Raw genomic sequence first — 115,343 nt, forward strand, 5'->3', positions numbered from 1 at the left:
TGGGTGCGGTGGGTGCGGGGGAGTTTGAGGCTGAGCTTGCCGCTTTGGGGGCTGAGGTTGTGACGGTTGCGTGTGATGTGGCGGATCGTGATGCGCTGGCGGCGTTGTTGGCGGGTGTGCCGGTGGGGTGTCCGTTGACGGGTGTGGTGCATGTGGCGGGTGTTGTCGATGACGTGGTGGTTGAGTCGTTGACGCCGGAGCGTGTTGATCGGGTGTTTCGTCCGAAGGTTGATGCGGCGTTGTATTTGGATGAGTTGACGCGGGATTTGGGGTTGTCGGCGTTTGTGGTGTTCTCTTCTGCGGCTGGTGTGTTGGGTAGTGCGGGGCAGGGCAACTATGCGGCGGCGAATGCCTTCTTGGACGCGCTTGTGGAGCGGCGTCGGGCGGTGGGGTTGCCGGGGGTGTCGTTGGCCTGGGGTTTGTGGGCGGAGAGTAGCGGTCTGAGTGGTGGGTTGAGTGAGGCGGATCGGCGCAGGATCTCCCGTTCCGGGATGGTCGCGCTCGAGTCCGCGGACGGCCTGGCGCTCTTCGATGCCGCCATCCGCTCCACCGAGCCGGTGCTGGTGCCGACGCGGTGGGATGCGCGGGTCCTGCGGGGGTCGGCCCGCTCCGGCGCACTGCCGCCGCTGCTGCGGAACCTGGTGCCCGCGTCGGCGCGTCGTGCCGTCGCGACGGCGGTCGCGCAGCCCGGCGCGTCGTCGGCGCTGGCGCAGCAGCTGGCCGGCCTCCCGGAGCCCCAGCAGCATGAGCTGCTGGTGGGTCTGGTTCGTACCCACGCTGCCGCGATCCTGGGTCACGGCCGTGCTGATTCGATCCAACCGGGGCAGGCGTTCCGGGAGTTGGGACTCGACTCGCTGACCGCCGTGGAGCTTCGCAACCGGCTCGGCACTGCCACCGGCGTGCGGCTGCCCGCCAGCCTGGTGTTCGACTACCCGACGCCCCTGGCGCTGGCCGGCCACCTGCGTGATCAGCTGGTCGACCTACCGCGCACCGCTTCCGCTGCCGTGATTGCCTCGGACCGGAGCGACGAGCCGATCGCGATCGTGGCGATGAGCTGCCGCTACCCCGGCGGGGTGCGCTCGCCGGAGGAGCTGTGGCAACTGCTCACCTCGGGCACGGACGCCATCTCCGAGTTCCCCGTCGACCGTGGCTGGGACCTCGACCTGCTCTCCGCCGACACTCCTGACAAGGCGGGCAGCAGTCACACCCGCGAGGGTGGATTTCTGCACGACGCCGGCGACTTCGACGCGGCGTTCTTCGGGATCTCGCCGCGTGAGGCGTTGGCGATGGACCCGCAGCAGCGGTTGCTGCTGGAGACCTCGTGGGAGGTGTTCGAGCGGGCGGGGATCGATCCGACCTCGGTGAAGGGTTCGCGGACCGGGGTGTTCGCGGGTGTGATGTACCACGACTACGCCTCCTCGCTGCGGACGGTCCCCGAGGACGTGGCGGGCTTTCTCGGCACGGGTAACTCGGGGAGCGTCATCTCGGGCCGACTGTCCTACTCCTTCGGTCTGGAGGGGCCGGCGGTGACGGTGGACACGGCGTGCTCCTCCTCGCTGGTCGCGTTGCACCTGGCGGTGCAGGCGCTGCGGCAGGGCGAGTGCACGCTCGCCCTCGCCGGTGGTGTGACCGTGATGGCTGGGCCAGGGGCGTTCGTGGAGTTCAGCCGGCAGCGTGGGCTGGCGGCCGACGGTCGCTGCAAGGCGTTCGGCGCCGCGGCGGACGGGACCGGGTGGGCCGAGGGCGCGGGCATGCTGCTGGTGGAGCGGCTCTCGGACGCGCAGCGCAACGGGCACCCGGTGCTGGCGGTGGTGCGGGGTTCGGCGGTGAACCAGGACGGTGCTTCGAACGGTCTGACGGCGCCGAACGGCCCCGCCCAACAGCGGGTGATCCAGCAGGCGTTGGCGAGTGCGGGGCTCTCCCCGGCGGACGTGGACGTGGTGGAGGCGCACGGCACGGGTACCACGCTGGGTGACCCGATCGAGGCGCAGGCGCTGCTGGCGACGTACGGGCAGGGCCGTCCCGAGGACCGGCCGTTGTGGTTGGGCTCGTTGAAGTCGAACATCGGGCATACCCAGGCTGCGGCCGGGGTGGGCGGCGTCATCAAGATGGTGCAGGCTCTCCAACACGGCGTGCTGCCCAGGACCTTGCACGCGGAGCAGCCGTCCCCGCACGTCGACTGGTCCACCGGCGCGGTGCGGCTGCTGACCGAGCCCGTCGCGTGGGCGGAGAACGGGCATCCGCGTCGGGCCGGCGTCTCCTCGTTCGGGTTCAGCGGGACCAACGCGCACGTCATCGTCGAGCAGGCGCCGGCCGCGCCACCCGCCCGCCGTGAACCGGAGCGGTCCAGCCGGATCGTGACCCCCTGGGTGCTGTCAGCCAAGGGGGCCGAGGCCCTGCGGGACCAGGCCGCGCGGCTTCTCTCGTCCGCGCAGGGGCGTGACGACCTGGTGGCGGCCGATGTGGCGTACTCGCTGGCCACGTCCAGGGCCGCGCTGGAGCACCGTGCGGCCGTGGTCGCTCCCGACATGGCCGGGGCGCTGGAAGGCCTGCGCGCGCTGGTGAACGGCGAGCCGTCCGGCTCGGTCGTCCGCGGCCTCGCGGCGCCGGGTGTCAGGGTGGCCCTGCTGTTCTCGGGGCAGGGGAGTCAGCGGTTGGGGATGGGGCGTGAGTTGTATGCGTTGTTCCCGGTGTTCGCGGTTGCCTTCGATGCGGTGTGTGCTGCGGTGGACGTTCACCTTGGGCGGTCGTTGCGTGAGGTGGTGTTCGGTGCGGATGCCGGGCTGTTGGAGCGGACGGAGTTCACTCAGCCCGCGTTGTTCGCGGTGGAGGTGGCGCTGTTCCGGTTGGTGGAGTCGTGGGGTGTGCGGGCGGATTTCCTGGCTGGGCATTCGGTCGGTGAGTTGGCTGCCGCTCATGTGGCGGGGGTGTTCTCGCTGGCGGACGCCGCTGAACTTGTCGTTGCTCGTGGGCGGTTGATGCAGGTGTTGCCGTCGGGTGGTGTGATGGTGGCGGTGCAGGCCTCGGAGGACGAGGTGTTGCCGCTGCTGGGTGATCTGGTGGACCGGGTGGGGGTTGCGGCGGTCAACGGGCCGTCGTCGGTGGTGCTTTCGGGTGCCGAGGACGCGGTGCTGGAGCTTGCGGGGCGGTTGGCGGGCGAGGGTCGTCGTACGAAGCGGTTGGCGGTGTCGCACGCGTTCCATTCGCCGTTGATGGAGCCGATGCTGGCGGAGTTCCGTGCGGTGGTCGAGCGTGTCACCTTCGGTGCTCCGACGCTGCCGATCGTCTCCACGTTGACCGGACGGCTCGTCGCCGAGGGCGAGTTGGGTGACCCTGAGTACTGGGTGCGTCATGTTCGCCACACGGTCCGGTTCGCCGACGCGGTGCAGGCGTTGGCGGCCGAGGGCGTGACGGCGTTCCTGGAGGTCGGCCCCGGTGGTCTGACCGCGATGGCCCAGGAGACGCTGGCCGACTCCGGTTCCGTCACCGTTCCAGTCCTGCGTGCCGACCGTCCGGAGGACGTGGCGTTCACCACCGCGCTCGCCCAGCTGCACGTACACGGCGTTCACCTCGACTGGGACATGGTCTTCGCGGACACCGGCGCCCGGCGTGTCGAACTCCCCACGTACCCCTTCCAGCGCCGCCGCTACTGGCTGGAGTCGACCCGGCCGACCAGCGATGTCGCCTCGGCGGGCCTGACGGCGGCGGACCACTCCCTGCTGGGCGCCGCGGTCACGCTGGCCGGCGGTGAGGGCGTCCTGCTCACCGGTCGCCTGGCTCTCAACACGCACCCCTGGCTGGCCGATCACGCGGTGATGGGCACGGTGCTGCTGCCCGGAACCGCCCTGGTGGACCTCGCGCTGCGGGCCGCCGAGGAGGTGGGCTGCGAGTGCGTCGAGGAGCTGACCATCCAGGCACCGCTCGTCCTGCCCGAGCAGGCCGGCGTCCAGCTCCAGGTCGTCGTGGCGCCCGCCGACGGCAGTGGCCGCCGCGCGCTGACGATCTACTCGCGCCGCGAGGGCGGCGACGCGGCGGACGAGCCGTGGACCAGCCATGCCGCGGGTGTGCTCGGGGCCGGCCCGGGCGCGGAGTTCGAGCTCTCCGAGTGGCCCCCGGCGGGGGCGAGTGCGGTGGACGCCGAAGCGCTGTACCAGCGGATGGCCGGCCTCGGCCTGGACTACGGCCGGGTGTTCCGGGGCCTGCGGGCCGCTTGGCGCGAGGGTGACGCCCTGTTCGCCGAGGTCGCGTTGCCGGAGGGCACGGACGTCGGTGGGTTCGGCGTGCATCCGGCCCTGCTGGACGCGGCGCTGCACGCGGTCGGCTTGGGCGGGCTGCTGCCCGACACCGGTCAGGCACGGGTTCCGTTCTCCTGGAGCGGCGTGCGCCGGTACGCGCTCGGCGCGGGCGCCCTGCGGGTCCGCCTGGCCCCGGCCGGCGCGGACGCGGTGTCCCTGCTGGTCGCGGACGGCACCGGCCGCCCCGTGGCCTCGGTCGACTCGCTCGTCCTGCGTCCCGTCTCGGCCGAGCAGTTGGCCGCTGCTCGCGGTGCGCGGCCCGACTCGCTCTACCGGGTCACCTGGACGCCCCTGCCGATCGGCAACACCGCCGCCGATGCCGAACCGCGGCAGTGGGCGCTGCTGGGTGGCACGGACGCCGGGCCGGCGGAGGCCCTGACCGCTGCCGGCCTCACCCCGGAGATCCACACCGACCTGTCCGACCTGCTCGCCGGGTCGGGCGTCCCCGACACCGTGTTGGCGTTCGCGCCGCGGCCGTCCACCGAAGCGGCGGGCACGCCGGAAGCGGCCCGTACCGCGACCGGGCACGCCCTCGCCCTGCTGCGCGAGTGGCTGGTGCACCCCGGTACCGAGTCCGCCCGGCTGGTGATGGTGACACGCGGCGCCATCGCGGTCGACGGCCTGGTCGACGGCGCGGGTGCGGCGCAGCCGGATCCGGCGCAGGCCGCGGTCTGGGGCCTGCTCCGCTCCGCCCAGACGGAGCACCCGGGCCGGTTCGTCCTGGTCGACCTGGACGACCACGAGGACTCCGCACGCGCCCTGGCGGCGGCCTTGCCGGCCGCCGCGGTCGCCGGTGAACCGCAGCTGGCGCTGCGTGGCGGGCGGGCGTTCGTGCCACGGCTGGCGCGTGCCGCGGCGGCCGCCGCCCCGGCGGTGCCGGGGCTGGACCCGGCGGGCACCGTCCTGGTGACCGGAGCGACCGGCGCGCTGGGCCGGCTGGTGGCGCGGCACCTGGTGTCCGTCCACGGGGTGCGGCACCTGCTGCTGACCAGCCGCCGTGGGCCGGCCGCCGACGGCGCGAGCGAGTTCGAGGCCGAACTGGCCGCGCTGGGCGCCCGGGTGACGACGGCGGCCTGCGACGCGGCCGACCGCGACGCGCTCGCCGCGCTGCTCGACGCGGTGCCGGCCGAGCACCCGCTGACGGCCGTGGTGCACGCCGCCGGTGTCCTGGACGACGCGCTGGTCGACTCGTTGACGCCGGAGCGCCTGGACCGGGTGTTCCGCCCGAAGGTGGACGCGGCCTTCCAACTGCACGAGCTGACCCAGCGCTTCGACCTCGCGGCGTTCGTCCTGTTCTCCTCGCTGGCCGGCACCCTCGGCACCGCCGGGCAGGCCAACTATGCCGCCGCCAACGCCTACTTGGACGCACTGGCGGAGCGGCGCCGCGTCCGGGGCCTGGCGGGCGCCTCGCTCGCCTGGGGGCCGTGGGCCAGTGCCGAGGGCATGCTGGGCGAGCTGGACGCCGAGGTGCTCGGGCGGATGGCCCGGGGCGGGGTGACCCCGTTGTCGGTGGAGGAGGGACTGGCCCTCTTCGACGCGGCCTGCGCGGCGGCCACGCCGGGCGCGGAGGCCACCACCGGTGCCCCGGGCGTGCTCGTCCCGGTCCGGCTGAACCTCGCGGCCCTGCGGGCCCGTGCGGAGACCCAGCCCCTGCCTGCCCTCCTGCGCGGTCTGGTGCGGGCCCCGGCCCGGCAGCCGGCCCGGGCGACCGCCACCCCGCTGGCGGAGCAACTGGCCGGAGCGTCGCCGGAGAAGCGCCGGCGGGTCCTGCTGACCACCGTCCGCGGCGAGGTCGCCGCTGTCCTGGGCCACGCCTCGGCCGAGGCGGTCGGTGGCACGCAGGCCTTCCGCGAGCTCGGCTTCGACTCGCTCACGGCCGTCGAACTGCGCAACCGCCTGGGCGCCGTCACCGGGCTGCGTCTGCCGGCCAGCCTGCTGTTCGACTACCCGACGCCGGCGGCCCTCGCCGACCACCTCGGCGCCTCGATGCCGGCCGGGGGAGAGGCGGCGCCGCCGTCCCTGCTCGCGGAGATCGACCGGCTCGAAGCCGCGCTGGCCGCCTCCCCACAGGACCGGGGCATGCGCAGCACGGTCACCATGCGCCTGGAGGTCCTGCTGTCGAAGTGGAACGAGGCGGAGGACGAACACCGCGCCACCGACCCGGGCACCTCGGTCGAGTCGGCCACCGACGAAGAACTCTTCGAGTTGCTGGACAACGAGCTCGGCACCTGATCGACAGGCACGAACCCCCTTGGCGTTGAGGAACAGAATTCAGATGACTGACGAGAACAAGCTCCGGGACTACCTCAAGCGTGCCACTGTCGACCTGCGCCACGCGCGCCAGCGGCTGCGGGAGGTGGAGGGCAGGAACCACGAGCCGATCGCGATCGTGGCGATGAGCTGCCGCTACCCCGGCGGGGTGCGGTCGCCGGAGGACCTGTGGAACCTGGTCGCGGACGGCGGCGACGCGATCTCCGGGTTCCCGACCGACCGCGGCTGGGACCTGGAGGCGCTGTACCACCCGGACCCCGAGAACCCCGGCACGACCTACACCCGCGAGGGCGGATTCCTCCACGACGCGGGCGAGTTCGACCCGGCCTTCTTCGGCATCGGCCCGCGTGAGGCGCTGGCCATGGACCCGCAGCAGCGGCTCCTGCTGGAGGCCTCCTGGGAGGCGGTGGAGCGGGCCGCGATCGACCCGCGCTCGTTGCGCGGCAGCGACACCGGTGTCTTCGCCGGCGTCATGTACCACGACTACGTCTCCCGGCTGCCGCGGATGCCCGAGGGCATCGAGGGCTACGTGAGCACCGGCAACTCCGGCAGCGTCGTCTCCGGCCGGATCGCCTACACGCTTGGCCTGGAGGGCCCGGCGGTGACGATCGACACCGCGTGTTCGTCCTCGTTGGTCGCACTGCACCTCGCCGTCCAGGCGCTGCGCCAGGGTGAGTGCTCGCTGGCGCTGGCCGGCGGCGTCACCGTGATGGCGGGCCCGACGACGTTCACCGAGTTCAGCCGCCAGCGGGGTCTGTCGCCCGACGGCCGGTGCCGGGCGTTCTCCGCCGCGGCGGACGGCACGGGCTGGGGCGAGGGCGTCGGCGTGCTGCTGGTCGAGCGGCTCTCCGACGCCCGCCGCAACGGGCACCCGGTGCTGGCGGTGGTGCGGGGTTCGGCGGTGAACCAGGACGGTGCGTCGAACGGTCTGACGGCGCCGAACGGGCCGGCCCAGCAGCGGGTGATCCAGCAGGCGCTGGCCAACGCCCGGCTCTCGCCCGCCGAGGTGGACGTGGTGGAGGCGCACGGGACCGGGACCGCGCTGGGTGACCCGATCGAGGCGCAGGCGCTGCTGGCGACCTACGGGCAGGACCGCCCCGAGGACCGGCCGCTGTGGCTCGGGTCGATCAAGTCGAACATCGGCCACACCCAGGCCGCGGCCGGGGTCGCCGGTGTGATCAAGATGGTGCAGGCGATCCGGCACGGGGTGCTGCCACCGACGCTGCACGTGACGGCGCCCTCGCCGCACGTGGACTGGTCGGCCGGCGCGGTGTCGCTGGTGACCGAGGCGACCGCCTGGCCCGAGACGGGCGCGCCCCGGCGCGCCGGCGTGTCGGCCTTCGGCGTCAGTGGCACCAACGCGCACGTCGTCATCGAGCAGCCGGAGCCGGCGGCGGAAGCGAACGCCGGGGACACCGGGCAGGTCGGCCCGCCGGCCGCGCTGCCGCTGATCCCCTGGGCCCTGTCCGGCAAGGACCAGGACGCCCTGGTGGCGCAGGCCGAGCGTCTGCGCGCGCACCTCGCCGCCGACCCGGCGCTCGACGCCACCGACGTCGCCTTCTCCCTGGCCACCTCCCGCTCGGCGTTCGAGCACCGAGCCGTGCTGCTCGCCGAGGACCGGGCCGGTCTTGACGAGGCCTTGGCCGCGCTGGCCGCCGGCGAGCCCGAGCCGACCCTGGTGCGCGGCGTCGCCGAGGACGTCCGCCAGGTCGCCCTGGTCTTCCCGGGCCAGGGCTCGCAGTGGGCCGGCATGGCCGTGGAACTGCTCGACGGCTCCGCGGTGTTCCGCGAGCGGATCCGCCAGTGCGAGGACGCCCTCGCGCCTCACGTGGACTGGTCGCTGACGGCCGTGCTGCGCGGCCGGGAAGGCGCCCCCGGGCTGGACCGGGTGGATGTCGTGCAGCCGGTGCTGTTCGCGGTGATGGTGTCCCTGGCCGAGCTGTGGAGTTCGTTCGGGGTGCGCCCGGAGGCGGTGGCCGGGCACAGCCAGGGCGAGATCGCGGCCGCCTGCGTGGTGGGCGCGCTCTCCCTGGGGGACGCCGCGAAGGTGGTGGCGCTGCGCAGCCAGGCGCTGGTCGCGCTGGCCGGCCGGGGCGGCATGATGTCGGTCGGCCTGCCGCTGGAGCGCTTGACCCCGCGTCTGGAGCCGTGGGGCGAGCGGCTCTCGGTGGCCGCGGTCAACAGTCCGTCGTCGATCGTGCTCTCCGGTGACCCGGAGGCGCTGGCCGAGCTGCGCGAGAGCCTGCTGGCCGACGACGTCCGGGCCCGGATGATCGCCGTCGACTACGCCTCGCACTCGGCGCAGGTCGAGTCGGTGCGCGAGCGGGTGCTGGCCGACCTGGCGGACATCGCGCCGCGCTCCTGCGACGTGCCGTTCTACTCCACCGTGACCGGCCAGGTGCTGGACACCGCCGGGCTGGACGCCGAGTACTGGTACCGCAGCCTGCGCCAGACCGTGCGGTTCGAACAGGTCACCCGCTCGCTGGTGGAGCACGGTCACGGCGCGCTGATCGAGGTCAGCGCCCACCCGGTCCTGACGATCGGCATGCAGGAGACCGTCGACGCCCTGGAGAGCGACGCCGTGGCCCTGGGCACCCTGCGCCGGGGCGAGGGCGGGCCGGCCCGCGTGCTGCGCTCGGTCGCCGAGGCCCACGCGCACGGCGTCGGTGTCGACTGGCCGGCGGCCTTCGCCGGCACGGGCGCCCGTACGGTCCCGCTGCCGACCTACGCCTTCCGGCACCAGCGGTTCTGGCTGGACGCCCCGCACGCCAGTGGCGACGCCGCCGGCCTCGGGCTGGGCTCGGCCGACCACCCGTTGCTGGGCGCCGTCGTCACCCTGGCCGACTCGGACGGCCTGCTGCTCACCGGCCGGCTGTCCGCGCGGACCCACCCGTGGCTCGCCGACCACGTCGTACTGGGCACGGTGCTGCTCCCGGGCACGGCGTTCGTCGAGCTCGCGATCCGGGCCGGCGACCAGGTCGGCTGCGGCCTGCTGGAGGAACTGACCCTCCAGGCACCGCTGTTGTTCCCCGACCACGGTGGTGTGGTGGTGCAGGTCACGGTCAGCCACCCGGACGGGAGCGGCCGACGCTCCTTCGGCCTGTACTCGCGGCCCGAGGACGCGGCCGCGGACGAGAACTGGGCCTGTCACGGCACCGGAGTGCTGAGCGCGAACCCCGCCGCGCCGGGCGAGGACCTCACCGCCTGGCCGCCCGCCGACGCGACCGCGATCGACCTCACCGACTTCTACCCACGGCTCGCCGAGCGGTCCTTCGACTACGGCCCGGTCTTCCAGGGGCTGCGGGCCGCCTGGCGGCGCGGCGAGGAGGTCTTCGCCACCGTGGCGTTGCCCGCCGAGGTGCGGCCGGAGGCGGGCAGGTTCGGTCTGCACCCGGCGTTGCTGGACGCGGCGCTGCACGCCGTGGGCCTCGGGCCGCTCGGCGACATGGGCACCGGGCGGCTGGCGTTCTCCTGGGAGGACGTGCGCCTGCACGCCACCGGCGCCGCCGAACTGCGCGTGCGCCTGGCGCCCACCGGTGCCGACGCCGTGTCGGTGACCGCCGCGGACGGCACGGGTCGGGCGGTGGCCACCGTGGGCAGGCTCTCCTTCCGCACGGTGAGCGAGGAGCAACTGCGCTTCGCCCACGGCGGTCACCACGACGCGCTCTACCGGGTGGACTGGACGGCGCTGCCCGTGGTGGCCGCCGCGCCGAGCGGGCCGTGGGCCGTGCTCGGTGACGACGCCTCGGCGGCCGTGCGCGCGCTGCGCGCCGGCGTCCAGCGGCCGGCCTGCTACCCCGACCTGGCCGCGCTGGCCGAGGCCGTCTCAACGGGTGCGCCGCTGCCCGGGGTGGTGGTGGCCGTACTCCCCGCCGTCCCCGCCGGTCTCGCCGGTCTCGCCGGCGAGACCGCCGCACAGTCCGTCCGGACCGCCGCGCGCGACAGCCTCGCGCTGGTGCGCGCCTGGCTCGCCGAGGAGAGGTTCACCCCGTCCCGACTGGTGCTGCTGACCAGCGGCGCGGTGGCCACCCGGCCCGGGGCGGACGCTCCGGGCCTGGAGCACGCGCCGGTCTGGGGCCTGGTCCGCTCCGCGCAGTCCGAGAACGCCGACCGGCTGGTCCTGGCGGACATCGACGACCACCCCGACTCCTACCGTCTGCTGCCCGCCGCCATCGCCACCGGCGAGCCACAACTCGCCCTGCACGCCGGGGCGGTGTCCGTCGCGCGGCTGGCGCGCGTGCCGCTGCGGGCCGCGCCGGACACCGCCGAGGACGTCGCCGCCCCGCTCGACGGCCCCGCGCTCGACCCGAACGGCACCGCCCTGATCACGGGCGGCACCGGAGCTCTGGGCAAGCTGGTCGCCGAACACCTCATCACCACGCACGGCATCCGGCACCTCGTGCTGACCAGCCGCCGGGGGCTCGCCGCCGAGGGCGCCGCCGAACTGTGCGAGGAGCTGTCGGCCCTCGGCGCGTCCGTCACCGTCGCCGCCTGCGACGCGGCCGACCGCGGCGCGTTGGCCGAGCTGCTGGCGGGCATCCCCGAGGACCGGCCGCTGACCGCCGTCATCCACGCGGCCGCCGTGGTCGCCGGTGGCCTGGTCGACTCGCTGACCGCCGAGGAGCTCGACCGGGTGCTGCGCCCCAAGGTCGACGCGGCGCTCAACCTGCACGAACTGACCCGGCACCTGGACCTGGCCGCGTTCGTCCTGTTCTCCTCCTTCGCCGGCACGCTCGGTGGCGCAGGGCAGGGCGCCTACGCGGCGGGGAACGCGTTCCTGGACGCCCTGGCCTGCCACCGCGCGGCCCAGGGGCTGGTGGCTTCCTCGCTGGCCTGGGGCGTGTGGGAGGAGCGCGGCGCGCAGACCCGGTTGGAGGCCGGCGACCTCCAGCGGATGGCTCGCGCCGGCCTGGTGCCGCTCTCGGCCGAGGAGGGGCTCCAGCTCCTCGACGTCGCCCGCGCCCTGGACGACGCGGCCCTCGCGCCCGTCCGGCTGGACCTCGCGGCGATGCGCGCCCAGGCAGCCGGCGGCACCGTGCCCGCCCTGCTGCGCGGCCTGATCAGGACCCCGGTGCGGCGCGCCGCGGAGGCGGCGGCCGGCGAAGTCTCCGCCGAGCTGCGGCGGTTGGCCGCGCTCTCGGCGGCCGACCGCCGGGAGGCGCTGGTCAAGCTGGTCCGCACCCAGGCGGCGGCCGTCCTGGGGCACACCGCCGCCGAGGTCATCGACCCCGGGCGGGCCTTCCGCGAACTGGGCTTCGACTCCCTCGCGGCGATGGAACTGCGCAACCGCCTCGGCGCCGCGACCGGCGTCCGGTTGCCGGTCACCGCCGTCTTCGACCACCCGACCCCCGCGGCCCTGGCCGGCTACCTGCTGGAGGAGGTCGCCGGCGGCGGGCAGGAGACCCTGGTCACCGCCGCCCCGGCGCACGCCGGCCACCCGGCCGACCACGCCGAGCCGATCGCGATCGTCGCGATGAGCTGCCGCTTCCCGGGCGAGGTGCGTTCGCCCGAGGAGCTGTGGAGCCTGGTGGCCGACGGCGCCGACGCGATCACCGGCCTCCCGACGAACCGCGGCTGGGACCTCGAGCGGCTCTACGACGCCGACCCCGACGCGCCGGGCCGCTGTTACACCCGCGAGGGCGGATTCCTGCACGACGCGGACGAGTTCGACCCGGAGTTCTTCGGGATCTCGCCGCGTGAGGCACTCACCATGGACCCGCAGCAGCGGCTGCTCCTCGAGACCACCTGGGAGGCGTTCGAGCGGGCCGGCATCGACCCGGCCGCCCTGCGCGGCAGTCGGACCGGCGTCTTCACCGGTACGAACGGCCAGGACTACGCCGCCGGCCTGCGCCGGCAGGACGCCGAGGGCCTGGAAGGACACCTGCTCACCGGAAACTCCGCGGCGGTCGTCTCCGGCCGCCTCGCCTACACCTTCGGCCTGGAGGGGCCGGCGGTGACGGTGGACACGGCGTGCTCCTCCTCGCTGGTCGCGCTGCACCTGGCGGCGCAGGCGCTGCGCTCGGGCGAGTGTTCGCTCGCGCTGGCCGGCGGTGTCACCGTGATGTCCACTCCCGGGGCGCTCATCGCCTTCAGTCGCCAGCGCGGCCTCTCCGAGGACGGGCGCTGCCGGGCCTTCGCGGCCTCGGCCGACGGCACCGGCCTCTCGGAGGGCGTCGGCATGCTGCTCGTCGAGCGGTTGTCGGACGCCCGCCGTAACGGGCACCCGGTGCTGGCGGTGGTGCGCGGCTCGGCCGTGAACCAGGACGGCGCCTCCAACGGTCTGACGGCGCCCAACGGACCCGCACAGCAGCGGGTGATCCGGCAGGCTCTGGCGGGTGCGGGGCTGTCCGCGACTGACGTCGACGTGGTGGAAGCACATGGCACGGGCACCACGCTGGGTGACCCGATCGAGGCGCAGGCCCTGCTCAACGCCTATGGGCCGGGGCGCTCCGAGGGCAGCCCGCTGTGGCTCGGGACGGTCAAGTCCAACATCGGGCACACCCAGGCCGCGGCGGGCGTGGCGGGCGTCATCAAGATGGTGATGGCGATGCGGCACGGGGTTCTGCCGCGGACCCTGCACGTGGACGAGCCGTCCCCGCACGTGGACTGGTCCGCGGGCGCGGTGCGGTTGCTGACCGAGCCGGTGGCCTGGCCGGACGAGGCGCATGCGCGCCGGGCCGGCGTGTCGTCCTTCGGCGTGAGCGGCACCAACGCGCACGTCATCATCGAACAGGCTCCCGCACAGCCGACGCACGAGCCGATGCACGAGCCGACGGACGTGCCGCAGCCGACCGCGTCGGCGCCCGGCGCCGTGCCGTGGGTGCTCTCCGCGAAGGACCCGCGAGCCCTGCGGGACCAGGCCGCGCGGCTTCTCTCGTACGCGCAGGACCGTGACGACCTGCTGGTGGCCGACGTGGCCTACTCGCTGGCCACCTCGCGGGCCGTCCTGCATCACCGCGCTGCCGTCATCGGCACGGACCGGGACGAACTGCTCACCGGACTGGGCGCGTTGGCCAGCGGCGAGGCGCTGAACAGCACGGTGGAGGGTGTCGCGGTCGCGGACACCAAGGTCGCGCTGCTGTTCTCGGGGCAGGGGAGTCAGCGGTTGGGGATGGGGGGTGAGTTGTATGCGTCGTTCCCGGTGTTCGCGGTTGCCTTCGATGCGGTGTGTGCTGCGGTGGACGTTCACCTTGGGCGGTCGTTGCGTGAGGTGGTGTTCGGTGCGGATGCCGAGCTGCTGAACCGGACGGAGTTCACTCAGCCCGCGTTGTTCGCGGTGGAGGTGGCGTTGTTCCGTCTCGTGGAGTCGTGGGGTGTGCGGGCGGGCTTCCTGGCTGGGCATTCGGTCGGTGAGTTGGCTGCCGCGCATGTGGCGGGGGTGTTCTCGCTGGCGGACGCCGCTGAACTCGTGGTGGCTCGTGGGCGGTTGATGCAGGGGTTGCCGTCGGGTGGGGTGATGGTGGCGGTGCAGGCCTCGGAGGACGAGGTGCTGCCGCTGCTGGGTGATCTGGTGGACCGGGTGGGGGTTGCGGCGGTCAACGGGCCGTCGTCGGTGGTGCTTTCGGGTGCCGAGGACGCGGTGCTGGAGCTTGCGGGGCGGTTGGCGGCCGAGGGTCGTCGTACGAAGCGGTTGGCGGTGTCGCACGCGTTCCATTCGCCGTTGATGGAGCCGATGCTGGCGGAGTTCCGTGCGGTGGTCGAGCGTGTCACCTTCGGCGTTCCGACGCTGCCGATCGTCTCCACGTTGACCGGACGGCCGGTCGCCGAGGGCGAGTTGGGTGATCCGGAGTACTGGGTGCGTCATGTTCGCCACACGGTCCGGTTCGCCGACGCGGTGCAGGCGTTGGCGGCCGAGGGCGTGACGGCGTTCCTGGAGGTCGGCCCCGGTGGTCTGACCGCGATGGCCCAGGAGACGCTGGCCGACTCCGGTGCCGTCACCGTTCCGGCCCTGCGTGCCGACCGCGCCGAGGAGTTGGCCTTCACCACCGCTCTCGCCCAGCTGCACGCGCACGGTGTCGCCCTCGACTGGGAGGTGGTGTTCGCGGGTCGTGGTGCCCGGCGCGTCGACCTGCCCACCTACGCCTTCCAGCGCGAGTCGTACTGGCTGAAGGCGTCCGCGCCGGAGGCAGGCGAGAGCGTCGCCGGGGACCCGGTGGAGGCGGGCTTCTGGGAGTTCGTCGAGCGTGCGGATCTGGCCTCACTGTCCGAGCAGTTGGAGGTGGACGGGGAGGCCCCGCTCAGTTCGGTGCTCCCGGCGCTCTCCACCTGGCGTCGCCGGCGGCGCGAACACTCGGTCGTGGACGGCTGGCGCTACCGGGTCCTGTGGAAGCCACTGGCCGCACGTGGCGAGGCCGAGCTGGCCGGCAGCTGGCTGCTCGTGGTTCCGGCCGGCCAGGAGGACCACCCGACAGCGGCGGCGGTGCGGGCGGCTTTGGCCGCGCACGGCGCCGACGTCGTCGAGGTGGCTGCTCGGGCCGACGACGACCGTCCGGCGCTGGCCCGGCGCCTGGCCGAGTCGGTCGACGCGGTCGACGCCGAGGCGCCGCCCGCCGGTGTGCTGTCGCTGCTGGCCCTCGGCGAGGACCGACACCCGGAGTACGCGGCGCTGCCCGTGGGGCTGGCGCTGACCACCCTGCTGGTCCAGGCCCTGGGCGACGCCGGAGTGGACGCGCCACTGTGGTGCGCCACGCGCGGCGCGGTCGCGGTCGGTCGGTCGGACGGCGCGGAGAGCCCGGCCCAGGGTACGATCTGGGGCCTGGGACGCTCGGTCGCGTTGGAGTACCCGCAGCGCTGGGGCGGTCTGGTCGACCTCCCGGACACGCTGGACGAGCGCTCGGCCCGCCGGCTGGCCGCAGTGCTGGCCGGTGCGAGCGGCGAGGACCAGATCGCGGTCCGCTCCTCCGGCACCTTCGTCCGCCGGCTCGCCCGCGCGTCCGTCGGCGCGTCCGTCGCGGGCCGTGCCTGGCGGCCCCGGGGCACGGTGCTCATCACCGGCGGCCTCGGCGCGCTGGGTACCCGGGTGGCCCGGCACCTCGCGCGCAACGGCGCTGAGCACCTGGTGCTGACCGGCCGACGCGGCCGGTCCGCCGCCGGGGCCGCCGAAATCGCCGCCGAGATCGAGGCGTTGGGCGTCCGCGTGACCATCGCGGCCTGCGACGTGTCGGACCGGGACGCGGTGGCCCGCCTGCTCGCGGAACTGCCGGCGGAGGACCAGCCGACCGCCGTCGTGCACGCCGCCGGGATGCCCCAGTTCGCGCCCATGACGCAGACGACCCTGGCGGACCTGGCCGAGGTGATGTCCGCCAAGGTGGCCGGCGCGACGCACCTGGACGAGCTCCTGGGGGATCGTCCGCTGGACGCGTTCGTCCTCTTCTCGTCCGTCGCCGGCGTCTGGGGCAGCGGCAGTCAGGCCGGCTACGCCGCCGCCAACGCGTTCCTGGACTCCCTGGCGCAGCGGCGTCGGGCCCGGGGCCTGACCGCGACCGCGGTGGCCTGGGGCCCGTGGGCCGAGGGCGGCATGGTGGACGGCGAGGAGGCACAGGCGCACCTGCGCCGCCGTGGCCTGCCCGCCATGGCGCCGCAGTCGGCGATCGCCGCCCTCCAGCAGGCCCTGGACCAGGACGAGACGACGGTCGTGGTGGCCGACGTGAGCTGGGAGCGCTTCGTCCCCGCCTTCACCGTCACCCGCCCCAGCGCGCTCTTCGGTGATCTGCCCGAGGTGCGGCGGGCGCTGTCCGCCGCCGGGGGCGCGCAGGCGCAGCCCGGGGTCGGACTCTCCTCCCTCGGTGAGCAGTTGGCCGCGCTGCCGACCGCGGAGCGCGACCGCGTCCTGCTCGATCTGGTCCGGACCGAGGTGGCCAGGGCACTCGGCTACCCGGGTCCCGAAGCGGTCGCCCCCGACCGGGCGTTCAAGGACCTGGGCTTCGACTCGCTCACCGGCGTCGAGCTGCGCAACCGGCTGAACGTCGGTACCGGGCTGCGGCTGCCGACCACCCTGGTCTTCGACCACCCCAACGCGGCGGACCTCGCCGCTTTCCTGGCCGCCGAGGTCTCCGGACAGCGGGGCGCCAGCGCCCCCGTGGCGGCGACGGCGGCAGCCGGGGCCGACGAGCCGATCGCGATCGTCGCGATGGGCTGCCGCTTCCCCGGCGGTGTGCGGTCGCCCGAGGAGCTGTGGCGGCTGCTCGTGGACGAGGTGGACGCGGTGTCCCAGTTCCCAACCGACCGCGGCTGGGACACCGAGGCCCTGTTCGACCCGGATCCGGAGAAGTCGGGCACCAGCTACGTCAACGAGGGCGGCTTCCTGCACGACGCGGGCTCCTTCGACCCACGGTTCTTCGGCATCTCGCCGCGCGAGGCGCTCGCCATGGACCCGCAGCAGCGCATCCTGCTGGAGGTGGCTTGGGAGACCCTGGAACGGGCACGGCTCGACCCCGCCTCGGTGCGCGGCAGCCTGACCGGCGTCTTCGTCGGCTCCAGCTACCAGGGCTACGGCGCCGGGCTGCGTGAGCTGCCGGAGGGCGTGGAGGGGCACCTGCTCACCGGCAGTTCCTCCTCCGTCATGTCGGGTCGGATCGCCTACTCGCTCGGGCTGGAGGGCCCGGCGGTGACCGTGGACACGGCCTGCTCGTCGTCGCTGGTCGCCCTGCACCTGGCGACCCAGGCGCTGCGGCAGGGCGAGTGCTCGCTGGCCCTGGTCGGCGGCGCGGCCGTGATGGCCAGCCCGAACGCCTTCGTCGAGTTCAGTCGCCAGCGCGGGCTGGCCGCTGACGGCCGCTGCAAGCCCTTCGCCGCCGCGGCGGACGGCACGGGCTGGGGCGAGGGCGTCGGCATGCTGCTGGTCGAGCGGCTCTCCGACGCCCGCCGCAACGGGCACCCGGTGCTGGCGGTGGTGCGGGGTTCGGCGGTGAACCAGGACGGCGCGTCGAACGGTCTGACGGCGCCGAACGGGCCGGCCCAGCAGCGGGTGATCCAGCAGGCGCTGGCCAACGCCCGGCTCTCGCCCGCCGAGGTGGACGCGGTGGAGGCGCACGGGACCGGCACCGCGCTGGGTGACCCGATCGAGGCGCAGGCGCTGCTGGCGACCTACGGCCAGGACCGCCCCGAGGACCGGCCGCTGTGGCTCGGGTCGATCAAGTCGAACATCGGCCACACCCAGGCTGCCTCGGGCGTCGCCAGCGTGATCAAGACGGTGCTGGCGATCCGACACGGCGCACTGCCCAGGACGCTGCACGTGGACGAGCCGACCCCGCACGTCGACTGGTCGGCCGGCGCGGTGCGGCTGCTGACCGAGCCGGTGGCCTGGCCGGCGGGCGACCGCCCGCGCCGCGCCGCGGTGTCCTCCTTCGGCGTCAGCGGCACCAACGCCCACACCATCATCGAGCAGGCCCCGCAGGAGGATGCCGTCACGGTGACCCCGGCCGACGGGGACCAGCAGCGCTACCTGCCCTGGGTGCTCTCCGCCAAGGACGAGCCGGCCCTGCGCGAGCAGGCGCACCGGTTGCTGGCCGCCGTCGAGGGCCGCTCCTCGGCCTCCCCGGCCGACCTCGCCCTCTCCATGGCCGTCTCCCGTACGGCCATGGACCACCGGGCCGTCGTCGTGGGGTGCGGCAGCGCCGACCTGGTCGCGGGGCTCGGCGCGCTGGGCCGGGGTGAGACGGCGGCCGGCCTGGTACGAGGGGTCGCCGCTCCTTCCGGAGGCCGACTGGTGCTGCTCTTCTCGGGGCAGGGGAGTCAGCGGTTGGGGATGGGGGGTGAGTTGTACGCGTCGTTCCCGGTGTTCGCGGACGCCTTCGACGAGGTCTGCGCGCATCTGGACGTTCATCTCGAACGGCCGTTGCGTGAGGTGGTGTTCGGTGCGGATGTCGAGCTGCTGAACCGGACGGAGTTCACTCAGCCCGCGTTGTTCGCGGTGGAGGTGGCGCTGTTCCGTCTCGTCGAGTCGTGGGGTGTGCGGGCGGACTTCCTGGCCGGGCATTCGGTCGGTGAGTTGGCTGCCGCGCATGTGGCGGGGGTGTTCTCACTGGCGGACGCTGCTCAACTCGTAGCCGCTCGTGGGCGTTTGATGCAGGAGTTGCCGAGTGGCGGTGTGATGGTGGCGGTGCAGGCCTCGGAGGACGAGGTGTTGCCGCTGCTGGGTGATCTGGTGGACCGGGTGGGGGTTGCGGCGGTCAACGGGCCGTCGTCGGTGGTGGTTTCGGGTGCCGAGGAGGCGGTGCTGGAGCTTGCGGAGCGGTTGGCGGTTGAGGGTCGTCGTACGAAGCGGTTGGCGGTGTCGCACGCGTTCCATTCGCCGTTGATGGAGCCGATGCTGGCGGAGTTCCGCGCGGTGGCCGAGCGTGTCACCTTCGGTGCTCCGACGCTGCCGATCGTCTCCACGTTGACCGGACGGCTCGTCGCCGAGGGCGAGTTGGGTGACCCGGGGTACTGGGTGCGTCACGTCCGTGACAGCGTCCGGTTCGCCGACACGGTCCAGACGCTGGCAGCCGAGGGCGCGACGGCGTTCCTGGAGGTCGGCCCCGGCGGTCTGACCGCGATGGCCCAGGAGACGCTGGCCGACTCCGATGCCGTCACCGTCCCGGCGCTGCGCGCCGACCGTCCGGAGGAGCTGGCCCTCACCACCGCTCTCGCCCAACTGCACGTGCACGGCATCTCGCCGGAGTGGGACGCGGTGTTCGCGGGCGGCGGCGCCCGGCGCGTCGACCTGCCCACCTACGCCTTCCAGCACCAGCGGTACTGGCTGGAGGATGCGAGGACGCAGGCCGGTGCGGCGTTGCCGGTCGACGCGGCGGAGGCCGAGTTCTGGGACACCGTGGAGCACGGGGAGCCACGGGCGCTGGCCGAGCGCCTCGGCGTCAGCGCCGAGGCCCCGCTCGACTCGGTGTTCGCCGCGCTCTCGACCTGGCGCCGCGAGACCCGGACGAGGAACACCGTGGACAGCTGGCGCTACCAGGCCACCTGGAAGCCGTGGACCGACCTCCCGTCCGGCCCCCTGACCGGGAGCTGGCTGGTCGTCACGGCGGACGACGAGGTCGCGGAGGCCTGCGCACGCGCTCTGCGGGAGCGGGGCGCCGACCCGTCGACGCTCACCGTCACCGACGCCGGAACCGATCGCGATGCGCTCGCCAAGCTGCTGCGCGAGACCCTGCCGCAGGACACCCCGACGGTCGGAGTGCTCTCCCTGCTGGCCCTGGACGAGCGCGCGCATCCGATCCACCAGGCGCTGCCCGTCGGCCTGACGTCGACCGTGACCCTGGTACAGGCGCTGGGGGACATCGAACTGGACGCACCGCTGTGGTGTGCCACCCGGGCCGGCGCCTCGGTCGGCCGTTCCAACCCCGTCGAGCACCCGTTGCAGGGGCTCGTGTGGGGCCTGGGCCGCGCGGTCGCGCTCGAACAGCCCCAGCGGTGGGGTGGGTTGGTGGACCTGCCCGCGACGCTGGACGAGCGCGCCCTGGGCCGTCTGGTCGATGTGCTCGGCGGCGCTGGTGACGAGGACCAGCTGGCGGTGCGCGGCTCGGGCGTGTTCGTGCGCCGACTGGTCCGGGCCTCGCGGAGCACCCCCGAGCGGGAGTGGCGGCCGCGCGGCACGGTGCTGATCACCGGTGGCACCGGCTCGCTCGGCGGTCACGCGGCACGCTGGTTGGCGCGCAACGGCGCCGAGCACCTGGTGTTGACCAGCCGGCGTGGTGCGGCGGCCGATGGAGCGGACGAACTCCGCGACGAGCTGCGGGCGTTGGGTGCCGAGGTCACCATCGCCGCGTGTGATGTGGCCGACCGCGCCGCGCTGGCAGGGCTGTTGAACTCCCTTCCGGTGGACCGTCCGCTGACCGCGGTCGTGCACGCCGCCGGCCTGCCGCAGTTCACCACCGTCATGGAGACGAGCCTGGCCGAGTTGGCCACCGTGGTGGCGGCCAAGGTGGCGGGCGCCGTGCACCTCGACGAGCTGCTCGGCGCACGGGAGTTGGACGCCTTCGTGCTCTTCTCCTCGGTCTCCGGGGTGTGGGGCAGTGGCAGCCAGGCCGCCTACTCGGCGGGCAACGCGTTCCTGGACTCCCTGGCGCAGCAGCGTCGGGCCCGGGGCCTGGCCGCGACCGCGGTGGCCTGGGGCCCGTGGGGCGAGGGCGGCATGGCGGCAGAGGAGGGCGCGGCGGAGCACCTGCGCCGCCGTGGCCTGCCGCAGTTGGCGCCCGAGCTGGCCGTCTCCGCGCTCCAGGACGCCTTGGACCGGGACGAGACCGCGGTGGTGGTGGCGGACGTCGACTGGTCCCGCTTCGCGCCGTCTTTCACCATCGGCCGGGTGAGCCCGCTGCTCGGCGACCTGCCCGAGGTCCGGGCGGCGCTGGCGGAGGCCCGCAACGGCGATGACGCCTCGGGCACCGGGGCGTCGGAGCTGACCCGGCGCCTCGCGGGCCTGCCCCGGGCCGACCAGCACGAGGCGCTGCTCGACGTCGTCCAGGCGGAGGCCGCGGCCGTGCTCGGCTACGTCGGGGCCGCCGCGATCGAGCCCGACCGGGCGTTCCGGGAGCTCGGATTCGACTCGCTCACCGCGGTCGAGCTGCGCAACCGCATCGCCACGGCGACTGGGCTGCGGCTGCCGACGACGATGGTCTTCGACTACCCCACCCCCGGCGCGCTCACCGACCACCTGCGGTCCGAGCTCCTCCCGGAGACCGCTGCGGTCGCCGGTGGCGTCACGGCCGGTGGTGAGCAGGACGCGCAGGTGCGGCAGGCCCTGGCCGCAATCCCGCTGACCCGCCTCAGGGAGGCGGGGCTGCTGGAAGCCCTGCTGCGGCTGGCGGAGCCCGGCGACCGGGCGCCGGCATCCGGTGACCCGGACCCGGCGGAGTCCATCGAGACGATGGACATCGACAACCTCGTCGAACTTGCCCTTGGCGAACGCGATTTCTGAAACGGCCCGAGTACGGAGCAGATGATGACCACCTCGAACGAGAAGATCGTTCAAGCACTGCGGGCCTCCCTTCAGGAGACCGAGCGGCTGCGCCGGCAGAACCGGAAGCTGATGGAGGACGCCGCCGAGCCCATCGCGATCGTGGCGATGAGCTGCCGCTTCCCGGGCGGTGTCACGTCACCCGAGGACCTGTGGCGGCTGGTCGCCGAGGGCGGCGACGCGATCGGCGGCTTCCCCACCGACCGCGGCTGGGACCTGGACGCGCTCTACGACCCCGACCCCGACAACGCGGGTACCTGCCATGTCCGCGAGGGCGGCTTCCTGCACGACGTCGCCGAGTTCGACGCCGGGTTCTTCGGGATCTCGCCCCGCGAGGCGCTGATGATGGACCCGCAGCAGCGGCTGCTCCTCGAGACCACCTGGGAGGTCTTCGAGCGGGCCGGCCTCGACCCGAGCGCGCTGCGGGGCACGCGGACCGGCGTCTTCGCCGGCACCAACGGGCAGGACTACGCACGGCTGTCCAACTCGCCGGAGGACTTCGACGGTCACCTGGGCACCGGGAACGCGGCCGCCGTGATCTCCGGTCGGATCGCCTACTCCTTCGGCCTGGAGGGGCCGGCGGTGACGGTGGACACGGCGTGCTCGTCCTCGCTGGTGGCGCTGCACCTGGCGGCGCAGGCGCTGCGACGCGGGGAGTGCGCGCTGGCCCTGGTGAGCGGCGTGACCGTGATGTCGACGCCCGGCGCGTTCATGGAGTTCAGCCGGCAGCGCGGGCTGGCGGCTGACGGCCGCTGCAAGCCGTTCGCCGCCGCGGCGGACGGCACCGGCTGGGCCGAAGGCGTCGGCATGCTGCTGGTCGAGCGGCTGTCCGACGCGCGCCGCAACGGCCACCAGGTGCTGGCCGTGGTCCGGGGTTCGGCGGTGAACCAGGACGGCGCCTCCAACGGGCTGACCGCGCCGAGCGGCCCCGCGCAGCAGCGGGTGATCCGGCAGGCCCTGGCGGACGCGGGGCTGTCCGCGGCCGAGGTGGACGCGGTGGAGGCGCACGGGACCGGGACCGCGCTGGGTGACCCGATCGAGGCGCAGGCGCTGCTGGCGACCTACGGGCAGGACCGCCCGGAGGGCCGGCCGCTGTGGCTGGGGGCGCTGAAGTCGAACATCGGTCACACCCAGGCCGCGGCCGGCGTGGCGGGCGTGATCAAGATGGTGATGGCGATGCGGCACGGCACCCTGCCGGGCACGCTGCACCTGGACGAGCCCTCGCCGCACGTGGACTGGTCGGCCGGGGCCGTGCGGCTGCTGACCGAGGCCGTGGCCTGGCCGGAGCACGACCACCCTCGGCGGGCGGGCGTGTCGTCGTTCGGCGTCAGCGGGACCAACGCCCACGTGATTCTCGAAGCGGTGCCCGCCCGGACGGTGGTGGCGGAGGAGGCGGACGCACGGCCCGAGACGGGCGGGCGGACCGTCGACGCGACCGCCCTCCCGGTGCCGTGGACGGTCTCGGCCCGCAGTGCGGAGGCACTGCGCGAGCAGGCCCGGCGGTTGCTGGCCCACCTGGCGGAGCAGCCGGCGTTCGCTCCCGCCGACCTCGGCCTCTCGCTGGCCACCTCGCGTGCCGCACTGCCCTACCGGGCCGTGGTGGTCGGCGCCGGTCGGGACGGGCTACTGCGCGGCCTGGAGGCACTGGCGCGGGACGCGGTCGACGCCGACCTCGTCCGTGGCGTCGCGGCACGGAAGAACAAGGTCGCCTTCCTCTTCTCGGGGCAGGGGAGTCAGCGGTTGGGGATGGGGCGTGAGTTGTATGCGTCGTTCCCGGTGTTCGCGGCTGCCTTCGACGAGGTCTGCGCGCATCTGGACGTTCATCTCGAACGGCCGTTGCGTGAGGTGGTGTTCGGTGCGGAAGCCGAGCTGCTGAACCGGACGGAGTTCACTCAGCCCGCGTTGTTCGCGGTGGAGGTGGCGCTGTTCCGTCTCGTCGAGTCATGGGGTGTGCGGGCGGACTTCCTGGCTGGGCATTCGGTCGGTGAGTTGGCTGCCGCGCATGTCGCGGGCGTCCTTTCGTTGGCGGACGCCGCTGAACTCGTCGTTGCTCGCGGGCGGTTGATGCAGGCGTTGCCGTCGGGTGGGGTGATGGTGGCGGTGCAGGCCTCGGAGGACGAGGTGCTGCCGCTGCTGGGTGATCTGGTGGACCGGGTGGGGGTTGCGGCGGTCAACGGGCCGTCTTCGATGGTGCTTTCGGGTGCCGAGGACGCGGTGCTGGAGCTTGCGGGGCGGTTGGCGGGCGAGGGGCGTCGTACGAAGCGGTTGGCGGTGTCGCACGCGTTCCATTCGCCGTTGATGGAGCCGATGCTGGCGGAGTTCCGCGCGGTGGCCGAGCGTGTCACCTTCGGCGTTCCGACGCTGCCGATCGTCTCCACGTTGACCGGACGGCTCGTCGCCGAGGGCGAGTTGGGGGATCCGGAGTACTGGGTGCGTCATGTTCGCCACACGGTCCGGTTCGCCGACGCGGTCCAGACGCTGGCGGCCGAGGGCGCGAGCGCGTACCTGGAGGTCGGCCCCGGCGGTCTGACCGCGATGGCCCAGGAGACCCTGGCCGACTCGGATACCGTCACTGTCCCGGCCCTGCGCGCCGACCGTCCGGAGGACGTGGCCTTCACCACCGCCCTGGCCCAACTCCACGCGCACGGCGTCGCCCTCGACTGGGAGGCAGTCTTCGCGGGCCGTAGTGCCCGGCGCGTCGACCTGCCCACCTACGCCTTCCAACGCCAACGCTACTGGCTGGAGTCATCGGTCTTCTCGGCCGACCCGGTCGCCGCCGTGGACCCCGTCGAGGCCGGCTTCTGGGAGACGGTTGAGCACGAGGACCTGGAGGCGTTCGCGGGCCGTATCCAGGTGGCCGAGGACGCCCCGCTGACCTCCGTGCTGCCGGCGCTCTCCAGTTGGCGGCGCGAGCATCGGGAGCAGTCCACGGTGGACGGCTGGCGTTACCGGATCGTCTGGAAGCCCGCCGCCGAGCTCAAGGACGCGAAGCCGACCGGGCGTTGGCTCGCCGTGCTGCCCGCCGGACAGGACGGCGACCCCTGGGCGTCGGCCGTCATGCGCGCTCTGCGCGAGCACGGCGCCGAGGCCTTGCCGGTCCACGTGGACACCGAGGCCGGCCGCGAGGCCCTCGCCGAGCAGCTGCGCAGCGTCCTCGGGGACCTCGTCGCGGCAGATCCCGACGCGGAGCCCGTGACCGTCGCCGGAGTGCTGTCCCTGCTCGCGGTGGACGAACGGCCGCACCCCGTCCACGGCGTGTTGCCGGCGGGCCTGACCGCGACCCTCGCGCTGGTCCAGGCACTCGGTGACGCGGGCCTGGACGCTCCGCTCTGGTGCGCCACCCGGGGCGCGGTGTCCATCGGCTCCTCCGACCCGATCCGCAGTGCCCACCAGGCGCAGGTGTGGGCGCTGGGCCGGACGGTGGCACTGGAGCACACCCGGCGCTGGGGCGGCCTGGTGGACCTCCCGGACGTGCTGGACGAGCGCTCGGCCCGCCGGCTGGCCGCAGTGCTGGCCGGACCTGGTGACGAGGACCAGCTGGCGGTGCGCGGCTCGGGCGTCTTCGTCCGGCGGCTGGCGCGCGCTCCGCAGGGCACGGTCACGGCGGGAGCCGCCTGGCGGCCGAGCGGGACCGTCCTGATCACCGGTGGTACGGGTGCCCTCGGCGGTCACGCGGCACGCTGGTTGGCGCGCAACGGCGCCGAGCACCTGGTGTTGACCAGCCGGCGTGGCCCCGCGGCCGAGGGGGCGGCTGAACTCCATGACGAGCTGGTGGCGTTGGGTGCCGAGGTCACCATCGCCGCGTGCGATGTGGCCGACCGGGAGGCGTTGGCGCGGCTGCTCGACGGGTTGCCGGCCGAGTACCCGCTGACCGCCGTGGTCCACGCCGCCGGCGTGGGCACGCCCGGTCTGCTCGCCGACACGACACCGGAGGAGTTCGCGCGGGTGCTGGCGGCGAAGGCGGCGGGTGCGCTGCACCTGGACGAGCTGCTGGGCGAGCGCCCGCTGGACGCGTTCGTGATGTTCTCCTCGATCTCCGGCGTCTGGGGCGCCGGCGGCCAGGCCGCCTACGCGGTGGCCAACGCCGCGCTCGACACGCTGGCCGAGCGGCGCCGGGCCCGCGGGCTGGCGGGCACGGCGGTGGCCTGGGGACCCTGGGCCGATGGCGGCATGGTCGAGGACGGTGACGCCGAGGACCGGCTGCGGCTGCGCGGACTGCCCGCGCTCGCCCCCGCGTTGGCGATCTCCGCGCTGCGGGGCGTGCTGGACCGCGACGAGACCACCGTGATGGTCGCGGACGTCGTCTGGGAGCGGTTCGCGCCGTCCTTCACCCTGCTGCGGACCAGCCCGCTGCTCGGCGACCTGCCCGAGGTCCAGGCCGCGCTGGCGGCCACCGCCGACACGGACGGGGCTCCCGACGGCGCCGTGCCCGCGTTCGTCCAGCGGGTGACCGCGCTCTCCGGGGCCGAGCAGGGACGCGCGGTGCTCGAACTGGTCCGGACCGAGGCGGCCGCGGTGCTCGGCCACAGCGGTGCGGAGTCGGTGGCCGCCGACCGCGCCTTCCGCGAGCTGGGCTTCGACTCGCTGACCGCCGTCGAGCTGCGCAACCGGCTGACCAGGGCGACGGGCGTCCGGCTGCCGGCCACCCTGGTCTTCGACCACCCGTCACCCACCGTGCTGGCCGCACACCTGCGCACCGAGCTGACCGGTGCGGGTGCGGGTGCGGGTTCGGGCGCGGTCGCCACGGCCGCACCCGCACTCCGCGACGACGAGCCGATCGCCATCGTGGCGATGAGCTGCCGCTACCCGGGCGAGGTGCGCTCGCCCGAGGAACTGTGGCGGCTGGTGGCCGAGGGCCGTGACGCGGTGGCCGGGTTCCCGGCGGACCGCGGGTGGGACCTGGAGACGCTCTACGACCCCGACCCGGACCGGCCGGGCACCAGCTACGCCAAGGACGGCGGATTCCTCTACGACGTCGCCGACTTCGACCCCGCCTTCTTCGGCATCTCGCCGCGTGAGGCGCTCGCCATGGACCCGCAGCAGCGGTTGCTGCTGGAGCTGACCTGGGAGGCGTTCGAGCGGGCCGGGATCGACCCGACGACGATGCGGGGTACCGGGACCGGCGTGTTCATGGGTTCCGGCTACCAGGACTACGCGGCACGCCTGTTGAGCGTGCCGCGGGACCTGGAGGGCTACATCGGTACCGGCAGTTCGGCGAGTGTGGTGTCGGGCCGGATCGCCTACTCCTTCGGCCTGGAGGGGCCCACCCTGACGGTGGACACCGCGTGCTCCTCCTCGCTGGTCGCCCTGCACCTGGCGGCGCAGGCGCTGCGGCGCGGCGAGTGCACGCTCGCGCTCGCCGGTGGCGTCACCGTGATGTCCAGCCCGAACGCCTTCATCGAGTTCAGCCGCCAGCGCGGGCTGGCCGCCGACGGCCGCTGCAAGCCGTTCGCCGCCGCGGCGGACGGCACCGGCTGGGGCGAGGGTGCGGGCGTGCTGTTGGTGGAGCGGTTGTCGGACGCGGAGCGCAACGGGCATCCGGTGCTGGCGGTGGTGCGGGGTTCCGCGATCAACCAGGACGGTGCGTCGAACGGCCTGACCGCGCCGAACGGCCCCGCGCAGCAGCGGGTGATCCGGCAGGCTCTGGCGGACGCGGGGCTGTCCGTGGCGGACGTGGACGTGGTGGAGGCGCACGGGACCGGGACGACGCTGGGTGACCCGATCGAGGCGCAGGCGCTGCTGGCGACCTATGGGCAGGACCGCCCGGAGGATCGGCCGCTCTGGTTGGGCTCGTTGAAGTCCAACATCGGGCACACCCAGGCCGCGGCCGGGGTGGGCGGCATCATCAAGATGGTGCAGGCGCTCCAGCACGAGGTGTTGCCGAAGACCCTGCACGTGGACGAGCCCACGCCGCACGTGGACTGGTCCGCCGGGGCCGTGGAGCTGCTGACCGAGCCCGTCGACTGGTCGCACCCCGGCCGGCCGCGCCGAGCGGGGATCTCCTCCTTCGGGGTGAGTGGTACCAACGCGCACGTGATCATCGAGCAGGCGCCCGTACGACCGGTGGGTGAGCCGACTCAGGCTCCTACCGATTCGGCGTCCGAGTCCGGCGTGCCGTGGGTGCTCTCCGCGAGCACCCCGGAGGCACTGCGCGAGCAGGCCGAGCGGCTGTGCTCGTACCTGGCCGAGCGCCCGGAGCTCGGGGTGGCGAACGTCGGCCTGTCGCTGGCGACCTCCCGCGCCCCGCTGGAGCACCGCGCACTGGTGGTGGCCCCGGACATGGCCGGAAAGCTGGAGGGCCTGCGCGCACTGGCAGGCGACGAGCCGTCCGGCTCGGTGGTCCGTGGTGTCGCGGTCGCGGACGCCAGGCTCGCGTTCCTGTTCTCGGGGCAGGGGAGTCAGCGGTTGGGGATGGGGCGCGAGTTGTACGCGTCGTTCCCGGTGTTCGCGGACGCCTTCGACGAGGTCTGCGCGCATCTGGACGTTCATCTCGAACGGCCGTTGCGTGAGGTGGTGTTCGGTGCGGATGCCGAGCTGCTGAACCGGACGGAGTTCACTCAGCCCGCATTGTTCGCGGTGGAGGTGGCGCTGTTCCGGTTGGTGGAGTCGTGGGGTGTGCGGGCGGACTTCCTGGCCGGGCACTCGATCGGTGAGTTGGCTGCCGCGCATGTGGCGGGGGTGTTCTCACTGGCGGACGCTGCTCAACTCGTAGCCGCTCGTGGGCGGTTGATGCAGGCGTTGCCGAGTGGCGGTGTGATGGTGGCGGTGCAGGCCTCGGAGGACGAGGTGTTGCCGCTGCTGGGTGATCTGGTGGACCGGGTGGGGGTTGCGGCGGTCAACGGGCCGTCGTCGGTGGTGCTTTCGGGTGCCGAGGACGCGGTGGCCGAGGTCGTGGAGGTGTTGGCGGGCGAGGGTCGTCGTACGAAGCGGTTGACGGTGTCGCACGCGTTCCATTCGCCGTTGATGGAGCCGATGCTGGCGGAGTTCCGTGCGGTGGCCGAGCGTGTCACCTTCGGTGCCCCGACGCTGCCGATCGTCTCCACGTTGACCGGACGGCTCGTCGCCGAGGGCGAGTTGGGGGATCCGGAGTACTGGGTGCGTCACGTCCGTGACAGCGTCCGGTTCGCCGACGCGGTCCGGGCGCTGGCGGCCGAGGGCGCGACCGCGTACCTGGAGATCGGCCCCGGCGGTCTGACCGCGATGGCCCAGGAGACGCTGGCCGACTCCGATGCCGTCACCGTCCCGGCCCTGCGTGCCGACCGTCCGGAGGACGTGGCCTTCACCACCGCCCTGGCCCAACTCCACGCGCACGGTGTCGCCCTCGACTGGGAGGCGGTGTTCGCGGGCCGTGGTGCCCGGCGCGTCGACCTGCCCACCTACGCCTTCCAACGCCGCCGCTACTGGCTCGACACGCAGCCCACGGTCGGCGAACTCACGAGCGCCGGCCTGCGGTCGGCCGAGCACCCGCTGCTCGGTGCCGCGCTCGCGCTGGCCGGTGGTGAAGGTGCGCTCCTGACGGGGCGGTTGTCGCTCTCCGCTCAGCCCTGGTTGGCGGAGCACGTGGTGATGGGCGTGGTGCTGTTGCCGGGTACCGCGCTGGTGGATCTGGCGTTGCGGGCGGCCGACGAGGTGGGCTGTGGCCTGCTGGACGAGTTGACCCTCCAGGCGCCGCTCGTTCTGCCCGAGCAGGGCGCGGTCCAGTTGCAGATCGCGGTGGGTGGCGCCGACGAGTCCGGCCGCCGCACCGTCCAGGTGCACTCCCGGCCGGACAGTGCCGAGGCCCACGATCCGTGGACCTCGCACGCCACAGGCACCCTGGCCACCGCGCAGCCGGCGACCGACGAGGAGCTGTCGTCCTGGCCGCCCCTCGCCGCCGAGGTGGTGGGGACCGGGGGTTACTACGAGCGGTTGGCGGAGCTCGGGTTCGGTTACGGTCCGGTGTTCCGGGGGTTGCGCGGGTTGTGGCGGCGGGGTCGGGAGGTGTTCGCCGAGGTCGCGTTGCCGGAGGGTACGGAGGTCGGCGGGTTCGGTGTGCATCCGGCGTTGCTGGACGCGGCGTTGCACGCGGTCGGTCTGGGTGGGCTGTTGCCCGACACCGGGCAGGGGCGGATCCCGTTCTCGTGGAGTGGGGTCCGGCTGTCCGCGACCGGTGCGAGTGCCCTGCGGGTGCGGCTGGCTCCGGCCGGTCCGGACGCCGTCTCCCTGCTGGTCGCCGACGGCACCGGCCATCCCGTCGCCGCGATCGACTCCCTCGTCCTGCGCCCCGTCTCGGGCGACCAGCTCGCCCAGGCGCGACGCCCCGAGCACCAGGACGAGCTGTACCGGATCACCTGGCCAACGGTGTCCCTCGCGACCGGACCGGCCGGGTCCGCCGCGCGGACCGAGAGCGTTCCGCGCGGCGGCTGGGCCCTGCTCGGCGAGACCGAGCCCACGGTGACCGCCGTCGTGCTGGCGGAGACCGGCGGCCGTGTCGCGCTCCACCCCGACCTCGCGGCGCTGATCGCGTCCGTCGACGCCGGTGCCACGCCACCGGACGTGGTGCTCGCCATCGCGGCACCCGGTGGCGGGAGCGCGGCCGACGTCCGCAGGACGACCCGTCAGGTCCTCGAACTGGTCAGGGCCTGGCTGGCCGAGGAGCGGACGGCGCAGTCGCGGCTGGTCCTGCTCACCCGTGGCGCGGTCGCCCCCGAGCCCGGCGAGGCCGTGGCCGATCCGGCCCAGGCCGCGGCCTGGGGCCTGCTGCGGTCCGCGCAGTCGGAGAACCCGGACCGGATCCTCCTGGTCGACCTGGACGGCCACCAGGACTCCGCCCGCGCCCTGCTGGCCGTGCCGGCCGCGGGCGAGCCGCAGCTCGCGGTGCGCCGCGGCGTGGCGTACGCCCCCCGGCTGGCCCGGACGGGGACCAGCGGGGCCCTGCGCCCCGCCCCCGGCTCCGTCGGCTGGCGGCTGACGACCAGTGGCACGGGCACGCTGGACGGCCTGGCGCTGACCGAGAACCCCGCCGCCACGGCCCCGCTGGGCGAGGGGCAGGTCCGGATCGCGGTCCGCGCCGCCGGGGTGAACTTCCGGGACGCGCTCATCGCGCTGGGCATGTACCCGGGCGCGGCCTCGCTGGGCAGCGAGGCCGCCGGCATCGTGCTGGAGACCGGGCCCGGGGTCACCGGCGTGGCCCCCGGGGACCGCGTGCTGGGCATGATCCCCGAGGCCTTCGGGCCGCTCGCGGTCGCCGACCACCGCATGGTGGCGCGGATGCCGCGCGGCTGGACCTTCGCCCAGGCCGCGTCCGTGCCGATCGTCTTCCTCACGGCCTACTACGCGCTGGTCGACCTGGCGGGGCTGCGCCCCGGTCAGTCGCTGCTGGTGCACTCGGCGGCGGGCGGCGTCGGCATGGCGGCCACCCAGCTGGCGCGCCACCTCGGCGCCGAGGTCTACGGCACCGCGAGCCCCGGCAAGTGGGCGGCGCTGCGGGCCGGTGGCCTGGACGAGGCGCACCTCGCCTCCTCCCGCACGCTCGACTTCGAGCAGCGGTTCCTGGCGGAGACCGGCGGCCGTGGCGTGGACGTGGTGCTGAACTCGCTGGCCGGCGAGTACGTCGACGCCTCGCTGCGGGTGCTGGGCGACGGCGGGCGCTTCCTGGAGATGGGCAAGACGGACGTCCGCGGTGCCGAGGAGGTCGCCGCGGCCCATCCGGGCGTGTCCTACCTCGCCTTCGACACGATCGAGGCGGGGCCGGACCGGATCGGCACCATGCTCCAGGCGCTGGTGGAGCTGTTCGAGCTGGGCGTGCTGCGTCCGCTGCCGGTGACCGGCTGGGACGTGCGGCAGGCTCCCGAGGCCCTGCGTCATCTCAGCCAGGCCCGGCACGTCGGCAAGCTCGTGCTCACCGTGCCGGCCGCGCTCGACCCGCACGGAACGGTGCTGGTCACCGGCGCCACCGGCGCGCTCGGCGGCGTGGTCGCCAGGCACCTGGTGACCGAGCACGGCGTACGGCGGCTCGTCCTCACCAGCCGACGCGGCCTCGCGGCCGAGGGGGCGTCCGAACTGCGCGACGAGCTGGTGGAGTTGGGCGCGGAGGTGACCGTGGCGGCCTGCGACGCGGCCGACCGGGACGCCGTCGCCGAACTGCTGGCGGGGATCTCCGCCGACCACCCGCTGACCGCGGTGGTCCACGCGGCCGGGGTGCTGGACGACGGCACGGTCGCCTCGCTGACCCCCGAGCGGCTGGACGCCGTGCTGCGCCCGAAGGTGGACGCGGCCCTCGTCCTGGACGAGCTCACCCGCGAGCTGGACCTGTCGGCCTTCGTGCTGTTCTCCTCGATCGCCGCCACCCTCGGCAGCGCCGGGCAGGGCAACTACGCCGCGGCCAACGCGTTCCTCGACGCGCTGGCGCTGCGGCGGCGCGCGGCCGGCCTGCCCGCGACCGCCATGGCCTGGGGCCCCTGGGCCGAGGGCGGCATGGCGGCGGGGATGGACGAGTCGGGCCGGAGTCGGATGGCGCGCTCCGGGCTGGTCTCGTTCCGGGCCAAGGAGGGCCTGGCGCTCTTCGACGCCGCCCGGTCGGGCGAGCACGCCCTGGTGGCTCCGGTGCGCTTCGACTCCTCTGCCGACCGGGGCGCCACCTCGGCCACGGTTCCGGCGATCCTGCGCGGTCTGGTCCGCGCGCCCGCGCGGCGCACGGCCGAGGCCGCGACGGGCGGTGCGGACACCCTCCAGCGGCGGCTGAGCGGCCTGCCGGAGGGGGAGCAGACCCGCCTCCTGCTGGATGTCGTGCGCACGCACGTGGCGGCGGTGCTCGGGCTCGGCGGTCCGCAGGACGTCGAGCGCGGCCGCGAGTTCAAGGCCCTGGGCTTCGACTCGCTGACCGCCGTGGAACTGCGCAACCGGCTCGGCGCCGCCACCGGACTCCGGTTGCCCGCGACGCTGGTGTTCGACTGCCCGACCCCCCTCGCGCTGGCCGAGCGGGTCCGCACGGACCTCGCGCCTCGGCAGGTGGCGCCGGCGCTGGCGGTGTTCGGCGAGATCGACCGGCTCGAGGCGGTCCTCGGCGCGATCGGCTCGGACGACGAAGTCGTGCGCTCCCGGGTCCGGACACGCCTGCAGAGCGTGCTCGCCGCGCTCGGCGACACCTCCGTGGCCGGCGCGGACGACGGGAACGCGGACGGGTCCGACGAGCGGCTCCAGGCCGCGACCATCGACGACATCTTCGAGCTGATCGACCAGGAACTCGACGGTTCCTGACCCCTGCGGCTCCACCGAATCGCACTACCACAGCACTTCCTGACTCACATGGCGGGTGAACGAGACATGCAGAACGAGCAGAAGTTGCTCGACTATCTCAAGCGTGTGACGGCTGATCTGAAGCAGACCCGGCGGCGGTTGCACGAGGTGGAGACGAAGGACCAGGAGCCGATCGCCATCGTGGCGATGGGCTGCCGCTACCCCGGGCAGGTCAACAGCCCGGAACAGCTCTGGCAGTTGGTCGAGAGCGGCGCCGACGCGGTCTCCGGCTTCCCCACCAACCGTGGCTGGGACCTGGCGGACCTCTACGACCCGGACCCTGACCGGCCCGGGAAGTGCTACACCCGCGAGGGTGGGTTCCTGCACGGGGCGGGCGAGTTCGATCCCGGCTTCTTCGGGATCTCGCCGCGCGAGGCGCTGGCCACCGACCCGCAGCAGCGGCTGCTGCTGGAGGTCGCCTGGGAGACCTTCGAGCGAGCCGGCATCGATCCCGTCTCGGTCAAGGGCTCGCGCACCGGCGTCTTCGTCGGCCTCGCCTACCAGGGGTACGCGGGTGACGGTGAGAGCGCGCAGGAGCTGGAGGGCTTTCTGCTGACCGGCACCGCGCCCAGCGTCGCCTCGGGCCGGATCTCCTACACCTTCGGGCTCGAAGGCCCGGCGCTGACGGTGGACACCGCGTGCTCCTCCTCGCTGGTGGCGCTGCACCTGGCGGTGCAGGCACTGCGCCAGCGGGAGTGCTCGCTGGCCCTGGCCGGCGGCGCGGCGATCATGGCGAGCACCGGGATGTTCACCGAGTTCAGCCGCCAGCAGGGGCTCTCGGTGGACGGCCGGTGCAAGTCCTTCTCGGCCGACGCCGACGGCACGGGCTGGGGCGAGGGCGTCGGCATGCTGCTGGTGGAGCGGCTCTCGGACGCGCAGCGCAACGGGCACCCGGTGCTGGCGGTGGTGCGGGGTTCGGCGGTGAACCAGGACGGTGCTTCGAACGGGCTGACGGCGCCGAACGGCCCCGCCCAACAGCGGGTGATCCAGCAGGCGTTGGCGGGTGCGGGGCTGTCCGTGGCGGACGTGGACGTGGTGGAGGCGCACGGGACCGGGACGTCGCTGGGTGACCCGATCGAGGCGCAGGCGCTGCTGGCGACTTACGGGCAGGACCGCCCCGAGGACCGACCGCTGTGGCTGGGCTCGTTGAAGTCGAACATCGGGCACACCCAGGCCGCGGCCGGGGTGGGCGGCATCATCAAGATGGTGCAGGCACTCCAACACGGCGTGCTGCCCAGGACCTTGCACGCGGAGCAGCCGTCCCCGCACGTCGACTGGTCCACCGGTGCGGTGCGGCTGCTGACCGAGCCGGTGGCCTGGCCGGCGGGCGACCGCCCGCGCCGCGCCGCCGTTTCCTCCTTCGGTGTCAGCGGCACCAACGCCCACACCATCATCGAACAGGCGCCGACCGCCCCCGTGGTGGCCGACGACCCGCAGGCGCAGCCCGAGCCCACCGTCGTGGACGCTGCGCCGGTCTCCTGGGTGGTCTCCGCGCGGAGCAGGGCAGCCCTGCGCGAGCAGGCGGAACGGCTGCTCTCCCATGTGCTCGGCCTGCCCGACGTACGGGCCGTCGACGTCGCCTTCTCGTTGGCGACCTCGCGCGCCGCGCTGGAACACCGAGCGGTGGTGGTCGGCGCGGACCTCGCCGAACTCACCGACGGCGTGCGCGCGGTGGCCGAGGGGGCCTCGGCGCCGAACGTGGTCGAGGGAGCGACCGGCCGGGAGGACAAGCTCGCGTTCCTGCTTTCGGGGCAGGGGAGTCAGCGGTTGGGGATGGGGCGTGAGTTGTACGCGTCGTTCCCGGTGTTCGCGGCTGCCTTCGACGAGGTCTGCGCGCATCTGGACGTTCATCTGGAACGGCCGTTGCGTGAGGTGGTGTTCGGTGCGGATGCCGAGCTGCTGAACCGGACGGAGTTCACTCAGCCCGCGTTGTTCGCGGTGGAGGTGGCGCTGTTCCGTCTCGTCGAGTCGTGGGGTGTGCGGGCGGACTTCCTGGCTGGGCATTCGGTCGGTGAGTTGGCTGCCGCGCATGTCGCGGGCGTCCTTTCGCTGGCGGACGCCGCTGAACTCGTCGTTGCTCGCGGGCGGTTGATGCAGGCGTTGCCGTCGGGTGGGGTGATGGTGGCGGTGCAGGCCTCGGAGGACGAGGTGCTGCCGCTGCTGGGTGATCTGGTGGACCGGGTGGGGGTTGCGGCGGTCAACGGGCCGTCGTCGGTGGTGCTTTCGGGTGCCGAGGACGCGGTGCTGGAGCTTGCGGAGCGGTTGGCGGCCGAGGGTCGTCGTACGAAGCGGTTGGCGGTGTCGCACGCGTTCCATTCGCCCTTGATGGAGCCGATGCTGGCGGAGTTCCGCAAGGTGGCCGAGCGTGTCACCTTCGGTGCCCCGACGCTGCCGATCGTCTCCACGTTGACCGGACGGCCGGTCGCCGAGGGCGAGTTGGGGGATCCGGAGTACTGGGTGCGTCATGTTCGCCACACGGTCCGGTTCGCCGACGCGGTGCAGGCGTTGGCGGCCGAGGGCGTGACGGCGTTCCTGGAGGTCGGCCCTGGTGGTCTGACCGCGATGGCCCAGGAGACGCTGGCCGACTCCGGTGCCGTCACTGTCCCGGCCCTGCGCGCCGACCGTCCGGAGGACGTGGCCTTCACCACCGCCCTGGCCCAACTCCACGCGCACGGTGTCGCCCTCGACTGGGAGGCGGTCTTCGCGGGCCGTGGTGCCCGGCGCGTCGACCTGCCCACCTACGCCTTCCAACGCGATTCGTACTGGCTGGAGTCGGCTGCCCGTGAGCGGCGTGAGCGGTCGGCCCTGGAGGGCTGGCAGTACCGGGTCACCTGGACGCCGCTGCCCGACACCGCGTCCGTGGCGGCGGAGGGCCGCTGGCTGCTCCTGACGCCCGCGGGGCAGAACGCGCGGGCCACCGCCACCGCGCTGCGGGAGGCGCTGGCCGCGCGGGGCGCGAGCGTCAGCTGCCTGGACGTCGACGAGGCCGACGACCGGCAGATCCTCGCCACCCGCCTGCGCGAGGCCGCCGACGGCGAGGCCCCACCGCGCGCGGTGGTGTCCCTCCTTCCGCTGACTGATCGTCAGATATCCGATGGCGCATCCGGATCGCTGCCCACCGGCGTGGCGCTGACCCTCACTCTGGTGCAGGCCCTCGGTGACGCGGGCGTCGAGGCGCCGCTCTGGTGCGTCACCCGGGGGGCCGTGTCCGTTGGCGCACCCGACGAGGTGTCCAGCCCGGCCCAGGCGCAGATCTGGGGTCTCGGCCGGGTGGTCGCCCTGGAGCACTCCAACCGGTGGGGCGGCCTGGTCGACCTCCCCCCGGCCGGCGACTCGGGGGAGAGCCGGCCACAGCTCGACGAGCGGGCGCTGTCCCGACTGGTCACCGTCCTCACGGCGGACGGTGACGAGGACCAGGTGGCCGTGCGTGACACCGGGGTCCTGGCCCGGCGATTGGCCCGCCTCGCCCCCGACGACCTCGCCCCGGCTTCCCGGCCGGCCGATCCCGAGAGCGCCGACGGGTGGGCGCCGCGCGGGTCCGTGCTGATCACCGGCGGCACCGGCGCGCTGGGTGGCCACGTCGCCCGCTGGCTGGCCGGCCGCGGTGCCGAGCACCTGGTGCTCACCAGCCGGCGCGGACCCGCCGCACCGGGCGCGGAGACGCTGCGCGCCGAGCTGGAGCAGCTCGGCGCCCGCGTGACGATCGCCGCCTGCGACGTCTCGGACCGGGACGCGCTGGCGCGGCTGCTGGCCGAACTGCCAGCGGAGTACCCGCTCACCGCGGTGGTCCACACGGCCGGCATCGACACCCCGGCGATGCTCGCCGAGACCGACCCGGCGCAGTTCGCCGCCGTGGTGGCGGCGAAGGTCGCGGGCGCGGGCCACCTGGACGAGCTGCTCGGCGACCGTCCGCTGGACGCGTTCGTGCTGTTCTCCTCGATCGCCGGCGTCTGGGGCGGCGGCGGCCAGGGCGCGTACTGCGCCGCGAACGCCTACCTGGACGCGCTGGCCCAGGCGCGCCGGGCCCGTGGCGTGACGGCGACCGCCGTCGCCTGGGGCCCGTGGGCCGAGGCGGGCATGGCCGGCTCGGCCCCGGTCGCCGACAGCCTGCGCCGCCGGGGCCTGCGGCCGCTGTCGCCGAGCGCGGCGATCGCCGCGCTGGCGCGGCTGCTGGAGCGCGACGAGACCGCCGTGACGGTGGCCGACGTGGAGTGGGAGCGGTTCGCGCCCGCGTTCACCGTGGTCCGGCCGAGCCCGTTGCTGGCGGACCTGCCCGAGGTCCGGGCAGCCTTGCGGCCGGCTGCGGGCCCGCAGGACGGCGACCTCTCCGACGAGGCCGCCGCGCTGCGTCGCACCCTCGCCCAGGCGGACCCCGCCGAGCGCGACCGCGCGCTGGTGGAGCTGGTCCGCGCCGAGGCGGCCGCCGTGCTCGGGCACCGCGGTGCCCACCTGGTCGAACCAGGGCGGCCCTTCCGGGACCTGGGCTTCGACTCGCTGACCGCGGTGGAGCTGCGCAACCGGCTGACCCGCGCCACCGGTGTCCGGCTGCCCACCACCGTGGTGTTCGACTACCCCACGGCCATCTCGCTGGCCGGCTGGCTGTTGGTCGAGCTGTTGGGTGCGGCGCCCGAGACCGGCGCCGGGCGGGGGACCGAACCGGCCGTCCAGGACGAGCCGATCGCGATCGTGGCGATGAGCTGCCGGTTCCCCGGCGGCGTGCGCAGCCCCGAGGAGCTCTGGCGACTGGTGGCCGAGGAGACCGACGCGATGTCGGTGTTCCCGGCCAACCGCGGCTGGGACCTGGAGTCGCTCTTCCACCCCGACCCCGACCACCCGGGCACCACCTACGCGCAGTCCGGCGGCTTCCTGTACGACCTGCCCGACTTCGACGCCGCCTTCTTCGGCATCTCGCCGCGCGAGGCGGTGGCCATGGACCCGCAGCAGCGGCTGCTCCTGGAGACCTCCTGGGAGGTGTTCGAGCGCGCCGGGATCGACCCGACGACGGTGCGCGGCACCCGGACCGGCGTCTTCGTCGGCACCGGCTACCAGGACTACCTCCAGCGTGGCCTCGACGTCCCGGACGGCGTGGTGGGCTACCTGGGCACCGGCAACGCGGCCAGCGTGGTGTCCGGGCGCATCTCCTACACGCTCGGCCTCGAAGGCCCGGCGGTCACCGTGGACACCGCGTGCTCGTCCTCACTGGTGGCCCTGCACCTGGCCGTTCAGTCGCTGCGCCAGGGCGAGTGCTCGATGGCGCTGGCCGGCGGTGTGACGGTGATGTCCAACTCCGGCGCGTTCGTGGAGTTCAGCCGCCAGCGCGCGCTCTCCGCCGACGGCCGCTGCAAGGCGTTCGCCGCCGCGGCGGACGGCACCGGCTGGGGCGAGGGCGTCGGTCTGCTGCTGGTGGAGCGGCTCTCCGACGCCCGCCGCAACGGTCACCGCGTGCTGGCGCTGGTGCGCGGCAGCGCGATCAACCAGGACGGCGCGTCGAACGGCCTGACCGCCCCGAACGGCCCCGCCCAGCAGCGGGTGATCCGCCAGGCCCTGGCCAACGCGGGCCTCGGCGCGGCCGAGGTCGACGCCGTGGAGGCGCACGGCACGGGCACCACGCTGGGCGACCCGATCGAGGCGCAGGCCCTGCTGGCGACCTACGGCCAGGAGCACCCGGCGGACCGGCCGCTCTGGCTCGGCTCGCTGAAGTCGAACATCGGCCACACCCAGGCGGCCGCGGGCGCGGGCGGCATCATCAAGATGGTGCAGGCGCTCCAGCACGAGCTGCTGCCGCGCACGCTGCACGTGGACGAGCCCACGCCGCACGTGGACTGGTCCGCGGGAGCCGTCCGGCTGCTGACCGAGCCCGTCGCGTGGTCGCCGGGTGCCCGCCCCCGGCGGGCCGGCGTCTCCTCCTTCGGGATGAGCGGCACCAACGCCCACGTGATCATCGAGGAGGCTCCCGCCGGCACCGCGGCCGACAGCCCTGCCGACACCCTCGCCGACGGCTCCGCCCCGCGACCGGCGCCGCTGGAGCCGGTGGCGGTGGCCCTGCCGCTGGCCGCCCGCACGGTCGGCGCGCTGGAGGAACAGGCCGGGCGCCTCGCGTCGCTGCTGCGCGCCGAACCCGACCCGCGCCCCCAGGACGTCGGCTACTCGCTCGCCACCACGCGTTCGGCCTTCGAGCAGCGGGCGGTCGTGGTGGGCGCCGACCGGGCGGAGCTGATCACCGGGCTGGAGGCGCTGGCGGCCGGCGGCTCCGAGCGCCGGGTGGCGCGCGGCACCGCCGGGGGCGAGCCGAAGGCGGTGTTCGTCTTCCCCGGTCAGGGCTCGCAGTGGCCCGGCATGGCGGTGGAACTGCTGGACACCTCCGCGGTGTTCCGGGCCCGGATCGCCGCCTGCGGCCAGGCGCTCGCCCCGTTCCTGGACTGGAACCTGGAGGACGTGCTGCGCGAGGCACCCGGCGCACCCGGGCTGGACCGGATCGACGTGATCCAGCCGGTGCTGTGGGCGGTCATGGTGTCGCTCGCCGAGCTGTGGCGCTCCTGCGGTGTGCGGCCCGCCGCCGTCGTGGGGCACTCGCAGGGCGAGATCGCGGCCGCGTGCTTCGCGGGCGCGCTGTCGCTCGAGGACGGCGCCCGGATCGTGGCGCTCCGCAGCCTGCTGCTCGCGAGGCTGTCGGGCGGCATGGTCTCGATGCCGCAGCCGGAGGCGGAGGTCGCCCAGCGGCTGGAGCGCTGGGAGGGCCGACTGAGCGTCGCCGCCATCAATGGCCCGCGGACCGTGGTCGTCTCCGGCGACCTCGACGCGCTGGCGGAGCTGATGGCCTCCTGCGAGGCCGATGGGGTGGCGGCGAAGCGGATCGTCCGGGTGGACTGCCCCTCGCACTGCGCCCTGGTCGAGGTCCTCCGGGACGAACTCGCCGAGATCCTCGCCGAGACCGCTCCCGGGGCGCCGGGCGTACCGTTCTACTCCACGGTGACCGGGACGAGGGTGGAGACCGAGCTGGACGCCGCGTACTGGTACCGCAACCTGCGCCAGCCCGTGCAGTTCGAGCGGGCCACCCGGCAGCTGCTGGCCGACGGCCACCAGGCCTTCGTCGAGGTCAGCCCGCACCCGGTGCTGGCGTTCGGCCTGCAGGAGACGATCGACGCCGTCGCGAGCGAGGTCGACGGCACGCGGGACACCGTCCCGCCGGGCGCCCTGTCGCCGACCGTGGTGCCGACCCTGCGGCGCGGCGACGGCGGCCCGCGGCGCTTCCTGACCTCGCTGGGGGAGGCGCACGCCAACGGCGTGGTGGTCGACTGGCGTGCGGTCTTCGCCGGTTGGGAGGCTCGGGAGGTGGACCTGCCGACCTACCCCTTCCAGCGGCAGCGGTACTGGCTGGACACGGTGGCGGGCCGGCCGGCGGAGCCGACGGCGGCCTCCGTGGTGGACGCCGAGTTCTGGGCGGCGGTCGAGCGCGAGGACCTGGCGGCGCTGGCCGAGGACCTGCGGCTGGACGAGGACGCCACCCTGCGTTCGGCCCTGCCCGCGCTCTCCTCCTGGCACCGGCGCCGCCGCGATGAGTCCGCGGTGGACGGCTGGCGCTACCGGATCACCTGGCGGCCGGTCCCGGACCCGGCGGCGCCCGCGTTGTCCGGGACCTGGCTGGCGGTCCTGCCGTACGAGCCGTCGGTCGATCCGGCCGTCGAACTGGCGCTGAACTCCCTGGTGGCGCACGGCGCGGAGGTCGTCCGGCTGGTCGTGGCCAGCGGCGAGGACCGGCAGGCGCTGAGCGGGCGGCTGCGCGCGGCCCTCACCGGCCTCGGCGACGCCGGCCTCGGCGGTGTGCTGTCGCTGCTCGCGCTGGACGAGCGGCCGCACCCCGAGCACCCGGGCCTGTCCCACGGTCTGGGCCGGTCCCTGACGCTGGTGCAGGCGCTCGGCGACGCCGAGGTCCCGGCCCCGCTCTGGTGCGCCACCCGCGCGGCGGTGTCGACCGGCGCCCTCGACCCGCTGCGCAGCACCGCGCAGGCGCAGGTCTGGGCGCTGGGACGGGTCGCGGCACTGGAACTCCCGGCCCGCTGGGGCGGCCTGGTCGACCTGCCCGACGGCGTGGCGGCCTCGGACGGTCGCGTCGGCCGCCGCCTGGCCGGGGTGCTCTCCGGCGTCACGGCCGAGGACCAGGTCGCGGTGCGGGCCGGCGGGACGTACGCCCGACGGATGGTCCGGGCCCCGCGCCCGGCCGACACCGGGGTGCGGCCCTGGCAGCCGCGCGGCACCGTGCTGGTCACCGGCGGCACCGGCTTCATCGGCGGTCAGGTGGCCCGCCGGCTCGCGGCCGACGGTGCCGAACACCTGGTGCTGACCAGCCGCCGCGGCGCGGGCGCCGCGGGCGCCGAGGAACTGCGGGACGAACTGGAGGCCCTGGGGGCCAAGGTGACGATCACCGCGTGCGACATGGCGGACCGGGAGGCGGTGGCGGCACTGGTGGCATCCCTGGACGACCTGGCGCCGCTGAGCGCGGTGGTGCACGCCGCCGGCGTCGGCGGCGTCGCCGCGATGCTCGCGGACACCACCGAGGCGGACTTCGCCGCCGTACTGGGAGCGAAGGCGCTGGGTGCCGCGCACCTCGACGAGCTGCTCGCCGACCGCCCGTTGGACGCGTTCGTCCTGTTCTCCTCCGGCGCCGCCGCCTGGGGCAGCGGCGCCCAGGCCGCCTACGCGGCCGCGAACGCTTTCGTGGACGCGCTGGCCGAGGACCGCCGCGCCCGCGGCCTGACCGCCACCTCGGTCGCCTGGGGCGCCTGGGGCGGCGGGGGCATGGTCGACGCCGCGTCCGAGGAGCGCCTGCGGTGGCGCGGCCTGGACCCGATGAGCCCCGAACTGGGGGTCCTGGCGCTGCGTCGCGCGGTGGAGAGCGAGGACGGCACGCTGGTCGTCGCCGCCGTGGACTGGGAGCGTTTCGTGCCCGGTTTCACCGCGGCCCGGCCCAGTCCGCTGATCGGCGACCTGCCCGAGGTCGCCCGCCTGCTCGCCGCCCGGGAGGCGGAGGCCGCCGCGGACGGCGGAGCCGAGCCGCCGCTGCTGCGCCGGCTGGCCGCGCTGGCGGCGGAGGAACACGCCTCGGAGATCGTGGAGTTCGTCCGGAGCGAGGCCGCGGCCGTGCTCGGCCACCCGTCGAAGGACGCGGTCCAGGCCCAGCACGTCTTCCTGGAGCTGGGCTTCGACTCGCTCACCGCGGTCGAGCTCGGCAAGCGGCTCAGCCGGGCCAGCGGTCTGCGGCTGCCGAGCACGCTGGTCTTCGACCACCGGACCCCGGCCGAGGTCGGCCGACGGCTGCTGTCGCTGCTGGCGGAGGGGCACGGCCCCGAGGCCGGGGCCACCACCTCGGCCGCGCACCGGGGAGCGGGAGCGGCTTCGGCCCAGTCGGAGGACATCATCGTCTCGCTCTACCGCCGGGCCGGTGAACTCGGCCGGCTCGACGAGGGGATCGAGCTGGTCACCGCCGCCGCCCGGCTGCGTCCGGCCTTCGACGTGGCGTCGGCCGGCGACAACCTGCCCGACCCGGTCCACCTGGCGCGGGGCGAGGACGGCCCGCAACTCGTCTGCCTGGGCCCGTACATGGCGCCCTCGGGGGTCCACCAGTACGCCCGCTTCGCCGCCGCGTTCGGCGGTCGGCGCGGCATCTGGGCGCTGCCCGAACCCGGCTTCGCTCCGGGGGAGTCGCTGCCCGAGGACGTCGCCGCGCTGATCGAGGTGCACACCACGGCCATCGAGCGGAGCGTGGGTCGGCAGCCGGTCGTGCTCGTCGGCTACTCCTCCGGAGGCTGGGTCGCGCACGCGGTGGCCTGCCACCTGGAGCGGCTCGGCCACCCGGTCGCGGGAATCGTCATGCTGGACACCTTCACCCGCGAGCAGCGCATGGGTGAGCGCTTCCAGTCGGCGGTGGTGGTGGGGCAGTCGGAGCGCTTCGACTTCGTCTCCGCGCCGGGCACCCAGCTGACCGCGATGGGCGGCTATCTGCGGATCTTCGAGGACTGGGACGCCCCGCGGGCCACCGCCCCGACCCTGGTGGTCCGCGCCGCGGAGTGGATGGCCCGGGACGAGACGAGCGTCGACGACCGCCCGGCGCCCCCGGAGCGCGCCGACACGGTGACCGAAGTACCCGGCGACCACTACACGTTGATGGAGCGGTACGCCCACGAGGCCGCCGCGGCAGTCGACGAGTGGCTGGAGAAGCTGGGCCCGGTGGGGGAGTGAGCACCGCGCACCGCGGCACCCCTTCTCGAACCGAACTGCCACCCACACCCTGGGACTCCCACCTACCACGTAAGGAACGACCCCTCCCGTGAACGACCCGACTGAGGACAACGGCCTGTGGATCCGCAGGTTCCACCCGCGCCCGGACGGTGACGTCCGCCTGGTCTGCCTGCCGCACGCCGGCGGCTCCGCGAGCTTCTTCTTCCCGGTGTCGCAGTCGATGCCGCCGTCCGTCGACGTCCTGTGCGTCCAGTACCCCGGCCGCCAGGACCGCCGCGCCGAACCGGTCATCGACAACATCCCCGACCTCGCCGACCAGGTGTTCGCCGCCCTCCTCCCTTGGGCGGACCGGCCGTTGGCGCTCTTCGGCCACAGCATGGGGGCCAGCCTGGCGTTCGAGGTCGCCCGGCGCCTGGAGCGGGAGAAGGGCCTGGTCGCGGCCGGCCTCTTCGCCTCCGGCCGCCGTGCCCCCTCCACCCACCGGTCCGAGACCGTGCACCTGCGCGACGACAACGGCATCATCGCCGAAATGCGGAGCCTGAGCGGCACCGACGCCCGCCTCCTCGGTGACGAGGAGATCCTGCGCATGATCCTGCCTGCCATCCGGGCCGACTACCGGGCTGCCGAGACCTACGCCTACCAGCCCGGCGAGGCCCTGCACTGCCCGGTGGTCGCCCTGGTCGGCGACAACGACCCCAAGGTCACCGTCGACGAGGCCGCGGCCTGGGCCAACCACACCGAGGGCCCCTTCGACCTGCGGGTCTTCCCCGGCGGCCACTTCTACCTGGCCAACCACCAGGCCGCGGTCACCAAGGAGCTGACCGACCGCCTGCCCGGGACCGGACCCCGGCCACCGGGGCCGTGAAGTTCGCGCACCGGCACGGAACGGGGGCGGGCACGGCCACCCCGGCGGGCCCTCCCCCGGCCGAATCACTACCCTGGACCCATGACGCGGCCAGCGAGCACGGTGGTGCTGATGTGTGGGCCTCCGGGAGCGGGCAAGACCACGTACGCGATGGCGCTGGTGCGCCGCGGCTACGTTCGACTCTCGATCGACGAGGTGGTCTGGCGGCGGATCGGCCGGCGTGATGCCGGCCTGGTGCTGGAGACGGAGAGGTACGACGAGCTCAAGGACGAGATCCGCCGCCAACAGCGGCGGGAGCTGGTCGAGTTGATGCGTGCCGGGCGGGACGTGGTGGTGGACTACAGCTTCTGGAGCCGTGCCGCCCGCGACGAGTACAAGGCGCTGGTGGAGAGCCACGGCTGCCGTTGGGAACTGGTCCACCTGAAGGCGGACCGGGCAACGCTGGAGCGTCGCCTCGCGGTCCGCAACCGCGAGGACGGTGCCAACGCCGTCACCGTGGACGCGAACCTGCTCAGCCGTTACCTGGCCAACTTCGAGACACCGGAAGGGGAGGGCGAGCAGGTCCTCGCACAGGCCTGAGGACGGCACGACCGGCGGCGCGGGGCGCTGGGGTCGGGTCAGCTGGACCAGTCGCCGGCGCGCCGCCTCGAGAGCGCCAACTCGTCATCGTGGCAACGGACTCACCGACCGCCGGCCCCGCCTCAGGTCACAGCCAGGCCATCGCGAGTCGGCCGGTCACGACCGCGGCGAGCAGGAGCGTGACGTTGAGGGCGACCCGGCGGTCCCCGAGGCTCAGGTGAACCCCGGTCGCGCCGATCTGCAGGACCACGAACCCGACGGCGGCAGCCAGGGCCAGCCAGGGCGCGACACCGGTCAGCGGGGGGAGGACCAGTCCGATCGCGCCGATCACCTCGATCACCCCGAGGGCCCTGACGGCCGGCATCGGGGTGCTGTCCACCCAGGCCATCATCGGTCTGAGCCGCTCACGGCTCCGGGCCAGCTTCACCGTGCCCCCGTAGAGGTAGAAGAGGGCGAGCAGGCCGGCAACGATCCAGTACGCGACGTTCACGATTCCTATCCACGGTTCCCAGTCGTAGGTGACCACATGGCCACCGGTGGAGCGCCGGCAAGGGGCGCATGCGTGCGGGCGGGTGGCGGCCCGGAGCTTCAGCGGTGGCCGTCGACTCGGCTGTCCGGATCCGGTACGGGCCGCCGCGCGGCGTTCGTCCCTCCTGCCTGGGCGAAGTCGGTGGCGGGCTCGGTGGCGTAACGGCCCATCACCTGGATGTTCACCTGCGGGCTCAGGGCCCGGCCACCGGCGATCATGTCCCGCATGTCCCGGAAGTACTGGACGTAAAGGTCCGGCGTGAAGGTGCTGAGCATGACGGCCGGCTGGTCGGTCAGGTTGGCGAAGGTGTGCGGGGCTCCGGGCGGGACCATCACGAGCGTTCCCGCCGTCGCGTCGTAGTCCTTCTCGCCGACCGTGAACCGCACCGTGCCGGAGATGACGTAGAAACCCTCGTCGTGCTGGGCGTGACGGTGCTGCGGTGGTCCGGGTGTGTGCGGCGCGAGGACGGACTCGGCGAGCCCGAGGCGGTGTCCGGTGTTGCTGCCGTCTTCGAGGACGCGCAGTCGCGTGGTGCCCAGGAGGATCGTCTCGCCGTCGCCCGGGCCGACCACCGATACGGCGGGGCCGGCGGCCGGCTCACTGACGTGTGGTTCTTCAGTCATGTTTCGATTCCACCGCCAGGGCCCCGCGACTGTCCAAGACCCATCGTGCGAGCTCGATACCGTACGGGTATCGTCGCAGCATGGAGCTACGCACACTGCGCTATTTCGTGGCGGTCGCCGAGGAACTCCACTTCGGTCGGGCCGCCTCCCGGCTGCACATGAGTCAACCGCCGCTGAGCCGGGCGATCAGGCAGCTGGAGACCGAGCTCGGTGCCACGCTGTTCGACCGATCGTCCGCCGGTGTCACGCTCACCGCGGTCGGGGCGGTGCTGCTCGACGAGGCGCGGGCCCTGCTCGACCAGGCCGACCGGGTACGCGTACGCGTGGCCGCGGCGGCCGGCGTCGCGACCGTCACCGTCGGCATCCTGGGGGACGGCGCCGACCCGGGCGCGGCCCGGCTGGCCGGTGCCTACCACCGGCGGCACCCGGCCGTCGAGGTCCGCATCCGCGAGACCGACCTGACCGATCCCACCTGCGGGCTGCGCGCCGGACTGGTCGACGTCGCCCTGACCCGGGGACCGTTCGACGAGACCGGCCTGACCGTGCGGGAGCTGCGCACCGACCCGGTGGGCGCACTGCTGCGCGCCGACGATCCGCTGGCCCGCCGTGACCGTCTGGACCTGGCCGACCTGGCCGACCGCCGTTGGTTCCGGTTCCCGGAGGGCACCGACCCCGTCTGGCAGTCGTACTGGAGCGGCGGCGAGCGCCGCGACGGCCCGGTGGTGCGCGCCGTCCAGGAATGCCGGCAAGCCGTTCTCTGGAACGGCACGGTCGGCATGACCCTCCTGGACCACGAGCCGGCCGAGGGGCTCACCGTGGTGCCGCTCACCGACATGCCGCCGAGCCGCGTGGTGGCGGCATGGAACGAGGGCGACACGAATCCACTGATCCGCTCGTTCGTCCGGATCGCGACCGCCGCCTACCGCGGCTGAGCGCCGCGCGCCGGACGTGGGCGGCGCCTGCCGCCGGTCAACGGTAGGCCGGCAGGCCCGGGTGGGTGGAGATCAGGGTCGGGGCGGCGGACCCGTCGGCCGGGAGACTGGCGATGCCGTCGGGCGTGCGCACCGCGATGGTGGTGCCGTCCGGGGAGAGCGCCGGCTCGGTGTAGTCGGTGGTCGCGTTCGGGGTGAGGTCCTTGGCGGGCGACTGCGGAGTCTCCAGGTTCTGCTCGAAGACGTGGTCGTGCCCGCCGACCGAACGGACGAAGACCACCTCCTCCCCGTCGGCGGTGACCGTCGGCTCGGAGCCGGGAGCGACCTGGGAGACCATCTGGCGGAGGTAGTCGTCGCGGAGGTAGACGTCGCCGGTCCGCGTGTTGGCGAAGACGACGGCGCCCTTGGTGCCGGCGCCGTTCGGCCAGGTGTTGGCGGTCTGCGGCATGTTCTGGACGCCGTCCATGCCGGAGCTCAGGTCCAGCGGGGTCGGGGTGCCGTCGACGGCGTCGGCCGGGACGGTCTCCAGGCTGGTGACCCCGCCCGCGGTGGAGACGAAGAAGATGTCCTGTCGCGCGGTCGGGTTGCTCTGGTCGGCCGCGACGTAGTGCCAGGCCGGGTGGGACCAGCTCTGCCCGGGGAGGTGCTTCGCGACGACCACCCGCCCGCTGCCGTCCGGGTTGGCGGTGACCAGGTCGCCGTCGCCGTCGACGAAGACGGCCTTGCTGCCGTCCGAGGACCAGGCGAGGTCGCGGACCGCGGTGCCGAAGTCCACCGAGGTGCCGTTCATCAGGACGTACCGGGTGCCGTCGCTGATCGTCAGTCCGCTGTTCCCGGTGCCGTTCATGGCCGGGCGGGCGCTCTTGGTGGAAGTGGGGGTGGGGGTGGGCGCGCCGGTGGCGGGGGTGGCGGGGTCGTCGGCCGGATTGCCGGGCGTGGCCGGCGCGGTGGCGGCGGGCGGGGCGGCCTTGGCGGTGTCGTCCGGGCCGCACCCGGTCAGCAGCAGTGCGGTGCCGGTGACGGCGGAGGTGAGAGCGATGGCGGCGGCGGTGCCGCGGCGTCTGGCGCGGGCGGGCATGAGAGTTCCCCCGAGGCTGAGTCCGATGACGGGAGGAGCATTCCCGCCTGGCGTCCCGGACCGGTGCGGTCGGTGTCACAACCGTGCAACAGCCGACACACCGGCGGCAGGCCCGCTCCTGCCCCGCCGCGTCCCGCGCGGCCCGGTCCGCGGCGCGGTCTCGCCGACCTGCCGGACGAGCTGGTCCGGCACACCCTGGACCACTTCCGCCAGGACGGGGAACCGGCCACCGTGCGCCGGGTGCTGCTCGAGGAGGAACTCCGTTTCGTCCGGCTCCTGGAGCGCGGCCGGCAGGTACTGTCCCGTCCCCGGTTCCGCGGCCCGTTGGGCGAGGAGGACTTCCACTACCTCCACGACACCCACGGTCTGCCGCGTGACCTCGTCCTGAACCTGCTACGGAGTCCATCGCGCTGACTTCTCGTGTCGCTGGCGCGTCTCACGGGTGCGGGTGCGGTTGGCCGGGATCGCGCCGGTCCACGGCGGGGCCGGCGCCGTCGGGTCACCCGTGCCCGCGTTGCTGGTCAGGGCAGCGGTGCGTCCGCCGGCTACGCCGGCGGACGGAGCGCCGCTAGGGTCGCCCTGGTGGCGTCCGCGATCAGGGCGTCGTCGGAGGAGGCGCCCGCGGAGCCGCGGTCGGACAGGACGGCGATGACGATCGGAGCGCCGCTGGTCGGCCAGGCGATCGCGATGTCGTTGCGCGTGCCGTACCCGCCGTTGCCGGTCTTGTCACCGACCTTCCAACCGGAGGGAACCCCCGCCCGGATGTAGGGGCCGCCGGTCGTGTTCGCCACGAGCCAGCCGGTGAGGAGTTGCGCCCGGTTGCTGGGCAGCACGTTCCCGAGGACGAAGGCGCGCAGATCGGTGCCGAGCGCGCGTGGGCTGCTGGTGTCCCGGGGGTCGCCGGGGGTCGCCTCGTTCAGTGTCGGTTCGGTCCGGTCGACGTTGGTCGTCGGGTCTCCCAGGCCGCGGAGCGCCGCTTGGAGTTCGGCGGCCCCGCCCAGCTGGCTCAGCATCAGGTTCGCGGCGGTGTTGTCGCTGTACTCCAGCGCGGCCGCGATGATGTCGCGCAGCGCCATCCCGGCGCCGACGTGCTGCGACGTGACCGGCGAGTACTGGACGAGGTCCGAGGCGCCGTAGGTGATGACGTGGTCGAGTTGGGCGTCCGTGTCGCGCCCCAGCAGGACCCCGGCGGCGAGGGCCTTGTAGGTCGAGGCGTACGCGAACCGTTCGTCCGCCCGGTACGCCACCGTGCGACCCGTCGCGGTGTCCACCGCGTAGACGCCGAGTCGGGCGTGGTACCGCTGCTCGATCTCGGCGAGGGCCTGGGTCGCGGGGCCGCCCTGCGATGCGGTCGGCACTGCTGATGCCGGAGCGGTCGACGGGACGGCCCGGGCCGATGCGGCCCCGTGGCTCCCGGCGCACCCGCTCAGGAGGCCCGACGCGAGGAGGAGGGGCGCGGCGAGGAGGGCTGTTCGGTAGGTCGAGGTAGGCATGACCAGTAGCCTCGCGCCGTTCATTCATCCGTGCAAAGACAGAAATGAAGTTTTGCATGCTTTTCTGGCATAAGATCGAGTGCCATGGATCTGGTGGGCGCGTGTCGCGTGTTCGTCTACGTGGGTGAGCGCGGCAGCTTCACGCTCGGCGCCGCGGCGGCCCGGGTGCCGCAGTCCGTGGCGAGTCGGCGGATCGCCGCGCTGGAAGAGCACTTCGGGGCGCAGCTGTTCGACCGCTCGACGCGGCGGGCGGCGCTGACCCCGTTCGGGCACGACATGCTCGCGTCCGCGAAACGGCTCGTGCGGTTGGCGGAGGCGCTGGAGCACGACGCCGAGCAGGCGAAACTGCGGCCGCTCGGTCTCGCGGTGCCCGAGACGTGCTCACTGCGGCACCTGGCGATGCTCGATGCGGCCGCTCGCACCCGGAACACGGTCCTGGACTTCCGTTCCGCCGGGCCGGCGGAACGCGCGGAGCTGCTGCGGTCGCACGAGGTGCGCACCGCGCTCCTCGCGGTCCCACCGGCCGACGCCGACTGGACCGTGCCGCTCGGCGTCGCGTCGCCGACGGACGGCGGCCCGGAGCCGTTCCACCTCGAAACCCTGCGGCCCGGGCGGACACGTCGATCGATGCCGCGCCTGTGGATCCAGCCGGAAGACGACGTGCCGCACATCCGGGACCGGCTGGAACAGCTCGGCCACCGTGCCGCGCTCGTGCCCGCGCAGATCTCGGTCGCCGCGTCGTTGATCGCCGCCGCGTCCGAGACGATGCGCACCGGCGACCTCCTCCTCTGCTCGGCAGCGCAGGCGAACGAGCTGGGGTTGCGCTGGCGCGGGCTGGCGGGAGCAACCGTCGCCCGCGGGTACAGCGTCTCAGCGGTCACGGGCGACGACGCGCGACGGCTGCGCGTCGACCTGGGTGAGCACGTGGCCCGGGCCGTGGGGACGGCGACGGATGGTGAGGAGCGCCCATGAACGACGAACGGGTGATGCGGGAAGTGCGGGGCCTGCTGGCCGACGCGGGGCTGTCGGGCTCCTTCCTGGTCCGGGACCTGGCGACCGGCGAGGAGATCGGCCTTGATCCGGACCTCGAGTTCCCCGTCGCGTCGCTGGTCAAGGTGCCGCTCGCGGTCGCCGTGCTGGGCCGCATCCACGACGGGCGCATCGACGGGTCCGCGCTGATCGACGTCGCGCCGGGGCTGATCACGTCGCCGGGGCCGGCGGGCCTGAGCAAGTTCCGCCACCCCGCCCGCGTCGCTGTCGACGACCTGCTCTACCTCACCATCGCGATCAGCGACAACGCCGCCGCGGACGCACTCTTCGACCTGGTCCCGCCCGCCGAGGTCGCCCGTGCCGTGCGCGAGGCGGGGATCACCGGCATCGCGGTGCGCCACCGCATGCGCGACCTCGTCGAGACCCCGGCCGAGCGACTCGGCCCGGGCGAGGTGAACCTGGCCCACTCCCTCGCGATCGGATCACGGACAGCGGGACGGGGGCACCTGATCCCCCAACTCGACGTCAGCCGCGCGAACTCCGGTTCCGCCCGGGCCTTCGTCGACCTGCTGGAGGCCCTGTGGCTCCCCTCGCGCGTTCCGGCCGACGTCACCGCACAGGTGCGCTCGCTCATGGGCGAGAACGTGGTTCGACAGCGGTTGACGCCCGACTTCAGCTCCGACGCCTCGAAGTGGTCGTCGAAGACCGGCACGCTGCTGAACCACCGCCACGAGGTCGGGGTGGTCGAGCACGACGACGGCGGAACCTTCGCCGTCGCCGCACTGACCGAATCCAACGTCCCGGCCGCCATCCAACCCGCCGCCGAGGCACTCATGGCACAGGTCGCGCGGACGCTGCACGATCAGCTCCGGGGCAGCTGGCACCGACCGCGGTGAAGGACCGACCGCGGTGAAGGTGGGATCACCGCGCGGCACGGCCGGGGGCCGCCGGGTCGGCCGTCTGTGCGCCCTCACAGCAGCGCGTCCAGCGTGATCGGCAGCTGACGCAGGCGTTTCCCGGTGGCGTGGTGCACGGCGTTGGCGATCGCGGGCGCGATGCCGACCAGACCGACCTCGCCCACGCCCTTGGTACCGGTGGCGGTGGCGCGGTCGGGCTCGCCGACGAAGATCACGTCGAGGTCCGGGACGTCGGCGTTGACCGCGATCAGGTAGTCGGCGAACGTGCCGTTGGCGATGCGGCCGGTACGCGGGTCGGTGACGGTGTCCTCGAACAGGGCCAGGCCGATGCCGCCGACCGTACCGCCGATGATCTGGCTTCTCGCCGTCTTCTCGTTGAGGATGCGGCCACCGTCGATCACGGAGACCACCCGCGCGACCCGGATCAGGCCGAGGTCCGCATCGACCCGCACCTCCACGAACTTCGCGCCGTACGCGCCGGCCAGGGACATGCCCAGTTCGGTGGCGACCGGCGGGGTGCTGTTCCCGTTCGCCGTGAGTTCGGACAGCCCGTGCCGGGCGAGGATGTCGGCGTAGGACTCCCCGCGGTCCGGGCGGCCCGCTGGGTGGACCCTCCCGTCGGCGCACTCCACGTCGTCCGGGGAGACCCCCAGCAGGGGCGAGTCGGCGTCCCCGCGGGCGAGTTCGGCGAACGAGCGGACCAGCCCGCGGCACGCGTCGTGCACGGCGTTGCCCAGCGCGCCGGTCAGGCCGGAACCGCCTGCCATCGTCGAGTAGGGCATGTCGGAGTCGCCCAGGTCGAAGCGGACCAGGTCCAGGGGCAGGCCGAGTTCGTCGGCGGCCAGTTGGGCCATCACGGTGTAGGTGCCGGTTCCGATGTCGGTCGCCGCGCTGCGCACCAGCGCGCTGCCGTCGCTGTTGACGGTGGCCTGCGCCGAACACGGTTGCCCGAACCAGGGGAACATCGCGCTCGCCATGCCGTAGCCGACGAGCCAGTCGCCGTCGCGCATCGAACGCGGCTCGGGGTTCCGGTCGGCCCAGCCGAAGTGTCGAGCGCCGACCTCGTAGCACTCCAGGAGGGCCTTCCCGGACCAGGGGAGCCCGTTGCGCGGGTCGACGTCGGTGTGGTTGCGCCGCCGCAGCTCCAGCGGGTCCACGCGCAGCTCGTGGGCGAGCTCGTCGAGCGCCGACTCCAACGCGAAGTTGCCCTGCGCCGCGGCCGGGGCGCGCATCGACGTCGGAACGGCGATGTTGAGCCGGGCCTGCCGGTCCCGTGTGATCACGTTGGGGCACTGGTAGAGGTAGGCGGTCTCCGACGAGAACGGCTCGAAGTCGCTCCCCTCCATGCTCAGGGAGCTGAGGCTGCGGTGGTCGAGGGCGACCAGCTCGCCGTCGCGGGTGGCGCCGACGCTCAGCCACTGCACGCCGTGCGGACGGTGCCCGACGGAGGTGAACATCTGCGGCCGGGTCAGCACCAGCTTGACCGGTCGCTCGAGCATCCGGGCGGCCATGGCGGTCAGGACCACGTGCGGCCACACGCGCAACCCGGCACCGAAGCCTCCGCCCACGTAGGGCGCCAGGACCCGTACCGAACTCTCCGGGATGCCGAAGACCATGGCGAGGGTGGTCCGCACCATCGACGGCCACTGACTGGTGTCGTGCACGGTGAGGGTGTCGCCCTCCCACGCGGCCAGGGTGGCGAACGGTCCGAGCGGGTTGTTGGTGTTGTCGGCCGTGGTGTAGGTGGCCCGGAGGATCACCTCGGCGGATTCCAGCGCCGCGGCGGCGTCGCCGCGCGAGGTGTCCATGCCCCAGGGATCGAGGAGCTGTTCGGCCCGCGGGTCCTGGAGGTCCAGCAACGGCTCCGCGGCCTCGTAGTCGGCCCGCACCAGGCGCGCCGCGGCGGTGGCCTGCTCCGGGGTCTCCGCGACCACGAAGGCGATGTGCTGCCCGTGGTGGAGGATCCGGTCGCTCCGCAGCGGTGGGGGCGACGACGCACCGAGCGCCGTCGTCGGGCCCGTCCCCACCTTCAGGACGTTCTCGTGGGTGAGGACGGTGAGCACGCCGGGTGCGGCTTCGGCGGCCTCGGTGTGCATGCGCACGATGCGGCCCGCGGCGATGGTGCTCTGCACCAGGACGCCGTAGGCCTGGCCGGGGACGCTGAAGTCCGCCGGGTACGGGGCGGTGCCGGTGACCTTGCGCGGTCCGTCGACCCGGTTGATGCCCACGCCGACCAACGGCCTGCTTTCGACGGTGCTCATGCGGTCACCCCGGAAACGGTCCGCAGCGCGCGCACCAGGGTGCGCCGGGCGAGCGGCACCTTGAACGCCGTCCCCGGAACGGTCCAGGCGTCGCGCATGGTCGCCTCGGCGGCGTCCAGGAACGTGGCCCTCGTGGCGGGCGCGCCGGTCAGGACGTGTTCGGCCTCGTAGGACCGCCAGGGCTTCGTCCCCACACCGCCCAGGCCGACCCTGGCCTGGTCGATCGTGCCGCCGTCCACGACGAGGAGCACGGCGGCCGAGGTGAGGGCGAACTCGTACGACATCCGGTCCCGGACCTTGAGGTAGCCCGACCGGGCGACCGGCGGCGGCAGCGGGATCTCCACCCCGGTGATCAGCTCGGCGTGCTCCAGGACGTTCTCGCGCTGAGGGCTTTCGTCGGCCGTCAGGTAGAACTCCGTCAGCGGCACGGTGCGGGACTGCGACAGTCCCTGGACGTGCACGACCGCGTCGAGCGCCACCAGGGCGACGGCGAGGTCGGACGCGTGCAACGCGATGCACCGCTCGCTCGCGCCGAGCACGGCGTGCATCCGAGCCGCGCCCCGCACCGCCGCGCAGCCGGAACCCGGCGTGCGCTTGTTGCACTCGCCGACCGTGGGGTCGCGGAAGTAGCGGCATCGCGTGCGCTGCAGCAGGTTGCCACCGATGGTGGCCATGTTCCGCAGCTGTACCGACGCGCCCAGCAGGAGGGCCTCGCGCACCACGGGCAGCCGCTCGGTCACCGTGCTGTCGGCGGCCAGCTCCTCCATCGTGACCAGGGCCCCCACGTGGAGGGTCTCGCCGCGTCGTTCGATGTCGTGCAGCGGGAGCCGGGTGATGTCGATCAGCCGCGCCGGTGCCAGGACCCCGTCCTTCATCAGGTCCAGCTGCGTCGTGCCACCCGCCAGGGGGGACGCCTCCGGGTCGTCCGCCAGCAGCCGCACCGCCTCGCGGGTGTCGGTGGTCCGGACGTAGTCAAAGGCGCGCATCGTGACCTCCCCGGGCGGCCGCTTCGCGGATCGCCGCCACGATGTTGGGATAGGCACCGCAGCGACACAGGTTTCCGCTCATGAACTCCCGGATCTCCGCGTCGGAACCGGCTCGGCCCTCGGCCATGAGCGCCACCGCGGACATGATCTGACCCGGCGTGCAGAAACCGCACTGGAAACCGTCGTGCTCCATGAAAGCCCGCTGCACGGGATGCGGCCCATCGGCGTCGCGGACACCCTCGATGGTGGTGACGGCCCGGCCCTCCGCCTGCGCCGCCAGGGTCAGGCAGGCCAGCACTCTCCTGCCGTCCAGATGGACGGTGCACGCACCGCAGGCACCCTGGTCGCAGCCCTTCTTGGTCCCCACCAGACCCAGCCGGTCACGCAGGGCGTCCAACAGGGTCACCCGGGTGTCCAACCGCAGGGTGTGTGACCGCCCGTTCACTGTGAGCGTCACGATCCGCTCGATGCTCGCAGGACAACTCCGCACGTCCTGCCGGTTCATCATGTCGCTCATCGCGTCTTCCTCCCGGTCGCCCACGGCTCGGGACCCGCCTGGGGGCGGGGCCGGAGCACTGAACGGGTTCGACCATCGGGTGCGGGTGGCGTACGTCTGCCAGCCTATGAGACGAACCGGTGTTCCCGCATGCGCTCGGCCCGGGGAGGCACGGCACCGACGGCCACGGCGAAACGGCCGGGCGGCGCTCGCGGGAGCGACACCGGGTGCCACGCGGGCCGCGGACGATGCGCCCCGAACGCGCGGGTTCCCCCTTCCCACTTCGCTTCGAAGGGAGGCCCGGCGATCCACCGCCACGAGGTACGACAGGACCCCGGACGGCTACCTCACCGGCCTCCACCCACGCGCCTCGATGGTCCGGGTCGAGGACCTCACCCGAGCTGTCCGATCACGACTCGCCACGCCCCGGCGAGGACGAACGACGAGCTCAGCCCGCGGGGCAGGCGCCGGTCCCGCAGTTCTGCCAGGGGCCCCACGCCCCGCCCGGGGTCAGCTCGGAGATCTCGGCGGAGTACGAGGACGCGTCCCACATGTGCGCCACGACCGTGAGCGTTCCGTCCGCCGCCTGCGTCACGAAGCTCGGCGTGGCGACGGAGGCCGGCAGCGGGCCGGCCCCCAGGTCGGTCCAGGAGCCCCAGACCCCGGGCGCGCTCTGCTCGTTGACGTACAGCTCCGGCACGCCCGCACCCTGGTAGACCTCGAAGAAGGCCAGTGTGCCGTCCGCCCGCTGGAACAGCACGGGGTAGCCGAAGAACCGCGGCACGTCCGTCCCGGCGGGCGCGAAGGACTCCGGCGCTGACCACGGCCCGTTCTCACCGGCCTGGGAAAGCCGCAGCAGCCCGCCCGACTCGTAGGGGAGGGTGAACACCTCCAGGCTGCCGTCGGCGTCCGCGGCGGCGGACAGTACCGGGTTCTGGAAGTTGACCTGGACGGTGCCGATCTGGCTCCAGGCGCCGAACGCTCCACCGGGCGTGAGCTGTGTCTGGTACCAGAGGGTCTCGTTGACGGCGCTGGTCGAGAAGATCGCCACCTGGGCCTGGGTGCCGTCGGGACGGGTGACCGTGGTGGACTCGACCTCACCGCCCGGCGGCGTGGCGTCCCGCTGGCTCCGATCCGTGGCCGCGACCGCCGGGCCCGGCTTCGCGGAAACCGGCACCTGTGCCTGCGCGGACGGCGCGAGCAGGCCGGCCGCGCCGAGGAGCGCGGAGCAGACGGCCGCCGCGGCCGTGAGACGCCGTGGGTTCTTGCGCATGGCGGGTCCATACCTTCCGATCGGTCCGGGGTCCGGCCGGGCAGTGGCGCGGGCCGGTGGCCATCCTGCCCGCCGGAGCACGCGGGACGGGCGGATCCGCCGGGAATTGGCCGGAACGCGCGGCTCCCCCGTGCGCGAGCCTGCCGAGTCCAACTCGGCTGCCCGATCGTACGGTTGCCTCGCGCACGGGTACGAGGACGCGGCCGGCCAAGGTAGTTGGATGACAGGCCGTGCCGATAGAGTCGGGCCCGTCTCCACGGGTGATCAGCTCCTGGCAACCTTCGGGCCAGCTCGTGGGCCGTTTCGCCCGTACCTTCGACGACCAACTTCCGGGGGACTTGTGCGTTCTCGTACCCTAGCCGCCACTGCGCTCGCCGCGGCCTGCCTCACCTTCGGCATCCCGGCCACGGCCTCGGCCGCCACGCCCGCTCAGACGACCAGCAGCGCGCGCTACACCATCAGGATGATCGACGACCAGACCGGCCGCTGTCTGGATTCCAACACCAGCGGTTCTGTCTACACGTTGCCGTGCAGCGGCAACAACTGGCAGAACTGGATCGAAACCAATGGCTCGAACGGCAACCTCACGCTGCGGGACGCGCAGACGGGCCGCTGCCTGGACTCCAACGCCAGCGGGTCCCTCTACACGCTGCCGTGCAGCGGCAACAACTGGCAGAACTGGTACTGGACCGACGACTCCGCGGCCGGCATATGGTGGCTGCATGACGCGCAGACGGGCCGTTACCTGGACTCGAACGGCGCCGGTTCGGCCTACACCCTGACGTACAGCGGCTCGCGCTACCAGAACTGGCACCACTGAGCGCGTTCGTGTGAGCCGGCACGCCGCTCCCGCGCGCTCACCGCGAGGCGCGGTTCCGGCGCCGGGGGGGCTGAACGGCGCAGGCCCCGCAGGCTCCTGCCTCGGGGTCTCCGCGGCAACGGAGATCGAAACGTCTGGGCGTGCTCGCCGTCGAGGTGGGCGGGGTCGGTGGAGCGGGCCCACTCGGGAAGAACCGGGCCATGGCGCACCTCCCGGTCCGATGACGACGGCCTCGTCCGCGTCGTGGCCCCCACCCCGGAACCGGCACCGGGGTGGGGGCCACCGGTCTGCCGGAGGGGATCGCGCGGCCCCTTTACCTGTGGCAGGAGAGGGGGGAGGGTGGCAGTGAGGACCGTAGCGGGCGCAGCGGGCCCTCTGCCTGTCCCGGAAAGGACGTGGGTGAGGCATGAGCATCCTTCGCCGTATAGCGGCGCTGTTCAGGATCAAGGCGAACAAGGTGCTGGACCGCGCCGAGGATCCCCGGGAGGCGCTGGACTACTCCTACGCCAAGCAGGTGGAGCTGCTCCAGCAGGTCCGGCGCGGGGTGGCGGATGTGGCCACCAGCCGCAAACGGGTCGAACTGCAGCTGGCCGGGCTGGACCAGTCCGCCGAGAAACTGCGGGGCCAGGCCCAGCAGGCGCTGGCCGTAGGTCGGGAAGACCTGGCCCGGGAGGCACTGACCCGCCGCACCGCCGCACTCGCCCAGCGCGGCGACCTGGAAACCCAGGAGGCCTCCCTGCAGGCGGAGGAGGAGAAACTGACCCAGGCCTCCCAGCGGCTGCAGGCGAAGGTCGACGCCTTCCGTACCCGCAAGGAGACGATCAAGGCGTCCTACACCGCCGCCGAGGCCGAGACCCACATCGGCGAGGCGGTCACCGGCATCTCGGAGGAGATGGGTGACGTGGGCATGGCTATCCAGCGCGCCCAGGACAAGACCGAGCAGTTGCAGGCCCGCGCAGGTGCGTTGGACGAGCTGATGGCTTCCGGCGCACTCGAGGACGCCACCGCGCCCGTCGCCCAGGACGACCTGCAGTCCCGGCTGGACGCCATCACGGCGGGCGGCGACGTGGAGGCCGAGCTCGCCCGGATGAAGGCCGAGCTGCCGGCGGCCTCCGCCCCACCCGCCCTGGAGGACAAGCCCGCCCCGCGCACGCCGCGGGACCACCAGGAGGCCGAGTCATGATCGTGCGGATTCTCGGCGAGGGCCGGTACGAGGTCGCCGAGCAGCCCCTGGGCGAGCTCGACGGACCGGACGCCACCCAGGAGTCGACCACCGGATCCGGTGGCAGGGCCGCGTCCGCCATCGCGCTCCCGGCACCGCTCGACGTCGTACGCCGGCCGGACCGGGACGTGACTCCGGGCCGGGCCACCGCGCTGCTGCCCGGTGAGGACCTGGTCCCGGGGTGAGTGCCGTGCGTTCCCGCTACGCTCCCGACCGGCAGCTCACCGTGCGGATGCTGACCGTCGTCTTCCTGCTCGGACTGCTGTACGTGGCGTTCGTCGCCGCCCTGATCGCCCTGCTGAAGTCGGTGGCCCTGGTCGTGGTCATCGCCGGCGGTCTGCTCGCCGTCCAGTACTGGTACTCCGACAAGATCGCCCTGTTCGCCATGCACGCCCACGAAGTCACCCCGCAGGACCAGCCGTACCTGCACGGTGCCGTCGACCGGCTGTGCGCGATCGCCGACATGCCCAAACCCCGCATCGCCCTCTCCGAGATGGACCTGCCCAACGCCTTCGCCGCCGGCCGCAACGCCGACCGTGCCGTCCTGTGCGTCACCACCGGTCTGCTGCGCCGCCTCGAGAGAGAGGAACTGGAAGGCGTCCTGGCCCACGAGCTGTCCCACGTGGCCCACCGCGACGTCGCGGTCATCACGATCGCGTCCTTCCTCGGCGTGCTCGCCGGACTGATGGTCCGATTCGCGTTCTACTCGGAGCTGTTCGGCGGGCGCGGGCGACGCGACCAGAACACCGTCCTGCTGGTCGCCGGAGTCCTGGTGGTCTCCGCCGCCGTCTACGTGCTCAGCTTCCTGTTGATCAGGACCCTGTCCCGCTACCGCGAACTGGCCGCCGACCGCTCCGCGGCCCAGCTCACCGGGCGTCCCTCCGCACTGGCCTCCGCGCTGATCAAGGTCAGCGGAGACATCGCCCGCATACCCACCAAGGACCTGCGCACCGCCCAGGCCTTCAACGCCTTCTTCTTCACCCCCGCCCTCAACCAGGAAGCCGGCCTGGCCAACCTCTTCTCCACCCACCCCACCCTGCAGCGCCGTCTGGACGCCCTCGCGAAGCTCTCCGCGCGGCTGGGGGAGAGCACCTGACCGAGCGCCCGCGGCCGGGCGGAAGCCGGGCGGCGTCGGGGGAGTCGGCCGACCCCACCCGCGACGAGCTGGAGCGGGCTCGCCGGCTACCGCGCTCCGAACGCGGCCACCTCCTCGACCCGGCCCGCTGCGACCCCGCAGCGGGCCTCACCTGCCACCGGCGCATGGCTCAACTCGCCACGCAGGCAACGGTCTCAGTCGTCCAGGGTGGGCCGGACCGACGACGCGTGGCGAGTTCTGGTCGAACCCGCCACGCCACTTCCGTGCGCACTGCTCCACGGACCGTGACGGCCAACTAACATGTCGTCACCGAACGCCCTGCGCCTTCCAACCAGCATCTCGCCACACCGGACGGGCCGCTGACCCGGCGCCCGGCTCCAGCACGAAAGTCGGTGGCAATCATGACTGACCAGTCCACTGTCCACAGCGTGACCTACGACCTGCTGCGGACCCTGAAGCTCACCACGGTCTTCGGCAATCCCGGCTCCACCGAACAGCCCTTCCTGCAGGACTTCCCCGCGGACTTCAGCTACGTCCTGGCCCTGCAGGAGGCGTCCGTCATCGCGATGGCCGACACCTTCGCCCAGGTCACCGGCCGCCCCGCACTGGTCAACGTGCACTCCTCGGCCGGTGTGGGCAACGCCGTCGGAAACCTGGTGGCGGCCTACCACGGCAACACACCCCTGATCATCACCTCGGGGCAGCAGCACCGGGAACTGGTGATCGGGGAGCCGTATCTCGGCAACCGCGACGCGGTCACACTGCCGAAGCCGTGGGTGAAGTGGTCCTACGAGCCGGCCCGCGCCGAAGACGTCCCCGAGGCGTTCATGCGGGCCTACGCGGAGGCCTTGCAGCCGCCGGCGGGACCGGTCTACCTGTCGATCCCCATGGACGACTGGAGGCGGCCGCTGTCCGGCTTCACCCGGCTGCGGACGATCAGCCACCGTGTCGTCCCCGATCCGGAGCGGCTGCGCGGCTTCGCCGATCGCATCTCCGCCAGCCGTCGTCCCGCGCTGGTCTTCGGGCCGGAGGTCGACCGCAGCGGCGGCTGGGAGGCGGCCGTCGCCCTGGCGGAGAAGCTGCGCGCCGCCGTCTACGGCGCCCCGTTGCTGGACCGCGCCTCCTTCCCGGAGGACCACCCCCTCTTCGGCGGCCCGCTCGGCATGTCGGTGAAGACCATCGGCGACCGGCTGGCGGGACACGACCTGGTGGTCGTGATCGGCGCCGAGGTGTTCCGGTACTACCCCTACGTGCCCGGCCCCTACCTCCCCGAGGGAACGGAGCTCCTGCAGATCACCGGCGATCCGGGGGTTGCCGCGGCGGCGCGGGTGGGCGACAGCCTCCTGGGCGATCCCAGGGCGGCGATCGAGCTGCTCCTGGACCTGGTCGCCGAGGGGTCGCCGCGGACCGCCCCGGAGCCGATGGCGCGGCCCCGGGCGCTGCCACAGGCGCCGAACAGCCCGCTGACCCCGCCGGAGGTCTACGCCGCCCTGAGCAGGGTCCGGCCGCCCGACGCGGTGATCGTCAACGAGTCGACCTCCACGATGGCGCAGCAGGTGGAGTGGCTGCCGACGGTCAGGACCGGATCGTTCTTCGCCACGGCCAGTGGCGGGATCGGCTGGGCCGTCCCCGCCGCGGTGGGCGTCGCGCTCGGCGACCGGGAGCTGGGCGTCGAACGGCCGGTGGTCGGCCTGATCGGCGACGGCTCCTTCCAGTACTCCGTGCAGGCCATCTGGACGGCGGCGCAGCACGCCCTCCCGATCGTGTACGTGGTCATGCGCAACCACGAGTACTCCATCCTCAAGTCGTTCGCGGTGCTGGAGGAGACACCGGGGGTTCCGGGACTCGACCTGCCCGGGATCGACATCGCCTCGGTGGCCCGCGGCTTCGGGTGCCGTGCGGTCGAGGTGGAGACCACTCAGGACCTCGAGCGGGAGTTCAAGGCGGCCCTGAGCGCCGGAACCACCACGGTCATCGTGGTGCCCACGCAACCTCAGGAGGCGATGCTGTGAGGCCGGTGCGGTTCGCGTCGCCCGACAGCTGACCTGACAGGAATCGGACAGAAGTCGGACGGGAGGCGGCCCTGAACGGACCCGGTGTGCGTCGTCACCGGCGGTACCCGTGGGCCGGGCAGGGCCGCCGCGCGTGAACTGGTGACGGACGGTGCGAGGGTGGTCGTCGGCCGTCGCGGAGAAGCCGCTGGCCACGGCCGAGGCGGAGTTCGTGCCGCCCCGTGCCGGTCAGGGGCGGGTGAAGGTCACCTCGGGGAAGGCCCGGTCGGGCCCGTTGAGCAACGGCGCGTCGGCGCACTTGAGTTGACGTTCGAAGAAGGCACTGACGTAGCTGGTGGTGATCACGATCGACCTGGGAGCGCTCGGGATGGACAGCGCGCCGCTCTCGTTGACCAGGTAGTCCAGGTCGGTGAAGGCGTAGTGGTCCGCGCCGGCGACGGTGAGCCACCGCCTCCACCCGTTCAGCTCCGGCCAACTGCTGGTCCAGGTCGGCAGGATGTCCGGGCTGCCCGGTTCCACGACGGCGGGCAGCGGGGGCCGGCGGCACTCGTGGCCCGGCCGCACCCCGTCCTCGAACTCCGGGCGGGGCGGAGTACCGCTTTGACAGTTGAGCTGACGGCGAGTCAGGCTGCCGGGTATAGGACGTCAACGACGTATGACGAGAGGACGCGGTATGTCTCGCCCAGCACACATCGCCATGGTCAACATCCCGGCGCACGGCCACGTCAACCCCAGCCTGGAGGTGATGCGGGAGCTGGTCGCCCGCGGTCACCGGGTCAGCTACGTCAACGACCCGTCGTTCGCCGAGCAGATCGAGTCCACCGGCGCCCGGATCGTGCCCCACGACACGACCTTGCCGTTCCTCAAGGGCGCGGTCGCCGTCGACGCCGCGGCCAAGGTGCACGGCATGATCCTGGAGGACGCGAAGGTGATGCTGCCCCGGATGCGGGAGGCCTTCCAGGACGACCGGCCCGACCTCGTCCTGTACGACTTCATGGCGTACGTGGGCCGGGTGCTGGCAGACGGTTGGGGCCTGCCGTCAATAGCGATCCTGCCGTCCATGGTCGCCTGGGACGGCTTCGAGGAGGACACGGAGGACCGCTTCGGGATGATGCGGGAGAGCCTGGCGGCGGAACGGTACCCGGAGCGGTTCGCGCAGTGGTTGGTCGAGAACGGGCTGGAGCCCCGCGACCCCTTCGCGTACATGCTGCGCCCGGATCACGGGATCGCGGTCATCCCGCAGGCGTTCCAGTCCAACATCGACCTGGTGGATCCCGAGGTCTTCTCCTTCGCCGGGCCCTGCCTCGGGCCCCGCGAGCACCAGGGCGGCTGGACCCGCCCGGAGGGCGTGGAGAAGGTGCTGCTGATCTCGCTCGGTTCGGCCTTCACCCACCAGCCCGGCTTCTACCGCGAGTGCCTGAAGGCCTTCGGTGACCTGCCCGGCTGGCACGTGGTACTCCAGGTCGGCAAGGCGACCGACCTGGCCGAGCTGGGGGAGATCCCGGCCAACATGGAGGTGCACCGCTGGGTGCCGCAGTTCGCCGTGCTCCAGCAGGCGGACGCCTTCGTGACCCACGCCGGGATGGGCGGGTGCAGCGAGGGCCTGTACTGCGGGCTGCCGATGGTCGCGGTGCCGCAGGCCGCCGACCAGTTCGGCAACGCGGACCGGCTGGTCGAGCTGGGCGTGGGGCGCCGGCTGGACACCGCGGAGGCCACCGCCGAGGCGCTGCGCTCCGCCGTGCTGGAACTGACCGGTGACCCGGCGGTGGCGGCCCGGCTGGCCGAGATCAGCCGCGAGGTGCGCGCGGGCGGCGGCGCGGCCAAGGCCGCCGACCTGATCGAGGCGGCTCTGGCCTGATCACGTGGCCGCCGCCCCGGCCGCGTCGCGATGTTGGCGGCCGGGACGGCGGTGCCCACGGCGGTGTGCGGCTTGCCGGTCACCGGGCGGCGGGGGACGGCCTCAGCCCGGTGGTGGCGGACGTGCTGACGGACGGTCGGCGGTGCTCGCGTCGGTGCGCGTTCGCCGCAGGCCTGTCCGGTGCCGGTGGTCGTCAGACGAAGAACGCGTTCATCCCCGGGACGTCCGACAAGTACGTCTCGATCGCGCCGATCCGGCCGCCGCGCAGGAAGCACACGGTGGCCAGGTACTCGTCGAGCACGCGTCCGTCGCGTACGGCCGTGTTGTGCAGCGACAGGGCGAAGTTGTCCCGGCTGACCAGCGTCCGCTGGAAGTCGAAGTTCACGCCGTAGCCGGCGATCAGGCGGAGCCGTTCGATGATGGCCTCGGCGCCACGGACGGTGCCGGAGATCCGGTTGTCGCCGGGGAGCGTCCAGACCGCGTCCTCGGCGAGCAGCGAGCGGATCAGCTCCCAGTCCGCCGTCACCAGACCGGTGCGGAACCGGTCCGCCATGGCGATGCGCTCCTCGGTGCTCAAGGTGGTCGGTTCGTCAGACATGTCTAAACCTCCGTGGTACGGGATCGGTGTGGTGTCCGGGGAAAGCTTCGCCCGCGCCGCCGGGCGGACGGAAATGCCCTTCCCGACGACGGATCATGCGCCGCGCGCATAATGTCAGGGTGATCACGGAAGAACTGCGCTGGTTCCTGGCCGTTGCCGAGACCGAGCATGTCACCGACGCGGCGGCCCTGGTCGGGACCACCCAGCCGACCCTCTCCCGGGCGATCGGGCGCCTGGAACACCAGCTCGGCACACCGCTCTTCGACCGGGACCGGAACCGGCTGCGGCTCAACCGTTCCGGCCGGATCTACCGGCGGCACGCCCGCCGCGCGCTGGAGGAGCTGGAGTCCGCGCGGGACCAGATGGCCGCGCTGCTCCCGCCCCCGGCGGATCCGCTCCGCCTGGCGTACGCGCACTCGCTGGGCGGCTGGCTGGTGCCGGAGGTACTGGAGGCCTACCGGCGGCAGTCGCCGGACGCCCCCGTCCGGGTGCGCCAGGACTCCGCCGTCGGCGTGCTGGACCTGCTGGGAGACGGCTCGGCGGAGCTCGCGATCACGAGTCCGCAGCCCTCCACGCCCGGGTACGGTTGGCTGCCGCTGGGCCAGGAGCCGCTGCTGCTGGCCGTCCCCGCCGGTCATCCGCTCATCGCAAGCGCGGCGGCCCGCGCGCTCCAACTGACCGATCTGGTCGACGAGCGGTTCGTCATCATGCGCCAGGACGTCGGCCTGCGCGAGATCACCTGCCGGATCTTCGACCGGGCCGGTCTGACCGCCCCCGTGGCCGGGGAGGCGGGCACGGTCGCCGAGATCGTGGCGGCGGTCGCCTCGCAGCAGGGGCTGGCGCTCGTCCCGGCCAACGCCGCCGTCGGCCACCCGGGCATCCACCTGCTCCCGTTGTCCACCCCGGACGCCTACCGCACCACCGGCCTCACCTGGCGCCGCGACCACCCGTTGCCACCGCAGGCCCGCCGCTTCCGCGCCTTCGCGGCGGCCCGGCGCCCGGCCGGGCCCTGATCCCGTGCCCGTCGGTCCCGCAGCCGGCAGAAGAGACGGCGATGGCTGACCGGCACCACGTCCGACGCGGTGCTAGGTAGGGCCTGTCCGGCAAGATCCGCCGGACAGAACCTAGGCCTCCTGGCCGAGCTGCTCGCCCGGTGCCCCGTCGGGCGTCCTCCCGGCCCCGCGAGCGGTGCGGGCGCGCAGCGGGAGAGCCGCCAGGCCGAGTCCGAGACCGTAGACGCTCACGAGTCCGTGCCCGTTGCTCTGGGCCACCCACAGGGCGAGGCCGACGAGCGGCACGCTGAGGGCGAGCAGCCGTTCCGAACGGTTGGTGGCGCGCACCAGCAGGCCGGCGGCCAGAGTGGCGGCCAGGAAGTAGGTCGCTCCGGAACTCCCGGCGAAGTTGCGGGGATCGGTGCTCCGGCTGCTGTCACCGAAGAGGGAGTCGATGTGCTGCGGGAGGACGATGCCCGCCAGGAACAGGCCCACCATCGCCGGACCACCCCAGAACCACTGGGCCAGGGCGGCGACCGCAGCCAGGGTGACGATGTTCCAGAGGGCGCCGGAGACCCCGCCGTTCTGCATGAAGGTGGCGGTCAGCACGCGCCACCAGCCGGACTTGCTCGGGTCGCTGTCGAGGGCCGCCATCGCACCGGACCAGCTCAGCTGGAGGACCACCGCGGCCACGGCGAGTGCGGTCAGCCCCACCGCGGCCCACGGCAGCGGTCGGCGACCGATCGTGTCCGGGCCGATCAGGGCCATGCCGCACTTGAACATCAGCACCATCAGGGCTGCGGTCGTGAGATTGAACAAGATGACGCTCATGCGTGACTTCCCCCCGGTGACCGTCTGTTCAGGTCAGGGCGGCACTCTATCGCCCGCGCGGCCACGGGTGATCTTCAGGGCGGCCCGAAGGCCGTCGTCGAGGAGCCGGAGGCGGACTACCGCGTCAAGATCCGGGCCAAGGTGGACGGCCAGTACACCCCCTTCACCGACGAGGTGACGGTCCGACGGGATGACGCCCGGCCGTGGTCGGCCCCGGCTGGGACCGGCCGGCGACCGCCTGCGGGGGCGCACCGAGCCGGTGCGCCCCCGGGGTCTGGTTGTGGACCCCGGCCGAACGCCGTTGCTCAGTGCGCCTGGGCCCCGTGCTGAGCGGCGTCGCGGAAGTAGTGGCCCTGGTCGAGGTCGTCGACGAGCCCCGGCTGGACGGGCTGCCAGGAGAGGAGCTCGCGGGTGAGCGTGCTCGACGCCGGGCTGTCGGCCGCCAGGAGTCGGGCCAGCCAGGTGAAGTGTTCGTCCGCCCGCTCGGCGGGGACCGCGGCCACGGGGAGGCCGAGGTGGCGGCCGATCACCTCGGCGATGCTGCGGATCGGGACGCCCTGGTCGGCGATGGCGTGCAGCACCGATCCGGCCGGGGCCTGTTCCAGTGCGAGGCGGAACAGGCGAGCGGCGTCGAGCCGGTGGACGGCGGGCCAGCGGCTGGACCCGTCGCCGAGGTAGCCGGAGAGGCCCTTGGCACGGGCGATGCCGACCAGGTGGGCCACGAAGCCGCCGTCGCCGTCGCCGTGCACGGTCGGAGGGAGCCGCAGGACGGACGAGCGGACGCCGCGGGAGGCGAGGGCGAGTGTCAGCTGCGCGTTCGAGAGGCGCGCGTTGGAGTCGCCGATCAGCGGGACCGCGTGCGAGTCGAGACCTCGGCCGTCCTGCTCGGTGGCCACTCGCCCCGGCGAGACTCCGAGCGTCCCGGAGGCGATGACGAAGGGCCGGTCGGAACCGGCGAGCGCTTCGCCGACGGTCTCGATGGCGTGGCGGTCCGCGTCGGCGGCGCCCTGGAAGTCCCCGGTGAAGGCGATGTCGTGCTTGAACGCGAGGTGGATCACGCCGTCGGACGCGGCCGCCGTGCTGCCCAGGGTGTCGAGGTCGTCGAGGGTGCCGCGGGTCACCTCGGCCCCGGCCGCGGTCAGGGCGGCGGCCGAGGTCTCGGAGCGGGCGAGCCCGACGACGGTGTGCCCCGCGGCGATGAGTTCGGGAACGACGGCGGAGCCGATCCAGCCGGACGCTCCGGTGACGAAGACGCGCATGAGAAGGACCTCCAACTCAGTCGACCGCCCTCCTCGCCGGGACGCGTGGAACCCGTCCGAAGGCGGGGCGGATCGATGTCAGCAACTGTCATCACAGTACCTCTGATGTCAGTCAATGTCATCCACTTAGAATTCGGTCATGGGTCGATGGGAGCCGAACGCAAGCGGCCGCCTCGCGCGGGCGGCACTGGAGCTGTACCTGGAGCGCGGCTTCGAGCAGGTCACCGTGGCGGAGATCGCCAAGCGGGCGGGCCTGACGGAGCGGACGTTCTTCCGGCACTACGCGGACAAGCGCGAGGTCCTCTTCGCCGGTTCGGGCCAACTGCAGGAGCTCCTGGTGGGCGCCGCCGACGCCGCGCCCGGCTCCGCCGCGCCGATCGACGTCGTGGCCGCGGCCCTCCTCGCGGTCTCCGCCGAGTTCCAGGAGCGCCACGAGTTCGCCCGACAGCGTCAGGCCGTCATCGCCGCCAACGCGGAGCTGCAGGAGCGCGAGCTGAGCAAGCTCGCGGCCCTGTCCGCGGCGCTCACCCAGGCGCTGCGCCGGCGCGGTGTCGCGGAGCCGGGCGCGAGTCTGGCGGCCGAGACCGGGGTCGCCGTCTTCAAGGTCGCGTTCGAGCGCTGGATCAGCGCCGACGACGAACAGGAGTTCGCGCACTACATCCGGGAATCGCTCGGCGAGCTCAGGGTCGTGGCGGCGGGGGCGTAGCCCGGGGAACCCCGGTCCGTCCCCGTGGGCGGTTCGGTCCAGCAGCTGTCCGTGAACCGGGCCGCTCCGTCCGGCCGTGTCCTCCATCAACGGTGACGAAGGCGTCCAAGCCGATGGACAACGGAGCGAACATGAGGCAGTCCGTACCGGTGACCCTGCCCGAATGGCAGGAGTTCCTGCGTGGCTACAGCGACGACTACCTACGGGTGGCCGACGAAGAGGAGCTGGCCGATTTCGACGACGTCCAGCTGGAGAACCGATGGCTCGGCTACGAGCCGGCCGCGGAGGAGGCGGTCCGCGCGGCCGAGGAGCGCATCGGCGTCCGACTGCCGCCGAGTTACCGCAACTTCCTGCTCGCCAGCAACGGTTGGCGCAACATCGACCCCTTGCTCTACGAGCTGCTGACGGTGGACGAGGTCGGCTGGCTCCCGGAAGTGGAGCCCGAGCTCTACGACTTCTGGTCGGCCGACGAGGACCTCGCGCGGCAGCTCAGGTCCTGTCTCCTCGTGTCGGGGCCCGCCGACGGCGACTACTGGCTGCTCGACGCGAGCCTCGTCGGACCGGACGGCGAATGGACCGCGTGCTTGTGGATGGCCAGCAGCGGGGAGGAGCCTGAGCCGCACCCCAGCTTCGGCGCGCTGGTGGCCAACGCGCGGCAGACCTTCGAGGAGTTCAGCGGCCAGGAAGGCCGCCCGGTCCACCCCGACGGGGCGGACGAACTGCTCGCCGAGGGACGTCGCCAGGCGCTGGCCGGCAACGTCGAAGCGGCTCAGGCCAGCCTGCACGCCGCACATGCCAAGGGTTCCGCGCTCGCCCCGTACCTCACCGCGTTGTTGATGAGCTTCACCGAGCCGGGAGCGCCGGCGGAGAGCTTCATCCGGAACAACGTACTCGACGAGCGGATCCTGGGATCCGTGGACGAGGTGCACCTGCGGGCCGAGCTCATCCCGTTGTGCCTGAACGTGTGGCGGGACTGCGCGCACCAGGGCCCTGGGTACGTCGCCCGCTGGTTCGCCGACTGTCTGCCGCCGGCCGACGCGGCGTCCGAGCCGGATTCGGCGCCGACACCGGGAGCGTCTGCCCGCGCCGAGCTCGACGTCCTCGTGTCGCGCGCGGCACGCTACGTACCGCCGGTACTGCCCGAAGCGCCCGCGTTCCAGCAGGCCCTGGACCGCGCACGCGCCCTCGTCGCCGCGGGCGACACCGAGGGGGCCTGGGAGGTCATCGAGCAGGCGTTGCCCTTGTGGGAGTCGGACTCGCCGTACCGGATCGCTCCGGTCATCCTGCGCGTCGACCCGGTCCTCCGGACGATCGTCACCCCGGACCGCTACCGCACCGTCGTGACGACCCCGCGCGGTGGCGCCGCCGGCTACTGACCACGGGCCGGCCGCCGAACGGGCGTGTCGGGCGGTCGGCCCCGCGCCGGGCGCTGCCCCGATGCCCTCGTTCGGTGCGGGCCGCTCCGTCGCCTTCCGGGCCGGGCGTCATGCCGGCGAGGCGCCGTAGCGGGCGGCCAGGGTGGTCACGGTGTGGGCGAGGGCCGCGCGGAGTTCGGGCGGGGCCAGGACCTCGGCCTCGGTGCCGAGCCGGAGCAGGTCGCCGACCGCGACGGCGGTGGACTCGACCGGGAGGTCCACCTCGACCCAGCCCTCCTCGTCCGGCGGTCCGGCGGTGGCGAGGGCCCGGCCGCCGGCCGCGCCGAACTGGGCGGGCAACAGCCGCCGGCCCTGCGGGGAGAGCCGCAGCCGCGCGGTCTGCTGGTGCAGCGCGGCCGTCAGACGGTCGGCGGAGTCCGCCCAGTGGGCGGCCAGGTCGAAGCCGGGTGGGCGGTCGAAGCACTCCGCGGTGACGTCCACGGCCAGGAAGCGCGACACCCGGTAGCTGTGGATGTTCTCCTCCGGATCCGGCCGGGCGGTCTGCGCGACCAGGTACCAGATGCCGCTCTTGAGCACCAGGCCGAGCGGCCGCAGCTCGCGGTGCACCTCGCCGCGCCAGCGGCGGTAGTGCGTCCGCAGCACGCGCTGGTCCCAGACCGCCCGGGCGAGCCGGGTGAGGTGGGGGACCGGGTCGGCCTCCCGGAACCAGGCGGAGGCGTCGAGGTGGAACCGGTCCTGGATCCGCTGCGTCCGCTCGGCCAACTCGCCCGGCAGCGCGGCCCGCAGCTTGAGCTGCGCGGTGGCCAGCACCGCGCCGAAGCCCAGGTCACGAGCCGGTCCGGGGGCGCCGGCGAGGAAGAGCGAGCCGGCCTCGGCGTCGGTCAGCCCGGTGAGCCGGGTGCGGTAGCCGTCCAGCAGGCGGTAGCCGCCGGCGGGCCCGCGGTCCGAGATCACCGGGACACCCGCCGCGCCGAGCGCCTCGACGTCGCGGTAGACCGTGCGGACCGAGACCTCCAGCTCCGCCGCGAGTTCGGGGGCGGTCAGCCGGCCGCGGTTCTGGAGCAGCAGGAGCAGGGCGAGGAGCCGATCGGCGCGCACCGGGCCATTGTGACCGGTCGTCGGGGCATACCTGACAGCAGGTGTCAGGTATGCCGGTGAAGCTGGTCCCGGGCCGTCCGGAGCAGCCGGGGGCCGATCGAGAGGACCAGTCACATGCCCATCCGGACCACCGGCAGCTTCCGCTCCGCCGACTGGCAGGAGCACGCCGTCGGCGGTGCCGAGGCGAGCCCGCGGCTCGCCCGTGCCTCCGTCACCAACCACTTCTCCGGCGGCATCGAGGCCGGGGTCACCAGCTGCGAGTACACCATCGCCTACGTCACGGAGAAGGCCGGGACCTTCACCGGCCTGGAGCTGCTGGCCGGCCGCCTCGACGGTCGGGAGGGCGGCTTCGTGGCGGAACAGCGCGGCACCTTCGAGGCCGACGGCAGCGTGCACTGCACGTTCGAGGTGGTCCCCGGGTCGGGGACGGCCGCGTTGACCGGGCTGCGCGGGACGGGCGGCTTCGTCTCCCGGCCCGGCGACACCGTGGTGCCCTACACCTTCGAGTACGAGCTGGACTGAAGGACCGCGGGCCGGGGGGGGGGGGGGGGGGGGGGGGGGGGGCGGGGGGGCGGGCGGGGGGGGGGGGGCGGGGGGGGGGGGGGGGGGCGGGGCGCGCCCCCCCCCGCCGCGCCCCCCCGCCCCCCCCCGCCCCCCCCCCCGCGCCCCCCCCCCCCCCCCCCCCCCCCCCCCCCCCCCCCCCCCCCCCCCCCCCCCCCCCCCCCCCCCCCCCCCCCCCCCCGCGGCCGGGCCCGAGGCTACTCGACGACGAGGGTGACCTCGATGTTGCCGCGGGTGGCCTTCGAGTACGGGCAGTACGCGTGCGCCTGCTCGACCAGGGCGCGGCCCTGCTCGCCCTGCAGGTCGTCGGGAAGCTCGACCCGCAGGGTCACCGCGAGGCCGAAGCCGCCGTCGGTGTCCTTGCCGATGCTGACCTCGGCGGTGACCGAGGCGTCCTTGGTGTCGATCTTCGCCGCCCGGCCCACCGCGCCGAGCGCGCTGGCGAAGCACGCCGCGTAGCCGGCGGCGAAGAGCTGCTCGGGGTTGGTGCCGTTGCCGTTGCCGCCCAGCGCCTCGGGGAACGCGAGCTGGAGGTCGAGCCGGCCGTCGGAGCTGACCGTGCGACCCTCCCGGCCGTTGGCGGTAGCGGCGGCAGTGTACAGCGCATCCATCGGAATCGTCCTTCGTCCGTCGTCGTCAGGTCCTCGGGCGGATGCGAGGGGAGCGCTCGCCCGGGCGGCCGGGGGGTCCGTCCCGGCCGCAGCAGAATCGTTGCACACAATCGAGTTGCGCGCAATCTAATGGCTGGCAATCAAGTTGTATTCTGGAGCGCATGGCCCCAGCGAACCCCCGACACCAGCAGCCGTCCACGGAACCGGCTTGGCCCGACGACGGCGACCTGCTCCAGCTCGACATCCAGGTCTGCTTCGCGGTGCACGCCGCCGCCCGGGCCTTCGACCGCGTCTACCGGCGCCTGCTGGGCGAGCTGGGCCTGACCTATCCGCAGTACCTGGTCATGCTGGTGCTCTGGGAACGCGGCGACCTGCCCGTCAAGCGGCTGGGCGAGCTGTTGCGGCTCGACTCCGGCACGCTCTCCCCGCTGCTCAAGCGGCTGGACGCGGCCGGCCTGGTGCGGCGCGAGCGCAGCGCGCAGGACGAACGCCTGGTGATCGTCCGGCTGAGCGCGGAGGGCGAGGCGCTGCGTGGGGCGGCCGAGCGGATCCCGCGGCAGATCGCCGCCTCGACCGGCCTCACCGCCGCGCAGGCCGTCGACCTGCGCACCCGGCTGGAGCAGCTGACCGGCACGCTGGACGCGTTCGTCGCGGACGGCGGTGAGGGCCGTGAGGTCTGAGCGGCCCGGCGGTCAGCCCCCGGTCAGCCGGCTGTCAGCGACCTCATGACCGAGTACACCTAGAACAGCCGGCCCGCGAACTCCTCGGCGGTGTCCGGCCAGTCGATCCGGTCGCTCTCGGTGCCGGGCGGCACCAGGCGGTAGGTGGCGGCGAGGAACCCGCGCAGATCGCTGCCGCGCAGGTGGAACGCCGCGACCCCGTCCGGCGCGTGGAACTCGAGCCGGACCGTCTCGTCGCGCATCGGCCGCACCCGTAGGTCGCCCAGGCCGGCGGGCTGCCGGCTACCGGTGTCGAGCAGGGCGCGGCCGACCGTCCACCGCGGCCCGTCGTCCACCGCGCCGCCGTCCTCGACCACCAGGCCGGCTCCCAGCCGCGCCGGACCGGCGAAGTGCAGGGAGACGGCGAAGGGGTCGTCGGCGCGGTAGCGCAGGACGAGGCGCAGCGTGCGTGGCAGTGGCCCGGCGAGCCGCCCCGAGGTGCGGTGCTCGACGGTGTCGGTCATGGCGTGCCCCTCTCCGAAGTGCCGGTTCGTCAGCGTCGGTGCGCCTGCCCGCGCGACGGCGGTTCATGCCGGGACGGACCGTCCCGGCAGCGGCTTCTCCTGGCGTGTCCCCCCGCCGGGTGGACGGCGGGCGGGGGTCAGGCGGGTGGGAGGTCGATCTCGGCCCAGACCGTCTTCCCGCGGCCGTCGGGGCGGGGCGCGCTGCCCCAGCGGCTGGCCAGCAGGGCGACGGTGTGCAGGCCGTGCCCGCCGGGCCGGCCGGGGACGTGCGGCACGTGTCGGGTGGGTGTGCCGGGGGCGCGGTCCAGGACCTCGATGCGCAGCAGGCGGTCGGTGGCGTGGAGGACGAGCTGGTCCGGGCCGTCGGCGTGCTGGCAGGCGTTGGTGACCAGCTCGGAGACGATGAGCAGGACGTCGTCGGCGCGGGCCGCCTGGTCCGGGTCGGGAGTGGGGAGCCAGCCCCAGTCCCGCAGGGCCTGGCGGGTGTGGTCGCGGCAGCGGCCGACGATGCCGGTGGTGCCGGTGAGGGCCAGCCGGCGCAGTTGTCCGTGGGCGGGCAGGCCGGGCAGCGCGGGCCGGTCGGTGGTCCGGGGGTCACTCGCGCTCATCTGTCCTCACTCCGACGGTCGTCTTGGGGAACGGGTGGACCGTCCCAGGTCTCGTCTGCCCCTCGAACCCGGCCGGACACCTCCCACCACGGGGGGACGAGCGCGCCGAAACGGGTCACCGCGCGACTGCCTCGCCGACGTCGGACCGGATGTCGAAGACCGTGTCCGTTCCGGTGATCTCGAACATCCTGGCGACAGTGGGTCGAAGGCCGGCGAGGACCAGGACGAGTTCGGCCGCCTCTGCCTTGAGACGGGTGGTGAGCAGCAGGTTGAGGCCGGTCGAGTCGCAGAACAGCAGTTCGCGGCAGTCCACCACGACCCGGTCGCCCTCGGCGGCCAGAGCCTGGTCGAGGCTCGCCCGGAGCAGGCTGACGGTGTCGTGGTCCAGCTCGCCGGCGGGGGAGACGACGGCCACCTTGTTCCGGGTGCGCAGCCGCACGCTCAGCCGGTCCGTTACGGTGGGCGGAGTCGCCCCGAGGCCTTCGGGGACGCTGTTGTGCATGGGACTCCTCTGGGCCGTGGTGTGGTGCTGCGGTCGGGCCACCGCCTTTCGGCGTCCGGTGCCCGGGAACGACCTTACGGGTCGACGGCGGGCGGCCGGTAGGGACCGCGGCGGTGGTCGGGCCGGAGGGTGGCGACCAGATGCGAAGGAACGATGGAGGTCTTGTAGGTCTGTCTACATGAGAGGAGTGTGGCGAGGGATTACCGGGCACGGGCAGTCCCACTGCCGCATCCGCCCGAGCGGCCCGTCCCCGAAGGAGAGAGCATGCCGGCCACAGCAGCGTCTGTCGCGTCATCCACCGCGCGTCTCGACCACGCCTCCGAGGCCGTTCCCGGGGCGGCGCGCACGATCACCGGAACGGACGACCTCGTCGAAGTCGCGGCCGGGCTGGGCATCTCGGCGGACGACCTGACGAAGGTCTGCCTCGAGGACGCCCGTGGACTGTCCAAGGTGCTCTTCGCCCGGCTGCACGCGGCGGAGGAGGGCACCGCCGAGCACTCCTACGTCCGCGGCACGCTGGTCGAGTTGAACATGGCGCTGGTCAAGTACGCGGCCGGCCGGTTCCGGCACCGCAGCGAGCCGGTCGAGGACGTCATCCAGGTCGGCACGATCGGCCTGATCAAGGCGATCGACCGGTACGACCCGTGCTACGAGGTGGAGTTCTCGACCTTCGCGCTGCCCACCATCACCGGTGAGATCAAGCGCTTCTTCCGCGACACCGGCTGGATGGTGCACGTCCCGCGCCGGCTCCAGGAGCTGCGGCTGACCCTGGCCAAGGCCTCCGACGCACTGGAACAGGATCTGGACCGGGCACCGACCGCGGCCGAGCTCGCGGTCCACCTCGACATCCCCGAGCAGGAGGTGACCGAGGGGCTGGTCGCCTCCCGCGCCCAGACCGCCCGCTCGCTGGACGCCCCGGTCGTGGGCGCCGACGAGCAGGGCCAGACCCTGGCCGACCGGCTCACCGTCGAGGAGTCGGCCTTCGAGACCGTGCTCAACCTGGAGGCGCTCAAGCCGTTGGTCGCCGCCCTCCCGGAGCGGGACCGGGTCGTCCTGTCGCTGCGCTTCGGCGCCGAGTTCACCCAGGCCCGGATCGGCCATGAGCTGGGCATCTCGCAGATGCACGTCTCCCGTCTGCTGAGCAGGATCCTGGACGGTCTGCGGACCGCGCTCCTCGCCGAGGAGTGAGGACCGGGCGTCCCCGTGGCGCGGGCCGCACGGCGGGGTCCCACCAGGCCGTGCGACGAGCTCCCCGCCGGGTGAGCCGGCGGACCCGCGGGGTTCCCGCCGCTACTCCGCTCGAGTGACGACCGACGCCGGTGGCCCATCGCGGCGCGCCGTCGGACGGGCTGGGGGTGAGGATCGGCGCAACTGCCGCCCGACCTCCAAGGAGTCGATTTCCATGCTCGAGCGTATTCGGACCAAGAACCGGACCGAGGTCACCTTCGTCCTGCCCGCCGGCCATCCGGCCGGTGAAGCCAGTGTGGTCGGTGACTTCAACGACTGGCGGCCCGGCGCCCACCCGTTCGCCGCCCGCCCCGACGGCACCCGGGCGGCCAGCATCGTGCTGCCGGCGGACGAGCGGGTGGCCTTCCGCTACCTCGCGCACGGCGACTACTGGTTCGACGACGAGGCGGCCGACAGTCACGACGGTCGCAACAACGTCCTGCACACCTGACACCGGTGAGCGGCCCCGGGTGAAGAGCGCCCGGTCGGCGTCCTTCGGCGGTCGCGGCCCAGGCGGGGCCGCGACCGCGCCGGTCCCCGGGCGGGGCGGCCCCCAGTGCCAGCACGACCTGTTCCCATCCGCTCGCTCCGCGTGACACCGTCCGCGGTCTCGCTCCGATGCCGTCGCCCGGCCGGGATCCCGGGCGGGTAGCCCGGCCACCCCGGGGTAGGCGAGGGCGAGCCCGCTGACGGGGCCGCGGCCCCTGTCCGTCGCGGGCGGTGCGCCGACGCCGCCGGGAGCGGTCCCGAGTGACCTGCCCGTCCGGCACTCGTGGAGGGAGATCCGTCGTGGGCCTGTGGGCCGTCCTACGCATGCTCGTCATCGCTGCCGGCTCGATCGTCGCGGCGTTCGCGCTCAACCGGGGAGCCGAGTTCGCCGCACGCCGGCTGGCGCCCCGGCAACCCGCCCGTACGCCGCTTCCACTGCTGCGTGCCTGCCGCCGACCGCTCCAACTGGCCATCGCCTCCGGCCTGCTGCTCGGCGGCGAGAGCTGGGCGAGGTTCGGCCCGGCGACCCAGCGGGCGGTGCGGCACTTCCTGGTGCTCCTCGCCCTGGCGAGCTGCGCCTGGTTGGCGGCCCGGCTGGTCGCGTTGCTGATCGACACGAGCGTGCGGTTCTCGGTGCGGCGCCAGGACCCGAGCCGGGTCCGGCGGGTCCGCACCCAGGCCGGGCTGCTGCGCCGGATCTGCCAGGCGGCCATCGCGCTCGTCACCCTGGGAGCGATGCTGATGACCTTCCCCGCCGTCCGGACCCTGGGCACCAGCCTGCTGGCCTCCGCCGGGCTGGTCGGCGTGGTGGCGGGCGTGGCCGCCCAGAGCACCCTGGGCAACCTGTTCGCCGGCGTCCAGATGGCTTTCGCCGACATGGTCCGGATCGGGGACGTCGTCGTGGTCGGCGGCGAGTGGGGCACCGTCGAGGAACTCACCCTCACCTACGTGGTCATCGCCACCTGGGACCAGCGGCGGATCGTCATGCCGGTCTCCTACTTCGCCGGGCGGCCGTTCGAGAACTGGTCGCGCAACGACACCCGGATAACCGGCACCGCGCTGCTGCACCTGGACCACAGCGCACCGATGGCCGACCTGCGCGCCCACTTCGAAACCCTGCTGGCCAAGACCGAACTGTGGGACGGTCAGGGCAGCGCCTTCCAGATCGTGGACACCACGCCCTCCACCATCGTGGTCCGCGCGCTGATGACCGCCCGGGACGGCGGTGACGCCTTCAACCTCCGCTGCTACATCAGGGAGGAGCTGATCGCCTACCTGCGGGAGCGCCATCCGTACGCGCTGCCGCGGATCGGGCTGGCCCCCGCGCCGGACGGCGGCCGACCGACGGACCTCCACGGCCGCCCCTGAACCGCGGTGGCCGGCCACGGGGTCGTCCGGCGGCGGGGCCGCCCCGGCTGCCCGGGACGAGGGCCCGGGCGATCAGGCCGGGCCCGCCCCGGTGGTCCGGGACTCGATGAAGTCCTTGAAGCACTTCAGGTCGTCGATGACCTGCCGCTGGACGAAGCCCAGCGCGTCACCCACGGTCTCGACCAACCCCTGTGGGGCGTAGTCCAGTTGAAGCATCACCCTGCTCCGGTTCGGGTCGATCCGGTGGAAGGTGACCACCCCGGACTGGTGCGGCTCGCCGGCCACCGCGGTCCAGGCGATCCGCTCGTCGGGGAGCTGCTCGGTGATCCGCGCGTCGAACTCCCGTACCGCACCGGCGACCCTGACCACCCAGTGGGTCAACTCCGGTGCCGGACGGTCGATCCGCTCCACGCCGGCCATGAAGCGCGGGAACTCCTCGAACCGGGTCCACTGCTGGTAGGCCTCCGTGACCGGCACCGCGACCTCGATCGACTCCTCCACCTGTGCCATGGGTCCTCCTGGCGGACGGCTCCGCCGCCTCCCGGCGGATGCGATGTCGGGCGTCTGCCCCTTCGGTGGTCGGCCATGCCGCGCGACCCGCGTCGCGCCGGGCGGCCAGCATCCGGTGGCGTGCCCCAACGCCGTTAGCGGAAGGACGACATGACCGACCGTGAGATCCGGGACCGTGCGACGGCGGTCCGGCGGGTGTGACCGGAGGCCGGCCCGTCCGCCGCTCCTGGGTCGACGTCTCAGCCGGGTGCGGCGCCGGTGGACGGCGGCTCGGGCGGGTGGGGGTGCCACTCGGCGAGCAGGATGGTGGCGTCGTCGTTCAGGCGGCCGTGTTGGTGGTCCAGGATGGCGTGGACGAGCCGGCGCAGTGCCTCGGGGGCGGGTTCGCCGGCGGCGGTGGCTCGGACGATGGTGTCGATCAACCGCGGTTCGCCGAAGTACTCACCGCTGGCCGAGTGGGCTTCGGTGACGCCGTCGGTGTGGATGAGGATCCGGTCACCGGGTTCGAGCTGGGCGTGGTGGACGGTGCTGGGTGTGCTGTCGTAGCCCGGTCCGAGGCCCAGCGGGAGCTGGGACCGGCGGGTGAGGGCACCCGGGACCACCCGTTGGTGGCGGATGAGCAGGGGCGGGGGATGGCCGTGGTTGACCCAGGTCAGTTCGCCGCCGGTGATGTCGAGATCGGCGAAGACGCCGGTGAGCGGCCGGTCGGGGACCCAGCGGGTGAGCGCCTCGTCGACCGCGGTGGTGATGTCGACGAGCCCGCCGCCGCCCCGGCGGGTGGACCGGCAGCCGGCCAGTGCCACGGCGGAGGAGAGCCCGGACAGCAGGTCGTGGCCCATCGCGTCGACGACGGTCAGGTGCAGCCGGCCGTCGGTCAGCGAGTGGTCGAAGGCGTCGCCGCCGATCTCGTAGGCCGGTTCCAGCACGGCACTGGAGCTGACCTGCCGGGTGCCCAGGGTGCTCGGCGGCATGAACGCCCAGGCCAGCTCCGCCTGGAGGCTCATCGGGCGGCTGCGCACGGTCTGCAGGATCACGTCGCTGAAGTCGGTCTTGGAGACCACGGTCAGCGCGACCAAGGAGGCCAGCGCCTGGCACTGCGCGACGGTGGCGGCGTCCACCGCGGGTGCCGCGATCCGCAGCACCCCGATCCGTTCGATGCCGTCGACCAGCGGCAGCCACAGCACCAGCTCCGGGCTCGAACTCAGCCGCATCGACATCGTCCGGTAGGCCCAGCCGGCCAGGGTGCCGTCGATCGGCAGGGCGGCGGCCCGCTCCGGGGGAGTGGGTGGGGCGGGGCCGTCGGGCAGCTGGACCAGCCGCAGCTGCTGGACGTCGGCGAGGAAGACCGACGCGTCGCTGAGGCCCATCGCCCGGGCTCCCCGCCGGATCAGCGCGGCCAGCTCGCCGGGGGCCGTCTCGTGGGCCTGTTCCAGCAGCGTCGCGAGGAGCTTGCCGAAGCCCCGTTCCTCCATCGCCATCACCCGCCTGCCGGCCCCGCCGGGCCGGTACCGGGGTTGCCCACGGTACGCCGGGAAGCGGTGGGGCGGGCGCGCCGTCGTCCGCCACCCGGGTGAATTGGGGCGCCGCGGGCGCACCGGAGTCCGGCCGCCGCCCGGCCGAGTACCCGCCGGAGCGCGGGGCCGGCCCGGACGCCAATCGGCCGCGCCGGGTGCGGCTCGGCCGTGCGTCGGTTTGCATGGAAATCGGGATCCGCGGGCAGCTGCCCGGTGGCCCGGTGGTGCGACCCGGAGGCAGCGATGGCAGGAACCGACCCGCTGGTGCGAAACGTGCCGGCGGCTCCCTCGTGGGTGAGCCTGAGCGGGCACGACATCGCGGCGCTGCAGGCGTTCTACGGGCCGCTGCTCGGCTGGCGCTTCCGGCCCGGTCCGGGTGGCGTGGGCCCGCACGCGCTGGCCACCGTGGGGGGCCGGCTGGTGGCCGGGATCGTGCAGATCGCGGCCCGCTTCGAGCTGCCGGTCGCCTGGACGACCTACTTCGGTACCGAGGACGCGGACCGGACCGCCGCGCTGGTCCGGGACAGCGGCGGCACCATCGCGGTCGGCCCGCTCGACCTTCCGGGCGCCGGCCGGGTCGCCCTGGTGGCCGACCCGGAGGGGGCGGTCTTCGGCCTGTGGCAGGGCCGGGCCGGCCGCCCGCGCCCGCTCCGCCGGCCGGGCGCGCCGGTCTGGGCCGAGCTGCGTGCCCGGGACGCCTTCCAGGCCGCGGTCTTCTACGGCCAGGTCTTCGAGTGGGACCGCCGTGACCAGACCAGGTACGAGGTCCGCTACGAGAACGACCGGGTGGTGCTCCGGATCGACGGCCGGAGCACCGCCGCGATCTGCGGGGGCGCCACCGGCGCGGCCGACGAGCCGCTCAAGTGGCCGCACTGGCACATCTACTTCGCGGTCACCGACGCGGACGAGACCACCCGGCTGGCCGTCGAGCTGGGCGGCGAGGTAGCGGTCGCGCCCGAGGACTCCCCGTACGGCCGCATCGCGAGCCTGCACGATCCGCAGGGCGGTCTGTTCTCGGTGATCGCGATGGCCCCGGAGTACGCCGACTGAGCGCGGTGGCGCCGGGCGGCCGGTACTGCGAACCGGTGGCCGGAGCGGGCCACGGGTGTCGGATCGCCCTGCCGGTGGAAGGCGTGCGGGGGCAATCGGCCCGTTCGAGTGGGGAGTGCGTGTGGCAGGCGACGATTTCGTGCTGGACGTCAGCAGGATCCGGGATGAGGCCCGGCAGAAGATGGCGCAGGGCCCGGTCACCGAGACCTACGGCCTGGACCAGGAGAAGGTGATCTCGGTGCTGAACGACGTGGTCGCCACGGAGGTGGTGTGTTGGCTGCGCTACACCCGGCACGCGATCTCCGCGACCGGGATCGACCGCGCGCAGGTCGCCGCGGAGTTCACCGAGCACGCCGCGCAGGAGATGGCGCACGCGATGCGGGCCGCCGAACGGGTCTCCCAGCTGGGCGGTCAGCCCGACTTCGATCCGACCAGCCTGGCCCGGCGGGCGCACACCGAGTACACCACGCCGGCGGACCACGACCTGAAGGCGATGCTGGAGCAGAACCTGCTCGCCGAGCGGATCGTCATCTCCTCGTACCAAGAGATCGCCCGGTGGCTGGGGAACCACGATCCGACCACCCGGAGGCTGATCGAGTCGATCCTGGAGGAGGAAGAGGAGCACGCGGACGACCTCGTCGACCTGCTGGGGGCGGCGATCTGAACACGCGGTCGGGCGGGGGGACGCTTCCACGCCGCCCGCCCGACCGCTCCGGGGTGTGTCCCCGCGGCTGCCCCGTTCGTCGGAGGTGCCGGGCGCGGGCGCTACGGGAGTGGTTCGGCGTGCAGACACTGGGTGCGGTTGGGGCCCGGTTGATCGGCCAGGGGCTCCGCGATCCTGCCGTCCCTGATGTGGACCAGGAACGTACCGGAGTCGTCCGCGTACACGGGCTGGCCGTCGAATCCGGTGCGGGTGGTCAGGTGCACGATCACCACACGTGGCGGAGCGTGCGTCCCCGGTGTCCCCGGGAAGGTGATCGCGTACCGACGGATCGCGGGCATCACGTCCTCCAGGCGCTGAAGCGTGGCCCCCTGAGAGTATCGACGGTACTCTTCGGCGAAAGCCATGAACATGCCGCGTCGAGCCGGCGCCCTCACCTGGCTGTCGCACCAGGGTGAGGACGCCGGCGACCGAGTTCAGTGGCTCACCGCTCCGTTGCTCCCGGCCGGCCGCTGGGCGGTCCACCGGCTCGCATTCCGTGCCGGGAGTCGGATTGACGTGGCGTCATGCACCGGCCAGCCGGTGCTCACCCGCTCACCTGGCGCCCAGCTGCCGCAGGGCGCTCTGGTGGGTGATCCGGACGACCTCGTGCCAGAACGGCGCGGCGGTCAGGTACGTACCGAGCGCCGCCAGGATCCCGAGGGCCACGTCCACGCTGACCCGGCCCTCCTTCGCCCAGTACACGTCCTGCAGGTCCAGCAGCAGGGCGAACTCGTCGGCGATCAGCGCCGAGCCGATCCCGTAGCCGGCGGCGACCGCGGGATGCCCGACGGCCTGCCGGTCGCCTCGCACCGCGATCAGCCCCACGCCGGCCAGTGCGGCGATGCCGAAGTTGTAGTGGTGCAGGTGCCTGCCGCCCGCCGAGACGTTCCCCCAGGGCAGCCAGCCGCCCCGGATGCCGTGCGTGATCAGCCGTGTGGTGCCGAAGGTCGTGCCGAAGGCGATCCAGGTCACCAGCAGCGAGCGTTTGGTCGGCGGCAGGTGGTCGTCCACCGCCTTCCGCCAGCGCCGGACGAACTCGGCGTCCGGGACGTCGTCACACCGCCGGGGCTCGTCGACCTCCATGCGCTCCGCCTCTCCCTCGTTCCCGCCAACGACGCGCGTTCTCACCAACGACGTTAGGCGGAGCCGTCGGTGACAGCATCCGGAGGCCCGCTCTCCTTCCGCTGGATACCAGTCGCGGTGGACGGCGGCCCGGGTCCGGTCCATGAACCCGCCGGACCCGCCCGTTGTCCCAGCAGGCCCGGGCCGCCCGGGCGGCCGACGAGCGGACCAGGTCGGCCGAACTCGCCTGCCCGCCGGGCGCGGTGGAGCCGGCCCTCGCGCTCTCCCACGACCCGCTCACCCCGGCCCGGGCCCGGACGTTCCGGCTGCTCGCCCTGCCTGACGCGCCCGGCCTCGACCCGCTCGAAGTCGCGGGCCGCCGGGCGGCACGGCTTGCACGACCCGCTGTGGGCCCTCGCCCTTCAGCAGGGCGGCAGTTGGGACGCCCGAGTCGGCCGGCGCGCTGCGCCTGCTCGGGCGCCGGGCCGAGGCACCGGCCGCCGTCGAGGACGCGCTGGAGGCCTGTGACCCCGACCAGCCGGAGATCCACGACGACCTGGTCCGCGAGCGCAGCCTGATCCGCGACACGCCGGCCGGCTGACACGGGCGCGGGCCGGCTGGCCGAGGCGGCCAGGGCGAGCAGCGCGAAACGGTCGGTCGGTGGGGTGGGCGATCCCGGGCCGTGGGTGCTCCGGCCGACGCCGCGAGCGGGCCGCTCGCGCCGGCCGGCCGCATCCCGAGGCCGTACCGCCGGCCGGGTGGCGTGCGGGCGGCCCGTGGACGCCGGGACGCGCGGCGGGAATGCATCGCCCCCACCCGGGAACGGCCCGGCGAGGAGCAGGACGGAAGGGCGAAGGCATGGGACACGGCGGGAATGCGATCGACGAGCTGATGGCCGACCACCGCGAGGTCGAGCGGATGTTCTCCGGCATCGAGGAGATGCCGACCAGCGACCTGGCGCTGCGCGGCATGGTCGACGAGGTGACCATCGAGCTGGTGCGCCACGCGGTCGCGGAGGAGCAGTACCTCTACCCCGCGGTTCGTGACCACGTCGAGGGCGGCGCGCAGCTCGCGGACAAGGAGATCGCGGACCACGCCAGGATCGAGAAGCTGTTGAAGCGGCTGGAGCCGATGACCCCGAAGGACGCCGAGTTCCCGATGCTGCTCCAGCAGCTGATGGACCAGGTGACGGAGCACATCGGTGACGAGGAGGAGCGGCTGTTCCCGGCGCTGCGCGAGGCGTGTCCGCCGGCGATGCTGACGGACCTGGGGGACAAGATCCGGCGGGCCAAGGCGATGGCACCCACCCGGCCGCACCCGGCGGTGCCCACCACGCCGACCGCCAGCAAGCTGCTGGCGCCTGGTGTCGGGCTGGTCGACCGGGCGCGTGACTTCGTCAGCGGACGCGGCCGGAAGGACTGATCACCCGCGGTGATCGGCAGGTGCCGGGCCGGACCGTGACGCGGGTCATGCCGCCGGTCCGGCCGCCCGCCCGTGACGGCCACGTACCCTGGGCAGCCGCGCGCCGTCGGCGCGCCCGGCGCTCGCGGGCCGATCATGCACGGGCAGTAACGGAAGGCGAGCAGGTCTGAAAGACGGTTCGCCATGTCCACTGATCTCTCACCCGTCATAAGCACGGCCACCCGGTGGCTGCTGTCCGCCTACCCGGCGCCGCACGGTGCGCTCAGCCGGGCGCTGGCCGAGGCCCAGGCCCGGCAGGCCGCCACGGTCGCCGCGGCGCTGCGCTACCCGACCGGTCTGGACGTCGAGTTGCTGTACCTGCTCGGTCCCGGTGGCGCCGGCCGGTTGGACCGGCTCACCGGCGCCGACGGCCGGCCCGAGGCGCTGGCCGACTGGGCGTGGCGGACCTGGGTGGACGAGACGGTGGTGAGCTGGGCCGCGTGTCTGCTGGCGGACCCGCGGCTGGCGGCCGCGGCGGTGGCCGCGCTGGCCGGCACCGAGCACGGCGCCGAGCTGGCCGGGGACGCCTTCCGGCTGACCGCCCCCGGCGAGCACGACCACGACGCCGCGCCGCTGCTGCGCCACCCCGACCTGCTCGACCCGATCGCCGCGCTGCACCGCGCGGACCTGCTCGGCCTGCTCCGGATCGAGCCGGTCGAGGGCTGACACCGCCGCGCGGACGCCCGGCGCTTCGAAGAACCCCGCGAGTTCCCACCCTCGTGCGAACGTCCGAAAGTAACCCTTGGTAACCTCACGGACATATACTGTGAGGTAACATGCTCATGTCGCCTCGGGGGAGGGGCAGCAAGGGCGCTGCCCGCTGGGCGACTTCACCATGAGGGCTGGCCTCGCAACGCCGGCGAGCGCGCTCGCGCCGCCGAGGGATCCGCTGCGAAAAAGATCTGCCAGCCGGCGAGCAAGTGAAAGAGATGACGATGGTCTTCGACGCACGCGCCAGCCGCTTCGAGGCGCTCGGCGCCTATCTGCCGCCCGGCATCCAGTCCACACCGGAGCTGGTCGCCTCGGTGGCGGCCCACTTACCGGACCTCGACCTGGAGGGGATCACCGGCGTGGCGCAGCGCCGGGTGCGCGACCCGCGGCCCACGGCCGGTGAGGACTCGCTCGGCCTGGCGCTGAAGGCGGCCCGGGACGCGCTCGGCCACTCCCGCTACCACGCCGCCGACCTGGACGTGGTGATCTCGGCCTCCATCACCCGCTTCGTCAACGGCGACGACTTCTCCTTCGAGCCTTCCCTGGCCGCCGAGTTGGCCAAGGAGCTGGGTGCCCACCGGGCTGCCCACTTCGACGTCTCCAACGCCTGCGCCGGCATGATGACCGGCGTCCTCCTGCTGGACCGGATGATCCGGGCCGGCCAGGTCCGCAACGGCCTGGTGGTCAGTGGCGAACAGGCCACCCGGGTCGCGGAGACCGCCGCCCGGGAGATATCCGACAGCTACGACCCGCAGTTCGCCTCGCTCTCGGTCGGCGACTCGGCGGTCGCGGTCGTCCTGGACCTCGCGCGGGACGAGGCCGACCGGATCCACTACCTGGACCTGATGACCTGCGCCGAGTACTCCGAACTCTGCCTCGGCATGCCGAGCGAGCGGACCGAGGGCATCGCCCTCTATACCGACAACCGGAAGATGCACAAGAAGGACCGGCTGCGCCTGTGGCCCGCCTTCCATGGTGACCAACTCGCCAAGCAGGGGCGCACCTTCGCGGACGAGGGCTTCGACTACGTCGTCCAGCACCAGGTCGGCACCCGGTTCGTCGACTACGTGAACCGTACCGGGGAGGCCGAGTTCGGCACCCCGATGCCCGAATCCCTTTCGGTGGTGGAGGAGTTCGGCAACACCGCCTCCACCGCGCACTTCCTGGTGCTGCACCGGCACCTGAAGGCCGGGACCGCCCGGCGCGGCGCCAAGTACCTGCTGGTCCCGGCCGCCTCCGGGGTGGTCACCGGCGCACTGTCCGCGACCATCACCAACCTGGGGGTATGACCGATGGCGACTGTCATCAAGGCCGCTTCGACCAGCACCGCCCCCGCCCACCGCGCGGCGGCCGTGGTGCGGCTGGCCGGCCAGGCCGCCCGCGCCTGCCTGGCCGAGGCCCGGCTCTCCCCGGACACCGTGGGTGCGCTGATCAACGTGGGCGTCTACCGCGAGCACAACACCTTCGAGCCCGCCGTCGGTGCCCTGGTGCAGAAGGAGGCGGGCATCAACCTCGACTACCTCGCCCATCCGGTGCCCGGCGCCGCGTTCTCCTTCGACCTGATGAACGGCGCCTGCGGGGTGCTGAACGCCGTCCAGGTCGCCCAGGCGCTGCTGGACACCGGCAGTACCGAGCGGGTCCTGGTCACCGCCGCGGACGTGCACCCGAGCGGCCGTGCCGACCTGGACGACGACTACCCCTACGCCGACCTCGGCGGCGCGATGCTGCTGGAGCGCTCGGCCACCGCCGAGGGCGGCTTCGGTCCGGTCCGCTCGGCCCGCGCCGACCAGCCGTCGGCCACCGCCGGATTCCTGCGCACGGTCGGCATGGGGAGCAACGGCCGCCGCCGGATCACCGTCCGGCGCGAGCCGGGCTTCGCCGAGCAACTGCTCGACCTGGCCACCGAGATCGCGACCGACTACGCCTGGAACGAGGAACTCGACCTGCGGCGCACGCTGTTGGTCAGCTCCCGGCCGACCGCGGACTTCCCCTACCGGCTGGCCGCCCGGCTCGGCATGTCCGGCTCCAGCGTGCTCGCCCCGCAGGTGCCGGGCCCTGCGCGGGGCCTGCCGCACACCGCCGCCCCGATCCTCGGCTACCTGCAGGCGGTCGAGCAGGGGCTGCCCGAGGGAGTCGACCAGATCCTGTTCGTCGCGGCGGGCGCCGGGCCGAGCGCCGCCTGCGTCAGCTACCGGCCGCAGGAGCGGTGATCCGATGACCGTCGCGACGGAGCCGCTCAGCGGCGAACTGGGCCTCGCCGAGCAGTTGGCCCGCAACGCTCGGGCCTTCCCGGAGAAGACCGCGATCATCCATCCGACGGACGGCCGGGAACCCGACGGCCGAATATCCTACGGCGAGATGACGTACCGTCATTTGCAGTGCGAGGTCGAACTGTTGGCGGACGCGCTGGGCGGCATCGGGATCGGATCCGGCACCCGCACCGTGCTGATGGCCGCCCCCGGGCCGGAGTTGTTCGCACTGCTCTTCGCGCTCTTCCGACTCGGCGCGGTCCCGGTCGTGGTGGACCCGGGGATGGGAGTCCGGCGGATGCTGCACTGCTACCGCGCGGTGCGCGCCGAGGCCTTCGTCGGGCCGCCGGTCGCGCACGCGGTCCGGGCGGTGGGCCGGCGCGCGTTCGCCGATGTCCGGATCAGGGTCACCCTCGGGCGGCGCTGGGGCTGGGGCGGGCAGAGTCTGACCGCCCTGCGCACCTCCGCGCGGACCGGGCCGGCCGAGCGGCCCGCCGTCCGCGGCGACGACCTGATGATGATCGGGTTCACCACCGGCAGCACCGGCCCGGCCAAGGGCGTCGAGTTCACCCATCGGATGATGACGGCGATGGCCCGTGCCGTGCGGGCCGCCCACGCCCGCGACCGCTCCGAGGTCTCGCTGGTCACCCTGCCGCTGTACGGCGCGCTCGACCTGCTCTTCGGCTCCACCCTGGTGCTCGCGCCGCTCGCGCCGAGCCGGGTCGGCCAGGCCGACCCGGCTGCCCTGCTGGACGCCATGACCAGGTTCCGGACCAGTACGCTGTTCGCCTCGCCGGCCCTGCTGCGTCGGCTGGCCGAGCACCTGAGCGCGCACCCGACACCGCTGCCCGAGCTGCGCTGCGTGGTCTCCGGCGGCGCCCCGGTGCCGCCGGAGCTGGTCGCGACGCTGCGTCGGGTGCTCGACGGGCGGGCCGCGATCCACGTCACCTACGGCGCCACCGAGGCGCTGCCGATCACCTCGATCGAGTCCGCCGAGATCCTCGCGGAGACCGCCGCCGGAGCGTCGCTGGGCGCCGGCAGCTGCGTCGGACGCCCGGTTCCCGGCACCGAGTTGAGGATCCTGCCGGTCTCCGACGGGCCGCTGCGCGGCCCGGACGCCTCGCTGCCGGTGCCGACCGGCGCGGTCGGCGAGATCGTGGTCGCCGGCGAGTCGGTCAGCCGCCGCTACCACGCGGCGCCGGCGGCCGACGCCGCGCACAAGGTGGTGGAGCAGGGCGACGGTGCCGCGGAGCGGATCTGGCACCGCACCGGCGACCTCGGCTACCTCGACCCGGCGGGCCGGCTCTGGTTCTGCGGACGCAAGAGCCAGCGGGTCCGCACCCGGGCGGGTGATCTGCACACGGTCCGCTGCGAAGGGGTGCTCAACGCCCACCCGCTGGTCCGGCGCACCGCGCTGGTCGGCGTCGGGGCGCCCGGGGCGCAGCGTCCGGTGGTCTGCGTGGAGACCGAGCCGGGCGTCAGGGACGTCCAGTGGACCGCGCTGGTGGCGGAGTTGCGAGCGCTGGCGGCGGCCCGGCCGGAGACCGCCGGGCTGACGGTCTTCCTGCGGCACCCCGGCTTCCCGGTGGACATCCGACACAACGCCAAGATCGGCCGGGAACGGCTGGCCCGCTGGGCCGCCGGCCGGCTCGGCCCGTCCCGGGCCCGGGCCCTGCGCGCCGTCCCACTGGCGGGGTGGGCGTACCTGGCGGCGGGGCTGCTCCACCCGGTCGACCAGCCGGTGCTGGTCGCGCTCTGGTGGCTGGACGCCGTGCTGAGCGTGCTCGGGCACGCCGTACAGCTGCCGAAGGCGCTGTCGCGCGGGCGGGCGGCCGGCCGGAGCCCGGGCGCCGCCGCGGTGCTGACCATGCTGTACGGCGCGACCTGGTGGCGGTTGCTGCCCGCGGCCGGGGCGGAGGAGGCGCGATGAGCGGGGATGACGGTGTGCGGACCGTCCTGGTGACCGGCGCGTCCGGGTTCCTGGGCGGGCACCTGGTGGACGGCGCGCTGCGGGCCGGACACCGGGTCCGTGCCCTGGTGCGGTCCAGCAGCGACGTGACGCGGCTGCGCGGCCTGCCGGGGGTGGAGCTGGTCCACGGCGACCTGGGCGACGCCGAATCGCTGCGGCACGCGGTGGCCGGGGTCGACGTGGTGCAGCACAGCGCCGGCCGGGTGGTCGACCACGGCACCCGGGCGCAGTTCACCGCGGAGAACGTCCGCGGCACCGAGTGGCTGCTGACCGCGGCTCGGCAGGCCGGGGTGCGCCGGTTCGTCTTCGTCAGCAGTCCCAGCGCGCTGATGGGACCGACCGACGGCGACCGGCTGGGCATCGACGAGCGGACGCCCTATCCGGACCGCTGGCTCAACCTGTACTCGGAGACCAAGGCCGCCGCCGAGCGGTTGGTCCTGGCGGCGAACCGGCCCGACTTCTGCACGGTCGCGCTGCGCCCGCGCGGCATCTGGGGTCCACGCGACCGCTCCGGCTTCCTGCCCCGCCTGGTGGGCCGGATGCTCGCGGGCCGGCTGCCGGACCTGTCGGGCGGCAAGCGGGTGCTGGTCTCGCTCTGCCACTGCGACAACGCGGTCGCCGCCGTGCTGCGCGCCGCCGAGGCGCCGGCCGAACGGGTCGGCGGGCGGCCGTACTTCATCGTGGACCGGGAACAGACCGACCTCTGGGCGTTCCTCACCCGGCTGGCCGAACTCCTCGGTGGTCGGCCGCCGACCACCAGGCTCGCACCACCGGTTCGCGACGCGTTGGTTTCGGCCGTCGAACTGCTCTGGTTGATACCGGGGTTGGCCGCGCGATGGGAACGCCCGCTCAGCCGCTACGCGGTGGCGCTGCTCACCCGGTCGGCGACCTACCGCACGGCGGCGGCGGAAAGGGACTTCGGCTACCGGCCGGTGACCGACCAGGAGAGCGGGCTGCGCGGGCTGCTGGACTGGGTCGAATCGATCGGCGGGGCGAGGGAGTTCACCAGTCCTTCGGGCTCATTCGGGTCCGCCGGCGGGTCGGGAGGGCGGCGATGAACGGATCCGAGCGGCCCTTCCGACGTCCGGTGTCGGCGACCGAGTGGCTCTACCTCGCCGCCCACCGGCTCGGCAGTGCCATGACCCTGCAACTGGTCGTCGAGGGGGAGGGGAGCCCCGAACCCGACGCGCTGCGCGCCGCCGTGGCGGCCGCCGCCGAGGCCTGCCCCGGCTCCCGGCTGGTCCGGCGGGGCCGCGTGTGGGTGGACTCCGGGCGGCCGCCACGGGTCCGGGTGGCTCCGCCGGGCACCGAACCCGACTTCGGCGCGGGTGCGTTGGCGGCACGACTGGACCTCGGCCGGGAGCCGGGCTGCGAGGTCCTGCTGCTGCCACAGACGGCGGGGCGGCCGACCGCGCTCGTCTTCCGTGCCTTCCACGGCGTGATGGACGGGCACGGCGCGCGGCTCTGGATGGGCGAGGTCTTCCGCGCCCTGCGCGGTGAGCCGGCACGCGCGGTGCGCTCGCCGCTCACCGACGACCGGCTGCTGGTGGAGCTCGGCGCCGCCGGGCGGCGGCGCCCGACGCCGCTGCTCGACCAGCGCTCCCCGCTGTCCGCGGGGGGACCGGCCGGCGGGCGGCCGCGCGCGGACGTGGTCGCGTTGTGGCGGCGGCGCACGTTGCCGGGCCGCCAGCCGTGGTTGACCGCCCGGCTGGCCCAGGCGGTCGCCGACGCCGCCGGGACGGCCCGGGCGCCCCGAGCCCGCGTCCTGGTCCCGGTCGACCTGCGCCGCCACCGCCCCGAGGTGGCCGCCACCGGCAACCTGACGCTGCCGGTCTTCCTCGACCTGACGGCGGGGGAGCCCTGGCGTCGCGCCAACGCGCGACTGCTGCGGGCGCTGGCCGAACAGCGGGAGCTGGCGGGCGGCTTCGAGTCGGCGCTGGCCCGGCTGCCGCTGCCCGTCGCCACCGCGTTGCTGCGGGCCGGCCGGGCGGCGGCGGTGCGCCGGGACCGCCACCTGGCCTCGGCGATCGTCTCCCACCTGGGCCGGATCGACCCGGCGGACTGCTCGGGCGGCGGCTTCACCGCCCGTTCGGTGCACGCGTTGCCGGTGCACGCGCCGTTGGTGCCGGTGTCGTGTGTCGCGATCGAGTTGCCGGACCGGACCGAACTGGTCGTCGGCTGTCAGGGGCCCGGCCCGGTGGCGGAGTTGTCCGCCCGGGCCGACCGTCTGCTGGACCGCCTGGCCGGGGTGACGCCCGGGGTCGCTCCCCGGCCCGCCACGACGCCCGTGGGAGCGGACGGGGCGGCCACCGTGGTCGGGCTGTTCCGCCGCCAGGCCGCGCTCCGGCCGACCGCCCCGGCCCTGGACGGGCCGGAAGGGCCGGTCAGCTACCGGGAGTTGGACCGTCGATCGGATGCCGTGGCCGCCGAACTGCTGCGTCGCGGCATAGCGCGCGAGGCCGTGGTCGGGTTGCTCGTCGACCGCGGCACCGCGGGCGTCGCGATGCTGTGGGGCATCCTCAAGGCCGGTGCCGGCTATCTGCCGCTGGACCCACGTCACCCGGCCGCCCGGATCAGCGAGACGCTCCGGGAGTCCGGAGCGGCAGCACTGTTGACGGAGCGTCAGTTCGCTGGGCGACTGGATGCGACACCCTGCCCGGTGCTGCTCGGCGAGGACGTTCCCGCCACGCCGCCCGGTCTCGCCCTGCCGGACCCCGCGCCCGAGCAACTCGCCTACGTCATCCACACCTCGGGCTCCACCGGCCGCCCCAAGGGCGTGCAGATCGAGCACCGCTCGCTGCTCGCCTTCGTCCGCTGGGCCGCCGGGCTCTGCCAGGTCAACGACCGCACCCGGTTCGCCTTCCTCTCCTCCTACGCCTTCGACATCTCCTGCTTCCCGCTCTTCCTGCCGCTGCTGGCCGGCGGCACCACCGTGCTGGTCCCCGGCGAACCGAACCGCCCCGCGCTGCACGCGCTGCTGGCCCGCCACCGCGCGGACACGCTCGCCGTGACCCCTGCCCACCTGGACCTGGTCGAGCACTTCGACCTCGACCTGTCGGGTCTGCGCACCCTGCTGGTCGGCGGTGAGCGGTTCACCCTGGCCGCCGCCGAGCGGGCCCGGGCCCGGCTCGCGCCGGACTGCCGGATCGTCAACGCGTACGGGCCCACCGAGGCGAGCGTCGCCTGCCTGGCACACGTGTTGGACGGGACCGAGCGAGGCCCGTCCGTGCCGATCGGGCACCCCGGCCCGGCCGCGCGGGTCGAACTGGACGAATCGGCCGACCCGGTGCCCGGGATCGGCGAAATCCTGGTCTCCGGAGTCCAGTTGGCCCGCGGCTACCTGGGCCGCCCGGAGCTGGACGCCGAGCGGTTCCAGGTCGGCGCGGACGGTGTGCGCCGCTACCGGACCGGTGACCTCGGCCGCCGACTGCCGTGCGGTGCCATCGAGTTCGTCGGCCGGACGGACGAGCAGCTGAAGATCGCCGGGCACCGGATCGAACCCGCCGAGGTGCGGACGGCCCTGGAGGCCCAGCCCGAGGTGCTGCGGGCCGCCGTCACCGTGCGGGCCCGCCCGGGGGGCGGGCCGGCGCTCTGCGGGTACGTGGTGACCGGGCCGGACGCGACCACGTCCGGGCCCGCGCTGCGTGACCGGCTCGCCGCCCGGCTGCCGGGGCACCTGGTGCCCGCCGTGATCGTGCCGGTCGCCGAGCTGCCGACCACGGTCGGCGGCAAGACCGACTTCGCCGCGCTGCCCGACCCGTTCGCGACACCACGGCCCGTGGCCGTCGCGCGGCCGACCGGTGGTGACGTCGAACAGCCGACCGGCGGCGACACCGTCACCGAGCGGGTGGCCGTGCTCTGGGCGCGCACGCTCGGCGTGGACCGCCGGACGGTCGACGGCCGTAGCGACTTCCAGCAGCTCGGCGGTGACTCGCTGGCCGTGCTGGAGATGCTCGCCGCGGTCGCCGGGGAACTGCTCGGACCCGCCGACACCGACCGTCTGATGGCCGAGATCGGCGACTCACTCGCGGAGTTGACCCTCGACCGGGTCGCGGGTGCGGTCCGCCGGGCCCGCCGGGAAGGCCGGGTGCGGGCATGATCTTCGTCGGCCGCGGCGCCCTGCTCCGGCGGGCCGTCGCACACGCGCTGGGCACCGGTCACCGCGTCGACCTGGTCGTCTCGGACGATCCGGCCGACGCCGGCACCACGGCCGCGCCGTACCTCACCACCACGGACGTCAACGCGGCGGCCGGGCGGCTGCTCGACCGCTGCACCGACGGCCTGGTCTGGTCGGTCAACAACCGGATGATCTTCCGTGCACCGCTGCTCGACTCCGGCCTGCGGATCCACAACGTGCACAACGGCCTGTTGCCGCAGCACCGCGGCCTGCCCGCCGCGGCGGTCGCCTTCGCGCTGCTGCACGGCGACCCCGAGTACGGCGCCACCCTGCACCGGGTGGACGCCGGCGTGGACACCGGCCGGGTCCTGGCGGAGCTGCGCTTTCCGATCGCCGCCGACGCGCGGTACCACCAGGTGTTGCTGAGCGGCGTGCAGGCCTGTCACCAGCTGTTCCAGCGCTCGCTCGGCGCCCTGGCGGCCGGCCACGACCCGGAACCGCCGGTGGTCCGGTCGCCCGCCGCGCCCGGGTACTACGGCCTGCGGGCGCTGCGCGAGCTGGGCCGGTACGTCGCGCACCCGGCGTTCGAGCGGGCCACCGACCTCGGCGTCACGGCGCCCTTCGTGCCCGAGCTGGCCGAGGCGCTGCGCTCGCTCGGCAGGAGTCGGCCCTCTTCGGAAGTGTGATTTCCAGCCTATTGACGTTTGTTCTCACAAAGCGGTGACCGGCAAGTAACTTGGACCTATCCTCTTGCCCCATGGACCTGGTACACGAGCGCCGGGGCGACGGCCCGCCCCTCCTACTGCTGCACGGCATCGGGCACCGCTGGCAGGGCTGGAAGCCCGTGCTCGACCTGCTCGCCGCCGAGCGCGAGGTGATCGCCGTCGACCTGCCCGGCTTCGGCGCCTCGCCGCCGCTACCGCCCGGCATGCCGTACACGGTGGACAGCGCGCTCGGGGTGCTCGCCGACTTCCTCGGCTCGATCGGCGTCGAACGGCCGCACGTCGCGGGCAACTCGCTCGGCGGCCTGTTCGCGCTGCACGCCGCCCGGCACGGCCTGGTCTCCTCGGCGACCGCGCTCTCACCGGCCGGCTTCTACCGCCGGGCCGGCTACCTGTACGCGGCCGGCATGCTCAACCTGCACCGGTTCGCCGCCCGCACCCCGGAGTCGGTCCGGGCCGGCCTGGCCACCTCGGCGCACGGCCGCAAGTTGATGTTCGGCGTGATCTACGGGCGGCCCGAGCAACTCGACCCGCGCGAACTGCTGCTGGACACCCGGGCGCTGCTGGAGGCGCCCGGTTTCCGGCGGACCCTGCGGGCCGGCCGGGCCGAGCAGGCCTCCCGGTTCCCCACCGCGCTCCCACCCGAGGTGCCGATCACCCTCGCCTGGGGCACCCGCGACCGCCTGCTGCTCGCCGCCCAGTGCCGGCGCGCCCGACAACTCCTGCCCGCTGCCCGCTTCGTGCCCCTCCCCGGCTGCGGCCACGTCCCGATGGGCGACGACCCGGCCCTGGTCGCCCGGGTGATCCTGGAGGGCAGCAGCTCCCCCATCCGCCTCCCGGCCTGACCGGGCGGAGCGGGCCGGCGCGCCGTCGGCCCGCTCCGCTCCGCCTTGCGCCCCGCGGGCGACGGCGACAGACGGGGGCACCGGCGACGACCACGCGGCGCGCCGGGGGAGCAGCCGGCTCCGGGGGCTGACCGGACCGCCGGTGGCCGGTGCCGGGAGTCAGTGCCGGTGACCGCCGAGGAAGAACAGCAGCATGATGAAGAACGCGAAGAAGTGCGTGCCCAGGATGTAGATCCCGGCCCGGAAGAGCATCGCCCTGCGCTTGCTCTTCTCGTCGTGGACGGCTTCGGTCACGGATGGCTCTCCTCGTACGGCGGTCGATGTTCGGAACGTCGCGGCAGCCCGTCAAGTGTGCGCCCCCGCGGTCATCCGCCGGCGCCCGGGCTCCCGGCGGCGACCGTCAGCGGGGCGGCCGGGAGCAGACCGACCGTCAGCAGCTCCTCGCGAGGTTCAGGCGTGCTCCCGCGGGCTCGCGCGCGGGCCGGGGTCGCGCGGCCGGCCGAGCGGATCCCCCCGGTCGGTGACCATCTCGGTGAGGATCCGGCGGGCGGCGCGCAGCAGCTCGGCCACGTCCGGCGTGCTCAGCGCGTACACCACGGTGTTGCCCACGCGGGTCGCGGTCACCAGGTTGCCGCGCCGCAGGACCGCGAGTTGCTGGGAGAGGCTGGACGGCTCGATCTCCAGCTCGCCCAGCAGTTCGCGCACCGGGCGCGGCCCGTCCTGGAGCAGCTCCAGCACCCGGATCCGGGTCGGGTGCCCGAGCGTGCGGAAGAACTGCGCCTTCGCCTGGTGGAGCGGGACGGGCACCTCAGTCCGTCCCTTCCACCGGGGCCGCCTCGGCCCGTCATCACGCCAGGTCACCGGATTCACGAGAGGAGGTTCTACGAATGTGAAGGATTCTTCAAGTCGTGCCCCGGGCAGCGTGCTCGCCGCCGTCCCGTTCCGGGGGGCGGCGAGCACGCTGCCCGGGCTGCTCATGCCCGTCCCCGGGGCGGCGACGGCCGCGGAGCCGGCCCAAGGGATCGGCGGCCTCGGCCGTGGTCCCGGCCGGCCGTTCGGTCCGGGGCGCCGTCAGGAGAGTTGGAGCAGCGCGAAGCCGGCCGCCGCGGCGGCCGTGCCCGCCAGCAGGCTGCCCAGCGCGTTGAGCCCGGCCTCGGCCAGCGAGCCGTCCTCCAGCAGCCGGACCGTCTCGTAGCCGAACGTGCTGAACGTGGTGAAGGCCCCGCACACCCCGGTGCCCAGCAGCAGGGTCGCGTTCTGCGGCAGCCCGTGCGCGCTCGCCGCGCCGGTGAGCGCGCCCAGCACGAACGCCCCGGAGATGTTGATGCCGAAGGTGCCCCAGGGGAAGACGCTGTCGTGGCGGGCCTGGACCGCCTTGTCGGCCAGGTAACGCAGCGGGGCGCCCAGCATTCCGCCGAGGAAGACCAGTAGCAGGTTCACGACGAGGCTCCTTCTTCGGGATCGGCCGCGAGCGGCGGGATGCGGACGGCCTCGGCGCGGTCCAGGGTGACCAGGGCGCCCGGTGCGACGTCGTGCAGGTGGGGCAGGAAGGCCCGGACCCGCTCCTCGGTGTCGATGATCACGACCGCGACGGGCAGGCCCTCGGCCAGGTCGAGCAGGCGGGAGGTGTGGATCAGCGAGCCGGCGCCGAAGCCCTCCACCCCGCGGAAGACGCTCGCCCCCGCCAGGTTCGCCTCGTGCGCCCGGTGCACGATCTCGGTGAACGCCGGGCGGTGGTGGAACTGGTCCGACTCGCCCAGGTACACCGACAACCGCAGCACCGGCCCCTCCAGGGGTTCCCGCGGCGGCCGGTGGCCCGGGCCGTCCTGGTGCTCGTGGTGCCATCGTGGCAGATGGGGATTCATGGCCGCTCTCCCTCCAGGTCGGTGCCGCTCGTCGAGGACCGCCGGGGCGCGGTGACGGTCCGCCCGGCCTCGGCCCGGCGGCGCGGGCCGCGCCGCACCGGCAGCCCGGCGACCATCCGGGCGAGCGCGATGCCCGTCCAGACCGCGGCCAGGCCCGCCACCAGGCTGCCCAGCGCGTACGCGTTGGCCAGCGACCAGTGGTGGGCGGCCAGCATGCCGCGCAGCTCCACCGTGTAGGTCGAGAAGGTGGTGAATCCGCCGAGGATCCCCACGCCCAGGAACGGGCGGGCGTGGCGGGAGGGACGCCACACCTCCAGCACGAACACCATCAACAGGCCGATCAGCAGGCACCCGCCGACGTTGGTGACCAGCGTCGCCCAGGGGAGCCCGCCCGGCCTGGTCGGCCAGGCCCTGGCCAGCCCGTAGCGGGCGATGCTCCCCAGCCCGCCGCCGAACGCGATCACCAGCAGCACGTCCCACTGCCGTGGCCGCGGGGGACGCTCCGTCACGCCGGTCGGCGGCCGCCGCGCGCCGGCGGCGAGGTCGGGATCGACCGGCTGAGCCTCCGCCGGGAGCGGCTGCTCCGAGGCGGTCGAACGTTCTCCGGGTGACACAGGCACTCCTCGCGTCGCGCCCGCCGCCGTGCACGGGCCACTGCCCGCTTCGCCGTGGCGGGACAGGGTGATGGTGGCCTCGGCGCCCGGCCCGCACGGGCCGGACGGCAACCACGGTTGACTGGGCATGGTCCTCCTACCTGGTAGATCACCCGTCTCGGGCTTTCAGGTAGGGACCGTTGGCGACCTCGTCCGGTCGCGGTTGCGGCGAGCCCCTCCGCCGTCTTCCCGGACAGTTTACCCAAGGGGTTGGCGGGTCGGTGAATCCCCCGGGGCGGGCTGGCCCAGCCGGCCGGCGGCGGAGGGGGACCCCGGTTCGGCGGGGTACCCGCACGGCGTCAGCTCGTCGTCCCGGGGGAAGCCCGACGACTCGTGTGTGACGGTGAGTTCGCCGACCGTGGGGTGGCGACTGCGCTCGCACACCGCGCGGTCGGCCCGGTGGGGACGTCAGTCGGGTCCCGTGACGACCTTCCAGATCCGGGTCGCCAGGTGCAGGTTCAGCCGGACGTCCGGATCGGCGAGATCCAGGACGGTGATCTCGCGGATGCGTTGCAGCCGGTAGCGCAGGGTACTGCGGTGGATCATCAGCGCGTCGGCCGACGCGGTGTAGCAGCCGCCGGACTCCAGGTAGGCGGAGAGGGTGGGGACGAGGTCGGTGTGCCGCTCCCGGTCGTAGGCCAGCAGCGGACCGAGCCACTCCTGGACGAAACGCTCGGTCTGCGTGTCACCGTCGCCCGTGCGCAGGACCCGGTAGACGCCGAGCTCGTCGAAGGCGGTCAGGCCGTCGGGCGTCGGGGACTTCTGCCGCACGCCGAGCGCGCGCAGCGCCTCCTCGTACGAGTGCGGGAGGTCCGCCGGCGAGTCGCAGCGGCCGCCGACGCCGATGGTCCCGGTGGACGAACCGAGTTCCCGGGCCACCGCCTCGTACAGTGCCCCCGTGACGCACTCGCCGGCGGTGACCAGCACCACCGCTCCGGCCCGCCACCCGAGCAGGAAGCCGAACCCCTGCCTCTCGGCGGCGCGGCCCACCGCGGCGCCGATCGTGTCGTGGCTCCACGGGCCCTTCCACCGGACCACCGCCACCCGGTGCGGCCCGTGCAGATCGTGGCCCGCCGCGTCGGCGCGGGCGAGGGCGCTCTCCGGGTCGGTACCGGTGACCAGGTCCTCGACCAGGTCACGGCGGATCCTGAGCTCGACCTCGGCCAGGCCGCGGGCGTGCGAGAGCTCCAGGGCCAGCGCCGTCGCCGCCTGCTCCAGCACGTAGGCCGCGAACTCGGAGGCCCGGTGCTCGGGGTCGACCAGGGCGAGGACGCCCAGCACCTCGCCGTGCGGCCGGGCGAAGGCGAGCAACCGGTCGTGGTCGCGTACCGAGGCGGTCGGTCGGTCGGTCGGCGGCGGCCGCCCGGGGCCGGGGTGGCCGGGCTCGGCCCGGGTCCGTGGATGGCCGAAGCGGTCCTCGCTCACGGCCGGGAACCCGGTCAGCTCGCTGACCAGGCGGGTGATGCCCTGCTCGCCCTCGCCGGAGAGCACGACCCGGGTCAGCGCGGCCGGGACGGCGCCACGCCGGCTCAGCTCGGCCACGGTCGCCCGCAGCTCCGCGTTGGCCGCCGCCTCCGCCTCGTACCGCCGGCGCAGCTCCGCCACACGGTCCCGTTCACGCCGCAACGAGGCGGCGCAGGCCAGCGCGGAGGCCGTCTGGCGGACCAGCGCCTCCGCCAGCACCAGCTGCTCCCGCGTGGGGGTGGCCGGCGAGCGGACCACCAGGTACCCGCCGGGACCCTGGGGGCCGCGCAGCGAGTAGGCCCGGGACCAGCCGGCACCCGGCAGGTCCAGCGCGCCGTCGTCGCCCCGCAGCGCCCGCACCGCGGCGTCCATCGCGGCGTCCTCGGGCCGCCGCGCCGCCGCCGCGTCGTGCCGTACCAGGACGTCGTCCCGCAGCAGGTACCCGACCGCGGGGAGGAAGCAGCCGGGCGAAGCCAGGGCCGACAGGGCCAGTGCCAGGATTCCGTGCTCGTCCTGGCCGTCGAAATCCTGGCCGTCGAACTCCGGAGCGGAGAGGGCCACGCGTCCAGCCTAGCCAGCCGCTCTGGACCTGGGAGGTCGAGAGCGAGGCCGCTTTTGGTCCCCGCAGGTCGGTGACGCCGCGCCCGGGCGTCGCGGAGGCTGGCAGACGGGCGTGGCGTCACCGGACCTCCGGACGCCGTGCCGCGTGTTCGGACGGTTTCGGGAAGCTTCAGGCAGTGCGGACCAAGGAGCGGAAGATGGCCAGGGCAGTCGGCATCGACCTCGGCACCACGAACTCGGTGATCGCCGCCTGGGAGGGCGGTGAGGCCGCCGTCATCCCGAACGCGGAGGGTGCCCGAACGACCCCCTCGGTCGTCGCGTTCACCGACACCGGAGAGCGCCTGGTCGGCCAGCTGGCCCGGCGCCAGTCGATCCTCAATCCGAAGGGCACGATCTACTCGGCGAAGCGCTTCATCGGCCGCCGCTACGACGAGGTCCCGGACGAGGCGAAGGCGGTCGGCTTCGACGTGGTCGAAGGGCCCGGCGGGGTCGCCCGTTTCGAGGTGCGCGGCAAGCAGTACGCACCGGAGGAGATCAGCGCCCTGGTCCTGCGCAAGCTGGCCGAGGACGCCGGAAAGCAGCTGGGGGAGCGGGTCACCGAGGCGGTCATCACGGTGCCCGCCTACTTCAACGACGCCCAGCGCACGGCCACCAAGGACGCGGGGAAGATCGCCGGCCTGGAGGTGCTGCGGATCATCAACGAGCCGACCGCGGCCGCGCTGGCCTACGGGCTGGACAAGAAGGGCCACGAGACCGTGCTGGTCTTCGACCTCGGCGGCGGCACCTTCGACGTCAGCCTGCTCGACGTCGGCGACGGCGTGGTCGAGGTCCGCTCCACGGCGGGCGACACCCACCTGGGCGGCGACGACTTCGACCGGCGGCTGGTGGACCACCTCGCCGACGGCTTCCAGCAGGAGAACGGCATCGACCTGCGCAAGGACCCGCAGGCCCTGCAGCGGCTCTTCGAGGCCGCGGAGAAGGCCAAGACCGAGCTGAGTTCGGTCACCCAGACGCAGGTCAGCCTGCCGTTCATCACCGCGGACGCCTCCGGCCCCAAGCACCTGACCGCCACGGTGCGGCGCTCCACCTTCGAGCAGATCACCGCCGACCTGGTCGAGCGCTGCCTCGGTCCGGTGCGGCAGGCGATGAGCGACGCCAAGGTGACCGAGAACGACATCGACGAGGTCATCCTGGTCGGCGGATCGACCCGGATCCCGGCGGTGCAGGCGCTGGTGCGCCGGCTGACCGGTGGCAAGGACCCGAACATGAGCGTCAACCCGGACGAGGTGGTGGCCATCGGCGCCGCCGTCCAGGCCGGGGTGCTCAAGGGCGAGGTGAAGGACGTCCTGCTGCTGGACGTCACCCCGCTCTCGCTCGGGGTGGAGACCCAGGGCGGCGTGATGACGAGGATCGTCGAGCGGAACACCACGATTCCGGTGCGCCGCTCCGAGGTGTTCTCCACCGCCGACGACAACCAGCCGGCGGTCGACGTCGTGGTGCTGCAGGGCGAGCGCGAGCGCGCGGCGGACAACCGGGTGCTCGGCCGCTTCCGGCTGGAGAACATCCGGCCGGCGCCGCGCGGCGAGCCGCAGATCGAGGTCACCTTCGACATCGACGCCAACGGCATCCTCAACGTGGGCGCCAAGGACAGGGCGACCGGAGCCGAGCAGTCCATCACCATCAGCGAGAGCTCCAACCTGGACCGCTCCCAGGTGGACCGGATGGTCGCCGAGGCCGAACGCAACCGGTCCGAGGACCAGGCCCTGCGCCAGGTGGTCGACGCCCGCAACGAGCTGGACGCGGTCGCCTACCAGGTCGAGCGGAGCCTGGGCGAACTGGGCGAGGCCGTCCCGCAGCACGAGAAGGCGCGCGGCGAGCTGCTGGTCGGCGAGGCCCGCCAGGCGGTCAAGGAGGAGGCGCCGCTGGACCGGGTCCGCAGCCTCACCTCCGAGCTGCAGCAGCTCTACGCCGGGCTGGCCGCCCACGGCGCCGGCCCGGCCCCCGAGGAGCCGGGCGGCGCGGCTCCCGGCGCGACGGGGCCCGGCGGCGGGCGCGACGACGACGTCATCGACGCGGAATTCGACCGGGGATGAGGCGGCGTCATGTCCGTGCACGGGGAGCCGCGGCCGTCGCAGGCGCGGCCCGACAGCCAGCCTGACGCCCAGCCCGACGCCGCCGCCGTCACCGTCGAGGAGGTGGAGGACCGCTGGCGACGGGCGCTGGCCGAGCTGGACAACCAGCGCAAGCGCCACACCCGCGAGCTCCGGCAGGAGCGGGAGACGGAACGCGCCCGGGCGGCCCGGGTCTGGCTGCCCGTGGTGGACAACCTGGACCTGGCGCTGGAACACGTCGAGGCGGACCCGACCCCGCTGGCCGAGGGCGTCCGCGCGATCCGCGACCAGGCCGTGCAGATCCTGCGGGACCTGGGGTATCCGCGCGACGAGGAGGCCGGGGTGCCGTTCGACCCGGCCCGGCACGAGGTGGTGGCCGTGGTCGACGCACCGGACGCCGCCCCCGGCACGGTGCTGGGCGTGGTGCGGCCCGGCTACGGCGGGCCCGAACGGCAGCTGCGGCCGGCGGCGGTGACCGTGAGCCGCAGCCAGGGGTGAGGCGGATGGCGCGGGACTACTACGAGGTGCTCGGCGTGCCGCGCGGTGCGAGTGCGGAGGAGATCCAGCAGGCGTTCCGCAAGCTGGCCCGGCGCCACCACCCCGACATCAACCGCGACCCGGCCGCCGAGGAGCGGTTCAAGGAGATCAACGAGGCGTACCAGGTGCTCTCCGACCCCGGCACCCGGGCCCGCTACGACCGCTTCGGCCCGGACTTCCGGCAGGTCCCCGAGGACTTCGACGAGCGGGCGGCCGCCGGCGCGGGCGGCGGTCGGGGCCGCTGGACCACCCGTGGCGCGCGAGGTCCCGAAGGGGCCCGGGTCTGGGGCGGCGAGGGGTTCGAGGGTATCGACCTCGATGACCTGTTGGGCGGCATGTTCGGCGGCCGGGGCGCGGGCGCCGGCCCGGTGCCCGGCGCCGACCAGGAGGCCGAGCTGAGCCTCACGGTCGAGGAGGCGTACCAGGGCGGTAGACGGCGGATCACCCTGGGCGGTCCCGGCGGGGAGCGGGACTACCAGGTGACCATCCCGCGTGGCGTGGTGGACGGCCAGCGGATCCGGCTGTCCGGGGAGGGTGGCCGCGGCCGGGGCGGCGCCGCCGGCGACCTGTACCTCGTGGTGCGGATCGCCCCGCACCCGGGCTACCGGCTGGAGGGACGCGACGTCCACGTCGACCTGCCGGTCACCCCGTGGGAGGCGGCGCTGGGGGCCACCGTGCCGCTGGCGACGCCGGGCGGCACCGTGAAGGTCAACGTCCCGGCGGGATCGTCCACCGGCCGCCGGCTGCGGTTGCGCGGGGAGGGCATGCCGAACCCGAAGGGTCCGCCCGGTGACCTGTACGCGGAGGTCAGGGTGCACGTACCGCCGTCGCCCGGTCCCAGGGAACGGGAACTGTTCGAGGAACTGGCCGCCGTGTCGGCCTTCGACCCGAGGAATCCGAGGAGGCGGCCATGAGCCTCCAGCAACCGCCGAGGGCAGCCCAGGGCGCTCGGGTGGCCGCGGTGGTCAGCTACCCACTGGTCCGGCGGCACCGGCTCGGCCTGGAGCAGGTCGCCCGCCGCAGCGGCCTGCACCCGGACCTGGTCCGCCGCTTCGTCACGCTCGGCCTGGTGGACGCCACCCGCGACGCCGCCGGGGAGCTGTGGTTCGCCGCGGACGCCCCCGCGGCCGTCGCCCGCGCGCAGCGGCTGCGGACCGGGCTCTGCCTCAACTACGCCGCGATCGGGTTGGTGATGGACCTGCTCGACCGGATCGAAGCGCTGGAAGCCGCACTGCGCCGTGCTGGCGCCCCCGTCCGCGGGGTGGCGCACCGGTCGGACCGGTGAGAGCTTGAGGAGCGATCCGTCATGGACATGAACCGGCTCACCCAGAAGTCCCAGGAGGCGCTGCAGGCGGCGCAGAGCACGGCCGCGCGGCTGGGCAACACCGAGGTCGACGGGGAGCACCTGCTGCTCGCCCTGATCGACCAGCCCGAGGGCCTGGTGCCCCGGCTGCTGGAGCAGGCGGGCGCCGACGTCGACGGCCTGCGCGCCGACCTCGAGGCCGATCTGGCCCGCCTGCCACGGACCACCGGTCCCGGGGCCGCGCCCGGGCAGGTGTACGTCACCCGGCGGCTGGCCCTCCTGCTGGAGACGGCCGAGCGGGAGGCCGGGCGGCTCAAGGACGAGTACGTCTCGGTCGAGCACCTGGTGCTGGCGTTGATCGACGAGGGCAGCGCCTCCGCCGCCGGGCGACGGCTGAAGGAGTACCGGGTGACCCGGGAGTCGTTCCTGACGGCGCTGACCCGGATCCGCGGCAACCAGCGGGTCACCTCCGCGACCCCGGAGGGCGCGTACGAGGCGCTGGAGAAGTACGGGCGGGACCTGGTCGCCGAGGCCAGGACGGGCCGGCTGGACCCGGTGATCGGTCGCGACGCGGAGATCCGCCGGGTGGTCCAGATCCTCAGCCGCAAGACGAAGAACAACCCGGTGCTGATCGGCGACCCCGGGGTCGGCAAGACGGCCATCGTGGAGGGGCTCGCCCAGCGCATCGTCCGCGGCGACGTCCCCGAGGGACTGCGCGACAGGACCGTCTTCGCCCTGGACATGGGCTCGCTGGTCGCCGGGGCCAAGTACCGCGGCGAGTTCGAGGAGCGGCTCAAGGCGGTGCTCGCCGAGGTGAAGGCGGCCGAGGGCCGGATCCTGCTGTTCGTCGACGAGTTGCACACCGTGGTCGGCGCCGGCGCCGCCGAGGGCGCGATGGACGCCGGCAACATGCTCAAGCCGATGCTGGCCCGCGGCGAACTCCACATGATCGGTGCCACCACGCTGGACGAGTACCGCAAGCACGTCGAGTCCGACGCGGCGCTGGAGCGCCGCTTCCAGCAGGTGCTGGTGGACGAGCCCAGCGTGGAGGACACCGTCTCCATCCTGCGCGGCCTGCGCGAGCGGCTGGAGGTCTTCCACGGCGTCAAGATCCAGGACACCGCGTTGGTCGCCGCCGCGACCCTGAGCCACCGCTACATCACCGACCGGTTCCTGCCCGACAAGGCGATCGACCTGGTCGACGAGGCGTGCGCCCGGCTGCGGACCGAAATCGACTCGATGCCGGCCGAGTTGGACGGGATCACCCGCCGGGTCACCCGACTGGAGATCGAGGAGGCCGCCCTGGCAAAGGAGGACGACCCGGCGAGCCAGGCCCGACTGGCCGATCTGCGGAGGGAGTTGGCGAACCTGCGGACCGAGGCGGACGCCATGCGGGCGCAGTGGGACGCCGAGCGGCAGGCGATCCGGCGGGTCCAGGAGCTGCGCCAGGAGCTGGAGCGGACCCGGTACGAGGCGGAGGAGGCCGAGCGGGCCTACGACCTCAACCGGGCCGCGGAGTTGCGCTACGGCAAGGTCGCCGAACTGGAACGGCGGCTCGGCGCCGAGGAGGAGCGACTGGCCCTCCGGCAGGGGGAGAGGCGGCTGCTGCGCGAGGTGGTCACCGAGGACGAGATCGCCGAGATCGTCGCGGCCTGGACCGGCATCCCGGTGGCCCGGTTGCAGGAGGGGGAGCGGGAGAAGCTGCTGCGGCTGGACGAGATCCTGTGTCGCCGGGTGATCGGGCAGGACGAGGCGGTGCGGCTGGTCGCCGACGCCGTGATCCGGGCCCGGTCGGGCATCCGCGACCCGCGCCGGCCGATCGGCTCGTTCGTCTTCCTGGGTCCCACCGGTGTCGGGAAGACCGAGCTGGCCAAGGCGCTGGCCGCCGCGCTCTTCGACAGCGAGGAGAGCATGGTCCGGCTGGACATGAGCGAGTACCAGGAGAAGCACACCGTGAGCCGGCTGCTCGGCGCGCCGCCCGGTTACGTCGGGTACGAGGAGGGCGGCCAGTTGACCGAGGCGGTGCGCCGCAAGCCGTACTCGGTGGTGCTCTTCGACGAGGTGGAGAAGGCCCATCCGGACGTCTTCAACACCCTGCTGCAGGTGCTGGACGACGGCCGGATCACCGACGCGCAGGGTCGTACCGTGGACTTCCGCAACACCGTCATCATCATGACCTCCAACCTGGGCTCGCCGTACCTGCTCCAGGACGTCACCGTGGACGGCGAGATCAAGCCGGAGGTCAGGGAGTTGGTGATGGCGGAGCTGCACGCCCACTTCCGGCCGGAGTTCCTCAACCGGGTGGACGACGTGGTGCTGTTCCGGCCACTCGGGCTCGCCCAGATCGAGCGGATCGTCGACCTGATGCTCGACGAACTGCGCGGCCGGCTCGCCGAACAGCGGATCACCCTGGAGCTCACCGAGCCGGGCCGCCGCCTGATCGCCGAGCAGGGCTTCGATCCCGTCTACGGCGCCCGCCCGTTGCGCCGCTTCATCGCGCACGAGGTGGAGACGAAGATCGGCCGGGCGCTGATCCGGGGTGACATCCGGGACGGGGTGACCGTCCGGATCACCGCGCGGGACGGCGAGTTGGTGGTCGACCACCCGGACCGACCGGAACCGGCCCGCGCCGCGTGAACCTCGCGGGTCACTCGTCGCCCTGGTCGGTCCGGCTGCAGGCGAGCACGCCGGGGAGCCCGGCCAGCCGGGCCGTCAGGCCGTCCAGGTCGCCGCGGCCCTGGATCGCGAGGGAGACCTCCACCGTGTGGTCGACGGCGGGTCGCCGTGCCCCGGCGGGTTCCTCGCCCCGGGCCCACGGGACGCCGGAGTCCTGGGCCGCGACGGTGCTCAGCTTCTCGACGACGAACCCGCCCTGGGTGACCTCCTTGAGCAGCTCCCGCAGCAGCCCGCTGCCCTCGAGGTAGGTGATCCGGTAGGCGGCCGGCCGGGAGCGCAGTTGCGGGAGCAGGTGGGTCAGGGGCCGCAGGCCGTAGCCGACCAGGAAGTACGCGGCGGTCGCCAGGCAGGCCAGGAGCGGCAGGCCGGCCGCCGCCGCGGCCCCCACGGCGGCGGTCAGCCAGATCGTCGCCGCGGTCGTCAGCCCGCGGACCGAGCCGCGCTGTACGAAGATCACACCAGCGCCGATGAACCCGAGTCCGGAGACGATCTGTGCCGCCATCCGGGACGGATCGACGATCACCAGCCCGGGCCGCAGTACGTCGGTGAAGCCGTACTTGCTGACCAGGGTGAACAGCGCCGATCCCAGCCCGACGACCGTGTAGGTGCGCAGTCCCGCCGCCTTCTGCCGGATCTCCCGCTCCAGGCCGATGGCACCCGACAGCACCAGCGCGATCGCGAACTCCACGACCTGCACCCAGCCCTGGCCGAACGGCTCATTCACTCCGCTACTCAGTGTCATCCTCCTATCATCATTCCGACGGGCCCGTTTTCGCCCGCCCGGCAAGCCGCCGGGCCCGGTCCGTTCCGTGTCGACCCGGCCGTCTGACGAACCGACGGATGACCGGACGGGCCACCAGATGATGGGAGCGCCGCCTCCGGAGCGCGCACTCCACCCGGCGTGCGTCGCCCGAGCGATCGACCAACTCGCCGCCGAGGATGCCGCGTTCGCCGTGGAGGCCGGCCCGTGCGACGCGTGGGCCGCACCTCGCCCGCGGCGATCCGCGCAACAACCCCCGCCCCTGAACATATCGTTTGTCGATGGCATCGAAAAACGATATGTTGCCGGCGGAGATGCCCCCCGGAAAGCTGTGAGGACCGTTGAACGCCGTCGCGCAGGCCCCCGTCGTCAGAAGTCCGCGCCCGTTCGCCGGCGTCACCATGGTGCGGCTGCTGGCCCAGGTGATGTTGCTGATCGGGCTGGTCGGGTCGGTGGGGGCGGTCGCCTACGCGGTCAACGGGGTGACCCAGGCCGGGGGCTACGTGAACGTGCCGGTCAAGGTGCGCAGCACGACCGGGCTGACCGTGGCGGGCGGATCCGGCGGCGCGGCCGCCCAGGTGCCGCTCGGCCAGGGCACGGCCGTCGGTGGACAGCTGCGGGTGGACATCGCCGGGACCGACCGGAGCAGCTGGCTGACCGCCGACTCGGAGACGCTGACGCTGCGCTCCTTCGGGTCGACGGTCGGCGAGCAACTGCTGAGCCGGGCCGGCCTCGCCGCGCTCGGGCTCGGCGTCGGCCTGGGAGCGCTGCTGCTGCGCCGGCTGCTGCTCTCGATCGCGCAGGGCGAGCCGTTCCGCTCCGGCAACGCGGCCCGGGTCGCCGGGCTCGCCGGGCTGACCGCGGTCGCCGGGCTGGTGCCGGCCGTCGCCCCGGGGGTGGCGGGCGCGCTGGTGCTCGGCCGGCTCGGGCTGGGCGGGGACGGCAGCCCGGTGACCAGCGTCGGCGGCACCCTCCCGTACGTCCCGCTGTTGGTCGCGCTGTTGCTGCTGGCGCTGGCCGAGGCCTTCCGGAGAGGGGCGGAACTCGCCGAGGACGTCGACGGGCTGGTCTGATCATGGCCGTGCCCGCCGACCACCACCGCATCGGCTGCGAACTCGACCGCCTGCTCGCCGAGCGCGGCATGACGCTGACCGAACTCGCCGACCGGGTGGGCGTGACGGTGGTCAACCTGTCGGTGCTGAAGAACGGCCGGGCCAAGGCGGTCCGGTTCTCCACCCTCACCGCGATCTGCGACGTGCTCGACTGCACGCCGGGTGATCTGCTCACCGTCCTGCCGCCGGAGCGTTGACCCCGGCGGCGGGACGGCGGCTCTGATCGGGCCGGTGTTGGTCGGGCCGGCGTCGGTCAGGCCTGCGAGGCGTCGGCGATGCCGCGCAGCACCGAGGCGGTGTGCTCGCGCCTCCGCCGCTGCTCGGCGGCCCAGTCCCGCAGCTCGCGGACCCGTTCCGGGTCGGCCGCGGCGGCCGGGTCCAGCACGGTGGCCGTGCCGTCGCCGAGATCGATGACCTGCTGGTCCATCCGGCCGGTGGTGAGGATGCCCAGCACGGCGAGGAACTCCTCCCTGACTTCGGGGGTGAGGAAACGCTCGTCCTCGGCGGGGATGTCGATGCCCACCTCGTCGGCCTCGGAGGTGAGCAGCGTGACGGAGTCCTTGAGCAGCATGCCCAGGACGCGGAACTGGTCGGCATCCATCCTGGCCTGCAGGGTGGCGAGATAGAGACGGATCTGGTCGGCCCGCGAGAGTTCTGCGTCGTCGTCCATGCGGATCATCCTGCCCCTTCCAGGGAAGATCCAACAGCCCTCAGGCGGCCCGGGCGCCGATGACCACGGTGGCGTCCAGCTCCTCGCACTCGACCACCCGCGGGAGGAGCCCACCAGCCGCGACGGCCGCGACGGTGGCCGGCGCCTGCCGCTCACTGGTCTCGATCAGCAGGTGGCCGCCCGGGGCCAGCCAGGCCGGCGCGGCGGCGGCCACCCGCCGCTGGATGTCCACGCCGTCCGCGCCGCCGTCCAGCGCGACCAGCGGCTCGTGCAGCCGGGCCTCCGCGGGCAGCAGGTCGACCTCCCCGCTGGGGACGTACGGCGCGTTGGCGATCAGGACGTCCACCCGGCCGCGCAGCCCGGCGGGCAGTGGCTGGTAGAGGTCGCCCTGGTACACCCGGCCGCCGGCCGCGGCGACGTTGCGGCGGGCGCACCGCACCGCGGCGGGGTCGAGGTCGGCGGCGTGCAGCTCCACCGGCCCGACCGCCGCGGCCAGCGCGGCGCCGGCCGCGCCCGTGCCGCAGCACAGTTCGAGCACGACGGCGCCCGGCCGGGCCAGCGCGCCGGCCTGCCGGGCCAGGAACTCGCTGCGGCGGCGGGGTACGAAGACCCCCGGGTCCACGGCCACCCGCAGGCCGCAGAACTCGGCCCAGCCGAGGACGTGTTCGAGCGGGAGCCCGCTGATCCGGCGCTCGACCATGGCGGCGAGTTCGGCCGGGGTCCGGGCGGTGGCGAGCAGCAGCCGTGCCTCGTCCTCGGCGAAGACGCAGCCGGCGGCGCGGAGCCTGGTGACGAGGGTGGAGCGGAGCGGGGCGGAGGAGAAGACCGACACAGGAACCCTTCGGGAAACCGTCGGTGCTCGCTCGGCCGCCTAGGCCGGTTCGACGGCGGGGCGGCGGGAGGTGAGCACCCGAGCTGACACTGCTGACACAGCGGTAATGGGTCTCACCTCCTCGGTCGCGCACTGCGTGGGACCGCTCACCCTACCCGATCCGGGGTGTGGCCGGTGCCCGGATCGGGTAGGGCGGCTGGACGCCCGGTGCTACCGGTGGGCGAGCGCCCGGACCAGCTTGGCGACGTCCGGGGTGCCGACCCCGGTCGCCTGGTCGTAACCGGGGCCCGCCTGGTAGCCGTGCGGGCCGGTGGACCCGGTGGTGACGTCGACGATCCCGGCCGAGTGCTGCGCGTAGAGCCGGTAGAGGTCGTTGTCGATCACGCCGAGCCGGTGCCCGGCCGCCTGGTCGGCCAGCGCGACCACGGCGGCGAACAGCGGCGAGGACTCGCTGGTGCCGGCTCCGTCCGCGGTCCAGCCGGTGTGGGCCGGGTCGAAGCTGGAGTACAGCCAGAGCGCGCCGTTCGGCGAGCCGGCCATGCTGACGTCCGGGGTGCCGCGGTGGGCGCCGACCACCGAACGCACCGGGTCCTGGTAGCCGGGCCGGGCGAAGACCTTGGACAGCTCGCCGCCGCTGCCCGACCAGGCGGCGTCCGGCGCGGTCCGGGCACCCTGGTCGTTCAGCGACAGCTGGGTGCCGCCGACGGCGGTGACCAGCGGGTCGCCGGCCGGCCAGGCCGCGTCCAGCCTGGTCGAGTCGCCGCCGCCGTCGCCGGAGCTGGCGGTCAGCGTGACCCCGTGCTTCGCCGCGTTGACGAAGGCGTAGCGCAGCGTGGTGAGGCTGGTGTAGTCGCCCGCGTCGAAGCCGGGGAACTCGGCCTCGCTGGTCGCCCAGCTCATCGAGACCACGTCCGCCTGGCCCGCGTTCACCAGGTGGTTGATGCCGCTCATCATCTCGGGGACGCCGACCGGGCCCTCGGTCTCCGAGACGCCGGTCTCCAGCAGCACGATCCGGGCGCCCGGCGCGATGGCGTGGGCGGCCTCGACGTCCAGGGTGGTCTCGCCGGCCCAGCCGGTCATGTCCGCGTTCTTCGGGTCGAAGGGCGGCACCTGACCCCACTTCACCACGTCGACCTGGCCCTTCGGCAGGCCGAACCTCGCGTCGTAGACGTCGAGGTCGTGCTGGACGGTCGGCGAGCCGTAGGAGTCCACGATGACGATGGTCCGGCCCCGGCCGGTGATGCCCGCCCGGTAGAGCGGGTCGACGTCGTACGCCGTGCGGTACTGCAGCGGGGAGTAGCAGGCGCGGTGCAGCTGGGTCAGGCAGGCGCTGGTGGAGATCGGCGCGGCCAGCACCGGGTCGCCGGGGTCGCCGGCGTGCCGCAGCGGGCCGCCGGCCAGCAGTGGGCTGACGGCCGGCGCGGCGGGACCGGCCGTGCCGGCGCCGCTCACGGTCGGGACCAGGGCGAGCGCGAACGCGCCGGCCGCGACGGCGGCGAGACGCAGACGTGCGGGCATGGACACGTGGTGTCCCCTTTCGGAGTCGGTGGTCCGGGCGCCGCTCCGATCCGCGGACGAGCGGAGACGCCACCGGAGCCGTGCATGACAGGGTCAGAACACGGCGCCAGCCTAGAAGCCGGAGTGATCCGCTGGCGAGAGACAGATCAAGCCAGTGACCGGTGAGGTGACGACCGGTCGGACAGCCGTGACGCCTGCCGGGGTCACCCCTGACCGGGTGGAGCCTCACCGCTGGTGTACGGCAGGTGCCCGGCCGGGACCGACCCGAGCCGCCCCGCCCGGTAGTCCTCCATCGCCCGGACCAGCTCCTCCCGGGTGTTCATCACGAACGGCCCGTAGAGCGCCACCGGCTCCCGGATCGGCCGCCCGCCGAGCAGCAGCACCTCCAGCTGCGGCGCCCGGCTCTCCTGCCGCGGCGCGGCGGCCACGGTCAGCGCGTCACCCGGTCCGAAGACGGCCAACTGCCCGAGCCGCACCGGGCGCGCCTCGGCTCCCACGCTGCCCCGGCCGGCCAGCACGTAGGCCAGCGCGTTGAAGTCCGGACGCCACGGCAGCACCAGCTCCGCCCCCGGGCCGAGGGTGGCGTGCAGCAGGGTGATCGGGGTGAAGGTGGAGCCGGGGCCGGTGTGCCCGCCGACCTCGCCGGCGATCACCCGCAGCAGCGCGCCGCCGTCGGGCGAGGCCAGCAGGGCGGCCTCCCGGCCACGGATGTCCTGGTAGCGCGGCGGGTTCCACTTGTCGGCCTTCGGCAGGTTCACCCAGAGCTGGATCCCGTGGAACAGCCCGCCGGAGGCGACCAGGTGCTCGGGCGGCTTCTCGATGTGCAGGATCCCGCTGCCGGCCGTCATCCACTGGGTGTCGCCGTCGGTGATCACCCCGCCCCCGCCGTTGGAGTCGGTGTGCTCGAAGATGCCGTCGATCATGTACGTGACGGTCTCGAAGCCGCGGTGCGGGTGCCACGGAGTCCCCTTGGCCTCGCCGGGCGCGTACTCCACCTCACCCATCTGGTCCATGTGCACGAACGGGTCGATGTCCTGCAGGCTCACCCCGGCGAAGGCGCGTCGGACCGGGAAGCCCTCGCCCTCCAGCCCGCTGGGCGCGCTGGTCACCGACCGCACCGGTCGCTGGACGGCGGCCGCGGGCTCCGGCCGGGGGACTCGCGGCAGGGCCAGGATGTTCTCGACCGTGACGGCAGGCATGGTGGGCTCCTTCACCGGCGATGTCCGGACGCGCTCGGCCCCCGCGCCGTGCCGGGCGGTGTCCTCAGCCTAGCCAGCCCGGACGGGCCGCGCAGGGGGGAGCGGGAGCGGGGAGCACCGGCCGCGCCCGGCCGGCCCGCTCGGGCGGGCTCGTCGCATGGCCGCCGACCCTCCGTCGCGGCCGGCCACGCCCCGGACTCCGCACGAACAGGCCCTGCGGCACGTCGCGTCCCGGTCGTCGGGCGGGCCGCTCGCCCCGGTCACCACCGGGCCCAGTTCGGCGCACCGTGACGGCGTGGCGCCCAGCGGCTGCCGGCGGCGGGTCCAAGTCCGCACCGCAGGCTGTCAGTTCCGCGCCGTGGGGTTCTCCTCGGCGGACAAGTGCGAGGGGGCAGCGATGAGTTGGGCGAGCGCCCGGATCCAGGACGTGGTCGGTCGGGCGCTGCCACCCTCGTGGCGCGACGGCCACCCGGGCCGCGGCATTGGACGGCCCTCGCCGGACCCCGCGCTTCGGCCGAGCGGCGCAGCGATCACGGCAAGAGCCGTGAGGTTCAGTTTGCTGGAAGATGCGGGCCGCGTCGAGCCCCTGACCAAGGTATTCGTGCCGGGGCCGACCTTCCCGGGTCGGTTCAGGCGGTCGCGGGCCCGGTTCCGTCGCGTTCCCAGAGGATCAGGGCGAGCAGCGGCACCGCCGTCGCGGTCAGTGCGGCCGCACCGCCGACCCAGCATGCGGCGGGCAGGCCCAGCGCCGCGACCCCGGCGGCGGCCGACAGCCGGGCCGGCTGCCACACCCCGGACAGCGAGCGGTGGAAGAGCCCGAGGCCGAGCAGGAAGAGCACCGTGCCGACCGGCAGCAGCAGCGCGGACGTTCCGTGCAGCGGCCGTTCGAAGTGGCGGATCGCCTCCTGCATCCCGACCGCCGCGACGGCGATGCCGAAGATCATGACCAGGTACGAGTAGCCGAAGGCGTAGACCGCCACCCGCGGGCGGCGCGCCATCGGTACCCGCTCCAGCAGCCGCGCGCTGTCGTGTTCCTCGCGATCGAAGTAGAGCCACCACATGGCGGCGCTCAGCACGAGCGCCAGCAGCGCGCCGAGGACCACCGTCACCAGGTCGTCCAGCCGGGTGGCCGCGGCGCCGACCTCGGTGATCGACTCCCCGAGCACGATGATCACGGCCAGCCCGTGCCGCTCCACGAAGTGCCCCACCCCGACGGTGAATCCGGTCGGCCCACTGAGCAGGGGCGTCAGCCATTCCAACAGGCAGGCCAGTGCCCACACCCACACCCTCAGGTGGGCGGGAGCGAGGCCGGCCGCCAGCACGATCAGCGCGCTGGCCACGTTGAACGGTCCGATCCCCTTGATGCCGCGATGGCCCGAGGTGCCGATGAAGCCGACCGTGTGCACCGCCACCACCAACAGGTAGGCCGCTCCGAACACCACTCCCCACGGGCCCGGCCCGTCCGCCCTGGGCACCGCCAGGGACATCACGAAGAACCCCGCCGTCCCGGTCAACAGCAGCAGCCGCGGTCCGGTCCGGTCGAGGTCGAGGGCGTTGGTGAGCCAGGCGTAACCCCCGTACATCCACCAGGTGATGGTCAGCAGCACCCCGGTCCGTGCCAGTCCGGCGGTGGAGGGCGCGGCGGCGAGCACCGACGCGATCTGCGTGATGGTGAAGACGAAGACCAGGTCGAAGAAGAGCTCGAGCGGCCGTACGGCCTCCGCGGCGGCGGCTTTGGTCGTCCCATGTGTCACGGAGGCGATTGTCGCAGTGCGCCGCGAGCAGCACGCGCCGTTACTCGATCACCGGCTTGCGGTCGCCGCCGCCGTCGTCGGACGGCTGCTCGCCCCGTGCCTGGATCGCCTTCAGGACGGCCGCCATGTCGGCGCCGGCGAAGCCGAGTTGGGCGGTCTCGGCGTAGAGCGCGCGGCAGACGTCGAGCAGCGGGGAGGAGATGCCGGCGGCCCGGGCGGCCGCGGTGATCAGCTCGGTGTTCTGCCGGACGTCGGTGATGGCGGCCTGTACGGAGAAGTCCTCGGCGACCAGTTTGGGCGCCTTGACCCGCATGACCGGGCTCGCCATCGGGCCCGCGTCGAGCACCTCGACGAACCGGTCGAGATCGAGTCCGTGCCGGCCGGCGAAGTGGACCGCCTCGGCCAGTCCGGTCACCACGGTGATCAGGAAGATGTTCACCGAGAGTTTCATGAGCAGGCCGCCCGGCACCGGGCCGCACAACGCCGTCTCGCGGCACATCGGTTCCAGCAGCGGACGCACCAGCTCGACCGCAGCCGGCTCGCCGGCCAGCATCGCGACCAGTTCGCCCGCCTCGGCCGGGGTGCGCGAACCGGAGACCGGGGCCTCGACGTAGTGGCCGCCGGCGGCCCGGATGTCGGCTTCGAGCTGTTGCGAGTAGGCCGGCGCGGTGGTGCCCATGTGGACGACGGTGCGGCCGGCCACCCGCTCGGCGAAGGCCGGCGTGCCCCGACCGAGGACGGCGTCGACGGCGTCGCCGTCGACCAGCATGACGAGGACCACGTCCGACCGCGCGAAGACGGTGGCCGCGTCGGGGGCCACCTCCGCCCCGGCCGCCCGCAGCACGCTGGTCTTCGCCGGGGTGCGGTTCCAGACCAGCAGCGGGATCCCCGCCCGGACCAGATTGAGGGCCATCGGCTCGCCCATGACGCCGAGCCCGAGGAATCCCACGTTCGGTGCGCGCATGGTCAACAGTCTTGCACGGCAAGGGGCGGAGGACCTCCGGTCCGCAGCAGGCGGCACGGCCAACCAAGCATAATGGTTTTCGTTTTCATCTGGTGTATGGTCAGTCCGACCCGCCCACCAGTCGAAGGGACTCCCACCGTGGCCAAGCCCGCCCAGGCGCGCCGGAGCCGGACCCCGCGCCCCAACCCGCTCCACGCGGCCGGCATCAGCTACATCGACTACAAGGACACCACCCTGCTGCGGAAGTTCATCTCCGACCGGGGCAAGATCCGCAGCCGTCGCGTCACCCGGCTCACCGCACAGCAGCAGCGCCAGATGGCCCGGGCGATCAAGAACGCCCGCGAGATGGCCCTGCTGCCGTACGCCTCCCCGGCGGCCGGCCGGTGATGCCGACCGCCACCCGGCCCGTCGCGACCCAGCCCGTCGCCACCCGGCCCGCCGGCACCCGCCTCCCGGTCACCGTCCTCTCCGGCTTCCTGGGCGCGGGCAAGACCACCCTGCTCAACCACCTCCTGCACAACCGCGAGGGCCTGCGGGTCGCCGTCATCGTCAACGACATGAGCGAGGTCAACATCGACGCCGCCCTGGTCCGCGACGGTGGGGGAGCCCTCTCCCGGACCGAGGAGCGGTTGGTGGAGATGACCAACGGCTGCATCTGCTGCACCCTGCGCGACGACCTGCTGGAGGAGGTCGACCGGCTCGCCCGGGCCGGCCGCTTCGACTACCTGCTGATCGAGTCCAGCGGCATCTCCGAGCCCATGCCGGTCGCGGCCACGTTCGCCTTCGCCCGCGACGACGGCGCGACCCTCGGCGACGTCGCCCGCCTCGACACCATGGTCACCGTGGTCGACGCGGCCAACTTCCTGCCCGAGCTGCGCGGTGGCGACGAGCTGACCGCGCGCGGGCTCGACCAGTACGAGGAGGACGAACGAACCGTCAGCGACCTGCTGATGGACCAGGTGGAGTTCGCCGACGTCATCGTCCTCAACAAGACCGACCTGGTCACTCCGGGCCAGACCGACCGCCTCGCGGCGGCGCTCGCCCGACTCAATCCCGCGGCCCGGATCGTGCGGGCCACGGCCGGCCGGGTCCCGCCCGCCGAACTCCTCGGCACCGGCCTGTTCGACCTGGCGAAGGCCCAGGAGGCGCCCGGTTGGGTGGCGGAACTCAACGGCGACCACGTGCCGGAGACCGAGGAGTACGGCATCAGCAGCCTGGTCTTCCGCGCCGCGCGCCCCTTCCACCCCGGCCGGCTCTGGGAGTTGGTGAGCGAGCGGCTCGACACCGGCGAGTTCGGCACGGTGCTGCGCTCCAAGGGCTTCTTCTGGCTGGCCACCCGCCCGGGCGTCACCGGCCTGTGGTCACAGGCGGGTTCGGTCGCCCGCTTCGAACCTGTCGGGACCCGGTCGGCGGACGACGAGCCGGGCAGGCCCGATCCGGGGCGGCCGTCGGGCCAGGAGCTCGTCTTCATCGGAACCGAGCTGGCCGCGGACGCGCTGCGCACCGCACTCACCGGCTGCCTGCTGGACGAGGCCGAGCACGCGGCCGGCCCGCGGGCCTGGGTGGGGCTCGACGACCCGTTCCCGGCCTGGGACCCACACGACCACCACGACACCGACCACTGACCCCCACCCCGCGAAGGAGCACCCGACATGGCCGTACCCAAGCGCAAGACGTCCCGCAGCAACACCCGCCACCGCCGGGCCCAGTGGAAGGCGACCCGGCCCGACCTGGTGCCGATCACCGTCGACGGCCGCGAACACCTCGTCCCCCGCCACCTGGTCCGCGCCTACCAGCGCGGGCTGATCACCCCGTAGGGCCCGGCCGGCACCTCCGCCCGCGGCGCCGCCGCACCGCCCAAACGTGCGGCGGCCGCGGGCAGCCGCGCCGCGCTGACCACGCCGAGTGAGGAGCCGACCACGCAGGAGGGGGGGAAGCGCCTGGGGCGGGAGCCTGGCCAGCGCCTTCCTGTACGGCGGCTGA

The 115,343-nt window shown here is 73.8% G+C and carries 77 protein-coding genes and 3 pseudogenes; 45 read left to right on the plus strand and 35 right to left on the minus strand.

The features are described from left to right. Positions 1-5 precede the first annotated feature (5 nt). The 6 genes and pseudogenes from ACIGXM_RS08815 to ACIGXM_RS08840 all read left to right on the plus strand — a co-directional run. Positions 6-6,527 (plus strand): annotated as a pseudogene (locus tag ACIGXM_RS08815) (type I polyketide synthase); the annotation flags it as partial. Positions 6,528-6,564: 37 nt separating this feature from the next. After that, a complete protein-coding gene (locus tag ACIGXM_RS08820; RefSeq protein WP_396559141.1) occupies positions 6,565-21,477 on the plus strand; it encodes a type I polyketide synthase in 14,913 nt (4,970 codons plus the stop codon). A gap of 33 nt (positions 21,478-21,510) precedes the next feature. Beyond that, positions 21,511-32,754, plus strand: a pseudogene (locus tag ACIGXM_RS08825) (type I polyketide synthase); the annotation flags it as partial. A gap of 48 nt (positions 32,755-32,802) precedes the next feature. Further along, a complete protein-coding gene (locus tag ACIGXM_RS08830) occupies positions 32,803-43,029 on the plus strand; it encodes a type I polyketide synthase (protein ID WP_396558400.1) in 10,227 nt (3,408 codons plus the stop codon). Between the two features lie 88 nt (positions 43,030-43,117). Next, the gene (locus ACIGXM_RS08835) at positions 43,118-43,894 is read left to right on the plus strand and encodes a thioesterase II family protein (RefSeq protein ID WP_396558402.1); all 777 of its coding nucleotides are present in this window, start codon (positions 43,118-43,120) and stop codon (positions 43,892-43,894) included. Positions 43,895-43,975: 81 nt separating this feature from the next. After that, the gene (locus tag ACIGXM_RS08840; protein WP_396558403.1) at positions 43,976-44,473 is read left to right on the plus strand and encodes an AAA family ATPase; all 498 of its coding nucleotides are present in this window, start codon (positions 43,976-43,978) and stop codon (positions 44,471-44,473) included. A gap of 127 nt (positions 44,474-44,600) precedes the next feature. Here ACIGXM_RS08840 and ACIGXM_RS08845 read toward each other — a convergent pair whose 3' ends face one another. Then, entirely contained in the window at positions 44,601-44,963 is a 363-nt protein-coding gene (locus ACIGXM_RS08845; RefSeq protein WP_396558405.1) for a DoxX family protein, read from the minus strand. Positions 44,964-45,061: 98 nt separating this feature from the next. Further along, positions 45,062-45,625 carry a cupin domain-containing protein gene (locus ACIGXM_RS08850; protein ID WP_396558407.1) on the minus strand — a complete coding sequence of 188 codons (564 nt, stop codon included), beginning with the start codon at positions 45,623-45,625 and terminating at the stop codon, positions 45,062-45,064. An 80-nt stretch (positions 45,626-45,705) separates the two neighbouring features. On the opposite strand from ACIGXM_RS08850, the gene ACIGXM_RS08855 reads away from it, so the two are divergent. Beyond that, positions 45,706-46,557, plus strand: a complete 852-nt coding sequence (locus tag ACIGXM_RS08855; RefSeq protein ID WP_396558409.1) for a LysR family transcriptional regulator — start codon at positions 45,706-45,708, stop codon at positions 46,555-46,557. Between the two features lie 37 nt (positions 46,558-46,594). Here the strand turns inward: ACIGXM_RS08855 and ACIGXM_RS08860 are convergent, their stop codons facing one another. Continuing rightward, on the minus strand, positions 46,595-47,635 hold the full coding sequence (locus ACIGXM_RS08860) for a hypothetical protein (RefSeq protein ID WP_396558411.1): 1,041 nt from the start codon (positions 47,633-47,635) through the stop codon (positions 46,595-46,597). A gap of 138 nt (positions 47,636-47,773) precedes the next feature. On the opposite strand from ACIGXM_RS08860, the pseudogene ACIGXM_RS08865 reads away from it, so the two are divergent. Continuing rightward, a pseudogene (locus tag ACIGXM_RS08865) lies at positions 47,774-48,049 on the plus strand (hypothetical protein); the annotation flags it as partial. Between the two features lie 131 nt (positions 48,050-48,180). Here the strand turns inward: ACIGXM_RS08865 and bla are convergent. Continuing rightward, entirely contained in the window at positions 48,181-48,993 is an 813-nt protein-coding gene (bla, locus tag ACIGXM_RS08870; protein WP_396558413.1) for a class A beta-lactamase, read from the minus strand. Positions 48,994-49,212: 219 nt separating this feature from the next. On the opposite strand from bla, the gene ACIGXM_RS08875 reads away from it, so the two are divergent. Together ACIGXM_RS08875 and ACIGXM_RS08880 are read left to right on the plus strand one after the other, a co-directional pair. Then, the gene (locus tag ACIGXM_RS08875) at positions 49,213-50,100 is read left to right on the plus strand and encodes a LysR family transcriptional regulator (RefSeq protein WP_396558414.1); all 888 of its coding nucleotides are present in this window, start codon (positions 49,213-49,215) and stop codon (positions 50,098-50,100) included. After that, a complete protein-coding gene (locus tag ACIGXM_RS08880) occupies positions 50,097-51,014 on the plus strand; it encodes a serine hydrolase (RefSeq protein WP_396558416.1) in 918 nt (305 codons plus the stop codon). Before ACIGXM_RS08875 ends, ACIGXM_RS08880 begins: the two co-directional genes overlap by 4 nt. Positions 51,015-51,088: 74 nt before the next feature. On the opposite strand, the gene ACIGXM_RS08885 is transcribed toward ACIGXM_RS08880, so the two are convergent. The 4 genes from ACIGXM_RS08885 to ACIGXM_RS08900 all read right to left on the minus strand — a co-directional run bounded on the left by ACIGXM_RS08885 (position 51,089) and on the right by ACIGXM_RS08900 (position 56,051). Then, positions 51,089-53,296, minus strand: a complete 2,208-nt coding sequence (locus tag ACIGXM_RS08885) for a xanthine dehydrogenase family protein molybdopterin-binding subunit (protein WP_396558418.1) — start codon at positions 53,294-53,296, stop codon at positions 51,089-51,091. Next, the gene (locus ACIGXM_RS08890; RefSeq protein WP_396558420.1) at positions 53,293-54,282 is read right to left on the minus strand and encodes an FAD binding domain-containing protein; all 990 of its coding nucleotides are present in this window, start codon (positions 54,280-54,282) and stop codon (positions 53,293-53,295) included. The genes ACIGXM_RS08885 and ACIGXM_RS08890 overlap by 4 nt, the downstream gene beginning before the upstream one ends. After that, the gene (locus tag ACIGXM_RS08895) at positions 54,269-54,790 is read right to left on the minus strand and encodes a (2Fe-2S)-binding protein (RefSeq protein WP_396559143.1); all 522 of its coding nucleotides are present in this window, start codon (positions 54,788-54,790) and stop codon (positions 54,269-54,271) included. The genes ACIGXM_RS08890 and ACIGXM_RS08895 overlap by 14 nt, the downstream gene beginning before the upstream one ends. Positions 54,791-55,226: 436 nt before the next feature. Beyond that, on the minus strand, positions 55,227-56,051 hold the full coding sequence (locus ACIGXM_RS08900; RefSeq protein ID WP_396558422.1) for a hypothetical protein: 825 nt from the start codon (positions 56,049-56,051) through the stop codon (positions 55,227-55,229). A gap of 340 nt (positions 56,052-56,391) precedes the next feature. Between ACIGXM_RS08900 and ACIGXM_RS08905 the strand changes: the two genes are divergently transcribed. From ACIGXM_RS08905 to mdlC, 5 genes are all read left to right on the plus strand, one after another. After that, complete coding sequence (locus ACIGXM_RS08905; RefSeq protein WP_396558424.1) at positions 56,392-56,871, plus strand: RICIN domain-containing protein; 480 nt, start codon at positions 56,392-56,394, stop codon at positions 56,869-56,871. Between the two features lie 406 nt (positions 56,872-57,277). Continuing rightward, positions 57,278-58,054, plus strand: a complete 777-nt coding sequence (locus ACIGXM_RS08910) for a PspA/IM30 family protein (protein WP_396558426.1) — start codon at positions 57,278-57,280, stop codon at positions 58,052-58,054. Continuing rightward, positions 58,051-58,278, plus strand: a complete 228-nt coding sequence (locus ACIGXM_RS08915; protein ID WP_396558428.1) for a hypothetical protein — start codon at positions 58,051-58,053, stop codon at positions 58,276-58,278. The genes ACIGXM_RS08910 and ACIGXM_RS08915 overlap by 4 nt, the downstream gene beginning before the upstream one ends. A gap of 5 nt (positions 58,279-58,283) precedes the next feature. Further along, on the plus strand, positions 58,284-59,189 hold the full coding sequence (htpX, locus tag ACIGXM_RS08920) for a zinc metalloprotease HtpX (protein ID WP_396558430.1): 906 nt from the start codon (positions 58,284-58,286) through the stop codon (positions 59,187-59,189). Positions 59,190-59,590: 401 nt separating this feature from the next. After that, positions 59,591-61,201 carry a benzoylformate decarboxylase gene (gene mdlC, locus ACIGXM_RS08925; RefSeq protein ID WP_396558432.1) on the plus strand — a complete coding sequence of 537 codons (1,611 nt, stop codon included), beginning with the start codon at positions 59,591-59,593 and terminating at the stop codon, positions 61,199-61,201. A gap of 228 nt (positions 61,202-61,429) precedes the next feature. Here the strand turns inward: mdlC and ACIGXM_RS08930 are convergent, their stop codons facing one another. Continuing rightward, positions 61,430-61,720, minus strand: a complete 291-nt coding sequence (locus tag ACIGXM_RS08930; RefSeq protein ID WP_396558434.1) for a hypothetical protein — start codon at positions 61,718-61,720, stop codon at positions 61,430-61,432. 136 nt (positions 61,721-61,856) lie between these two features. Between ACIGXM_RS08930 and ACIGXM_RS08935 the strand changes: the two genes are divergently transcribed. Next, positions 61,857-63,059, plus strand: coding sequence for a macrolide family glycosyltransferase (locus ACIGXM_RS08935; protein ID WP_396558436.1), 1,203 nt, complete (start codon positions 61,857-61,859; stop codon positions 63,057-63,059). 193 nt (positions 63,060-63,252) lie between these two features. On the opposite strand, the gene ACIGXM_RS08940 is transcribed toward ACIGXM_RS08935, so the two are convergent. Then, positions 63,253-63,657: a nuclear transport factor 2 family protein gene (locus ACIGXM_RS08940; RefSeq protein ID WP_396558438.1), complete on the minus strand. Its 405-nt coding sequence runs from the start codon at positions 63,655-63,657 to the stop codon at positions 63,253-63,255. Between the two features lie 119 nt (positions 63,658-63,776). Between ACIGXM_RS08940 and ACIGXM_RS08945 the strand changes: the two genes are divergently transcribed. Beyond that, complete coding sequence (locus ACIGXM_RS08945) at positions 63,777-64,670, plus strand: LysR family transcriptional regulator (RefSeq protein WP_396558440.1); 894 nt, start codon at positions 63,777-63,779, stop codon at positions 64,668-64,670. 111 nt (positions 64,671-64,781) lie between these two features. Here ACIGXM_RS08945 and ACIGXM_RS08950 read toward each other — a convergent pair whose 3' ends face one another. Both ACIGXM_RS08950 and ACIGXM_RS08955 read right to left on the minus strand, forming a co-directional pair. Then, positions 64,782-65,480, minus strand: coding sequence for a hypothetical protein (locus ACIGXM_RS08950; RefSeq protein WP_396558442.1), 699 nt, complete (start codon positions 65,478-65,480; stop codon positions 64,782-64,784). Between the two features lie 305 nt (positions 65,481-65,785). After that, complete coding sequence (locus ACIGXM_RS08955) at positions 65,786-66,739, minus strand: SDR family oxidoreductase (protein WP_396558444.1); 954 nt, start codon at positions 66,737-66,739, stop codon at positions 65,786-65,788. Between the two features lie 139 nt (positions 66,740-66,878). Between ACIGXM_RS08955 and ACIGXM_RS08960 the strand changes: the two genes are divergently transcribed. Both ACIGXM_RS08960 and ACIGXM_RS08965 read left to right on the plus strand, forming a co-directional pair. Next, positions 66,879-67,445 (plus strand): TetR family transcriptional regulator, encoded by a 567-nt coding sequence (locus ACIGXM_RS08960; protein WP_396558446.1) that lies wholly within the window; start codon positions 66,879-66,881, stop codon positions 67,443-67,445. A gap of 131 nt (positions 67,446-67,576) precedes the next feature. Further along, complete coding sequence (locus ACIGXM_RS08965) at positions 67,577-68,821, plus strand: SMI1/KNR4 family protein (protein ID WP_396558448.1); 1,245 nt, start codon at positions 67,577-67,579, stop codon at positions 68,819-68,821. Between the two features lie 108 nt (positions 68,822-68,929). Here ACIGXM_RS08965 and ACIGXM_RS08970 read toward each other — a convergent pair whose 3' ends face one another. Beyond that, the gene (locus ACIGXM_RS08970; protein WP_396558450.1) at positions 68,930-69,919 is read right to left on the minus strand and encodes a helix-turn-helix transcriptional regulator; all 990 of its coding nucleotides are present in this window, start codon (positions 69,917-69,919) and stop codon (positions 68,930-68,932) included. Between the two features lie 114 nt (positions 69,920-70,033). Here ACIGXM_RS08970 and ACIGXM_RS08975 point away from each other — a divergent pair, with 114 nt between their 5' ends. Then, positions 70,034-70,441, plus strand: coding sequence for a DUF3224 domain-containing protein (locus ACIGXM_RS08975; protein WP_396558452.1), 408 nt, complete (start codon positions 70,034-70,036; stop codon positions 70,439-70,441). 236 nt (positions 70,442-70,677) lie between these two features. Here ACIGXM_RS08975 and ACIGXM_RS08980 read toward each other — a convergent pair whose 3' ends face one another. Further along, positions 70,678-71,091 (minus strand): organic hydroperoxide resistance protein, encoded by a 414-nt coding sequence (locus ACIGXM_RS08980; protein WP_396558454.1) that lies wholly within the window; start codon positions 71,089-71,091, stop codon positions 70,678-70,680. 161 nt (positions 71,092-71,252) lie between these two features. On the opposite strand from ACIGXM_RS08980, the gene ACIGXM_RS08985 reads away from it, so the two are divergent. Then, entirely contained in the window at positions 71,253-71,771 is a 519-nt protein-coding gene (locus tag ACIGXM_RS08985) for a MarR family winged helix-turn-helix transcriptional regulator (protein ID WP_396558455.1), read from the plus strand. A 59-nt stretch (positions 71,772-71,830) separates the two neighbouring features. Here the strand turns inward: ACIGXM_RS08985 and ACIGXM_RS08990 are convergent, their stop codons facing one another. The 3 genes from ACIGXM_RS08990 to ACIGXM_RS09000 form a co-directional block, all read right to left on the minus strand. After that, positions 71,831-72,274, minus strand: a complete 444-nt coding sequence (locus ACIGXM_RS08990; protein ID WP_396558457.1) for an SsgA family sporulation/cell division regulator — start codon at positions 72,272-72,274, stop codon at positions 71,831-71,833. A 137-nt stretch (positions 72,275-72,411) separates the two neighbouring features. Next, positions 72,412-72,882, minus strand: coding sequence for an ATP-binding protein (locus tag ACIGXM_RS08995; RefSeq protein ID WP_396558459.1), 471 nt, complete (start codon positions 72,880-72,882; stop codon positions 72,412-72,414). A 115-nt stretch (positions 72,883-72,997) separates the two neighbouring features. Beyond that, complete coding sequence (locus ACIGXM_RS09000; protein ID WP_396558461.1) at positions 72,998-73,384, minus strand: STAS domain-containing protein; 387 nt, start codon at positions 73,382-73,384, stop codon at positions 72,998-73,000. 264 nt (positions 73,385-73,648) lie between these two features. On the opposite strand from ACIGXM_RS09000, the gene ACIGXM_RS09005 reads away from it, so the two are divergent. From ACIGXM_RS09005 to ACIGXM_RS09015, 3 genes are all read left to right on the plus strand, one after another. After that, positions 73,649-74,572 (plus strand): SigB/SigF/SigG family RNA polymerase sigma factor, encoded by a 924-nt coding sequence (locus ACIGXM_RS09005; protein ID WP_396558463.1) that lies wholly within the window; start codon positions 73,649-73,651, stop codon positions 74,570-74,572. 214 nt (positions 74,573-74,786) lie between these two features. Next, positions 74,787-75,062 (plus strand): isoamylase early set domain-containing protein, encoded by a 276-nt coding sequence (locus ACIGXM_RS09010; protein ID WP_396558465.1) that lies wholly within the window; start codon positions 74,787-74,789, stop codon positions 75,060-75,062. Positions 75,063-75,424: 362 nt separating this feature from the next. After that, a complete protein-coding gene (locus tag ACIGXM_RS09015) occupies positions 75,425-76,468 on the plus strand; it encodes a mechanosensitive ion channel family protein (RefSeq protein ID WP_396558467.1) in 1,044 nt (347 codons plus the stop codon). A 72-nt stretch (positions 76,469-76,540) separates the two neighbouring features. Here the strand turns inward: ACIGXM_RS09015 and ACIGXM_RS09020 are convergent, their stop codons facing one another. Beyond that, complete coding sequence (locus ACIGXM_RS09020) at positions 76,541-76,978, minus strand: SRPBCC family protein (protein ID WP_396558469.1); 438 nt, start codon at positions 76,976-76,978, stop codon at positions 76,541-76,543. 239 nt (positions 76,979-77,217) lie between these two features. Beyond that, complete coding sequence (locus ACIGXM_RS09025; protein WP_396558471.1) at positions 77,218-78,450, minus strand: PP2C family protein-serine/threonine phosphatase; 1,233 nt, start codon at positions 78,448-78,450, stop codon at positions 77,218-77,220. A 285-nt stretch (positions 78,451-78,735) separates the two neighbouring features. Here ACIGXM_RS09025 and ACIGXM_RS09030 point away from each other — a divergent pair, with 285 nt between their 5' ends. Continuing rightward, positions 78,736-79,542 (plus strand): VOC family protein, encoded by an 807-nt coding sequence (locus ACIGXM_RS09030; protein WP_396558473.1) that lies wholly within the window; start codon positions 78,736-78,738, stop codon positions 79,540-79,542. A gap of 181 nt (positions 79,543-79,723) precedes the next feature. Further along, the gene (locus ACIGXM_RS09035) at positions 79,724-80,206 is read left to right on the plus strand and encodes a ferritin-like domain-containing protein (RefSeq protein WP_396559145.1); all 483 of its coding nucleotides are present in this window, start codon (positions 79,724-79,726) and stop codon (positions 80,204-80,206) included. A 101-nt stretch (positions 80,207-80,307) separates the two neighbouring features. Here the strand turns inward: ACIGXM_RS09035 and ACIGXM_RS09040 are convergent, their stop codons facing one another. Both ACIGXM_RS09040 and ACIGXM_RS09045 read right to left on the minus strand, forming a co-directional pair. Next, positions 80,308-80,544 (minus strand): DUF6296 family protein, encoded by a 237-nt coding sequence (locus ACIGXM_RS09040; protein WP_396558475.1) that lies wholly within the window; start codon positions 80,542-80,544, stop codon positions 80,308-80,310. A 253-nt stretch (positions 80,545-80,797) separates the two neighbouring features. Continuing rightward, the gene (locus ACIGXM_RS09045) at positions 80,798-81,328 is read right to left on the minus strand and encodes a hypothetical protein (RefSeq protein WP_396558477.1); all 531 of its coding nucleotides are present in this window, start codon (positions 81,326-81,328) and stop codon (positions 80,798-80,800) included. A gap of 837 nt (positions 81,329-82,165) precedes the next feature. Here ACIGXM_RS09045 and ACIGXM_RS09050 point away from each other — a divergent pair. From ACIGXM_RS09050 to ACIGXM_RS09090, 9 genes are all read left to right on the plus strand, one after another. Then, positions 82,166-82,729, plus strand: coding sequence for a hemerythrin domain-containing protein (locus tag ACIGXM_RS09050; protein ID WP_396558479.1), 564 nt, complete (start codon positions 82,166-82,168; stop codon positions 82,727-82,729). 183 nt (positions 82,730-82,912) lie between these two features. Beyond that, positions 82,913-83,434: a hypothetical protein gene (locus tag ACIGXM_RS09055; protein ID WP_396558481.1), complete on the plus strand. Its 522-nt coding sequence runs from the start codon at positions 82,913-82,915 to the stop codon at positions 83,432-83,434. 269 nt (positions 83,435-83,703) lie between these two features. Then, a complete protein-coding gene (locus tag ACIGXM_RS09060) occupies positions 83,704-84,768 on the plus strand; it encodes a 3-oxoacyl-ACP synthase III family protein (protein WP_396558483.1) in 1,065 nt (354 codons plus the stop codon). 3 nt (positions 84,769-84,771) lie between these two features. Next, a complete protein-coding gene (locus ACIGXM_RS09065; RefSeq protein WP_396558485.1) occupies positions 84,772-85,689 on the plus strand; it encodes a hypothetical protein in 918 nt (305 codons plus the stop codon). A gap of 4 nt (positions 85,690-85,693) precedes the next feature. Next, positions 85,694-87,658, plus strand: coding sequence for a fatty acid CoA ligase family protein (locus ACIGXM_RS09070; protein WP_396558487.1), 1,965 nt, complete (start codon positions 85,694-85,696; stop codon positions 87,656-87,658). After that, positions 87,655-88,755, plus strand: coding sequence for an NAD-dependent epimerase/dehydratase family protein (locus tag ACIGXM_RS09075; RefSeq protein WP_396558489.1), 1,101 nt, complete (start codon positions 87,655-87,657; stop codon positions 88,753-88,755). Before ACIGXM_RS09070 ends, ACIGXM_RS09075 begins: the two co-directional genes overlap by 4 nt. Next, entirely contained in the window at positions 88,752-91,796 is a 3,045-nt protein-coding gene (locus ACIGXM_RS09080) for an amino acid adenylation domain-containing protein (protein ID WP_396558491.1), read from the plus strand. The genes ACIGXM_RS09075 and ACIGXM_RS09080 overlap by 4 nt, the downstream gene beginning before the upstream one ends. Then, positions 91,793-92,500 carry a formyltransferase family protein gene (locus tag ACIGXM_RS09085; RefSeq protein WP_396558493.1) on the plus strand — a complete coding sequence of 236 codons (708 nt, stop codon included), beginning with the start codon at positions 91,793-91,795 and terminating at the stop codon, positions 92,498-92,500. The genes ACIGXM_RS09080 and ACIGXM_RS09085 overlap by 4 nt, the downstream gene beginning before the upstream one ends. A gap of 71 nt (positions 92,501-92,571) precedes the next feature. After that, the gene (locus ACIGXM_RS09090) at positions 92,572-93,381 is read left to right on the plus strand and encodes an alpha/beta fold hydrolase (protein ID WP_396558495.1); all 810 of its coding nucleotides are present in this window, start codon (positions 92,572-92,574) and stop codon (positions 93,379-93,381) included. 159 nt (positions 93,382-93,540) lie between these two features. On the opposite strand, the gene ACIGXM_RS09095 is transcribed toward ACIGXM_RS09090, so the two are convergent. The 7 genes from ACIGXM_RS09095 to ACIGXM_RS09125 all read right to left on the minus strand — a co-directional run bounded on the left by ACIGXM_RS09095 (position 93,541) and on the right by ACIGXM_RS09125 (position 97,924). Beyond that, positions 93,541-93,675, minus strand: a complete 135-nt coding sequence (locus tag ACIGXM_RS09095) for a DUF6126 family protein (protein ID WP_396558497.1) — start codon at positions 93,673-93,675, stop codon at positions 93,541-93,543. A gap of 156 nt (positions 93,676-93,831) precedes the next feature. Continuing rightward, positions 93,832-94,188, minus strand: a complete 357-nt coding sequence (locus ACIGXM_RS09100) for an ArsR/SmtB family transcription factor (protein ID WP_396558499.1) — start codon at positions 94,186-94,188, stop codon at positions 93,832-93,834. A gap of 264 nt (positions 94,189-94,452) precedes the next feature. Next, positions 94,453-94,821, minus strand: a complete 369-nt coding sequence (crcB, locus tag ACIGXM_RS09105; protein WP_396558501.1) for a fluoride efflux transporter CrcB — start codon at positions 94,819-94,821, stop codon at positions 94,453-94,455. Further along, entirely contained in the window at positions 94,818-95,246 is a 429-nt protein-coding gene (locus ACIGXM_RS09110) for a DUF190 domain-containing protein (protein ID WP_396558503.1), read from the minus strand. The genes crcB and ACIGXM_RS09110 overlap by 4 nt, the downstream gene beginning before the upstream one ends. Continuing rightward, positions 95,243-95,860: a fluoride efflux transporter FluC gene (locus ACIGXM_RS09115; protein WP_396558505.1), complete on the minus strand. Its 618-nt coding sequence runs from the start codon at positions 95,858-95,860 to the stop codon at positions 95,243-95,245. Before ACIGXM_RS09115 ends, ACIGXM_RS09110 begins: the two co-directional genes overlap by 4 nt. A 237-nt stretch (positions 95,861-96,097) precedes the next feature. Further along, positions 96,098-96,283, minus strand: coding sequence for a hypothetical protein (locus tag ACIGXM_RS09120; RefSeq protein WP_396558507.1), 186 nt, complete (start codon positions 96,281-96,283; stop codon positions 96,098-96,100). Between the two features lie 24 nt (positions 96,284-96,307). Next, a complete protein-coding gene (locus ACIGXM_RS09125) occupies positions 96,308-97,924 on the minus strand; it encodes a PucR family transcriptional regulator (RefSeq protein ID WP_396558509.1) in 1,617 nt (538 codons plus the stop codon). Positions 97,925-98,121: 197 nt separating this feature from the next. On the opposite strand from ACIGXM_RS09125, the gene dnaK reads away from it, so the two are divergent. From dnaK to clpB, 5 genes are read left to right on the plus strand one after another with little or no spacing between them, the layout of a single operon-like run. After that, complete coding sequence (gene dnaK / locus ACIGXM_RS09130) at positions 98,122-100,017, plus strand: molecular chaperone DnaK (RefSeq protein ID WP_396558511.1); 1,896 nt, start codon at positions 98,122-98,124, stop codon at positions 100,015-100,017. A 9-nt stretch (positions 100,018-100,026) separates the two neighbouring features. Continuing rightward, entirely contained in the window at positions 100,027-100,533 is a 507-nt protein-coding gene (locus ACIGXM_RS09135; RefSeq protein ID WP_396558513.1) for a nucleotide exchange factor GrpE, read from the plus strand. A gap of 5 nt (positions 100,534-100,538) precedes the next feature. After that, the gene (locus ACIGXM_RS09140) at positions 100,539-101,486 is read left to right on the plus strand and encodes a DnaJ C-terminal domain-containing protein (protein WP_396558515.1); all 948 of its coding nucleotides are present in this window, start codon (positions 100,539-100,541) and stop codon (positions 101,484-101,486) included. Further along, positions 101,483-101,857: a chaperone modulator CbpM gene (locus ACIGXM_RS09145; RefSeq protein ID WP_396558517.1), complete on the plus strand. Its 375-nt coding sequence runs from the start codon at positions 101,483-101,485 to the stop codon at positions 101,855-101,857. Before ACIGXM_RS09140 ends, ACIGXM_RS09145 begins: the two co-directional genes overlap by 4 nt. A gap of 21 nt (positions 101,858-101,878) precedes the next feature. Further along, positions 101,879-104,512, plus strand: coding sequence for an ATP-dependent chaperone ClpB (clpB, locus tag ACIGXM_RS09150; protein WP_396558519.1), 2,634 nt, complete (start codon positions 101,879-101,881; stop codon positions 104,510-104,512). Between the two features lie 10 nt (positions 104,513-104,522). On the opposite strand, the gene ACIGXM_RS09155 is transcribed toward clpB, so the two are convergent. Then, positions 104,523-105,293, minus strand: a complete 771-nt coding sequence (locus tag ACIGXM_RS09155) for an MgtC/SapB family protein (RefSeq protein ID WP_396558521.1) — start codon at positions 105,291-105,293, stop codon at positions 104,523-104,525. Between the two features lie 359 nt (positions 105,294-105,652). Between ACIGXM_RS09155 and ACIGXM_RS09160 the strand changes: the two genes are divergently transcribed. Then, positions 105,653-106,384 (plus strand): DUF2975 domain-containing protein, encoded by a 732-nt coding sequence (locus ACIGXM_RS09160; RefSeq protein ID WP_396558523.1) that lies wholly within the window; start codon positions 105,653-105,655, stop codon positions 106,382-106,384. A gap of 2 nt (positions 106,385-106,386) precedes the next feature. Then, the gene (locus ACIGXM_RS09165; RefSeq protein WP_396558525.1) at positions 106,387-106,620 is read left to right on the plus strand and encodes a helix-turn-helix domain-containing protein; all 234 of its coding nucleotides are present in this window, start codon (positions 106,387-106,389) and stop codon (positions 106,618-106,620) included. 56 nt (positions 106,621-106,676) lie between these two features. Here the strand turns inward: ACIGXM_RS09165 and ACIGXM_RS09170 are convergent, their stop codons facing one another. From ACIGXM_RS09170 to ACIGXM_RS09195, 6 genes are all read right to left on the minus strand, one after another. Continuing rightward, positions 106,677-107,093: a hypothetical protein gene (locus tag ACIGXM_RS09170; RefSeq protein WP_396558527.1), complete on the minus strand. Its 417-nt coding sequence runs from the start codon at positions 107,091-107,093 to the stop codon at positions 106,677-106,679. A 40-nt stretch (positions 107,094-107,133) separates the two neighbouring features. Then, the gene (locus ACIGXM_RS09175) at positions 107,134-107,925 is read right to left on the minus strand and encodes a putative protein N(5)-glutamine methyltransferase (protein WP_396558529.1); all 792 of its coding nucleotides are present in this window, start codon (positions 107,923-107,925) and stop codon (positions 107,134-107,136) included. Between the two features lie 210 nt (positions 107,926-108,135). Beyond that, entirely contained in the window at positions 108,136-109,443 is a 1,308-nt protein-coding gene (locus ACIGXM_RS09180; RefSeq protein WP_396558531.1) for a S8 family serine peptidase, read from the minus strand. A 203-nt stretch (positions 109,444-109,646) separates the two neighbouring features. Beyond that, on the minus strand, positions 109,647-110,642 hold the full coding sequence (locus ACIGXM_RS09185; protein ID WP_396558533.1) for a pirin family protein: 996 nt from the start codon (positions 110,640-110,642) through the stop codon (positions 109,647-109,649). 629 nt (positions 110,643-111,271) lie between these two features. Continuing rightward, the gene (locus ACIGXM_RS09190) at positions 111,272-112,396 is read right to left on the minus strand and encodes a low temperature requirement protein A (protein ID WP_396558535.1); all 1,125 of its coding nucleotides are present in this window, start codon (positions 112,394-112,396) and stop codon (positions 111,272-111,274) included. Positions 112,397-112,436: 40 nt separating this feature from the next. Further along, a complete protein-coding gene (locus ACIGXM_RS09195) occupies positions 112,437-113,360 on the minus strand; it encodes an NAD(P)-dependent oxidoreductase (RefSeq protein ID WP_396558537.1) in 924 nt (307 codons plus the stop codon). A gap of 138 nt (positions 113,361-113,498) precedes the next feature. Here ACIGXM_RS09195 and rpsR point away from each other — a divergent pair, with 138 nt between their 5' ends. From rpsR to rpmF, 3 genes are read left to right on the plus strand one after another with little or no spacing between them, the layout of a single operon-like run. Next, entirely contained in the window at positions 113,499-113,747 is a 249-nt protein-coding gene (gene rpsR, locus ACIGXM_RS09200; protein ID WP_396558539.1) for a 30S ribosomal protein S18, read from the plus strand. Continuing rightward, a complete protein-coding gene (locus tag ACIGXM_RS09205) occupies positions 113,747-114,985 on the plus strand; it encodes a GTP-binding protein (protein ID WP_396558541.1) in 1,239 nt (412 codons plus the stop codon). The genes rpsR and ACIGXM_RS09205 overlap by 1 nt, the downstream gene beginning before the upstream one ends. A gap of 27 nt (positions 114,986-115,012) precedes the next feature. Continuing rightward, positions 115,013-115,177 (plus strand): 50S ribosomal protein L32, encoded by a 165-nt coding sequence (gene rpmF, locus ACIGXM_RS09210; protein WP_396558543.1) that lies wholly within the window; start codon positions 115,013-115,015, stop codon positions 115,175-115,177. The last annotated feature ends 166 nt before the right edge of the window (positions 115,178-115,343 follow it).

Source organism: Kitasatospora sp. NPDC052896, from assembly GCF_044547075.1.
GTDB lineage: Bacteria > Actinomycetota > Actinomycetes > Streptomycetales > Streptomycetaceae > Kitasatospora.

Coding starts and splice junctions, on each gene's coding strand:
- ACIGXM_RS08830 (WP_396558400.1), top strand. CDS start 32,803: ATGGCGGGTGAACGAGACATGCAGAACGAGCAGAAGTTGCTCGACTAT.
- ACIGXM_RS08840 (WP_396558403.1), top strand. CDS start 43,976: ATGACGCGGCCAGCGAGCACGGTGGTGCTGATGTGTGGGCCTCCGGGA.
- ACIGXM_RS08850 (WP_396558407.1), bottom strand. CDS start 45,625: ATGACTGAAGAACCACACGTCAGTGAGCCGGCCGCCGGCCCCGCCGTA.
- ACIGXM_RS08855 (WP_396558409.1), top strand. CDS start 45,706: ATGGAGCTACGCACACTGCGCTATTTCGTGGCGGTCGCCGAGGAACTC.
- ACIGXM_RS08860 (WP_396558411.1), bottom strand. CDS start 47,635: ATGCCCGCCCGCGCCAGACGCCGCGGCACCGCCGCCGCCATCGCTCTC.
- ACIGXM_RS08875 (WP_396558414.1), top strand. CDS start 49,213: ATGGATCTGGTGGGCGCGTGTCGCGTGTTCGTCTACGTGGGTGAGCGC.
- ACIGXM_RS08880 (WP_396558416.1), top strand. CDS start 50,097: ATGAACGACGAACGGGTGATGCGGGAAGTGCGGGGCCTGCTGGCCGAC.
- ACIGXM_RS08885 (WP_396558418.1), bottom strand. CDS start 53,296: ATGAGCACCGTCGAAAGCAGGCCGTTGGTCGGCGTGGGCATCAACCGG.
- ACIGXM_RS08890 (WP_396558420.1), bottom strand. CDS start 54,282: ATGCGCGCCTTTGACTACGTCCGGACCACCGACACCCGCGAGGCGGTG.
- ACIGXM_RS08895 (WP_396559143.1), bottom strand. CDS start 54,790: ATGATGAACCGGCAGGACGTGCGGAGTTGTCCTGCGAGCATCGAGCGG.
- ACIGXM_RS08900 (WP_396558422.1), bottom strand. CDS start 56,051: ATGCGCAAGAACCCACGGCGTCTCACGGCCGCGGCGGCCGTCTGCTCC.
- ACIGXM_RS08910 (WP_396558426.1), top strand. CDS start 57,278: ATGAGCATCCTTCGCCGTATAGCGGCGCTGTTCAGGATCAAGGCGAAC.
- ACIGXM_RS08915 (WP_396558428.1), top strand. CDS start 58,051: ATGATCGTGCGGATTCTCGGCGAGGGCCGGTACGAGGTCGCCGAGCAG.
- mdlC (WP_396558432.1), top strand. CDS start 59,591: ATGACTGACCAGTCCACTGTCCACAGCGTGACCTACGACCTGCTGCGG.
- ACIGXM_RS08935 (WP_396558436.1), top strand. CDS start 61,857: ATGACGAGAGGACGCGGTATGTCTCGCCCAGCACACATCGCCATGGTC.
- ACIGXM_RS08940 (WP_396558438.1), bottom strand. CDS start 63,657: ATGTCTGACGAACCGACCACCTTGAGCACCGAGGAGCGCATCGCCATG.
- ACIGXM_RS08950 (WP_396558442.1), bottom strand. CDS start 65,480: ATGAGCGTCATCTTGTTCAATCTCACGACCGCAGCCCTGATGGTGCTG.
- ACIGXM_RS08955 (WP_396558444.1), bottom strand. CDS start 66,739: ATGCGCGTCTTCGTCACCGGAGCGTCCGGCTGGATCGGCTCCGCCGTC.
- ACIGXM_RS08960 (WP_396558446.1), top strand. CDS start 66,879: ATGGGTCGATGGGAGCCGAACGCAAGCGGCCGCCTCGCGCGGGCGGCA.
- ACIGXM_RS08965 (WP_396558448.1), top strand. CDS start 67,577: ATGAGGCAGTCCGTACCGGTGACCCTGCCCGAATGGCAGGAGTTCCTG.
- ACIGXM_RS08975 (WP_396558452.1), top strand. CDS start 70,034: ATGCCCATCCGGACCACCGGCAGCTTCCGCTCCGCCGACTGGCAGGAG.
- ACIGXM_RS08980 (WP_396558454.1), bottom strand. CDS start 71,091: ATGGATGCGCTGTACACTGCCGCCGCTACCGCCAACGGCCGGGAGGGT.
- ACIGXM_RS08985 (WP_396558455.1), top strand. CDS start 71,253: ATGGCCCCAGCGAACCCCCGACACCAGCAGCCGTCCACGGAACCGGCT.
- ACIGXM_RS08990 (WP_396558457.1), bottom strand. CDS start 72,274: ATGACCGACACCGTCGAGCACCGCACCTCGGGGCGGCTCGCCGGGCCA.
- ACIGXM_RS08995 (WP_396558459.1), bottom strand. CDS start 72,882: ATGAGCGCGAGTGACCCCCGGACCACCGACCGGCCCGCGCTGCCCGGC.
- ACIGXM_RS09000 (WP_396558461.1), bottom strand. CDS start 73,384: ATGCACAACAGCGTCCCCGAAGGCCTCGGGGCGACTCCGCCCACCGTA.
- ACIGXM_RS09005 (WP_396558463.1), top strand. CDS start 73,649: ATGCCGGCCACAGCAGCGTCTGTCGCGTCATCCACCGCGCGTCTCGAC.
- ACIGXM_RS09010 (WP_396558465.1), top strand. CDS start 74,787: ATGCTCGAGCGTATTCGGACCAAGAACCGGACCGAGGTCACCTTCGTC.
- ACIGXM_RS09015 (WP_396558467.1), top strand. CDS start 75,425: ATGCTCGTCATCGCTGCCGGCTCGATCGTCGCGGCGTTCGCGCTCAAC.
- ACIGXM_RS09020 (WP_396558469.1), bottom strand. CDS start 76,978: ATGGCACAGGTGGAGGAGTCGATCGAGGTCGCGGTGCCGGTCACGGAG.
- ACIGXM_RS09025 (WP_396558471.1), bottom strand. CDS start 78,450: ATGGAGGAACGGGGCTTCGGCAAGCTCCTCGCGACGCTGCTGGAACAG.
- ACIGXM_RS09030 (WP_396558473.1), top strand. CDS start 78,736: ATGGCAGGAACCGACCCGCTGGTGCGAAACGTGCCGGCGGCTCCCTCG.
- ACIGXM_RS09035 (WP_396559145.1), top strand. CDS start 79,724: ATGGCGCAGGGCCCGGTCACCGAGACCTACGGCCTGGACCAGGAGAAG.
- ACIGXM_RS09040 (WP_396558475.1), bottom strand. CDS start 80,544: ATGCCCGCGATCCGTCGGTACGCGATCACCTTCCCGGGGACACCGGGG.
- ACIGXM_RS09045 (WP_396558477.1), bottom strand. CDS start 81,328: ATGGAGGTCGACGAGCCCCGGCGGTGTGACGACGTCCCGGACGCCGAG.
- ACIGXM_RS09050 (WP_396558479.1), top strand. CDS start 82,166: ATGGGACACGGCGGGAATGCGATCGACGAGCTGATGGCCGACCACCGC.
- ACIGXM_RS09055 (WP_396558481.1), top strand. CDS start 82,913: ATGTCCACTGATCTCTCACCCGTCATAAGCACGGCCACCCGGTGGCTG.
- ACIGXM_RS09060 (WP_396558483.1), top strand. CDS start 83,704: ATGGTCTTCGACGCACGCGCCAGCCGCTTCGAGGCGCTCGGCGCCTAT.
- ACIGXM_RS09065 (WP_396558485.1), top strand. CDS start 84,772: ATGGCGACTGTCATCAAGGCCGCTTCGACCAGCACCGCCCCCGCCCAC.
- ACIGXM_RS09070 (WP_396558487.1), top strand. CDS start 85,694: ATGACCGTCGCGACGGAGCCGCTCAGCGGCGAACTGGGCCTCGCCGAG.
- ACIGXM_RS09075 (WP_396558489.1), top strand. CDS start 87,655: ATGAGCGGGGATGACGGTGTGCGGACCGTCCTGGTGACCGGCGCGTCC.
- ACIGXM_RS09080 (WP_396558491.1), top strand. CDS start 88,752: ATGAACGGATCCGAGCGGCCCTTCCGACGTCCGGTGTCGGCGACCGAG.
- ACIGXM_RS09085 (WP_396558493.1), top strand. CDS start 91,793: ATGATCTTCGTCGGCCGCGGCGCCCTGCTCCGGCGGGCCGTCGCACAC.
- ACIGXM_RS09090 (WP_396558495.1), top strand. CDS start 92,572: ATGGACCTGGTACACGAGCGCCGGGGCGACGGCCCGCCCCTCCTACTG.
- ACIGXM_RS09110 (WP_396558503.1), bottom strand. CDS start 95,246: ATGAATCCCCATCTGCCACGATGGCACCACGAGCACCAGGACGGCCCG.
- dnaK (WP_396558511.1), top strand. CDS start 98,122: ATGGCCAGGGCAGTCGGCATCGACCTCGGCACCACGAACTCGGTGATC.
- ACIGXM_RS09135 (WP_396558513.1), top strand. CDS start 100,027: ATGTCCGTGCACGGGGAGCCGCGGCCGTCGCAGGCGCGGCCCGACAGC.
- ACIGXM_RS09140 (WP_396558515.1), top strand. CDS start 100,539: ATGGCGCGGGACTACTACGAGGTGCTCGGCGTGCCGCGCGGTGCGAGT.
- ACIGXM_RS09145 (WP_396558517.1), top strand. CDS start 101,483: ATGAGCCTCCAGCAACCGCCGAGGGCAGCCCAGGGCGCTCGGGTGGCC.
- clpB (WP_396558519.1), top strand. CDS start 101,879: ATGGACATGAACCGGCTCACCCAGAAGTCCCAGGAGGCGCTGCAGGCG.
- ACIGXM_RS09155 (WP_396558521.1), bottom strand. CDS start 105,293: ATGACACTGAGTAGCGGAGTGAATGAGCCGTTCGGCCAGGGCTGGGTG.
- ACIGXM_RS09165 (WP_396558525.1), top strand. CDS start 106,387: ATGGCCGTGCCCGCCGACCACCACCGCATCGGCTGCGAACTCGACCGC.
- ACIGXM_RS09170 (WP_396558527.1), bottom strand. CDS start 107,093: ATGGACGACGACGCAGAACTCTCGCGGGCCGACCAGATCCGTCTCTAT.
- ACIGXM_RS09180 (WP_396558531.1), bottom strand. CDS start 109,443: ATGCCCGCACGTCTGCGTCTCGCCGCCGTCGCGGCCGGCGCGTTCGCG.
- ACIGXM_RS09185 (WP_396558533.1), bottom strand. CDS start 110,642: ATGCCTGCCGTCACGGTCGAGAACATCCTGGCCCTGCCGCGAGTCCCC.
- ACIGXM_RS09195 (WP_396558537.1), bottom strand. CDS start 113,360: ATGCGCGCACCGAACGTGGGATTCCTCGGGCTCGGCGTCATGGGCGAG.
- ACIGXM_RS09205 (WP_396558541.1), top strand. CDS start 113,747: ATGCCGACCGCCACCCGGCCCGTCGCGACCCAGCCCGTCGCCACCCGG.
- rpmF (WP_396558543.1), top strand. CDS start 115,013: ATGGCCGTACCCAAGCGCAAGACGTCCCGCAGCAACACCCGCCACCGC.